The 115,343-nt window shown below is 64.6% G+C and carries 102 protein-coding genes and 2 tRNA genes (1 of these 104 running past the window's edge); 23 read left to right on the forward strand and 81 right to left on the reverse strand.

Annotated features, from left to right (window positions below; genetic code table 11):
- Window positions 1-290 precede the first annotated feature (290 nt).
- The 5 genes from IWX77_RS06655 to IWX77_RS06675 form a co-directional block, all read right to left on the reverse strand.
- The gene (locus IWX77_RS06655) at window positions 291-1,391 is read right to left on the reverse strand and encodes a tyrosine-type recombinase/integrase (RefSeq protein ID WP_196843742.1); all 1,101 of its coding nucleotides are present in this window, start codon (window positions 1,389-1,391) and stop codon (window positions 291-293) included.
- Window positions 1,392-1,477: 86 nt separating this feature from the next.
- On the reverse strand, window positions 1,478-1,804 hold the full coding sequence (locus IWX77_RS06660; RefSeq protein WP_327012103.1) for a helix-turn-helix transcriptional regulator: 327 nt from the start codon (window positions 1,802-1,804) through the stop codon (window positions 1,478-1,480).
- Between the two features lie 934 nt (window positions 1,805-2,738).
- Entirely contained in the window at window positions 2,739-2,885 is a 147-nt protein-coding gene (locus tag IWX77_RS06665) for a hypothetical protein (protein WP_196843743.1), read from the reverse strand.
- An 18-nt stretch (window positions 2,886-2,903) separates the two neighbouring features.
- Window positions 2,904-3,911 (reverse strand): Abi family protein, encoded by a 1,008-nt coding sequence (locus IWX77_RS06670; RefSeq protein ID WP_196843744.1) that lies wholly within the window; start codon window positions 3,909-3,911, stop codon window positions 2,904-2,906.
- Between the two features lie 253 nt (window positions 3,912-4,164).
- Window positions 4,165-4,623, reverse strand: coding sequence for a hypothetical protein (locus IWX77_RS06675; RefSeq protein ID WP_334353653.1), 459 nt, complete (start codon window positions 4,621-4,623; stop codon window positions 4,165-4,167).
- A 687-nt stretch (window positions 4,624-5,310) separates the two neighbouring features.
- On the opposite strand from IWX77_RS06675, the gene IWX77_RS06680 reads away from it, so the two are divergent.
- From IWX77_RS06680 to IWX77_RS06710, 7 genes are all read left to right on the forward strand, one after another.
- Window positions 5,311-5,625 carry a hypothetical protein gene (locus IWX77_RS06680; protein ID WP_196843746.1) on the forward strand — a complete coding sequence of 105 codons (315 nt, stop codon included), beginning with the start codon at window positions 5,311-5,313 and terminating at the stop codon, window positions 5,623-5,625.
- A gap of 415 nt (window positions 5,626-6,040) precedes the next feature.
- The gene (locus IWX77_RS06685; protein WP_327012104.1) at window positions 6,041-6,607 is read left to right on the forward strand and encodes an RNA polymerase sigma factor; all 567 of its coding nucleotides are present in this window, start codon (window positions 6,041-6,043) and stop codon (window positions 6,605-6,607) included.
- Window positions 6,604-7,374, forward strand: a complete 771-nt coding sequence (locus tag IWX77_RS06690; RefSeq protein ID WP_196843748.1) for a peptidase M56 family protein — start codon at window positions 6,604-6,606, stop codon at window positions 7,372-7,374. The genes IWX77_RS06685 and IWX77_RS06690 overlap by 4 nt, the downstream gene beginning before the upstream one ends.
- Window positions 7,375-7,653: 279 nt before the next feature.
- The gene (locus IWX77_RS06695) at window positions 7,654-8,202 is read left to right on the forward strand and encodes a GNAT family N-acetyltransferase (RefSeq protein ID WP_196843749.1); all 549 of its coding nucleotides are present in this window, start codon (window positions 7,654-7,656) and stop codon (window positions 8,200-8,202) included.
- Between the two features lie 253 nt (window positions 8,203-8,455).
- Window positions 8,456-9,637 (forward strand): IS30 family transposase, encoded by a 1,182-nt coding sequence (locus IWX77_RS06700; protein WP_442784431.1) that lies wholly within the window; start codon window positions 8,456-8,458, stop codon window positions 9,635-9,637.
- Window positions 9,638-9,878: 241 nt separating this feature from the next.
- Window positions 9,879-11,429: an IS21 family transposase gene (istA, locus tag IWX77_RS06705; protein WP_196843750.1), complete on the forward strand. Its 1,551-nt coding sequence runs from the start codon at window positions 9,879-9,881 to the stop codon at window positions 11,427-11,429.
- The gene (locus IWX77_RS06710; protein WP_327012105.1) at window positions 11,426-12,175 is read left to right on the forward strand and encodes an ATP-binding protein; all 750 of its coding nucleotides are present in this window, start codon (window positions 11,426-11,428) and stop codon (window positions 12,173-12,175) included. Before istA ends, IWX77_RS06710 begins: the two co-directional genes overlap by 4 nt.
- Before the next feature lie 1,257 nt (window positions 12,176-13,432).
- On the opposite strand, the gene IWX77_RS06715 is transcribed toward IWX77_RS06710, so the two are convergent.
- The 3 genes from IWX77_RS06715 to IWX77_RS06725 all read right to left on the reverse strand — a co-directional run bounded on the left by IWX77_RS06715 (window position 13,433) and on the right by IWX77_RS06725 (window position 15,896).
- Window positions 13,433-13,506 (reverse strand) — tRNA-Ile (locus tag IWX77_RS06715).
- 39 nt (window positions 13,507-13,545) lie between these two features.
- Window positions 13,546-14,826 carry a glycosyltransferase gene (locus IWX77_RS06720; RefSeq protein ID WP_442784432.1) on the reverse strand — a complete coding sequence of 427 codons (1,281 nt, stop codon included), beginning with the start codon at window positions 14,824-14,826 and terminating at the stop codon, window positions 13,546-13,548.
- 155 nt (window positions 14,827-14,981) lie between these two features.
- Complete coding sequence (locus tag IWX77_RS06725) at window positions 14,982-15,896, reverse strand: DMT family transporter (RefSeq protein ID WP_196843751.1); 915 nt, start codon at window positions 15,894-15,896, stop codon at window positions 14,982-14,984.
- Between the two features lie 40 nt (window positions 15,897-15,936).
- On the opposite strand from IWX77_RS06725, the gene def reads away from it, so the two are divergent.
- Window positions 15,937-16,509, forward strand: coding sequence for a peptide deformylase (gene def, locus IWX77_RS06730; protein ID WP_196843752.1), 573 nt, complete (start codon window positions 15,937-15,939; stop codon window positions 16,507-16,509).
- A gap of 71 nt (window positions 16,510-16,580) precedes the next feature.
- Here the strand turns inward: def and IWX77_RS06735 are convergent, their stop codons facing one another.
- The 14 genes from IWX77_RS06735 to recO all read right to left on the reverse strand — a co-directional run bounded on the left by IWX77_RS06735 (window position 16,581) and on the right by recO (window position 31,749).
- Window positions 16,581-17,456, reverse strand: a complete 876-nt coding sequence (locus IWX77_RS06735; RefSeq protein WP_196843753.1) for a sensor histidine kinase — start codon at window positions 17,454-17,456, stop codon at window positions 16,581-16,583.
- A 125-nt stretch (window positions 17,457-17,581) separates the two neighbouring features.
- Window positions 17,582-17,654, reverse strand: a tRNA-Asn gene (locus IWX77_RS06740).
- Between the two features lie 231 nt (window positions 17,655-17,885).
- A complete protein-coding gene (locus IWX77_RS06745) occupies window positions 17,886-18,779 on the reverse strand; it encodes an ATP-binding cassette domain-containing protein (protein WP_196843754.1) in 894 nt (297 codons plus the stop codon).
- Window positions 18,780-18,784: 5 nt separating this feature from the next.
- On the reverse strand, window positions 18,785-20,488 hold the full coding sequence (locus IWX77_RS06750; protein ID WP_196843755.1) for a dipeptide ABC transporter ATP-binding protein: 1,704 nt from the start codon (window positions 20,486-20,488) through the stop codon (window positions 18,785-18,787).
- Window positions 20,488-21,579, reverse strand: a complete 1,092-nt coding sequence (locus tag IWX77_RS06755) for an ABC transporter permease (RefSeq protein WP_196843756.1) — start codon at window positions 21,577-21,579, stop codon at window positions 20,488-20,490. Before IWX77_RS06755 ends, IWX77_RS06750 begins: the two co-directional genes overlap by 1 nt.
- 2 nt (window positions 21,580-21,581) lie before the next feature.
- Entirely contained in the window at window positions 21,582-22,673 is a 1,092-nt protein-coding gene (locus IWX77_RS06760; RefSeq protein WP_196843757.1) for an ABC transporter permease, read from the reverse strand.
- Window positions 22,674-22,775: 102 nt separating this feature from the next.
- On the reverse strand, window positions 22,776-24,404 hold the full coding sequence (locus IWX77_RS06765) for an ABC transporter substrate-binding protein (protein WP_196843758.1): 1,629 nt from the start codon (window positions 24,402-24,404) through the stop codon (window positions 22,776-22,778).
- A 223-nt stretch (window positions 24,405-24,627) separates the two neighbouring features.
- Window positions 24,628-26,493 carry a DNA primase gene (dnaG, locus tag IWX77_RS06770; protein ID WP_196843759.1) on the reverse strand — a complete coding sequence of 622 codons (1,866 nt, stop codon included), beginning with the start codon at window positions 26,491-26,493 and terminating at the stop codon, window positions 24,628-24,630.
- Window positions 26,494-26,626: 133 nt separating this feature from the next.
- Window positions 26,627-27,877, reverse strand: a complete 1,251-nt coding sequence (locus IWX77_RS06775) for a deoxyguanosinetriphosphate triphosphohydrolase (RefSeq protein ID WP_196843760.1) — start codon at window positions 27,875-27,877, stop codon at window positions 26,627-26,629.
- A complete protein-coding gene (gene dusB, locus IWX77_RS06780; RefSeq protein ID WP_196843761.1) occupies window positions 27,870-29,042 on the reverse strand; it encodes a tRNA dihydrouridine synthase DusB in 1,173 nt (390 codons plus the stop codon). The genes IWX77_RS06775 and dusB overlap by 8 nt, the downstream gene beginning before the upstream one ends.
- Before the next feature lie 138 nt (window positions 29,043-29,180).
- Window positions 29,181-29,312 (reverse strand): hypothetical protein, encoded by a 132-nt coding sequence (locus tag IWX77_RS17050; protein ID WP_297413365.1) that lies wholly within the window; start codon window positions 29,310-29,312, stop codon window positions 29,181-29,183.
- An 84-nt stretch (window positions 29,313-29,396) separates the two neighbouring features.
- Entirely contained in the window at window positions 29,397-30,134 is a 738-nt protein-coding gene (locus tag IWX77_RS06785) for a DsbA family oxidoreductase (RefSeq protein ID WP_196843762.1), read from the reverse strand.
- Between the two features lie 59 nt (window positions 30,135-30,193).
- A complete protein-coding gene (locus IWX77_RS06790) occupies window positions 30,194-31,009 on the reverse strand; it encodes an isoprenyl transferase (RefSeq protein ID WP_196843874.1) in 816 nt (271 codons plus the stop codon).
- Window positions 31,009-31,749 (reverse strand): DNA repair protein RecO, encoded by a 741-nt coding sequence (recO, locus tag IWX77_RS06795; RefSeq protein ID WP_196843763.1) that lies wholly within the window; start codon window positions 31,747-31,749, stop codon window positions 31,009-31,011. The genes IWX77_RS06790 and recO overlap by 1 nt, the downstream gene beginning before the upstream one ends.
- Window positions 31,750-31,916: 167 nt before the next feature.
- Here recO and IWX77_RS06800 point away from each other — a divergent pair, with 167 nt between their 5' ends.
- Window positions 31,917-32,594, forward strand: a complete 678-nt coding sequence (locus tag IWX77_RS06800; RefSeq protein WP_196843764.1) for a hypothetical protein — start codon at window positions 31,917-31,919, stop codon at window positions 32,592-32,594.
- Window positions 32,595-32,696: 102 nt separating this feature from the next.
- On the opposite strand, the gene leuA is transcribed toward IWX77_RS06800, so the two are convergent.
- The 11 genes from leuA to hrcA form a co-directional block, all read right to left on the reverse strand.
- Window positions 32,697-34,463 (reverse strand): 2-isopropylmalate synthase, encoded by a 1,767-nt coding sequence (leuA, locus tag IWX77_RS06805; RefSeq protein WP_196843765.1) that lies wholly within the window; start codon window positions 34,461-34,463, stop codon window positions 32,697-32,699.
- A gap of 178 nt (window positions 34,464-34,641) precedes the next feature.
- On the reverse strand, window positions 34,642-37,191 hold the full coding sequence (locus tag IWX77_RS06810) for a bifunctional lysylphosphatidylglycerol flippase/synthetase MprF (RefSeq protein WP_196843766.1): 2,550 nt from the start codon (window positions 37,189-37,191) through the stop codon (window positions 34,642-34,644).
- Window positions 37,188-38,528, reverse strand: coding sequence for an alpha/beta hydrolase (locus IWX77_RS06815; protein ID WP_196843767.1), 1,341 nt, complete (start codon window positions 38,526-38,528; stop codon window positions 37,188-37,190). The genes IWX77_RS06810 and IWX77_RS06815 overlap by 4 nt, the downstream gene beginning before the upstream one ends.
- A gap of 157 nt (window positions 38,529-38,685) precedes the next feature.
- A complete protein-coding gene (era, locus tag IWX77_RS06820) occupies window positions 38,686-39,603 on the reverse strand; it encodes a GTPase Era (RefSeq protein WP_196843768.1) in 918 nt (305 codons plus the stop codon).
- Entirely contained in the window at window positions 39,600-40,958 is a 1,359-nt protein-coding gene (locus IWX77_RS06825) for a hemolysin family protein (protein ID WP_196843769.1), read from the reverse strand. The genes era and IWX77_RS06825 overlap by 4 nt, the downstream gene beginning before the upstream one ends.
- The gene (ybeY, locus tag IWX77_RS06830; protein WP_196843770.1) at window positions 40,958-41,422 is read right to left on the reverse strand and encodes an rRNA maturation RNase YbeY; all 465 of its coding nucleotides are present in this window, start codon (window positions 41,420-41,422) and stop codon (window positions 40,958-40,960) included. The genes IWX77_RS06825 and ybeY overlap by 1 nt, the downstream gene beginning before the upstream one ends.
- Entirely contained in the window at window positions 41,419-42,432 is a 1,014-nt protein-coding gene (locus tag IWX77_RS06835) for a PhoH family protein (RefSeq protein ID WP_297413395.1), read from the reverse strand. Before IWX77_RS06835 ends, ybeY begins: the two co-directional genes overlap by 4 nt.
- Window positions 42,433-42,493: 61 nt before the next feature.
- A complete protein-coding gene (locus IWX77_RS17055) occupies window positions 42,494-42,871 on the reverse strand; it encodes an HIT domain-containing protein (RefSeq protein ID WP_297413355.1) in 378 nt (125 codons plus the stop codon).
- Between the two features lie 19 nt (window positions 42,872-42,890).
- The gene (locus IWX77_RS06840) at window positions 42,891-43,631 is read right to left on the reverse strand and encodes a 16S rRNA (uracil(1498)-N(3))-methyltransferase (RefSeq protein ID WP_196843772.1); all 741 of its coding nucleotides are present in this window, start codon (window positions 43,629-43,631) and stop codon (window positions 42,891-42,893) included.
- 1 nt (window position 43,632) lies between these two features.
- Window positions 43,633-44,739: a molecular chaperone DnaJ gene (dnaJ, locus tag IWX77_RS06845; RefSeq protein ID WP_196843773.1), complete on the reverse strand. Its 1,107-nt coding sequence runs from the start codon at window positions 44,737-44,739 to the stop codon at window positions 43,633-43,635.
- Between the two features lie 69 nt (window positions 44,740-44,808).
- A complete protein-coding gene (gene hrcA / locus IWX77_RS06850; protein ID WP_196843774.1) occupies window positions 44,809-45,828 on the reverse strand; it encodes a heat-inducible transcriptional repressor HrcA in 1,020 nt (339 codons plus the stop codon).
- A gap of 227 nt (window positions 45,829-46,055) precedes the next feature.
- On the opposite strand from hrcA, the gene IWX77_RS06855 reads away from it, so the two are divergent.
- Both IWX77_RS06855 and IWX77_RS06860 read left to right on the forward strand, forming a co-directional pair.
- The gene (locus IWX77_RS06855) at window positions 46,056-46,538 is read left to right on the forward strand and encodes a DUF4870 domain-containing protein (protein ID WP_196843775.1); all 483 of its coding nucleotides are present in this window, start codon (window positions 46,056-46,058) and stop codon (window positions 46,536-46,538) included.
- Between the two features lie 88 nt (window positions 46,539-46,626).
- Entirely contained in the window at window positions 46,627-46,998 is a 372-nt protein-coding gene (locus tag IWX77_RS06860) for a DUF4870 domain-containing protein (RefSeq protein WP_297413352.1), read from the forward strand.
- Between the two features lie 28 nt (window positions 46,999-47,026).
- Here the strand turns inward: IWX77_RS06860 and hemW are convergent, their stop codons facing one another.
- The 4 genes from hemW to IWX77_RS06880 form a co-directional block, all read right to left on the reverse strand.
- Window positions 47,027-48,250 carry a radical SAM family heme chaperone HemW gene (hemW, locus tag IWX77_RS06865; protein ID WP_196843776.1) on the reverse strand — a complete coding sequence of 408 codons (1,224 nt, stop codon included), beginning with the start codon at window positions 48,248-48,250 and terminating at the stop codon, window positions 47,027-47,029.
- 61 nt (window positions 48,251-48,311) lie between these two features.
- On the reverse strand, window positions 48,312-48,962 hold the full coding sequence (locus IWX77_RS06870) for a DUF1990 family protein (protein ID WP_196843777.1): 651 nt from the start codon (window positions 48,960-48,962) through the stop codon (window positions 48,312-48,314).
- Window positions 48,963-48,967: 5 nt separating this feature from the next.
- Entirely contained in the window at window positions 48,968-50,818 is a 1,851-nt protein-coding gene (gene lepA, locus IWX77_RS06875) for a translation elongation factor 4 (RefSeq protein ID WP_196843778.1), read from the reverse strand.
- A 222-nt stretch (window positions 50,819-51,040) separates the two neighbouring features.
- Entirely contained in the window at window positions 51,041-52,270 is a 1,230-nt protein-coding gene (locus IWX77_RS06880) for an amidohydrolase (protein ID WP_196843779.1), read from the reverse strand.
- A gap of 78 nt (window positions 52,271-52,348) precedes the next feature.
- On the opposite strand from IWX77_RS06880, the gene IWX77_RS06885 reads away from it, so the two are divergent.
- From IWX77_RS06885 to IWX77_RS06900, 4 genes are all read left to right on the forward strand, one after another.
- Complete coding sequence (locus IWX77_RS06885; protein ID WP_196843780.1) at window positions 52,349-53,074, forward strand: alpha/beta fold hydrolase; 726 nt, start codon at window positions 52,349-52,351, stop codon at window positions 53,072-53,074.
- Window positions 53,075-53,126: 52 nt separating this feature from the next.
- Entirely contained in the window at window positions 53,127-54,158 is a 1,032-nt protein-coding gene (locus IWX77_RS06890) for a S66 family peptidase (protein ID WP_327012106.1), read from the forward strand.
- Window positions 54,159-54,497: 339 nt separating this feature from the next.
- Window positions 54,498-54,761, forward strand: a complete 264-nt coding sequence (gene rpsT, locus IWX77_RS06895) for a 30S ribosomal protein S20 (protein WP_104191850.1) — start codon at window positions 54,498-54,500, stop codon at window positions 54,759-54,761.
- 193 nt (window positions 54,762-54,954) lie between these two features.
- On the forward strand, window positions 54,955-55,656 hold the full coding sequence (locus IWX77_RS06900; RefSeq protein ID WP_196843781.1) for a hypothetical protein: 702 nt from the start codon (window positions 54,955-54,957) through the stop codon (window positions 55,654-55,656).
- Between the two features lie 63 nt (window positions 55,657-55,719).
- Here the strand turns inward: IWX77_RS06900 and holA are convergent, their stop codons facing one another.
- The 5 genes from holA to IWX77_RS17060 form a co-directional block, all read right to left on the reverse strand.
- Complete coding sequence (holA, locus tag IWX77_RS06905; protein WP_196843782.1) at window positions 55,720-56,775, reverse strand: DNA polymerase III subunit delta; 1,056 nt, start codon at window positions 56,773-56,775, stop codon at window positions 55,720-55,722.
- A 37-nt stretch (window positions 56,776-56,812) separates the two neighbouring features.
- Complete coding sequence (locus IWX77_RS06910; RefSeq protein ID WP_196843783.1) at window positions 56,813-59,284, reverse strand: ComEC/Rec2 family competence protein; 2,472 nt, start codon at window positions 59,282-59,284, stop codon at window positions 56,813-56,815.
- A complete protein-coding gene (locus tag IWX77_RS06915) occupies window positions 59,281-59,991 on the reverse strand; it encodes a helix-hairpin-helix domain-containing protein (RefSeq protein ID WP_196843784.1) in 711 nt (236 codons plus the stop codon). Before IWX77_RS06915 ends, IWX77_RS06910 begins: the two co-directional genes overlap by 4 nt.
- A 135-nt stretch (window positions 59,992-60,126) precedes the next feature.
- A complete protein-coding gene (leuS, locus tag IWX77_RS06920) occupies window positions 60,127-62,712 on the reverse strand; it encodes a leucine--tRNA ligase (protein ID WP_442784436.1) in 2,586 nt (861 codons plus the stop codon).
- A 93-nt stretch (window positions 62,713-62,805) separates the two neighbouring features.
- Complete coding sequence (locus IWX77_RS17060) at window positions 62,806-64,323, reverse strand: anthranilate synthase component I family protein (RefSeq protein WP_327012107.1); 1,518 nt, start codon at window positions 64,321-64,323, stop codon at window positions 62,806-62,808.
- A gap of 90 nt (window positions 64,324-64,413) precedes the next feature.
- Between IWX77_RS17060 and IWX77_RS06930 the strand changes: the two genes are divergently transcribed.
- Complete coding sequence (locus IWX77_RS06930; protein WP_196843786.1) at window positions 64,414-65,049, forward strand: DedA family protein; 636 nt, start codon at window positions 64,414-64,416, stop codon at window positions 65,047-65,049.
- Between the two features lie 3 nt (window positions 65,050-65,052).
- Here IWX77_RS06930 and cydC read toward each other — a convergent pair whose 3' ends face one another.
- From cydC to IWX77_RS06950, 4 genes are all read right to left on the reverse strand, one after another.
- Entirely contained in the window at window positions 65,053-66,762 is a 1,710-nt protein-coding gene (cydC, locus tag IWX77_RS06935) for a thiol reductant ABC exporter subunit CydC (protein WP_196843787.1), read from the reverse strand.
- On the reverse strand, window positions 66,755-68,470 hold the full coding sequence (gene cydD, locus IWX77_RS06940; RefSeq protein ID WP_196843788.1) for a thiol reductant ABC exporter subunit CydD: 1,716 nt from the start codon (window positions 68,468-68,470) through the stop codon (window positions 66,755-66,757). The genes cydC and cydD overlap by 8 nt, the downstream gene beginning before the upstream one ends.
- 95 nt (window positions 68,471-68,565) lie before the next feature.
- A complete protein-coding gene (gene cydB, locus IWX77_RS06945) occupies window positions 68,566-69,570 on the reverse strand; it encodes a cytochrome d ubiquinol oxidase subunit II (protein ID WP_196843789.1) in 1,005 nt (334 codons plus the stop codon).
- A gap of 22 nt (window positions 69,571-69,592) precedes the next feature.
- Window positions 69,593-71,005, reverse strand: a complete 1,413-nt coding sequence (locus IWX77_RS06950) for a cytochrome ubiquinol oxidase subunit I (RefSeq protein WP_196843790.1) — start codon at window positions 71,003-71,005, stop codon at window positions 69,593-69,595.
- Window positions 71,006-71,134: 129 nt separating this feature from the next.
- Here IWX77_RS06950 and IWX77_RS06955 point away from each other — a divergent pair, with 129 nt between their 5' ends.
- On the forward strand, window positions 71,135-71,521 hold the full coding sequence (locus tag IWX77_RS06955) for a BlaI/MecI/CopY family transcriptional regulator (RefSeq protein ID WP_196843791.1): 387 nt from the start codon (window positions 71,135-71,137) through the stop codon (window positions 71,519-71,521).
- Window positions 71,522-71,548: 27 nt separating this feature from the next.
- On the forward strand, window positions 71,549-72,538 hold the full coding sequence (locus IWX77_RS06960) for a M56 family metallopeptidase (protein WP_196843792.1): 990 nt from the start codon (window positions 71,549-71,551) through the stop codon (window positions 72,536-72,538).
- Here IWX77_RS06960 and IWX77_RS06965 read toward each other — a convergent pair.
- The 5 genes from IWX77_RS06965 to IWX77_RS06985 form a co-directional block, all read right to left on the reverse strand.
- On the reverse strand, window positions 72,535-73,458 hold the full coding sequence (locus tag IWX77_RS06965) for an ABC transporter substrate-binding protein (RefSeq protein WP_196843793.1): 924 nt from the start codon (window positions 73,456-73,458) through the stop codon (window positions 72,535-72,537). The genes IWX77_RS06960 and IWX77_RS06965 overlap by 4 nt on opposite strands.
- Complete coding sequence (locus IWX77_RS06970; RefSeq protein WP_196843794.1) at window positions 73,442-74,197, reverse strand: ABC transporter permease; 756 nt, start codon at window positions 74,195-74,197, stop codon at window positions 73,442-73,444. Before IWX77_RS06970 ends, IWX77_RS06965 begins: the two co-directional genes overlap by 17 nt.
- Entirely contained in the window at window positions 74,194-74,880 is a 687-nt protein-coding gene (locus IWX77_RS06975) for an ABC transporter permease (protein ID WP_196843795.1), read from the reverse strand. The genes IWX77_RS06970 and IWX77_RS06975 overlap by 4 nt, the downstream gene beginning before the upstream one ends.
- Entirely contained in the window at window positions 74,877-75,812 is a 936-nt protein-coding gene (locus IWX77_RS06980; RefSeq protein ID WP_196843796.1) for an ABC transporter ATP-binding protein, read from the reverse strand. Before IWX77_RS06980 ends, IWX77_RS06975 begins: the two co-directional genes overlap by 4 nt.
- Window positions 75,813-76,017: 205 nt before the next feature.
- Window positions 76,018-76,695 (reverse strand): TetR family transcriptional regulator, encoded by a 678-nt coding sequence (locus tag IWX77_RS06985; protein ID WP_196843797.1) that lies wholly within the window; start codon window positions 76,693-76,695, stop codon window positions 76,018-76,020.
- Window positions 76,696-76,791: 96 nt separating this feature from the next.
- Here IWX77_RS06985 and IWX77_RS06990 point away from each other — a divergent pair, with 96 nt between their 5' ends.
- Entirely contained in the window at window positions 76,792-77,865 is a 1,074-nt protein-coding gene (locus IWX77_RS06990) for an App1 family protein (protein WP_442784433.1), read from the forward strand.
- Between the two features lie 137 nt (window positions 77,866-78,002).
- On the opposite strand, the gene IWX77_RS06995 is transcribed toward IWX77_RS06990, so the two are convergent.
- The 7 genes from IWX77_RS06995 to hisD form a co-directional block, all read right to left on the reverse strand.
- The gene (locus IWX77_RS06995) at window positions 78,003-78,812 is read right to left on the reverse strand and encodes an ABC transporter permease (RefSeq protein ID WP_196843798.1); all 810 of its coding nucleotides are present in this window, start codon (window positions 78,810-78,812) and stop codon (window positions 78,003-78,005) included.
- On the reverse strand, window positions 78,809-79,621 hold the full coding sequence (locus tag IWX77_RS07000; RefSeq protein ID WP_327012108.1) for an ABC transporter permease: 813 nt from the start codon (window positions 79,619-79,621) through the stop codon (window positions 78,809-78,811). The genes IWX77_RS06995 and IWX77_RS07000 overlap by 4 nt, the downstream gene beginning before the upstream one ends.
- Entirely contained in the window at window positions 79,618-80,463 is an 846-nt protein-coding gene (locus IWX77_RS07005; protein ID WP_442784434.1) for an ABC transporter ATP-binding protein, read from the reverse strand. Before IWX77_RS07005 ends, IWX77_RS07000 begins: the two co-directional genes overlap by 4 nt.
- A 120-nt stretch (window positions 80,464-80,583) precedes the next feature.
- Window positions 80,584-81,624, reverse strand: a complete 1,041-nt coding sequence (locus IWX77_RS07010; protein WP_327012109.1) for an ABC transporter substrate-binding protein — start codon at window positions 81,622-81,624, stop codon at window positions 80,584-80,586.
- Between the two features lie 310 nt (window positions 81,625-81,934).
- A complete protein-coding gene (locus IWX77_RS07015; protein ID WP_196843800.1) occupies window positions 81,935-82,972 on the reverse strand; it encodes a quinone-dependent dihydroorotate dehydrogenase in 1,038 nt (345 codons plus the stop codon).
- A gap of 6 nt (window positions 82,973-82,978) precedes the next feature.
- Window positions 82,979-83,509 (reverse strand): transcriptional regulator NrdR, encoded by a 531-nt coding sequence (nrdR, locus tag IWX77_RS07020; protein WP_196843801.1) that lies wholly within the window; start codon window positions 83,507-83,509, stop codon window positions 82,979-82,981.
- Window positions 83,510-83,521: 12 nt separating this feature from the next.
- Entirely contained in the window at window positions 83,522-84,850 is a 1,329-nt protein-coding gene (gene hisD, locus IWX77_RS07025) for a histidinol dehydrogenase (protein ID WP_196843802.1), read from the reverse strand.
- A 159-nt stretch (window positions 84,851-85,009) separates the two neighbouring features.
- Between hisD and IWX77_RS07030 the strand changes: the two genes are divergently transcribed.
- Window positions 85,010-85,531, forward strand: a complete 522-nt coding sequence (locus tag IWX77_RS07030; protein ID WP_327012118.1) for a flavin reductase family protein — start codon at window positions 85,010-85,012, stop codon at window positions 85,529-85,531.
- A 66-nt stretch (window positions 85,532-85,597) separates the two neighbouring features.
- Here the strand turns inward: IWX77_RS07030 and IWX77_RS07035 are convergent, their stop codons facing one another.
- From IWX77_RS07035 to IWX77_RS07140, 22 genes are all read right to left on the reverse strand, one after another.
- The gene (locus IWX77_RS07035) at window positions 85,598-86,404 is read right to left on the reverse strand and encodes a lysophospholipid acyltransferase family protein (RefSeq protein WP_196843804.1); all 807 of its coding nucleotides are present in this window, start codon (window positions 86,402-86,404) and stop codon (window positions 85,598-85,600) included.
- Between the two features lie 64 nt (window positions 86,405-86,468).
- Window positions 86,469-89,936 carry a DNA polymerase III subunit alpha gene (gene dnaE, locus IWX77_RS07040; RefSeq protein ID WP_196843880.1) on the reverse strand — a complete coding sequence of 1,156 codons (3,468 nt, stop codon included), beginning with the start codon at window positions 89,934-89,936 and terminating at the stop codon, window positions 86,469-86,471.
- Window positions 89,937-90,047: 111 nt separating this feature from the next.
- Window positions 90,048-90,998 (reverse strand): RluA family pseudouridine synthase, encoded by a 951-nt coding sequence (locus IWX77_RS07045; RefSeq protein ID WP_327012110.1) that lies wholly within the window; start codon window positions 90,996-90,998, stop codon window positions 90,048-90,050.
- Window positions 90,995-91,639, reverse strand: a complete 645-nt coding sequence (gene lspA / locus IWX77_RS07050) for a signal peptidase II (RefSeq protein WP_327012111.1) — start codon at window positions 91,637-91,639, stop codon at window positions 90,995-90,997. Before lspA ends, IWX77_RS07045 begins: the two co-directional genes overlap by 4 nt.
- Complete coding sequence (locus tag IWX77_RS07055) at window positions 91,629-92,255, reverse strand: DivIVA domain-containing protein (RefSeq protein WP_196843806.1); 627 nt, start codon at window positions 92,253-92,255, stop codon at window positions 91,629-91,631. The genes lspA and IWX77_RS07055 overlap by 11 nt, the downstream gene beginning before the upstream one ends.
- Before the next feature lie 157 nt (window positions 92,256-92,412).
- Window positions 92,413-92,706 (reverse strand): YggT family protein, encoded by a 294-nt coding sequence (locus IWX77_RS07060; RefSeq protein ID WP_196843807.1) that lies wholly within the window; start codon window positions 92,704-92,706, stop codon window positions 92,413-92,415.
- Between the two features lie 8 nt (window positions 92,707-92,714).
- The gene (locus IWX77_RS07065; RefSeq protein ID WP_196843808.1) at window positions 92,715-93,257 is read right to left on the reverse strand and encodes a cell division protein SepF; all 543 of its coding nucleotides are present in this window, start codon (window positions 93,255-93,257) and stop codon (window positions 92,715-92,717) included.
- 32 nt (window positions 93,258-93,289) lie between these two features.
- The gene (locus IWX77_RS07070) at window positions 93,290-93,997 is read right to left on the reverse strand and encodes a YggS family pyridoxal phosphate-dependent enzyme (RefSeq protein ID WP_196843809.1); all 708 of its coding nucleotides are present in this window, start codon (window positions 93,995-93,997) and stop codon (window positions 93,290-93,292) included.
- Between the two features lie 92 nt (window positions 93,998-94,089).
- The gene (gene ftsZ, locus IWX77_RS07075) at window positions 94,090-95,301 is read right to left on the reverse strand and encodes a cell division protein FtsZ (protein WP_196843810.1); all 1,212 of its coding nucleotides are present in this window, start codon (window positions 95,299-95,301) and stop codon (window positions 94,090-94,092) included.
- 150 nt (window positions 95,302-95,451) lie between these two features.
- Window positions 95,452-96,645 carry an FtsQ-type POTRA domain-containing protein gene (locus tag IWX77_RS07080; RefSeq protein WP_327012112.1) on the reverse strand — a complete coding sequence of 398 codons (1,194 nt, stop codon included), beginning with the start codon at window positions 96,643-96,645 and terminating at the stop codon, window positions 95,452-95,454.
- A gap of 7 nt (window positions 96,646-96,652) precedes the next feature.
- Window positions 96,653-98,074 carry a UDP-N-acetylmuramate--L-alanine ligase gene (gene murC, locus IWX77_RS07085; protein WP_196843811.1) on the reverse strand — a complete coding sequence of 474 codons (1,422 nt, stop codon included), beginning with the start codon at window positions 98,072-98,074 and terminating at the stop codon, window positions 96,653-96,655.
- Window positions 98,075-98,155: 81 nt separating this feature from the next.
- On the reverse strand, window positions 98,156-99,229 hold the full coding sequence (locus IWX77_RS07090; protein WP_196843812.1) for a UDP-N-acetylglucosamine--N-acetylmuramyl-(pentapeptide) pyrophosphoryl-undecaprenol N-acetylglucosamine transferase: 1,074 nt from the start codon (window positions 99,227-99,229) through the stop codon (window positions 98,156-98,158).
- Complete coding sequence (ftsW, locus tag IWX77_RS07095; protein ID WP_196843813.1) at window positions 99,226-100,584, reverse strand: putative lipid II flippase FtsW; 1,359 nt, start codon at window positions 100,582-100,584, stop codon at window positions 99,226-99,228. The genes IWX77_RS07090 and ftsW overlap by 4 nt, the downstream gene beginning before the upstream one ends.
- Window positions 100,585-100,589: 5 nt before the next feature.
- Entirely contained in the window at window positions 100,590-102,071 is a 1,482-nt protein-coding gene (murD, locus tag IWX77_RS07100; protein ID WP_196843883.1) for a UDP-N-acetylmuramoyl-L-alanine--D-glutamate ligase, read from the reverse strand.
- 14 nt (window positions 102,072-102,085) lie between these two features.
- A complete protein-coding gene (gene mraY / locus IWX77_RS07105) occupies window positions 102,086-103,177 on the reverse strand; it encodes a phospho-N-acetylmuramoyl-pentapeptide-transferase (RefSeq protein WP_196843814.1) in 1,092 nt (363 codons plus the stop codon).
- A complete protein-coding gene (locus IWX77_RS07110; protein WP_196843815.1) occupies window positions 103,174-104,583 on the reverse strand; it encodes a UDP-N-acetylmuramoyl-tripeptide--D-alanyl-D-alanine ligase in 1,410 nt (469 codons plus the stop codon). The genes mraY and IWX77_RS07110 overlap by 4 nt, the downstream gene beginning before the upstream one ends.
- Complete coding sequence (locus tag IWX77_RS07115) at window positions 104,584-106,128, reverse strand: Mur ligase family protein (protein ID WP_196843816.1); 1,545 nt, start codon at window positions 106,126-106,128, stop codon at window positions 104,584-104,586.
- 15 nt (window positions 106,129-106,143) lie between these two features.
- The gene (locus tag IWX77_RS07120) at window positions 106,144-107,955 is read right to left on the reverse strand and encodes a peptidoglycan D,D-transpeptidase FtsI family protein (protein WP_196843817.1); all 1,812 of its coding nucleotides are present in this window, start codon (window positions 107,953-107,955) and stop codon (window positions 106,144-106,146) included.
- A 27-nt stretch (window positions 107,956-107,982) separates the two neighbouring features.
- Window positions 107,983-108,552 (reverse strand): hypothetical protein, encoded by a 570-nt coding sequence (locus IWX77_RS07125; RefSeq protein ID WP_196843818.1) that lies wholly within the window; start codon window positions 108,550-108,552, stop codon window positions 107,983-107,985.
- Entirely contained in the window at window positions 108,549-109,505 is a 957-nt protein-coding gene (gene rsmH, locus IWX77_RS07130) for a 16S rRNA (cytosine(1402)-N(4))-methyltransferase RsmH (RefSeq protein WP_196843819.1), read from the reverse strand. Before rsmH ends, IWX77_RS07125 begins: the two co-directional genes overlap by 4 nt.
- Window positions 109,506-109,604: 99 nt before the next feature.
- Window positions 109,605-110,036, reverse strand: coding sequence for a division/cell wall cluster transcriptional repressor MraZ (gene mraZ / locus IWX77_RS07135; protein WP_092110083.1), 432 nt, complete (start codon window positions 110,034-110,036; stop codon window positions 109,605-109,607).
- 284 nt (window positions 110,037-110,320) lie between these two features.
- Window positions 110,321-110,698: a DUF3040 domain-containing protein gene (locus IWX77_RS07140; protein WP_196843820.1), complete on the reverse strand. Its 378-nt coding sequence runs from the start codon at window positions 110,696-110,698 to the stop codon at window positions 110,321-110,323.
- 104 nt (window positions 110,699-110,802) lie between these two features.
- On the opposite strand from IWX77_RS07140, the gene IWX77_RS07145 reads away from it, so the two are divergent.
- Window positions 110,803-112,005, forward strand: a complete 1,203-nt coding sequence (locus IWX77_RS07145) for a polyprenyl synthetase family protein (protein WP_196843821.1) — start codon at window positions 110,803-110,805, stop codon at window positions 112,003-112,005.
- A 63-nt stretch (window positions 112,006-112,068) separates the two neighbouring features.
- Here IWX77_RS07145 and IWX77_RS07150 read toward each other — a convergent pair whose 3' ends face one another.
- On the reverse strand, window positions 112,069-112,410 hold the full coding sequence (locus IWX77_RS07150; RefSeq protein WP_327012113.1) for an Rv2175c family DNA-binding protein: 342 nt from the start codon (window positions 112,408-112,410) through the stop codon (window positions 112,069-112,071).
- A 200-nt stretch (window positions 112,411-112,610) separates the two neighbouring features.
- Here IWX77_RS07150 and IWX77_RS07155 point away from each other — a divergent pair, with 200 nt between their 5' ends.
- Window positions 112,611-113,978, forward strand: coding sequence for a lytic transglycosylase (locus tag IWX77_RS07155; RefSeq protein WP_196843823.1), 1,368 nt, complete (start codon window positions 112,611-112,613; stop codon window positions 113,976-113,978).
- A 158-nt stretch (window positions 113,979-114,136) separates the two neighbouring features.
- Window positions 114,137-115,343 carry the 5' portion of a Stk1 family PASTA domain-containing Ser/Thr kinase gene (gene pknB / locus IWX77_RS07160; protein ID WP_442784437.1) on the forward strand. Its footprint extends 737 nt past the window's final position, so only the first 1,207 of its 1,944 coding nucleotides appear in the window; the start codon lies at window positions 114,137-114,139; its stop codon lies off the right edge, out of view.

The raw sequence follows: 115,343 nt of genomic DNA on the forward strand, positions 1-115,343 counted from the left end.
TGGCTGGACATGGTGATGATTCCTGATTCTCGCCCTACGTCAAATGGCGAACTTGCTGTTAGGTACTGGCCTCACTCGACCTTGACACGTAGGGGCGGGGCCGTGGCCAGCCCCACCCTGAGCAAAGCGACTACACCCACCATCCGCCGCAAACTCATCAACATCCCCGCGCGGATCTCCACCTCCGCCCGACGCATCACGTTGCTGTCGCACTATTCCAAACCTATAGTTTTGACCGCGCAAATCATGGACCAGCAAAGTGATGCTGGCCGTGCCGCCATAACAGACCCTCACGTCGGCGGCGCCAACCGCTGCAGTACTGCGGCCGGCTCCGACTTTACTGTGCGGTCAGGCTCGGCGTAGTGCGCCTTCGTTGTCGACGTCGAAGTATGTCCAAGCACGTCCGCCGCTGCCTGCATGCCGAGTTCGTTAGCGAGCAGCGTCGCGCCGGTTCTACGAAATGCGTGCGGGCTGATGTCCAGGCCGTCCAGTCCAGCGTTCCGCAGTACCCCCCGGAACGTGCGCCTCACGTTATACGGCGTGAGCGGCGTCCCCTTGCGCGTGAAGAACAGCAGGTGCTCCTCATCTTCTGGGTCGATGAGCGCCAACCGCTGACGGATTACCTCTGCCGCAAAAGCCGGCACGGCGATGACCCGGTTCGACTCATTAGTCTTGGGATGTTCCTGACGATAGACGCCCTTGCCGTTATGTACGACGAGCGTTCCGGTAATGCTCAACCGTGGTGGGTCTGCGTCCATGTCGACGTCACATTGCCGAAGAGCGAGCGCCTCGCCGATGCGCGTTGCCGTACCGAGCGTCACCTCGATCAGGTCGCGCACTTGCCCATCAGATCGCGGCCCCATGATGTCCTCCCCCATGCGCCACTCGCTGGCTGCGAGGCGGATGGCAGCGATCTGTTCAGGAGTGAGTGCCTTCGGGGTGTGCGGGGGCGTTCTCATGCGTGAGGTCTCTTTCACGGGGTTTCGCGAAATGATCTCGCGTCGAACCGCGAACGCCATAATCATGTTCAGAAGTGTTTTTGAATGCTTCGCCCGGGTGAACGAGATCTCCCTCTGCCTCTTGAGAAATTTCTCTATACGGCCCACGGTCACCTCACGTACGGTGAAGTTCTTGAAGAACGGCAAAACGAGCACGCGCAGCTCGCGTTGGTAGGTCTCCTTGGTTCCCTGGGTTCGGTCAACGTCGAGCATGACGTCCTCCATCCAGGCTGCCGCGAGCAGTGGGAATGGCGAGCTCGCATTTAGGGAATCGGCAATGCCCCCGGCATGCAGCCGGGCCGATAGATCCACCTTGAGCGCTGCCTGCGCGGCATTACTACTCGACCGCGTTGCGCCGACTTGCCGAGTCTGGCCGTCCCAGTCGCGAAACATTGTCGTCGCCCGAAACCTATTGGGCCCGACCTTGGCCGTCTTTATAGCGCCGAACGTACTGATCGGTAATCGCGGTCGCCCGGCCATCAGAGCTCGGCTCCGTGGCCGCTAAGCGATCGCTCTGGTTCGTGCAGGCCGTCCAGCCACCGGCAAACGTCGGAGACCCTGTAGCGAATCTCCCGGCCCACTCGAATGCCGGAGGGGCCGCGTCCGTCGGTGCGCAGGTCATAAATGGCCTGGGCGTGCACGCCAAGATAATCGGCGAGCTCGCTCGTGGTGAGAAGCGGCTCGAGACCGAGCCCTAAAAGCCGTTCGTTGTCCATATCCCGTAGGTACTCGAGGTCACTCCAGATCACTCGATCTGAGTCGTGCACCTTCTCTACGAGGGCCCCGCGAAGGAGGGGCTCAAGCAATAAACAATGTATAAACAATGGATGTATCAAGTCTTGCCCTTTCGGCTAAGACGAGAAACCCTGATCAAATCGATTTTACAGTAGGGCGGGTGGGACTTGAACCCACGACCGACGGATTGCAGTAGGCCCGATCTCACTGGCATATCTGCAGGTCGAAACCTCGACCAATCTCGGTTGATCTCGATCTGATCAGGAGTTCCTTGTTTGTGTTTTTTCCATGCAATCCCGACACCTAGTCCCGTCTCGGCGGTTCTCGATTGAATAAACGTCGTATAAACGTGCGTGCGTCAAGTCTCCTTGAGAGGTCGAGGTGTTTACTGGCCCGCCGAAGTTCGGATCGTTACCCACGTGCGGCGGCCCCTTCGTGTCGTGGCAGCACCAGGGCTCAGCTTTCCGCTTCATCGTCATATCCTCGAGCGACTCAGACACGCTGCACCACCTGCCCAGTCCAATCCAACACGTTACGCCGAGAACACTTTTAATACGGCTGCGCCCTTCTAGACGTTTGTTCGGTGGTCGCCGACATAGAAGCCTTAGGTAGAGACTGGTACCCGCGACACCACGATTATCGTGATCCAGACTCAGCGGGGTCACGGAAGCCCCATACAGTCATTGTTCCCAGTAAAACACTGGGTGGGTGATCACGCTCTCCACCCCGGGCGATTTTCAATCTGCGGGGTTTATGCGGGGTTTCAGAAAGGAACACATTGTGGGCGATTTTGGTCGATGTTCAACGCGACCGCGGCGAAGCGGCTCGATCACTCGTCGTCCACCGAATTCCGCTGTGAATGGCGCCGACTACGCGGCGGAAGTTATGAGCCTGGGCGTGGGCCGGCGTCCTCGCCGTTCTCGACCGTGAAGACCCTAATCTCGTGGCGGTAGCGAATCAACGTGACGGCATCGATCACGATCCAACCAGCCCCGAGCACCAAGTTCAAAACGCACCCGAGATCACCACCTGAATGAGTGCGACCATGACCCAGATGCCGCCGAGCGACAGCCAGAAGACTGCGGCGGTGCGAATGCGCTCAATCGCCAGTCGTCGCTGGATGAGTGATGGTATGGCGAGACTGTACACCAACCCGCCCTCCGCGCAGGATCAGCCGTCGTCGTGTTGAGTCCGCCAGAGCTTCAACGCTGCCCATCCTTCCGGCACCCCCATTGACTCGGCGGTCAGAAAGTCAGAATTGGGAAAAGCGTTGATGAGGTCAACAACGCGAGGCATCCATCCGCTATCTGGATCGATGGTCCGGAGCAGATATGCCATTACCGCTAGGGCGTTGTAGACGCCGAATACTTGTTTCGACGTAACCTCGTCTTTGAGGTGGCCGAGGAGGGGAACTTGCCCTGCGCTGGGGCGCGCTGGCGCACTGACGAGTTTCCGATTGAAGAGCCGAGCGTGATGCGCGGAGACATTCCGCACATAGTTCAGGCTGGAGGTCCAGCTGCTCATCACTTTCTTTGACGGAGCCCCGTACGCGGCGGCGATTTGCGTTGCGAGTGCGTTGTTCAATCCGGAGTAGAGCCGGCCTAAGTGCCCAAATTCCAAGATTTCCGTCAGTGCCCAGATGGGCATCTTGTCGTCGTACTTATTGCGGAAGTGAGCGACGAAGGCTTCGTCCGACTCAGCCTTCCGCGCTTCCACGCGTGCAAGCCATTGCTCGTGTTTGCTCGGCAACGTTTCACCCGTCAGCTCGTCGAAGGACGCCGTGGTGAACGAAGCTACAAAGTTGGCGGGATCGTTGTGGGCGAAGGCCGATTGCCGACCAAGGACGTATCCGACCTGCATGCGAAAGGAGATTTCGATCCTTTCAATGCCCTCCAGCACGAGCATTCGCAGACGGCGATCAAAATCAAGAAGCCCGGCGGCATGCTCAACCGTGGTGCCCGCACGGTAGCGGTTGAGCACACGAGACCTGGTTCGACCTTCGTCATCCGTAATTGGCTCTGACTCTCGGAACGGATAGAGGTATCCAGTAAGTCGGTAGTAGCCAACGGCCTGGAGGAGCTTGCGGCAGCTCTCGGGGTCTTGAACCTCGACACCGCGTGACTTAAGTTTCCCCGTCTGCTCACCAACGGACAACCACTTCTTGGCGTACTCAGCCACGAGTCTCCTAGTTAAAGAAAATCAGCCCGAGCCGTGAGGCGAGCGGACTGATCATGATGCCCTCAGATTACCACAATCCTCCCTCAGTAGCAGCCGAAAGCAGACCCACCAACGGTGCCGTGCTCAAACACTTAGTCGACCGCGTCAATGCCTTGCGCAAGAAATGGCCACGGTGACCGTGACCCGGAGGGAGGTAGTCCCTTGCGTGCAAATTTCCTGCGCGCCCGGAAAGAGCGACCGCGTCGGCGCTGAATCAGTCAGGGTGAGGATTGCCGTTTGGATCTCGAAGTGGAAGATTTCGATTCCAATGGTTGTGCGCTGCGCCATATACCAATGCAGGAAGAGACGCGACGCCAACAAGCCCGAGCGCAATCAGAAATTGTGCCTCGCTCACGAAGACCAACCATCGGGCGAGGACCAAGAGCGAGATCGAAAATATCCAGGGCACCCCCATGTACAGGAGGCCTTGGACCTCAGTGGTATATCGAAAGCCCCGTCTCGCATCGTCGATCGTGTACGCAAGGACCATCATCGCCGGGATGAACGCCAGAAGGATGAGAACGAACAGCAGGACGTACTCGCTCGTAGTAACAATGCCGACCGCATACGCCCACGCTATGCTCACAGCGACCACCACAGTGGGGCCAAAACCAACCCAGAATCGGTGGTCATACTGCGGCCTCCGCAGGATGTCCGGCTTTTCTGACGACACCGTCGGCCTCCAATCGATCGTCGCAGTGGTCCTATCCTGCCGCATCCCGACATGCGAAGCGAGGCATCTCCGCTGGTAGTTTTCGCACCGCGACCGGTGGATGTCTGCGACCGAATCGCCTGTAGGTGGACTGCCCGCGAGAGGAACGGTCAACGGGACGGTGCCGCAGCGGAGCCTCTTTGCGACTCGTGGGATCACAAAAGAGTATCGATGGGGGTGCTCGGGCTTGAGTAATGATTGGCTGTAGGCATGATTCACCGCCGGAGATCCGTTGTCGCCACAATGTGGCTAGGCACACTCGCCTGCTTGGGCATCTCCGTCTTCCTAGCGCCGATTGTTAGCGGAGGCTGGTGTGCAGACGCACCCGCTGGCGGCACGTCGATCTGCGGCTCGTATCAAAGGTCACTCGTTGGGATCGACACGAACCTATGGATATGGCTCGGCGCGATTGCGATAGTTGCGGTGATCACGCTGGTGACGGCACGCAGGGCAAATCGTTCGCGTCCGGGTGGGTCCTCTGCAAGTTGGAACGGCACCAAACAATCGCCGTAAGCCGAACCTCGAGCGGAACAGAAACTTCGGTGACGCGGCGCGACCGCTATCGTGCCTCTCACGATCGTCGCCGACTTGAGGCCGCGTAGGATCACCATCAAAGAATTGATTGGGCAACCATTGGCGGTGGGTTTGATGGGACATTGGAACGGGCTCGCACGAAGCGGACTCATCATTCTGGCGGTGACCGCAACTTTGACGGCGTGCACCGGCCGTGGCGACCTCAACATCAGCAACGAAAGCTCTACCGACGTCACCGTCTCAACACGTGACGAAGTGATCACGGTCGCCGCATTGGGCGGTGCCAGCATCCTCGGTTCCGGCTGCACCCCGGGAGACATCATCGTCGAGTTCAGTTCAGGCCAAAAGGTTGCCGTCGCGGGGCCCGTCTGCCCGGAAAAGCAACTCGTAGTTCTCGACGGCAAGGCCGAGCTGCGACCGTCCCAATAGCGAGCACCACGGCCGCGTGCCAAAGTTCTTCGCTGAACCAGCCATCCGTAGAACGGGGCTTACGGACACAACGTGTTCGGCCTCAATGGGATTCATTAAGGCGCCAGGTCTGGAGATAATCCATCGAGCGGGGGAGCGTGCTGATGTTGCGACTCACGAGGCCGTCACCAGGTCGAGTTCTCGGCCGGCAAATTGAACTCCGATGACCTCTGAGGAGGATCGCGTATCTCCCACCGTTTCGAGCGCCGAGCATGCTCACGACGTGGATGATGAGCGCAGTCGACCCGACACCCCGCGGCGCACTATTCGCCGTGAGATCCCGGGTCACGCCCGCCCGTCGGTATTGGGTTTATGTCGATGAAAATTCAGGCGGCTGTAACGTTTTCAGCGTTGCCGGACACTACAGGGTATGGGGATGGGCATTGTGAACGAGCTCGAGTTGTGGACGCGCGCGTGTGCTGACGACGGACGCGCGTTTGCTTTGCTATTCGACGAACATCGTGATCGTGTCTTTCGCCACTGCTTGCGTCTGGTGGACAATCCGCACGATGCGGAGGAGGTAACCGCAACCTCGTTCCTGGAACTGTGGCGGCGTCGCAACGGCATCATCCTGGTGAATGGCTCGGTTGTGCCATGGCTGCTGGTGACCGCCAGCAATGTTGCGCGGAACGTCAGACGAGGGACTCGGCGTCATCGCGCCTTGTTGGACGCTCTTCCGAGGACCGCCGATGCACGCGACTACGAGCAGCGAACGCCAGTTGATATTGCCGACCAAGGCGCGGACAACGCTCTGACGCGAGAGATCAAGCTACTGAGCCAAACGGATGCAGCCCTGATAGTCCTGGTCACTCTCGAGGACTACCAGATCACTGACGCAGCTGCACTGCTTGGCCTTTCCGCTGGCGCAGCTCGTACTCGCCTCCATCGCGCGAAAACCAAACTCCGAGAACGACTCCCACAGCTCGTGAAGGAAATGCCATGAACGAGGTTGAATTCGATCCAGTGTTCTCTGCAGCGGTGCGCCACGAGCTAGAGGCTCGCGCGTCCGCGACGAAGAAACGCGGGCCTGTTTTGCGCACCCGTATTCGCCTTGGCGCTGGGATTTTCGTGGGCGGGACATTGCTGATTGGGGGTGGTGCGTTTGCCTCGGGCCTCTTGCCGATCCCGGGTGGCACCCAAGTCACAGAACTCGCCACAACTGTTATCGAAACCCACACCGGGTCCGCGACCGTCGACCTCGGGCCGGCACCAAACGGCGCAACGAACATCTTCGTATCCCTGACATGCCTCACCGAGGGGACGTTCCTCTTCGCAGACGGGGCGAGCATGGGATGTGGTGCCGATGATGAGGCAGGACTGTTGGGCGTAGCCACGTACAGCCTCCTGATCGCGCCCGGCCAGGACTCCACGAAAATCTCTACAAGCCCAGGCGCACGGTGGAGAATCGAAGCCACCTGGGTCAGCGAGCGGGTCACCGACTGGGCTGTGAACAACAACGGGGACACCTATGGTGCGGCGAACGAAAAAGGTCAGCCTGACCTCGTTTCAATGGTGGCAACGAACAACCAACCGGGGTTCGTCTATGCGAGAGAACTCGCCCAGGCTGACGGCAGCGCACAGGCGGCAAAGCTCAGCTCACCCGAAGAAGCGCTCGCCTGGCAGAAAGAGCGTGCAGGCAAGACGTTCTCTGTAACGGTCTACAAAAGTGACGGCAAGACCAAGGTGGGTGAGTTCGTCATTCAGGGTTGAGACAGAGACGGGTTGGAGTGACGATCACCGGGCTGCAATTCAGACCCCTCAAAGAGAGCGACCGACTGCGGGTTCGGGCGTGCTGTCGGTTCGGTTGACTCCTTGACTCGATGATCACCGCGTCGGGGTGGTTCCATTGCGGACCGCGGCATTCATCGGGTTGCGAGGTCCACCAGTTCCGAAGCGCCCGCAAGCCGAAGCTATATCAGATACCCGCAGAGGTAGGGACGCCCTGTTTCAGACAATCCAGGGCGTGCCTCTCCCGTCTAGCCTTCATGTATGGATTTTTCTCTTCAGCTGCTCGACGCGTCAGGAGCCGACAGCGACGACGTGACCCGGTTCTTGACGAGCAACGAGTTTCCATTCCACGTCAACGCGAGACCTTCCCACGAAGATGTTGCAGAAGCGATGAAGGCAGGCTCATACGGCACCCCCGATCATGAGGTCTTTTGGTTGCGCGCTGGAGATGGCGAGACCGTCGGGCTCGTACGTTTGGACGATGTGCAGGACCCAACGCCATTGCTGGACCTCCGCCTCGCCGAGCGGTATCGCGGACAAGGCCTTGGAACGCAAGCTCTTGCCGTCGTGACGGATTTTGTGTTCACGACAATGCCAGCGGTCACCAGGTTCGAAGGACAAACACGAGAGGACAACATCGCGATGCGACGCATTTTCCTTAGATCCGGATGGCTGAAAGAGGCGCACTACCGCGAGTCTTGGCCCGTCGAAGGCGCGGCGCCGCTGGCGTCGGTTGCCTACGCGATACTTCGCCGCGACTGGCTCTGCAAGGAAGTCACACCGTTGGTTTGGGAGGACGTCACCCTCTAACACTTGCGCCCGCATCAACGGCGCTCATTTTCGACCGCCCGCAAGCGGGACCTGCTGCGGACACTTCCCCGCCGTTATTGGGATGAAGCCGCCAATTTTCCCGAGGGTGCCCGTTTAGCTGTTTCGACATTAAGCCCGATGACCGTGCGGCTTACGGACAAGCTCGAGGGCGTTACTTCGCTATCCCGACGTCTCGTAGGCCGTGGGCGGTTTCAAGGGGTCGTAGCAACACCCTTTGAAAGCGGTGTAATCAATGGCGTCAAGATTGATCATGAAAGACCGAGAGAACTTGTTCTGGGACAAGGTTCGCGAGGGGATGTCGGCTGCGGCGGCGTGTGAGTCTATGGGTATGGGTCGCAAACAGGGATATCGATGGATTAAAGCCGCTGGCGGACGAATACCCGTTCCGATCGTTGCGTCCTCGGGCCGATACTTGGGTCAAGAAGAGCGTCTGCGCATCGCGGACTTGAGGCTCGGTGGCGCCGGAGTCCGGACAATCGCCAGGGACCTGGGCCGGGCCGCGTCGACGATCAGTCGGGAATTGCGCCGGAACGCTCATCCGACAACGCGGAGCTACCGGCCGTATGCCGCGCAGAAACGTTGTGAGGTGAGGGCGCGCCGGCCTAAGCCCAGCAGGCTCGACGGCCGGCAGCTTGCTGCTGTCGTGGAGAAACGTTTGAAGAAGAACTGGAGTCCGCAGCAAATTAGCGATGATCTCGCGGTCGTGTTCGCTGGCCAGGCCCAGCTGCAGGTCTCCCACGAGGCGATCTATCAAAGCCTGTACGTTCAAGGCCACGGTTATGTCGGACCGCGCCTGCACCGGCACTTGCGACGAGGGCGTTCAGCCCGAAAACCACGAAACTCCCACCTGAGTGCGACGGGTCGAATTCGCGACAAGGTGATGGTGAGCGAACGGCCCACTGAAGCCGACGACCGTGCTGTTGCCGGGCATTGGGAAGGCGATCTCATCGTCGGATCGGCATCTGGATCAGCGATCGCGACCCTTGTTAAACGCACTACCCGATTCATTGTGTTGGTGCATCTACCCAACGGCCACAGCGCCACGGCGCTGCACGACGGCCTCATCGCTGCTCTGGGCCTTATACCCGTGCATCTGCGGCGGTCGCTGACGTGGGATCAGGGAACCGAGCTAGCGAGACACGTTGAGATCACCACAGCGACCGGGGTACCGATCTTCTTCTGTGAACCGCACTCGCCCTGGCAGCGAGGATCGAACGAAAACGCCAACGGACTCCTGCGCCAGTACTTCCCTAAAGGCACCGATCTGAACGCACACAGCGCCCAACGGCTCCTCGAAGTAGCCACCGAACTCAACGAAAGGCCCCGCAAAACCCTCAATCGGAGCACCCCAGCTGACCTGCTCAGCAAACTAACCGGGAACAACGAAGAAGCCGCGATCGCCCCCACGCAGTAAAACGGTTCATGGACGTTGAGGGTTTTCCAGCGCTCTGGCTGAAGCACGAGTCGGTAGCGGCTAAAGCGTCGCAGTCCGAGTACTGAATATTCGCTTCGATGGGCACCACCTGTGGTGCGAGTGAGCCCCACTGTTCAGATGCGTGATTTGTATCGTTCAGCCCCACTACCGGCGTGGTTGAGCCCCACCTGAAAAGCTCCTCCCACCAGGTGAGCGCCACATGGTGGAAGGAGTACCGGCAATGGTACGAAAGATCAAAACGAAGCAGATCCTGCAGCTGCGTAATCAGGGCTTGTCGCGACGGGCGATCGAGTCCGCCCAGGGGATGTCCCGGCACAGCATTCGAGCTGTGCTCGATGCAGCAGAGCGGCTCGGGCTCGACTGGGACGACGTCGCCGAGTTGTCGGAGGCCACGGTGTATTCGACGTTGTTCCCCGGCCGCGGCGTCCACGAGAGCGTGTTCGCGCAGCCGGACTGGGCGCGGGTGCATACGGAGTTGGCACGGGTCGGGGTGACGTTGAAGCTGTTGCACCAAGAGTATGTCGACGCTTCATCGACGGCGCAGGCGACGATGAGCTACGACCGCTTCTGCCGCCTCTATGGCGAGCACGCCGCTGTCTCGGGGGCGACGTCGCGGGTTGGCCACAAAGCCGGCCGCAGCATCGAGGTCGACTGGTCCGGGCCCACAATGCAACTACTCGATCCGACGTCGGGTGAGAGGTCGAAGGTGTATTTGTTCGTCGCCTGCCTACCGTTCAGCCGCTATGCGTTCGTGGAAGCCACCCTGGATATGCGGCAAGAGTCGTGGCTGCGCGCCCACACTGCGATGTTCGCCTTCTACGGCGGCAGCGTCCCACGCCTGGTGCCCGACAACTTGAAGACAGGGGTGATCTCCCACCCAAAGGAAGGGGAGGTCGTTTTGAACGATGCCTACCGGGAGATGGCGGCGCACTACTCGGCCGCGGTGCTCCCCGGCAGAGTTCGGCACCCGCGCGACAAAAGTAGCACTGAGAACACGGTGGCCCATGTCGCGACCTGGGTCATCGCCGGCTTGAGGAAGGAGACGTTCACCTCGCTGGCGCAGTTGCGCCTGCGAATCCGGGAACAGATGGATGCCTACAACCGGGAGCCGTTCCAGAAACGCGTCGGGTCCCGCCTCAGCGTGTTCACCACCGAGGAGAAACCTCTGCTGCAGGCACTGCCGGCGGCGCCGTTCGAGATCAGCACGTGGTCCTATAAACGAAAGGTCAACGCCAACGCGCACGTGGTCTGGGCGAAGAATTTCTACTCCGTCCCCTTCAGCCACATCGGCGCGCTGGTGGACCTTCGTGTCACCGAGACGATGCTGGAGGTCTATCGGCGCGATGAGCGTCTGGCCAGCCATTTGCTGCTGCCGGTCACGACGACGAACCAGTACCGGACGAACGATGCGGACGTGCCCGAGGGCCGCAGCTTCCAGGCCTGGGACCGAACCCGGATCGAGGAATGGGCCGCGCGGATCGGGCCGGCAACCGTCACCGTGACGGCCAAGATCTTCGAGACCGTCTTCATCGACGAGGCCGGCTTCGACGCCGCGCTGGCCGTGCTGAAACTGTCGCGCCGGTTCCCTCCGGCCCGGGTCGAGGCCGCCTGCGCACTCGCGCTGCGGGGGCCGGTCCGCTCCCCGCGCTATGCGCATTTGCGGCCGATCCTCGACACCGGGCAAGACAAAACCGGACAAGTTCCGCAACCGGAACCGGACGATGGCGGTTACGTTCGCGGCAGCGCTTACTACGCCGGAGGGAACCGTTGAGCGCGCTGGACGGGGAGACCAAACGCAAGCTCCGCGAAATGAACGCCGGCGAGCTACTGCAGGCCATCGACCTCCAAGACGAGATACTCTCCATCAGCCTGACCTTCGAGGAACGGGTCCGGCTCGTCGTCGACGACGCCTACTCGAGCTTCATGCATTCCAAGGTTGACGGGCTGATCCGGCGGGCGGGACTGCGTTACCCGAACGCGGATCTGCGGCGCATCGACCTGCAGGGCGAGCGCGGCCTCAACCGACAGGTGCTGACCCAGCTCGGGACCTGCTCGTTCGTCACCCGGCAGCAGAACGTCGTCTTCCAGGGCTTCACCGGGTCGGGGAAGTCGTATCTGGGATGCGCTATCGCCAAACGGGCCTGCGAGCATCGCATCCGCGCCCACTACGTCCGGATGCCCGACCTCGAGGAAGCCTGGGTCGCCGCGCAAGACGCCCCGGGCGGCGCGGGCAAGTTCCTCCGCAAATATGCCGCGTTCACCCTGCTGGTCATCGACGAGTGGCTGCTCGATAAGCCGACGGAATCGATGCGGACAATGCTGCTGGAGCTGATGGAGCGCCGCTACGGCGAGACATCAACAGTGTTCTGCACCCAGTATCAACAGAAGGACTGGCACCAACGCCTCGGCGCCGGCGTCCACGCAGACGCCATCATGGACCGCATCATCCACAACACCACCTGGGTCGACACCGGCACCTACAACATGAGGGAACAAACTGCCCTCGCGACCGCGTAATCCGTGACGGGGAGCACCAGTGGTGCTGAGCCACACCACCACTGGTGCTCTTCCGCACGTCCAGTGGGGCTCAACCGCACGATCGGGTGGGGCTCAGAAGCTCGAATACTCAGAGTACCCGCCCGAACTGACGGTTCGTCTTGAAGACGTCCGGATGTTTGCTTAGCCACGCGGTAAGCCAAAAGGGCGAGTAACGCGGTCGAATGAGCCACAGGACCCCACCAATAGACGTCCACGAAGAAGCCAGAACCGAAAGCCACGCCCAGACCCGCTACGGCCAACGCGAGTGCCAGCACCACGCTGACGCTGACCAAAAACACCCACGCCATCCGACTGCCACGCCAGATACCAATAAGTATGAGTGCATGAGGTATCGCCCAAACGAGAGCCCAGAAAGGGTGCTCGGTTCCGATATAACCCAGAACGGTGAGCACCGTGGCAATCCCAAACCATGCTCCCGGCCTGACTCGAGAGACTTTGGACCCAATTCCCCACATGGATAGAGCCTACTCAGACAAACACTCGCGGAGCGTCCTGAGCATCCGGAGCGTCCCTGTGGACTTACTCAGCGAGCTAACCTCGAATAGGAAAATAGCCCCTGTTGCTTCCACCCCTTGAAACCGCCGAACGGCAATGCACAGGCTACGAAATTCACTAACCCGAGGAAGTACCCGCCTGGCAAGAACAGCGTACGGCAAGTCGTTCTCCGTTGCCGTTTACAAAAGTCACGGCAGGACCAGAGTGGGTAAGTTCGTCATAGACGGTTGAGGCGGATCATTACGGCCGTCGCCCCGAGCGGTCACAGTCGTCACGAGACTTTGCCCGGAGATCTTCCCGTCGAGTTCGCCTGCCGGAACTCCCATCGCACTCATACGCCTTGACGAACACGGCTAGCCCTCAGCGGAACGAGGTCAATCTAACTCAGCCGAGCTGCGTCGAGTGCGTTTTCACAATCAGACCCGAATTTGATCTGATTTTTGAATAAACGTCCAATAAACGTCTAGTGCATCAAGTCTCGCCCTACTATCGAAAAATAAACACCCTGATCAAGTACATTTTTGAGAACCACAAAGCAGACTTGACCCCGAATCCCACCGCCCTAAAACCACTCCCCTGCGGCGAAACATGCGCGTAATTCCGGGCCTCACTGTGGACCAATCCGCAAGATTTGAGCAATAAACGATGTATAAACAGTGGATGTATCAAGTCTTGCCCTTTCGGCTAAGACAAGAAATCCTGATCAGATCGATTTTACAGTAGGGCGGGTGGGACTTGAACCCACGACCGACGGATTATGAGTCCGCTGCTCTAACCAGCTGAGCTACCGCCCCAAAGAGAACGACCGAACGGTCGCACCCACAGATACGTGACTACTCAGGCGTCTGCGACGAGGCGCCGTTGGTGACAAGATCGCTCACCGACTCCCCACGATACAGGCATTCGAATGTGTTCAGAGTGCGCTTGATGTCGTGCGCGGCGATGAGTTTGAGTGACTCCCGCTTCAGCTCCTCCAAGCGGTCCGGGGCGGCCGTGAGCACCACGGTCAGCTTGTCTGCCAGATCCTGCGCGTCGCTCGGCTTGAACAGGTACCCGTTCGCCTGATCGTGCACGAGGTGGGGCAGCGCCATAGCGTCGGCCGCGACAATCGGCAATCCGGAGGCCATGGCCTCCATCGTCGCGATGCTCTGCAGCTCGGCGATGGACGGCATGGCGAACACCGTGGCCCGCGAATAGGCCGCGCGCAGCTCGTCATCCGTCACATAACCGGTGAACGTCACGCGTGAGCGGATGCCGAGGGTGTCGGCCAAGTGCTGCAGGTTGCGTTTCTGATCGCCCCCGCCGACAATCTCGACCTGGGCGTCGAGGTCGGGCGACAACAACGCCGCCGCATGCAGCAGCACGTCAATCTGTTTTTCGCCGGTGACGCGACCGACGAACAGGATACGGTTCTCGCTGCGCGGCTCAAAATTCGGTGCGTAATTGTCGGCGTCGATCCCGCAGGAGATTGCGTACACCCCGGTGAGGCCCGTGTACTTCTCCAGAAACTGTGCGGCCCTCCGGGTCGGCGTGGTCACGGCTGCGGCGCGGCCGAAGGTACGTCGGGCGGCCCGCCACGCGGCCTTGATCACGCGATCCTGAAAACCGACCGGAACGAGGGAAAATTTCACCATGTTCTCGGGCATGAAATGATTCGTGCCGACCAGGCGGATGTTGCGCTTGGCCGCTTCGATGGATACGCCACGCCCCACGTTGATGTGCGACTGAAAGTGCACGACGTCGGGGTGGAAGGAGTCGAGAATGCGTCGGCTCTCTCCGCGAATCAGCCACGGCAGGGCAAAGCGCAGCCAGTCGTGCGGATACCAGCGCCAGCTGTGCAGGCGATGCACCACCATCGGCTGGCCCTCGTGCATCTCCGTCGTGCTCCCGTGCTTTCGGGAGGCGGCTGGGGCCATGATCTGAACCTCGTGACCGCGGGCCACCAGACCAGCGGCGAGCCGCTCGGCAAATCGTGCAGCGCCATTCACATCGGGTGCAAACGTGTCGGCGGCGATGAGTACGCGAATCCGAGGCTTTCCGGTCGGCGCACTCGCCGCGCTCTCGGGCGCGTTGCCCGGGGTCGGGCTGCTCAGCACGTCGGTCGAATCTGACAAGTGGAGTGGTCCCTACGTTGGTTGGCCGGGGATCATCATCCGGCAGGAGATCTCGGGTGCGCGCAACGGAAATGACGCGGCGCATTCGAACCCTATTCTAAACCGTGCCTGCCGCGTGGTGTCCCGCACCGTGGCGGCCGAAAATTCTTCGCGCGTCAGCGGTCGAGTTGGGGGTGATAGCGCGCCAGCAGGAATACACCCCAAATGGCGATCGCCCCGGCAATGACGAACGCCACCGCTGCTGCGGGCGGTGCCTGGCTCGCCTCGCCGAGCACGACGATTCCGATTCCGACCGCGACGAGCGGGTCGACAACGGTGAGCCCGGCAATGACAAGATCGGGCGGTCCCGACGCATAGGCGTTTTGCACGAAGTAGGCCCCCAGGGCGGCGGCGAGCAACAGACCGAGCACACAGGTCAGGGTGAGCCACTCGAAGTTACCGTTCTGGGTGCGGTTGATCACAACCTTGGCGAGGGTCGCGACGAACCCGTAGAGCACCCCCGCACCGAGAATGTAGAAAATTGCCTGCGATCGGCGGCGTAGAAACCCGAAGGCGAGAGCGAAGGCCAGCAGAACGCCCGCGAGAACGATGAGGATGGTCATCAGGTTTTGGTCGGTGACCGGCTTATCGACGGCGGTGAACGCGGCCACGGTCACGAACAGGCCGACCCCTCCCACGCACATGGAGATGGCAATGATGCTCGCACGGTTGAGCTTGACCTTGCTGACTCGGGCGTTCAGAACTGCGGTGATGACGAGGGCGACCGCCCCGAGCGGCTGCACCACGATAATCGGGGCGAAGGCGAGGCTCGTGAGTTGGAACACGATGGCGAGTCCGAGCATGAGCGATCCGAACACCCAAGACGGCCGGGCGAGTAGCAAAGTCAGCTGGCGCACATTGAGCCCACCGGTCACCTCTTCGGTGTGCGCCTCGACTTTTGTGACACCGCAGTGCTGAAATTGAGCGCCGAGGGAGAGAAAAACGGCACCGACCAAAGCCAGCGGAATTCCGATGGCCTGCCGTGGATCAATGGCAATTTCTGTCGCCAGATCGGTCAGGTCAGAGGTCACTTCATGACCCTATCGACAAGCTTGCCGATATTCTGGAGAAATGGCCGTACGCGCGATAGTAATTTCAGGTGCCCCTGTTCTCCACTCCCCCGCCGCTCCCGTCGTCAATTTTGACGATAGTTTGCGCGAATTGGTGCGAGACATGTTTGAGACGATGGATGCTGCGCCCGGGGTGGGTCTTGCCGCTACGCAGGTGGGCATCGGGCTGCGCATTTTCACTTACAGCTACCAAGATGATGATGACGTGTCGTGGCGAGGCGTTGCGATCAACCCCGAACTGTGGATCACACCGGTGTCTGCCGTGCCCGTTGACGACGAGGATATCGACGAAGACGAAGGCTGCCTGTCTTTTCCGGGCGAGCGTTTTCCACTGAAACGAGCGCAGTCCGCCGTTTTGCGGGCCGTCGACGCCGAGCAGCAACCGTTTGAGATTCGAGCGGATGGCTGGCTTGCTCGCATCTTTCAGCACGAATACGACCATCTCGACGGCACGCTGTATGTCGATCGTCTCGAGCATGTCTACGCGAAGATGGCCGCCAAGGTCGAGCGCAAGAAGAGTTGGGGTGTACCCGGCCTCAGCTGGACGCCGGGCGTCGACAACCTTGAGGGCTAAACGCCCGCGTACACGTGTGCGCGGTCAGGTTCGGGCCCGCGGGCCAGCGGCGAACCGAGTGGATGCCGGGGTCACCGGGACAGGTCCACGCCGTGCACGCCGTTATGAAAGCGTAGCGATGGGAACACGGCCGACACCGAGAAGCCAAGCCCGGGAACCGTTCCGGCGTTGAACACGCCGCCAAACAGTTGGGCGCGCTCACGCATCTGGGTGATGCCGGGGCCGGCAATGCTCTCGCTGAGGGCCTTGAGGTCGTCTTCGATCGTATACGGGATGCGTGCGGCCTGTTCGTTGGTTTCTTTGCCGTCACGACGGGCTGCGGCACGGATGCCGTCATCGTCGACGAGCAGTTGCAGGCCGTCGCGGGTCCAGGTGAACGACACTCGCGCTTCGGTGCCGACGCCGCCGTGCTTGAGGGCGTTCGAGAGGGCGCTCTGCAGGATGCGGAAGATGGCGAGCTCGGAGCCGGCAGTGAGGGCGAATCGCTCGCCCGATTCGATGAAACTCACGACGAGACCGGCGTCTTGCATGACGCGAAACAGGTCGCGGGTCGACTGTGGGCCGGGCTGTGGGGCGCCGACGGTCTCGCCCTCGCGCACAATCGTCAAGACGCGACGCATGTCCGCGAGGGCTACCCGGCCGTCGTCAACGAGCGCGGTGGCGGCCCGCACGGCCGTGGAGGGGTCGCTCGCGGCGGTGTACCGGGCACCTTCGGCCCGGGTGATGAGGCGGGCGATGGTGAGCACCGCGCCATCCTGAAGCTCGCGGATGATGGCCAGACGTCCCTGCTGCTCGGCGAGGAAGAGTTCCAGTTCGATGCGCACCCGGTCGGCGGCATTACGATCGAAGACGACCCGGCGCGAGCGCAGCAGCGAGATGGTGCAGAGCACGAGAAGCGCTCCGGAGAGCACGCCGAGTGCAGGTACCAGAAGTTGCGAGAAATCCACGCGGACCGCCGTCTCTTGTGCCGAAGCCGTGGTGCACTTTGAAAATTGGGAAGGAGCTTTTTTGTCGATAGAAAAACGAACCGACAAAAAAGGCCACCCGGGGTGGAGCCCTGAGTGGCCTTTCGCTCCCCGACTTGGACTCGAACCAAGAACCTGCGCATTAACAGTGCGCTGCTCTGCCAATTGAGCTATCGAGGAATGCTTGAACAGCGTTACTACTTTACCAAGGTTTTTTGCTGTGCCAAAACCACGACGGGTTCCGATCGGCTTTGACTGCCCGATTTGACCGGCTGACAACCCGTGCAGTCCCCGCAAAAGTGGGCCAGCAGCAGCAACTGAGCGGCCTCGTGAGCCACAAGTCGGTCGGGCGTGTCGGCCAGGGTCGCAACCGATCCCGCTCACGAGTGGATGCGGTCGGTCGCTTGTGCTTTAGCTTCCGGTCGCGGCATCCGTTTCATCGCCCGTAACGACGCTCGGCGCGTTCTCGACGACGGCGGCAGCAGCGGGAGGGTGCAAAGCGGCGGCGAGTCCCCGCACGTACGGATGCCACGGGTCTCGAAAGACGTCTTCGAGAGTGCCGAGGCCTACCAGTACGCCCTGATGCATGACACCGATGCGGTTCGCGACCCGCTGCAGCACGGCCAGGTCGTGGCTGATCACGAGTGCCGAGAAGGAACGCTCCTGCTGCAGTTCGCTGATCAGGTCGATCACGGCGTCACGAACCAACACGTCAACACCCGCTGTCGGCTCGTCCGCGATCAACAGGGCCGGGCCGTGCACGAGCGCCCGGGCCAGCGCCACCCGCTGCCGTTGGCCGTTGGAGAGCTCGTACGGGTACAGACCGAGAACGGCCAGCGGCAAGCGCACCGCGTCGATCATGGTGGCCACTCGGGCGCCCAGGGCGCGGCGGTTGAAGCGTCGATCCCGTTCGAGCACCGGTTCGGCGACAATCTCGGCCACCGTCATGGTCGACGGCAGGGTGTCGGCGGCATCCTGGGCCAGCAGTCCAACCCCAAACGTGAGCCGGGCCAGCTCGCGCTTGCTGATGCGGCGAAGAGCGAACCCGAGCACGGTCGCCTCTCCCCCGGTGATCTGCGGACGGATACCGGGGGCGTAACCCACAAAGGCATCGCCCGAGAGCACCCGGGCGAGGGTGCTCTTGCCGGAGCCGCTCTCACCGAGCAGCCCCACCACCTCGCCGGGCGCGATGCGCAGGGTGAACCCGTGCACCGCGACAAACGCCGGACTGGCCCCGTGCGGCGGGTACTCGATGGTTAAATCGCTCGTTTGGATCGGGGGAACAGAATCCGCGGCATGCCTCATGCGGACTAACCTGCCGCACGCAGAATGCGGAGTTGATCCCGCCGCAGTGCCTGGACGGCCGGATCGGGAACCGGCAGCGAGGCGAGCAGGCGCTGCGTGTAGGCGTCCTTCGGGGCGCCGAGCACCTCGGCACCGGTGCCTTCCTCGACCAATTTTCCCTTGTACAGCACGGCAATGCGATCGGCGAGAATGTCAACGACCGCGAGGTCGTGGCTGATGAACAGCGCCGCAAACCCAAACTCTTTCTGCAGCTCGGCGAAGAGCTCCAGCACCTTGGCCTGTACCGACACGTCAAGCGCGCTGGTCGGCTCGTCCGCGATGAGCAGGCTCGGTTCCAGCGCGAGTCCGCGAGCAAGGCTGGCCCGCTGACGCTGGCCACCGCTGAGCTCGTGCGGGTAGCGATCACCGTAGGCTCGCGGCAATTGCACCGCCTCGAGCAGTTCGTTGACCCGTTTGCGGGCTGCACCGGCATTGGCAGCGCGTCCGTGCACGACGAGCGGTTCGGCCACACACTCCGCGATCGTGAGCAGCGGGTTGAAGCTCGACGCCGGGTCTTGAAAGACGAATCCGATGTCGCTGCGCACCTTCTTGAAGGTGCGTTCCTTGAATCCGTTCATCTCGTGGCCGAGCACGGTGAGGGAACCGTCGGTCACCTGGGTGAGCCCGGCCATGGCACGGCCGATGGTGGTCTTGCCCGATCCGCTCTCGCCGACCAGGCCGAGGACCTCGCCCGAACGGATGATGAAGCTCACCCCGTCAACGGCGGTGAAACCGGGTTTTCCGAGCCGGCCCGGGTACTGAATTTTCAGGTTATCGGCGACGACGACCGGTGTCTCCACGGCCCACCCGGGTTCGCGGGCGAGTGCCCGCTCTGTGGCACGGGTGGTCCCCTGACCGACGTGCGGCACCGACCCGAGCAGGCGCTTGGTGTAGTCGTGCTGAGGGTTGGAGAACAGGGCCTGGGCCGGGGCCTCCTCGACGACCTTGCCCTCGTACATGACGACGACGCGGTCGGCGAGGTCGGCGACGACACCCATATTGTGCGTGATGAGCACGATGGCGGTGCCGAATTCGTCGCGGCAGCGGCGCAGCAGGTCGAGAATCTCGGCCTGCACGGTCACATCCAGGGCGGTGGTCGGTTCGTCGGCCACGATCAGCCCGGGATCGAGCACGAGGGCCATGGCGATAACGACGCGTTGCTTCTGACCACCGGAGAACTGGTGCGGGTAGTAGTCGACGCGGCTCTCCGGGTCGGGAATGCCGACCCGGCCCAGAATCTCAATCGCCTTGGCGCGGGCTTCCCGGCGGCTGAATTCGCCGTGGGCACGAATTCCTTCGGCTATCTGCCAGCCGACGGTATACACGGGGTTCAATGCGGTAGACGGCTCTTGGAAGACCATGGAAACATCTGTTCCCCGCAGCTGGCGCAGTTTCTGCTTGCTGACGGCGAGAACGTCGTTAGAGTTCGCGCCGTCCTTGCTGCTGAGGATCACGGCGCCGTGGGCGGTCGCCGTCTCCGGAAGCAGACCGAGGATGGTCTTCGCGGTGACGGTCTTGCCACTGCCGCTCTCACCCACGATCGCGAGCACCTCGCCGGGGGCCACGCGCAGCGTGACGCCGTCGACAGCCTTGACCGCGCCGCCGTCGGTGGCAAAAGTCACATTGAGGTTTTCGATGCGTACGACGTCGGGTAGGGAGTGAGCGCTCATTATTTGGCCTCGAATGGGTCGTCGATCGGGTGCGGGTCGTACGCGGGCAGGTCGGCTTCGAGCCCGTCAATGCCACCGGGGCCGGCGGCCAGGGTTCCACCGGGAACGACACTGGTCGCGGCGACGACGCCGGCGGTTTTGCCGGGGGCGCGGCGGCTGCGCAGGCGCGGGTCGGCGAGGTCGTTGAGGCTTTCTCCCACGAGGGTGATGCCGAGAACCACGAGAACGATGGCGAGTCCGGGGAACAGGCTGGTCCACCAGATGCCGCTTGAGACGTCGGAAAGCGACTTATTCAGGTCGTAACCCCACTCGGCCGCTGAGGACGGTTCAATCCCGAAGCCAATGAAGCCAAGACCGGCAAGGGTCAGAACCGCCTCTGACGCATTCAGCGTGAAGATGAGCGGCAGTGTGCGAGTGGCGTTGCGCAACACGTGACGGAACATGATGCGTGCGTTGCTTGCTCCGAGAACCCGGGCCGACTCAACGTAGGCCTCCGCCTTGATGCGCACGGTTTCGGCGCGAATCACACGAAAGTACTGCGGAATGAAAACGACGGTGATCGAGATCGATGCCGCGAGGATGCCGCCGATGAGGTCGGAGCGACCGCCCGAGATGACGATGCCCATAACGATTGCGAGCAGCAGCGCCGGAAAGGCGTAGACGGCGTCGCACACGACCACGAGCACGCGGTCGAGCCAGCCTCCGAAGTAGCCAGAGACGAGGCCGAGGGCCACGCCGGCGAAGATGGAGAGGAGGACGGCGACGATCATCACGGTGATGGCGGTCTGGGAACCCCAGATGACGCGCGAGAGAACGTCGTAGCCGCCGACGGTGGTGCCAAGCAGATGTTCGCCGCTCGGTGCCCGCTGGGCCCCGAACAGCCCGTTGTCACCGCGTAGCTGGCTGAAGCCGTACGGCGCGAGCAGCGGGGCGAAGATCGCGGTCAGAATGAAGATGCCGGTGATGATGAGGCCGACCACGAGCATGCCCCGTTGCAGGCCAATGCTCTGGCGAAGCTGGTGTACAACGGGAAGCCGGGTCCACAGCGGTGGTTTGGTCGCGCGGGTGGATTCTGCAGTGAGCGATGTCATGGCTAGTACCTCACTCTCGGGTCGATGAGCGCGGCAATGATGTCCACGATGAAGTTGGACAAGGCAACAATCACGGCGAGAAGCGCCACGATTCCCTGCACGGCCACGAAGTCGCGGGCCTTGATGAATTCGATGAGCATAAACCCGAGGCCCTGCCACTCAAATGTGGTTTCGGTCAACACAGCACCACCGAGCAGGAGGGCAATCTGCAGCCCAATGACGGTGATGATGGGAATGAGGGCGGGTCGGTAGGCGTGCTTGCTGACCAGACGAAACTCGTTGACACCACGCGAGCGGGCAGCATTCACGTAATCGGTGCCCAACGTACCGATGACATTCGTTCGCACCAGCCGAAGGAACACGCCGGCGGTGAGCAGGCCGAGGGCAAGGGCGGGCAGCACAGCGTGCATGAGAACGTCGCCAAGCACGGCAGGGTCTCCCGTCTGGAGAGCATCGATCGTGTAGATGCCCGTTGGACTAGGCAACGACTGCAGTTGCAGCTCAGACCCGATCGTGGATCGACCGGCAACGGGGAGAACCTTGAGCCACACGGCGAAAACCAGTTTCAGCAGCAGGCCGGCAAAGAAGACCGGGGTCGCGTAGCAGAGAATGGCGAAGACGCGGAGTGCGGCATCGGGCGCCTTGTCGCGCCAGTACGCGGCGACCATGCCGAGGGGAATACCGATCACGAAAGCGACGATGAGCGCGTAGAACACGAGCTCGGCGGTCGCGGACCCGTAGGTCAGGAGCACTTCGGACACCGGCCGGTTGGTACTGATTGTCGTACCGAAGTTACCGGTGAAAACCTGACCGAGGTACTCGAAGTACTGAACGATAATCGGCCGGTCGTACCCGGCCGCTTGAATGCGTTCCGCAAGCTGGTCGGGAGGTAACTTCGCGCCAAGAGCGGCCGTGATGGGGTCCCCCGTGGTGCGCATCAACCAGAACACCATCGACACCAGGATGAAGATCGTGGGAAAGATGAGCAGGAACCGGACGAGCAGATACCGACCGATTCCGCCACCCGGGCTGGTCTTCTTCTTCGAAACACGTCCGCCGACGGGGGCGGATGGCTTCACGGCCACAGCGGTCATAACTACCTCACGATTGCAAAAAAGAATCGGGGGCATCCAGCCTGGTGCTTAGCTGGACGCCCCCGGAGTTCAAACTAGAGAAAATTCTAGTCGCTCAACTGCTCAACCCTTGGAAAGGGCGCCGTAGCGGAACTTGAAGGACGCGTCGAGAGTGTCTTTGGTACCCGTGACGCCCGTTCCGGTGATAGCGATCTGCGAACCCTGCAGGAGCGGAATCGTGGGCAGATCGGCCGCAACCTTGTTCTGGATCTCTTCGATCATCGCGGTACGCGCCGCAGCGTCGCCGGTGACGGCCTGCTCGGTGACCAGGTCGATGACTTCCTGGTTCTCGTAGTGAATCTTCAGAAAGCTGTCCTTGCCGAAGAACGGGTTCAGGTAATTGTCGGCGTCGGAGTAGTCCGGAAACCAGCCAAGCTGAAAGATCGGGTACAGGTCAAGAACCCGATCCTTGGAGTACTGCACGTACTCGGTGGACTGCAGGTTGACCGAGAACAGGTCGGAGGACTCAAGCTGGTTCTTGATCAGGGCGTACTCATCGCTCGAACCGGGTCCGTAGTGATCGGTGTTGTACTGCAGGTTCAGAACGACCGGCGTTGTGATGCCGGCAGCGTCCAGGGCGGCCTTCGCCTTGTCCACATCCGGGCCGCCTTTGCCATCGCCGTAGAGGCCCTTGAGCGACTCATTGGCACCGGTCAGACCGTCAGGAACGTAGGAGAACAGCGTCGAGTAGCTGCCCTTATAAACCTGATCGGCCAGTTCGGCACGATCAACGACATCAGCAACAGCGGCCCGCACGGCGAGGGCCTTGGCCGGGTCTGCCTCGGCGGTGGTGGCACCGAACGGCTGGGTGTTGAAGTTGAAGGTGAGGTAGCGAATTTCGCCACCGGGGCCGTCAACAACCTTGACCTTATCGTTGCCGCGCAGGTCATCGATGTCGGTCGCCGACAGGCTGCGCCATGCGACGTCGATTTGGCCTTCCTGAATGTCGAGCTTCAGGTTTGAGGCATCGGTGTAGTACTTCACGTTGATGTTCTCGGTCTTCGCCGGACCGAGCAAGCCCTGGTAGCCCGCGTACGCCTTGTAGGCGAGGAGACTGTTGAAGTTGTAGGTGGTGAGCTCGTACTGCCCAGCAAATGCCTGTGCCTTGACGATGTCTTCGTCCGGCGTGATGGCATCGGCCGAGAACGTGTCCTCGTCGACGATGGCCGCGGCAGGGCTGGAGAGAATCTGAGGAAAGACCTGGTCGTTCGCTGCCTTCAGCGTGAAAACCACTGTCGTGTCATCCGGGGTTGCGACGCTGTCGAGGTTGTAGAGCAGCACGGCCGGGCCGCTGGCGTCGTTGATTGCGACCTGCCGGTCAAAGCTGAACTTGACGTCAGACGAGGTCAGTGCTTTTCCGTTGGCCCACTTGAGGTCAGGCTTGAGGGTGACCGTGTACTCGGTCGGCGAGGTGAATTCCGCCTTGGTTGCGATGTCGGGCTCGACGTCTGACGTGCCGTACGGACTGTTCATCAGAAATGGGAAGACCTGGGTCTGCACGGCGAAGGAACCTGCGTCGTAGGACCCGGCCGGGTCAAGCACGGTGATCTTGTCGGTGGTACCGACCGTGATCGTACTGCTGGAGGTCGTAGTGGAACCGCCCGCGGAGCAGCCGGCCAGAACGAGCGCCGCAGCGGCCAGTCCGGCTGTGGCAGCGAGAGCGCGCTTGCCGTTGGTGAATGCGGATGTCATATCCGTCGTCCTCTTCCTGTAGAAGTCTCATGACCAGGAGAACCCGAAAGGGGCGCAGCTGTTCATTGCTGTAAGGAAAGAATTAGCACAGAATTCGCAGACAGCCACGATCAGCCGCAGCTTCTTTACATATCTGCAACAAACTCGGGCTCATGTGTTGCAGTTTGGGTGACCCGCTCAAACATCGGTGTCGCGCACGACCGCGAAAAAGCCGGTGACGGCCTCATTCGTCACGGAGGGCGCGGCGCTCGGCCTCGATCCGCACGAGCTCGCGCTGCAGGGTGCGGTACATTTCGGTGTCGCTGGCATCCGCGCGCTGGAGGCGACCGAGCAACTCGGCTTTCAGCCGGAGCAGGTCTTTGTCAATGAGCACGATCGTGATGTCGCGCACGTAGCGGGCGACGTCTTTCTCGGTGCGCTCCGGCAGGTTCGCCATAGCGAGTTCCTGTACGAGGTTCTTGAAAGTGTTCGGCACCTCGGCGACAACCCGCTCGAGCCAGTCGGGCGCTTCGAAGTGCGCAAGACTCGCCGCGATTGCGTCGCGCACGACCGCGAGCGAGGTGTTTGTAAAGGATGTCTGCACCGCGCTGTCAAGAATGTCCCGCCCGATGAGTGCAGGTCGCTGCAGCATGGCCATGAGGCCGTCACGCTCGAGCCGGGTGACCGGGTCGGTGGGCAACTCGACCAGCGAGAATGGGCGTTCGACCGGGGCTTCGACCGCGCCGGCATGGCGGGGCGCGTTCGGTCCGCCGTTCGCTGAGGAGCGCGCACCGGACTGGGCGTTAAACACCGCTTTGCCGACCTCGCCCATGTCAACGCCGAGCATGCGGGCGAGCTCGCGGGTGTACCCGGGGCGCAGCACGGGGTCGCGAATATCGCCGACGACGGGGGCGGCGGCACGCAGAGCGGCCGTGCGGCCCTCGACGGTGTCGAGGTTGTACTGGGAGAGAATCTGGCGAATCATGAATTCGAACATCGGCTTCTTCGAGTCGACCAGCCGCCGTACGGCGTCGTCGCCGCGTTGCAGGCGCAGGTCGCAGGGGTCGAGCCCTTCCGGGCCAACCGCAACGTAAGTCTGCGCGGAGAAACGCTGCTCTTCGCTGAAAGCGCGCATGGCGGCCTTCTGGCCTGCGGCATCGGGGTCGAAGGTGAAGACGACTTCGCCAACGCCGGAGTCGTCACCCAGCACGCGCCGCAGCACCTTGATGTGATCGACACCGAACGAGGTACCGCAGGTGGCGACGGCCGTGGTGATGCCGGCCAGGTGGCACGCCATCACATCGGTGTAGCCCTCGACCACCACGACCTGGTGGCTGCGCGAGATGTCGCGTTTGGCGAGGTCGAGGCCATACAGCACCTGCGCCTTGTGGTAGACCGGCGACTCCGGGGTGTTGAGGTATTTGGGGCCCTTGTCGTCGTCGAGCAGTTTGCGGGCCCCGAAACCGATGGTCTGCCCGGTGATGTCGCGAATCGGCCAGACCAAACGGCCGCGAAAGCGGTCGTAGATGCCACGGTCACCGCTCGAGACCAAACCGGAGAGGGTCAGTTCCTCGGTGGTGAAACCTCGCCCACGCAGGTGGTTGGTCAGCTCGTCCCAACTTTTCGGTGCGAACCCGACACCGAATCGGGTGGCTGACGCGGCATCGAATCCGCGCTGACCGAGGAAGGCCCGGCCGATCTCGGCGCCGGCGCTACCGAGCTGGTCGATGAAGAAATCGGATGCCGTCTGGTTGGCCGCGAGCAGGCGTGCGCGATTGCCATGATCGGGGGCCGCTCCGGAGCCGTCTTCGTAGTGCAGGTCGAGGCCGACCCGGCCGGCCAGGCGTTCGACGGCCTCGCTGAAGCTGACGTGGTCCATCTTTTGCAGAAACGAGTACACGTCGCCGCTCTCTCCACAGCCGAAGCAGTGGTAGAACCCGACCTGCGGACGCACGTGAAAGCTGGGGCTGCGTTCGTCGTGGAAGGGGCACAGGCCCTTCATCGATCCGACGCCGGCTGACTTCAGCGTGACGTAATCGCCAATGATGTCGGCGATATTGGAACGGGCCTTGACCTCTTCGATGTCACTTTGTCGAATCAGTCCAGCCATGGGTAAATTCTATCGTCTCGATGCGCCGGGCTCGGCGCGAGCTCGCCGGGCCCATCATCGAAGCGCGGGCCCATGCTCTAATCTGGGCCCACGCTCCGGGCACGGGCACGGAACGTGGAGGGGAAGTAGGTGGCTAGCCCTGAACGAGGCGCTCGTACCAAGCCAGAGCGGACTGGTCAGTCAGGCTCGCGATCTGGTCGACGATGACGCGCTTGCGGGCGGCATCGTCGGAGGCAGCACGCCAGTCTTCGCGAAAACCGGGGTCGAGATGCTCGTCGCCGGACTTGTGCAGCGTCTCGGCCAGCAGGGTGAGCACCTGCCGTTGCTGCACGTAGATGGGTTTGCGGGTGTTGCGGGTCATGACGAAGGCGGCGACGATGCCCTTGAGTACCGAGATTTCGGCCTGGATCTCACGAGGCACGATCACGTTGGCGCCGAAGCGCAGCATGCTGGCGCCGGGATGCGCCTCCTTGGTGGCGTGCACCGCGGCACTGCTGAAACGGCCGATGAGCTGGCTCGTCAGGTTCTTCAGGTGACCCTGGTCGCGGCGTCCGGCGGTCCAGGACTCCATCCAGACATCGAGGGAGTCGAGCCGGTTGAACGCGGTCGCGAGGTCCTCGGCACTGGTTACATCGCCAACCCATTCCGACATGGTCGCCAGGAGTTCGTCGTGGTTGCTGCGGCTGCTCAGGGCCGCCACGTCGACGTAGCCGTTGACGATGGCGTCTTCGAAGTCATGCACGCTGTAGGCGATGTCGTCGGAGAGGTCCATCACCTGGGCTTCGACGCAGAGCTGGCGGTCGGGCGCACCCTTTCGAAGCCACTCGAAGGCGGCCATGTCGTCGTGGTAGAAACCGAACTTGGCGCGCCCACTCGGGTCATAGACCGAGGAGCCTTCGGGCCAGGGATACTTACAGCTCGCGTCGAGGCTCGCACGGGTGAGGTTGAGACCGTAGCTGTGACCGTCGGGTCCGAACACCTTGGGCTCCAGCCGGGTGAGCAGACGCAGGGTCTGGGCGTTGCCCTCGAAACCGCCGATGTCGTCGGACCAGAGGCTGAGCGCCTTTTCGCCGTTGTGGCCGAACGGCGGATGCCCGATGTCGTGCGCGAGGCAGGCGGTGTCAACGATGTCGGGGTCAACGTTGAGGCGCGATGCGATCTCCCGCCCGACCTGAGCGACCTCGAGCGAGTGGGTCAGACGGTTGCGGGCAAAATCGAGCCCCGCCGTGGGGCTGAGCACCTGCGTTTTCGCCGCGAGACGGCGCAGTGCGCTCGAGTGCAACAGACGCGCACGGTCCCGGGCGAAATCACTGCGCCGCGAATAATGCTCTTCAGGAAACCAGCGGGCCTCGTCGATCTCGCTGTATCCGGTCTGGTTAGCCACCGCTGGTGTCCCCTTCGCCCTCGGTCAAGTTCAATCGTTGCGCGCCGACGAGATCCTGCGACTCGAGCCAGTGCTCGGGCAACGACGGTTTCTTCGGTGTTCCTGCACGACCGCGTGGCCCTTCGACGTCAGCACCCGGGTAGGGCAATGAGGCGTCGAGGGTGCCGAGCAGGTCGTCGAGCTGCGCGAGTGATTGCACCATGGCGAGGCTCGCTCGCAGGTCGCCGCCCACCGGGTAGCCCTTGAAATACCAGGCGACGTGCTTGCGAATATCGCGGCAGGCGCGGTCTTGACTGTCGAAGTATTCGGTGAGCAGTTCGGCGTGGCGGCGAAAGGCGTTGATGACCTGACCGAGGCCGGGTTCGGCTTTGAGTTCCTGCCCGCGGAACGCTGCGGCGAGGTCTCCGAACAGCCAGGGGCGGCCCAAACACCCGCGTCCGACAACGACACCGTCGCAGCCGGTTTCACGCACCATGCGCAGGGCGTCGTCGGCCGACCAGATGTCGCCGTTGCCGAGCACCGGAACGTCGCTGATGGCGTTCTTGAGCTTTTCGATGGCGGACCAGTCGGCGTGGCCGGAGTAGAACTCGGCGGCCGTGCGACCATGAAGAGCAATGGATGCGACCCCAGCTCCGGCGGCGGCCTTACCCGCTTCGAGATAGGTGAGGTGGTCGGCGTCGATGCCCTTGCGCATTTTCACGGTCAGCGGAACCGAGCCGGCCGCGGTGACGGCGGCATCGATGATCTGACGGAACAGGCCGATCTTCCAAGGCAGGGCCGCTCCCCCGCCCTTGCGCGTGACCTTGGGCACCGGGCAGCCGAAGTTGAGGTCGATGTGGTCGGCGCGGTCTTCGGCGACGAGCATGGTCACGGCTTCGGAGACCGTCTTCGGGTCGACGCCGTAGAGCTGAATGGAACGAGTGGTTTCGCTCTCGTGGTGGGTGATCAGCCGCATCGTCTCGGTATTGCGTTCGACGAGGGCCCGGGAGGTGATCATTTCGCTCACGAACAGTCCGGCACCGTATTCGCGGCACAGCCGACGGAATGCCGTGTTCGTGATGCCGGCCATTGGCGCGAGCACCACGGGCACATCGAGCGTGAGCGGGCCGATCGTCAGCGGTCCGATCGGCGCCAGCTGGTCGACAGTGGGGGTGGATGAAGTCATGTTGCGTCAATTCTCCCAGAAAGCGTGGGATCCGCGAACCGGCCGGGCGGTCGCGTGGGCGGCGCACAAAAGCGCACCTGCCGGGGCGGTCGAGCTGGCCGTGCGACAGCTGCGCTTTCGTGGAATAGAGATCGGTTATTAGCTGCAGCAGCCGCCGCCGCAGCAGGAACCCGCGGCTTCGTCGGTTGCCGTGTCAGCGCTCAGAAGTTCGATGGTGGGACGGCCGCCAGCATCGGTGAAGACGGGTGGGGTGGTAATGGTGTCGCTCATGGGTGTTCTCCTGATCAATAGGGTGAAGGGGATGCGGCCGACTACGTGTGTAGTCAGGCTACGCGAGTTCGCTGGGTATCGCTGCTACGCCGAGGCCCCGTCGTCCAAACCGTCGGCCGAACCGTCGGCCGAACGGTCGGCCGAACGGTCGGCGCTGGCCTGGCCGAGAGCCTGAGCGAACGCGGTCGGATCCTGCGCGCCGGAGATGCCGTAGCGGCCGTCGATCACGAAAAACGGAACGCCCTGGATTCCGTAAGCGCCGGCCTGCGCCACGTCGGCCTTGACCGCGGCGAGGTACTCGTGCGCGTTGAGCGACCGCACCACATCGGCGCGGTCGAGTCCGATCTCGGCGGCGAGGTCGGCGAGGTCCTCGACCCGACCGACGTGGCGGCCGTCGATGAAGTAGGCCTTGAGCAGGCGTTCCATCATGTCGAGCTGGCGACCCTGGGCCTTGGCATAGTGCAGCAGCTCGTGCGAAATGACCGTGTTGGTCTGATGCACCGAGTCGTAGTCGTAGTCGAGGCCGACGCTCGCGGCGATCGCGGTAACGTTCTCGAGCATCGTCTGAACCTGATCGATGGGCATGCCCTTGCGCTGGCTCAGGTAGTCGACGGCGTTGCCGACGAATTCGACCGGGGTATCGGGTGAGAGTTCGAAGCTGTGGTACTCGACCTCGACGCGCCCGTCAAACATCGCCACGCCGGTCTCAAACTTGCGTTTTCCGATGTAGCACCAGGGGCACTGCACGTCAGACCAGATGTCGACCTTGATCGGGTCGGTGTTCGTGGATGCGGTTGTCTCGGTTGCAGTCGTGTCAGTCACTCTCGTCCCAACGGGGACCCGAGCGTTCGTATTCCCCGTTCGGAATATTTGGAGGCGCCTCAGGGCGTGGGAGCATCGACCGCGCCGCCGTAGCGCCGGTTGCGGGAGGCATAGAGCTCGACCGCGTGCCAGAGGTCGGCCCGGGTGAAGTCCGGCCACAGTGTGTCCAGAAAGACCATTTCGGCGTAGGCGCTTTGCCAGAGGAGAAAGTTGCTGGTGCGCTGCTCCCCCGAGCTGCGCACGAACAGGTCGACGTCGGGCAGGTCCGGCACGTACAACTGCTTCGCAATGGCCTTCTCGGTGATGCCCGACGGCTTCAGCCTGCCCGCGGCTACGTCTACGGCCAGCGCGCGCACGGCATCCGTTATTTCCGTGCGACCGCCGTAATTCACACACATGGTGAGCGTGAGCACGTCGTTGCCCGCGGTGAGCCGCTCGGCAAATTGCAGTTCGTTGATAACGGATGCCCACAGTTTCGGCTTGCGCCCGGCCCACAGCACCCGCACGCCCCAGTCGTTGAGCTGATCGCGGCGACGATGAAGAACGTCGCGATTGAATCCCATGAGAAAACGCACCTCATCGGGTGAACGCTTCCAATTCTCAGTGGAGAAGGCATAGACACTGAGGTGCTTGACGCCGATCTGGATGGCGCCGGCGACGACGTCGAGCAGGGCGGCCTCGCCGGCCTTATGCCCCTCGATGCGGGTGAGGCCCTTCTCGTTGGCCCAGCGGCCGTTGCCGTCCATAACGACGGCGACGTGCTCGGGCACGACTCTGCGGGGCAGTTCGGGTGGATACAGGCCCGTCCAGTCCAGCGGTTTGAACGGCACGGCATCCTTGTGCGTGAACCCTGTGTGGCCAAACAGCCGAGCCATCATCGGGCGACGTGTTCCAGGGAGCGAAGCCCGCGACCCAGGTGCCACTGCGTGTAAGCGGCGACGACGCCGGCCGCCTGGCTCTGCGTGCGTTCGGGCATCGCCGCGGCGTGCTCCCAATCGCCGGTGAGCAGCGCGCTCAGCAGGCCGATCGTCGCCGCGTCGATCCGGGGCGAACCGGGTGGGGCGCAGGCGTCGCAGACGATGCCGCCGAGCTGCACCACCATGGCGCTGTGCTGTTCAACTGCGCCGTGCTGCCCAACTGCGCCGCACCGAGCGCAATCCTGAAAGCTCGGCGCCCACCCGGCCATCGATACGGCGCGCAGTAAATACGAGTTGAGGGTGAGGTGGGAGCCGTGCTCTTGGCGGGACAGCGACCGCAGCGCGCCGACCAGCAGCAGGTATTGCTGCAGCGACCCTTCCGATTCGGTGAGTTTGTCGGCGGTTTCCACCATGACGCTCGCGGCAGTGTAGCTGCCGTAGTCGGCGGTGATCAGGGCGCCGTACGAGCCAAGCGACTCGGCCTGCGTGATGATGTCGAGGCTGCGACCCTCGTAGAGCTGCACGTCGGCGACCATGAAGGGTTCGAGCCGAGCACCGAATTTGGAGCCGGTGCGCCGCACGCCCTTGGCGACTGCACGCACCTTGCCGTGCTTTCGCGTGAGCATGGTGACGATGCGGTCGGCTTCACCCAGCTTGTGGGTGCGCAGCACGACGGCTTCATCTCGATAGACAGGCACAGGTAATTATCCCACCCCGCCGCGGTAGATGTGGTCACGGCGTGGCGGCCCGAAGAACCGGCTGACGGTGTTGCTGACATTTTGTCACTAGTCTCGCCTGGCTCTGGTTTTTCGGGCCGGACGGGGGGAGACTTGGGGGTACTCGTCCCCATGGTATGGAGGTTTTCATGAAACCAGTCCAGGGCAGCCTGCCCGACATTATGCCCGTGCTCTCGCGTGGCAAGCACCGCACTCCCAAGAGCGGTGGCTGCTTCATGGAATTCGCCTCCTACCTCGCTGGCGAGTCCTGGAGCGACCACCCCGCTTGCACCCATCCGGTGCTCGCCTCGCTGGCTCGCATGGTCAACGACTGCAGCTCCGACGACGCCCGGTCGCGGCTCACGCTGCTGATCCCGTCGGTGATCGGCCTGACCGGTTCCGATAAGCGCGTGGAGGTCGCTGTCGCGCTGCGTGCCGGGTGCGAAGCGCTGCCGGTGGCGAGCCTGGAACGGCAGCGCGCACTCGCCGTGGGGGTTCTGACCTGCGAGCGAAGCGCATCCGTTCTTGATCCGGCGCTCGCCCTGCGGGTGCGCCCCCTCGTTCGGGCCGCCCTCGACGAAGCTCCCGATGCCGAACGCTGGGCCCGTAACTTCATCGGGAGCGTGCATTCCTGGTCGCACACCAAGTTCACGCCGCGCACCGCCGACACGATCATCCGCGTCGCCGTGCAGGGCATCGGTGAGGCCTGCGTCGCCGACCCGGACGCTCGGTTGTATACCCTGCTTGATCACGCGATCGACGATTGCAAGGCCCTGCTGGGTGCGCGCACGACGAACCGAACGGTGCACCTGCCCGTCCTGGCCTGATCGTCAGCCCCTTGACCGCACCCGGATGGTGCAACGAAAGCCCAGACCCTCAGTGACGAGTCTGGGCTTTCGTGTGTGCTGCGCCTAACGGATGCTGCGGCGTTAGACGGCGGCCAGTTCCAGGTCGCCGACCTCGGCACGGATGCCACGGTTGACCGCGGAGACAACCGCCTTGAGCGATGCGGTGGAGATGTCCGCGTCGATGCCGACGCCCCAGTAACGCTTTCCGTTCACGTCGAGCTCAACATAGGCGGCGGCCTGTGCGTCACCGCCGGCCGAGAGCGCGTGCTCCACGTAGTCGTACAGAGTGATCGCGATGCCGCGCTCGGCCATCACGCCGAGGAACGCGTTGATCGGACCGTTGCCCGACCCGGTCACCGGTGCCACGATGTCGCCGTCGCGCAGTTCGACGGAGAGGTCGACGGTACCGGACAGATCGCTTGAGGTGCGGGTGGAGTGCAGTTCGAAGCGTCCCCACTTGGCCTCGGGATTCTTGATCGTGGCCGGCAGGTACTCATCGTTGAAGATGTCCCAGATCTGCTCGCTCGTCACCTCGCCGCCCTCGGCATCGGTTTTGGCCTGCACGACGCCGGAGAACTCGATCTGCAGCTTGCGCGGAAGGTCGAGGGCGTGGTCGGTTTTGAGCAGGTAGGCGACGCCGCCCTTGCCGGACTGCGAGTTGACCCGGATCACAGCCTCGTAACTGCGGCCGAGGTCCTTTGGGTCGATCGGCAGGTAGGGAACAGCCCAGACCAGGTCGTTGACGGTGCAGCCCCGCTTGGCGGCGTCGGCATCCATGGCCTCGAAGCCTTTTTTGATGGCGTCCTGGTGCGATCCGCTGAACGCGGTGAAGACCAGGTCTCCGGCCCACGGGTTGCGTTCGGGTACCGGCAGCTGGTTGCAGTACTCCGCGGTGCGCTTGATCTCGTCGATGTTGCTGAAGTCGATCTGCGGGTCGATACCCTGCGTAAACAGGTTGATACCAAGAGCGACGAGGTCCACGTTGCCGGTGCGCTCCCCGTTGCCGAACAAGCAGCCCTCGATGCGGTCTGCACCGGCCAGATAGCCGAGCTCCGCGGCGGCGATCGCGGTTCCACGGTCGTTGTGCGGGTGCAACGAGATGAGAATGTTTTCGCGCTGGGCCAGGTGAGCGCTCATCCACTCAATGGAGTCCGCGTACACGTTCGGGGTGGCCATTTCAACGGTGGCCGGCAGGTTGACGATGACCTTGCGTTCCGGGGTGGGCGCCAGAACCTCGACGACCTGGTTGGTGATGTCGACGGCGAAATCGAGCTCGGTGCCGGTGAAGCTCTCCGGAGAGTACTCGTAGTAGATGGTCGTGCCGGGAATGGTCGCTTCCAGCTGCTTGCAGAGGCGCGCGCCGAACAGGGCCAGGTCGATGATCCCCTGCTTCTGCTCGCGGAACACGACCTCGCGCTGCAAAATGCTCGTGGAGTTGTAGAAGTGCACGATGGCCTGCTTGGCACCCGAGATGGACTCGTAGGTGCGCTTGATCAAATGCTCACGAGCCTGCGTGAGTACCTGGATGGTGACATCGTCGGGAATGGCGTTCTCGTCGATGAGGCTGCGCACGAAGTCGAAGTCGGTCTGGCTCGCCGAGGGGAACCCCACCTCGATCTCCTTGTAGCCCATGCGTACCAGCAGATCAAACATGATGCGCTTGCGCTCGGGGCTCATCGGATCGATGAGCGACTGATTGCCGTCCCGCAGGTCGACCGCGCACCAACGCGGGGCAACCGTGATGTGCTTGCTCGGCCAGGTGCGTTCGGGCAGGTCAACGGCGAACTGCTCGTGGTACGGGCGGTAGCGGTGGATCGGCAGTATGGATGCGGTCTGATTGTTCTTCATGGTCCTGTTTCCTCGTGGGTGTCGTACAGCCAACGACGAACTCCGCGACGAGGGAGGCCTTTAGATTAGGACTCGTCGCGGCAGCTAAGGAAGAGCGCACCGTTCAACACGGGTTCAGGCTAGCACCGTTTGGCCGCGCTGATACCACGGGTTGCTGCCGCCCATCTGCCAGCGGATGCTACTGGCCGCGTCCGCGCATCAGGGTCACGACGTCGCGCATCGAGAGGCTTGGCAGGTAGGCCTTCGCCAGCGCCAGCCCGATCTCCGGAAGTTCGACCGGGTCGGGGAAGGCCATGAAAACGGGGGCAAACTCCGGCTGGAATTTGCGTTTGAACAGCAGCAGCGACCGAAATCCGTAGACCGGTTCAAGCGTACGACCGAGATAGTCCAGCAGGCGGTCTGCGACGCCGCCCTGCCGTGGCCCGGAGGATTGGGCGAGCGGTGCTACGGACAGGCTGAGAAACTGAATCTGCGCGGTCTCCTGCATCCGCTCCGCCGTTTGTGCGATCAAAAACTCCATCACACCGTTGATGCTGTCTGGCCGACGCCGCATGAAGTCCAGGGTCCAGCCGACTATGACTCCCTCCCGGTAGGTTGGCAGCCAGCTGGTCACGGCGTGCACGCGGTCTGCGCTGTCGACGGCGAGCATGAGGCGCACGGCGGGGTCACGCAGTTCGTCGAGGCCACCGAGGGTGAACCCCAGTTCGGGGAGTTCCTTCTCTTGAACCCACTGCTCCGAGATCTCCGCGATTTGGGTCGTCGCCGCCAGTGACAGCGCCCGGTAACTGGTCCAGATCGCCCGCACGCCGGCGCGGTCGGCACGATTGATCGACGTGCGGATGTCCTGCCACTTTTTTCCCGTGGTGCTCCAGCTGCTCGGGCGCAGCAGCGTCTCCTCCCCCACCTGCATGGTGTGCCAGCCCATCGCGTCGAATACGGGGTGCCAACTCTCGTGCAGGCTGTAGAACACCGGCACCCAGCCGCGGTCATCGCACATCCGGGCGAAGGATGCGACAGCGTCGGACGCCTCAGAAGATGGTCCGACCGGTTCTGACGTGGTGATGGCGATGCTGTTCACGACGCGGTAGGCGATCGCGGTGCGTCCGCTCGCGGTGAACCACAGGGAGTTGCCGGTCCACGTGGTCATGAACCCGAGCGATCCGCCGCCATGGGCGGACAGCAGGGTGCGCAGCCGCGCCGGCGAGTCGGCGGTCGGCCCGACGGCGGCGCTCTGCAGGCAGACGATCGCTCCAACGAAAACGACGATCCAGAAGACAGCACCGACTCCGTCGTACAGGGCGGTGGCGAGGGGGTCGGTCGGAAGGAACGACGCCCGTTCCAGACGCAGGAAGCCGACCGGAATGAATCGTTCGGGAACATCCGCCAGCAAGTCGAGCAGGCTGACCGCGGGCCGAAAATGGTCGCGAAGCAGCCAGCCGACACCGACATAGAACGGGACGAGGGCGGCGAAGCTGCCGAGGGTGACCAGGAGAAACCGCCGCCGCTGGCCGGCGCGGGAGTAGACCGGAAAGCGGCGCAGGTTGCCGAGGATGACGAGGGCCACGGCGAGGGGAATGAGCACCGAGACCACGAGGATGAGCGTGACCTCCCAGTACCGGCCGGACTGCCATTGCCAGACGTAGGCCTGCCCGGAAAGGGGCAACAGCCCGTAATACCAGGCGGCGAGCAGGGCGAGCCCGGTGTTGATCGTGATGGCGAGCCACGCGGCGAACCGTCGACCGCGGGCGAGCCCGACAGCGGCAACGACGAGGGTGAGCAGAGGCAGCAGGCTCACCAGTACCGGCCCGGCCCCGCCGATGCGTTCGAGGCTGAGTTCCTGCACGCACTGCCGGGTCACGTCACCGAGCAGGCAGCGGTCAACGACCTCCCCCGCCGTCGGTACGTCCTGGGAGAACAGCAGGCCAAGCGGTGCGAGCAGACCGAACCTTGCCCCTGAGAAGATGGTGATGACCGGGCCGACGGCGACCATGCCGACAATGGCGGCCAGCAGGGTGCGGGTTTCGTGGTCGGAACTGCGCCGCCACGACGTGACACGGAGTGTCGGGCGAAACAGCCAGCCCACACCGAGCCCGACCGCCACGGCCAGCATCCGATAGAGGTCGGAGGGCTGGCCGGAATACAGCACGAGCACGAGCACCGTCGACAGCCCCAGCACGCGGATGCGGCGACGCCAGAGCGGCCCGACGAAGTAACTGGCCGCCATAGCGCTGCCAAAGATGGGGGTGAAAGGGTCGATCGCCCACAACTCGCTCACACCGCGCGACCACATCTCCCCGCCCGCCACACCGAGGTACTGGGCACCGAGGCCGATCGTCGCACCGAGAATCGCCGTTGCCAGAAAGGCGATCACGGTGCGCCGGGTGCCCATCAGCCGCTCGGCGAAACCCAGTAGGATCACAGCGCCGGCCAGCGCCAGCACCAGTTCGGCGCCGTTGTCGACGAAGAACGTTGAGGTGAGCGGCGACCACCAGTGACCGAGTTCGATGACCGACTCGTAGCCGGTGCCGAAGAGAAGACGGATGTCTCGAGACGGCCCCGAGATCACCCCGCTGACCAGCGCGACGACGAGTAGGGACCCGGCGTAGGCGAGGGCGAACGGGCGCCGAGCCGCGAACCGCCCGAACGATCCGATCCCGACGCCTCGCGCCGGGATCGGTTTCGTGGGGACGCGCTTTCTGGATTCACTCTCGATTCTGTTTCGGGTCATCGTGTCAGCGCCCCGGCGTCGGGCGCGAGCAAAGCGGTGCGGGCGGCGATGACGGGCAGTGCTGTGGCCCAGGCGTAGTCAACGGTGTGCCAGTCGTGGGCCGTGCCGGGTGACACGAACAGGTGGGTGTCAACGCCGGCCCGCTTGGCAGCATCCGCTAGCGCGTGCACCCCGGGCAGAAAGCGCAGGTCACCGTCGCCGACGACGAAGATCGCTCCGAGGGCGCCGTACGGTGCGTGCGCGGCGAGGAGAGCGGTCGGTGCTGCTGCGGCGTAGGCGGCGGCGCTGCCGCCGAAACCGGCTGCCACCGTATGCGCCTCGCTTCCGTATTTGGGAACGAGCTCTCCCGCGATGTCTAAAATCGTACCGAACAGCTGCGGATGCGCGGCTCCAAGCTGAATTGAACACGTGCCACCCTGGGAGAATCCGGCGATGGTCCAGCCATTCGGCTGGTCCCTCACATGCAGGTGCGCGCGGATCCAGGCCGGAACATCGATGGTGAGATAGCTGTCTACCTGGCCGAGCGCAGAATCCACGCACATTGGATTGCTTTTAGGAGAACCGAGCTGGTCGGGAACCACGACGATGGGGGCCAGGCCGGAGTGTGCCTGGGCGTACCGGTCGAGAATATCGGCCAGACCGCCGGCCGTGAACACGTCGCTCGGGCTGCCGGGTTGGCCCGAGAGCATCTCGACCACGGGTAGCGCGGGCGCTTTGGTGCCCGTTGCCGCTGGCGGCAGGTAGACCATGGCGGAGCGGGCGGCGAATCCTGAAACCGTCCCCGGGATGGTGACGGTGCCGACGGTGCCGGTTGAGGAACCGGTGCTGCCAGTGGTGCCGGCCACGTGCGTGCCGCCCTGCCCGCTGGCGAGCGCCCGGTCAAGTGGTGCGTAGGTGGCCAGACCGAGAGCCACGCGCAGGGTGGGAAACTGGCCAACATCGGCGTTGATACCGGTCGCGGCGCTCAGCAGGCAGAGCGGTAGGGCACAGATGGCGACTACTTGCCGCCATCGAACCTGACCGCGCAGGTTCAGCAGCACAATCGCGACGCTGGCAAACAGAGCGGTGGTCCAGAGCCGGGTGCCGATGGACAGTGACACTCCCCACGGATCCCAGACGTCACTGACGAACCAGGCCAGCACCCAACCGGAGGCTGCACCGATCACGGCGCCGATAACGGTAACGACGGCGCGACGCACGCCGGTCGGACCGAGCAGTACGAGCAGTAGCGCGAGGCCGGTGACGCCGTAGAGCGTCGCGAGGAACGGAGCGTCGGTGAGGTTGACATCGAGCGGACTGACATCGAGCGGACTGACATCGAGCAACAGCGAGTTCATCCGGGGCCTCCGAATTCATTGTGGCATTGCGGAGTCGTTCCGCGCCCCTCGCGGCTACTTTGTCGGCCGCAACCCGGGTAAGCCACGGCTCGATTGCAGCCTACTCACAGCCAGAGTACGGAAGCCGCCCAGCCGCGGGTACCAACCGGCTGATTCGCTAGAAGCCGAGGCGGCCGAGCTGCTTCGGATCGCGCTGCCATTCCTTGGCGATCTTTACCCGCAGCGACAGAAACACGCGCTTGCCAACGAGCGGTTCGATCTGCTTGCGGGCGCGGGTGCCGACATCCTTCAGTCGGCTGCCCGACTTGCCGATGATGATGCCCTTCTGGCTGTCTCGTTCCACGAACAGGTTGGCGTAAATCTCGACCAGTTCCTGATCGTCCCGCTCAATGATGTCGTCGATGGTCACCGCGATCGAGTGCGGCAGTTCGTCGGTGACACCCTCCAGAGCGGCCTCGCGGATAAATTCGGAGATGCGCGATTCGAGTGTCTCGTCGGTGACCGCGTCAGCCGGGTAGAGCGGTGCATCCGCGTACGGCAGGAGGCGCAGCAGTTCGGTCGCGAGGGTATCCAATTGGATGCGGCTGGTCGAGGAGATCGGCACGATCGCCTCCCAATCCCGCAACTGCGAAACGGCGAGCAGCTGATTGGCGACGTTGGTTTTGGAGGATGCGTCAATCTTGGTGACGATGGCGACCTTTTTGGCTCGCGGGAAGGCATCCAGTTGCTCATTGATGAATTTGTCGCCCGGGCCGATCGGCTCGTTGGCCGGAACGCACAGACCGATCACGTCGACGCCGGCGAGGGTCGCCGTAACGAGGCTGTTGAGGCGCTCGCCGAGGAGAGTGCGGGGGCGGTGGATGCCGGGGGTGTCGACCAGAATGAGCTGACCGTTCTTCTGATGCACGATGCCGCGAATGGCGCGGCGCGTGGTTTGCGGCTTCGACGAGGTGATCGCAACTTTCTCACCCACCAGTGCGTTCGTCAGGGTGGACTTGCCCACGTTGGGGCGTCCCACGAACGAGACGAATCCCGCACGGTACCCGGCGGGGTGGGGCTCAATTGTTGCGGTCATGACCGTTCTCCTTCATCATCTGACACGGTGCGTGCGCCTGTGTTGCTACTGCTGCTGTAACTGCTCGGCGCCGTGAGGAATGCGGTCTGCGCCTCAATCAAAGCTTCATCGCGTTCCACCAGCACGGTGCTGATGCGCTTGCGGCGGCCTTCGGTGCGCTCGGCGGTGAGGTTCAAGCCACTCACCGTGGCGACCGACCCGGCCACGGGCAGTCGTCCGAGGGCCTTGGCCAGCAGGCCACCCACCGAGTCGACATCGTCGTCGTCGAGTTCGAGATTGAACAGCTCGCCCAGCTCGTCGACCGGCAGTCGGGCGCTCACCCGAAAATGCCCGTCACCGAGGTCTTCGAACTCGACCACGTCGCGGTCGTATTCGTCGGAGATATCGCCGACGAGCTCCTCAATCAGGTCTTCGAGGGTGACCAGTCCCGCGATTCCGCCGTACTCGTCAACCACCATGGCCAGGTGGTTGGACTCCAGCTGCATCTGCCGCAGCATGTCGTCGCCCTTCTTTGACTCGGGCACGAAGACGGCCGGCCGGGCCAGATCGGCCACGGTGAGCTGGAGGGCGTTCATCGGTCGCTCAAACACCAGCCGGGCGACGTCGCGCAGGTACAGAATGCCGGCGATGTCGTCGACCTCACCGCCCCGAACGGGCACGCGGGAGGTGCCGCTGCTCAGGAACAGGCCCATGGCCGCATCAATGCTCGCGTCGGCGTCGATGGTGATCATATCGGTGCGGGGAATCATCACTTCGCGCACGACCGTCTCGCTGAACTCAAAGATGGAGTGGATGAGTTCGCGGTCGTCTTCCTCGATCACGTCGAGCTCGGTGGCCTCGTCCACCATGCTGAGCAGCTGGTCTTCGGAGGTGAAGGTGGCGAGCTTGGTGCGGCCGGGAGTGACCCGGTTGCCGAGGGCGACGAGGGCGTTGGCGATCGGGCCGAGCAGCACGCGCACGAAGTGCACGACCAGGGCGCTTGCGGTCAGCAGGTTGATCGGATGGGCACGTCCAACGCTGCGCGGGCTCGCGCCGACCAGCACGAACGATACCGAGGTCATGATGAGCGCCGAGAGCATGAGGGCAAGCCAGAGGGCGTCGATGGTAGTCGCGAAAACCAGGGTCACCAGAACAGCCGCCGTGGTCTCGGCGGTGATTCGAATGAAGTTGATCGCGTTCAGGTGCGCGCCGGTATCGTCGGCGATGGCCTGCAGCGACCGTTTGGCGCGATGATTCGCCACCAGGCTCGCGATATCGGCCCGAGATTGGGACGTGATCGCTGCGTCAACGGCCGCCATGAGCCCGGCGAACACCACCAGGATCACGGCCGCATAAATAAACCACACGATGTGCATCAGGGGCGTTGTCGTTCCTGCACGGAGAAGCCGATGAGAATGTCGCGCTGGATGCCGAACATCTCTTTCTCTTCCGCCGGTTCCGCGTGGTCGAAGCCGAGCAGGTGCAGCACGCCGTGGGTCGTCAGCAGCAGCAGCTCGTCGAGGGTGCTGTGGCCGGCGGTCTCGGCCTGGGACTGGGCGACCTGCGGGCACAGCACAATATCACCGAGCAGTCCGGGCGGGGTCTCCTGCTCCTCGGTACCGGGGCGCAGTTCGTCCATCGGAAAGCTCAGCACGTCGGTGGGACCCGGTTCGTCCATCCACTGCACGTGCAGCTGCTCCATGGCCCCCTCGTCGACGAGCACGATGGCGAGCTCCGCGTCGGCGTGTACGTGCATGGTGTCGAGCGCGAAGGCAGCGAGACGCAAAATGGCGGACTCATCGACCGGAATGGCCGACTCGTTGTTGATTTCGATGCTCAACTGGAACTCCGTTTCGGGTTGCGGCCGGGCGTGCCGACGCGCTGGGCGCCGCGGGTGGCAAATTCTCGGGCTTCAGCACTCTCCTGGCGAAGAGCCTGCTTCTGCGCGTCGTACTCGGTATAGGCGTCGACGATGCGGCCGACGAGCGAGTGCCGCACCACGTCGGCGCTGGTCAAATAGGCGAAGTGGATGTCGTCGATCCCGTCGAGCACGCGGGTGACCAGTTTCAGGCCGCTCGTGCCAGCCGGCAGGTCGATCTGGGTGACGTCGCCGGTGATGACCATCTTCGAGCCGAAGCCGAGGCGGGTCAGGAACATCTTCATCTGTTCCGGCGTGGTGTTCTGGGCTTCGTCCAGCACGACGAAGCTCGCGTTGAGGGTACGGCCACGCATATAAGCGAGCGGGGCCACCTCGATCGTGCCAGCGGCGAGCAGCTTGGGTATGAGTTCGGGGTCGAGCATTTCGCCGAGTGCGTCGTAGAGCGGCCGCAGGTAGGGGTCGATTTTGTCGGTGAGGGTACCCGGCAGAAAGCCGAGCCGTTCACCGGCCTCAACGGCCGGCCGGGTCAGGATGATGCGATCGACCTCCTTGTTCTGCAGGGCGCGCACCGCCTTCGCCATGGCGAGGTAGGTCTTGCCGGTACCCGCCGGGCCGATGCCGAACACGATCGTGTTGTCGTCGATCGCGTCGACGTAGTCTTTCTGGCCAACCGACTTGGCCCGGATACTCTTGCCCCGCGCGGTCAGAATGGGGGCGCCGAGCTGCGCGGAGGGGCTCACGGAGCTGTCCGCGGCGAGCATCCGTGCAGCCGTGACGACCTCGGTCTCGTCGAGGTCGTGGCCGGTGCGGAGGGCCATCTGCATTTCTTCGATCAGGCGCCGCACGGCCAAAACGTCGTCGGCCCTGCCGGCGAGGGTGACCTCGTTGCCGCGCACGTGCACATCGACGTTCGGGTACGCGCCCTCGATGGTACTCAGGTAGCGGTCTTCGGGCCCGAGCAGGCGCACCATGGCGACGCCGTCGACGGTGAAGCGCAGTTCGGTGGTGTTGTTGGAGCCGGCGTTGCCGGGTTTAGAGGGCGCCAAGGGAGTCCTCCCCCAGCGAGTCGGCCGGTTCCGGGCTGCCCAGGACGTGGGCGTGCACGTGGAATACGGTCTGGCCGGCGGCCGCGCCGGTGTTGAAGACGAGGCGGAACTGCCCGTTGGTTCGTTCTGCGGCGATCTGCTCGGCCACGGCGACGAGTTCGACCAGCAGGGCCGGGTTGCCGGCCGCGAGCTCGGCGACATTCTGGTACTGCGGGTCTTTCGTGGTGACGACGACGTGGACCGGGGCTTTCGGGGCGATGTCGAGAAAAGCGATGATGTGTTCGGTCTCGGCCACGATCGTCGCCGGAATCTCACGCGCGACGATACGGCTGAAAATGGTCGGTTGGGCACCAGAAGAAGACATGCCTCTATCTTAAGCGGCGCTACCAGCGGCCAAGGGTCGCATTGAGGATTGCGAGGGCGGCCGGTCCGGCGGTCGACGTGCGCAGCACGGTGTCGCCGAGGCGCACCGGGGTCGCGCCGGACTGTTCGAGCAGGATTAGTTCGGCCGGGGAGATCCCGCCCTCCGGGCCGACGACGAGCAGAATGTCGCGGTCGTCGGTGGGCGCGGCCACCTCGGTGAGGCGACCGGTCGCGAACGGGTCGAGCAGCAGCATCCGGGTGGTGGCGGCCAGCCCGGCCAGGTGCTTGGTGCTGGCGAGCGGAGCGACACCGGGCAGCCAGGCCCGAATCGACTGTTTGCTGGCCTCGCGCACGATGCTGCTCCAGCGTTCGTGGCCCTTGGCGATCTTGGGCCCCTCCCATTTGGTGATGGAGCGGGCAGCACTCCAGGGGATGACTCCATCCACGCCGAGTTCGGTGGCGGCCTGAATGGCCAGCTCGTCACGGTCGCCCTTGGCGAGGGCCTGCACCAAACGGATGCGCGGCGTCGTCGCCGCCGTCTCGATCGCGTCATCGACGCGCAGGGTCAACACCATAGCCTCCGCAGAAAGCACCGTGCCTTCCAGGAGCAGCCCGGCTCCATTACCCAGGCGGAGCCGGTCCCCGGGACGAACCCGGCTGACCGTGACCGCGTGGCGCGCCTCCGCGCCGTCGACGGTCACGACCTGCCCCGGGCGGCTGTCCGCCGCCCGGAGCGTTTCCTGCAGGTAGAAATGTGCCACGTTAGCCGAGGAACCGGTCGCGCAGCTTGGCGAACAGTCCCTGCTGGTACTGGCTCAGGCTGGGCGCGGGGGCCGCATATCGGGCGGCGAACTGCTCGATCAGATCGCGTCCCTTGTGGTCCAGTTTGGTCGGCGTGACCACGTGGATGCCGATCTTGAGATCGCCACGGCCGCTGCCGCGCAGCTTGGTGATGCCGCGGTCCTTGATCGTGAGCACCTCGGCGCTCTGCGCGCCGGGGCGAATCTCCACCTCGATGTCGCCGTCGAGCGCCTTCACGGTGACGCTCGTGCCGAGTATGGCGCTGGTCATGGGCACGTCGAGCGAGCACATCAGGTCGTCGCCGTCGCGGCTGAACACGTCGTGGTGGCGCACCTTCATTTCGAGGTACAGGTCGCCGTTGGGACCGGCGGCCGGGCCGGCTTCGCCACTGCCGGGCATCTGCAGGCGCAAGCCGGTATCGACCCCGGCGGGGATGTCCACCGGAACAGTTCGGCGGGCCCGCACGCGGCCCTGGCCGGAGCAGGTCATACACGGCGTCGCGATGATGGTGCCGTAGCCGCGGCAGGAACCGCACGGGCTCGACGTCATCACGTTGCCGAGCAGGGAACGCACCGCACGCTGGATGCTGCCGGTGCCGTGGCAGATGTCGCAGGTGATGGGTGACGTGCCCGGGGCACAGCAGGAGCCCTTGCAGGTGTCGCAGACGATTGCAGTGTCGACCGCGAGGTCGCGGTGCGTGCCGAAGATGACCTCATCGAGGTCGAGTTCCACCCGAATCAGGGCGTCCTGGCCACGTTCGCGGCGGGAGCGCGGGCCGCGGCCGCTGCCTCCGCCGCCCCCGCCGAAGAATGTCTCGAAGATGTCACCGAAGTTGCCGAAGTTCTGGCCGTCGAAGCCACCGTTCTGGCCGCCCTGGTCGTACTTTTGGCGCTGTTTGGCGTCGCTGAGCACGTCGTAGGCGTGGGTGATGCTCTTGAACCGTTCCGAGGCTTCGGCGCCGGGGTTCACGTCGGGGTGCAATTCGCGGGCGAGGCGGCGGTACGCCTTCTTGATTTCGTCGGTGGTCGCGTCGCGGCTAACGCCGAGAGCTTCGTAGTGGTCAGCCAAAGGGTGGCTCTCCTTGTTGTTCTGATGGTTGTTCGAAATGGTGGCGGTACCGCGCGGGCGGCGAAAGTTTTAGGTCTCGCCGAGCAGGCGGGAGAGGTAGCGGGCGACGGCGCGCACCGCCGCCATGTTGTTGGAATAGTCCATGCGGGTCGGCCCGAGAACCCCGAGACGGGCGAGGTTGCCGTTCGCGGTGTAGCCGCTGGTGAGCACGCTCGCCTCGGGCAGGCCGAAGGCCGCATTTTCGCGGCCGATGCTCACCGACACGCCGTGCTGGTCGGTCTCCATCTCGCCGAACAGGCGCAGGAGCACCACCTGCTCTTCGATGGCTTCAAGGACCGGGTAGATGCTGCCGGAGAAGTCGTCTTCGGTGCGCACCAGGTTCGCTGCGCCGGCCATGACGAGTTTGTCCTGGCGATTGGCGCCGACCTGGTCGGCGAGGGTACTCGTGATCAGGTCGACGATCGGCTGCAAAGCGGGCGCACCCGGCCAGATGCTCGCGGCGAGGGCAGCGCTCGCTTCGGCCATGCACAGTCCGACGACCGCGACATTGAGGCGGGCACGCACCTCGCCGAGCGTCTGCTCGTCGAGTGCACGTGGCAGGTCGATCACTCTCTGTTCCACCCCGCCAGAATCGGTGATCAGCACCGAGAGGATGCGTGTCGCGGTCAGCGGGACGAACTCGATGTGGCGCACTTTGGCGCGCGACAGCGAGGGGTACTGCACGAGCGCGACCTGGTGGGTGAGCTGCGAGAGCAGTCGCACGCTGCGCACGAGCACCTCGTCGAGGTCGGCGGAATGGCCCAGAAACGTTTCGATCGCCTGGCGCTGGGCCGAAGTGAGCGGGCGCAGATCAGCGAGATGGTCGACAAAAACGCGGTAGCCCTTGTCGGTCGGAATGCGCCCCGACGAGGTGTGTGGCGCCGCGATCAGCTCTTCTTCTTCGAGCAGGGCCATGTCGTTGCGAATGGTGGCGGCGGAGACGCCGAAAGAGTGCCGGTCGACGATGGATTTGGAGCCGACGGGTTCACGGGAGGCGACGTAGTCCTGCACGATGACGCGCAACACATCGAGGCCACGGTCGGAAACCATTGCGCCCGCCTTCCTGATTCTCCGGTATCGCTTCAGTTGAGCGGATGCCGCAACCTCGCGCCCTGGTGGGCACGCTGGAACGCAGCTTTGCCGGCACATCGTTGGCACTCGCAACCACTGACTGCCAATCCTATCGCGACCGGCTGGAAACGCCCATTGCCAGTATCCCGAACCAAGCGTTAAATTACCGATGTATGCTCCCATTGTTTTTAGCGAAAGGCACGATCATGAGTGATCCACAGGCACAACCTCCCGGAGATTCCAACTATCGTGAGCCGAATGCCGGCCAGCCGGGATACGGCCAGCAGCCCGGCGGGCAACCCGCGGGAAGCCCGTACGCCAACCCGGTGGTCGCGGCACCACTCTCCGAGGCCGACGATCGACAGTGGGCCTCCTTTGCGCACCTCGGCGGCATCCTGAGCTTCCTGCCCTCCCTGATCATTTGGCTGGTCTTCAAGGACCGCGGTCGCCTCACCAATATCGAGGCGAAGGAGGCGCTCAACTTTCAGATCACCCTGCTGATCGGCTATGTCGCGATTAATGTACTATCGTTTATTCTCGCCATCGTCACCTTCGGAATCGGTGGACTGATCATCGGGCTGGCCTGGCTGCTCTGGGTGGCCGGGGTCATTTTTTCGATCATGGGCTTCCTGAAGGCCAAGGAAGGCCAGAATTATCGGTATCCGTTCGCCCTGCGTTTGATCAAATAACAGTTCGCAGTGCTTTTCGACAGGGGGCGATTACTCTGGGAGTCACTGGCACTGCCGTGCCGGCGCCCGGTCGTAATCAGGAGCACCCATGTCTGAGCAGAACCCATACCAGTCGACACCTCCCACCCCCATGAGTCCCGCCGACGAGAAATTGTGGGCGACACTGATCCATGTCGGCGGCATCCTCTTCAGCTTTCTGCCGGCGCTGATCGGCTACCTCGTGCTGCGGGATCGCGGACCCTTCATCCGCGCGCACACTGCGACCGCGCTGAACTTTCAGATCTCGTTCTACATCTACGCCGCCGTGCTGGTGCCCATCAGTATCGTCACACTCGGCATCGGCAGCGTTCTTTACGCACCGCTCTTCATCATTGCGCTCGTATTCATGATCATGGCGGCCCTGGCGGCCAACCGTGGCGAGGGCTACAGCTATCCGCTCACCATCAGGTTCGTCAGCTGACAGCGCGCAAGCATGAGTGGTGCGGGCGCTAGTCGCTCAGCCGCCGCACCACGGCGTCGGCCAGCAGCCGTCCGCGCAGGGTCAGTTCGATTGTTCCGGCGAGGGCGGCCCGCGCGTTGACGAGCTCATCGGCGATGAGCCCGGCGACCTCGGTGCGGCCCGACGCCGACAGCGACGCGACCAAAATACCGGTGCGGATGCGGCTTTGCAGCAGGATACGCTCGAGCTCACGGGTCGGCGCGTCGAGCGTCTCGCGCCCGGCGGCCGGCGAGAGGCCCCCGAGGGTGCGTTCGGCGTAGGCCGCCGGATGCTTGACGTTCCACCAGCGCACGCCGCCGACATGGCTGTGCGCGCCGGGGCCGACGCCCCACCAGTCCTGGCCGGTCCAGTACGCGAGGTTATGGCGGGACCGGTGCGCGTCCGTCGCGGCCCAGTTGCTGACTTCGTACCAGTCGTAGCCGGCGGCGGCGAGGAGTTCGTCGGCCAGCTCGTAGAAGTCGGCCTGCTGGTCATCGTCGGTCGGCGCGATCTCGCCGCGGCGAATCTGCCGCGCCAGCTTGGTGCCGTCTTCAACGATCAGCGCGTACGCGCTCAGGTGGTCGGGGTGCAGACTGAGAGCCTGCTCGAGGCTCGTGCGCCAGTTCGCGAGCGACTCCCCCGGCGTGCCGTAGATGAGGTCGAGGCTCACGTCGAGGCCGGCGCCGCGGGCCCACTCGACGACGAGCGGTACCCGCTCGGGATCGTGGGTGCGTTCGAGCGTCGCGAGCACGTGCGGCACCGCGGACTGCATGCCGAACGATACCCGTGTGAATCCGGCGTCGGCGAGGGCGCCGAGGTAGGCCGCGTCGACCGAGTCGGGGTTCGCCTCGGTGGTGACTTCCGCGCCCGGCTGGAAGCCCCACTGGTCGCGCACGGCACCGAGCATGCGGGTCAGGTCGGTCACCGGCAGTAGTGTCGGCGTTCCTCCCCCGAAAAACACCGTCGAGACGGGGCGTTCCGGCACGCCCGATGCGGTCAGGATGCGTGCGGCCGCCTCCACCTCGAGCATGGCCTGGCTGGCATAATCGCTCTGTTTGACCCCGCGCAGTTCGGTCGCGGTGTAGGTGTTGAAGTCGCAGTAGCCGCAGCGTACCCGGCAGAACGGCACGTGCAGGTAGACGCCGAAATCGCGCCCGAAGGCGTCAACGGCCGCCGAGGCGGGAAGGAGGCCATCGTCGGGTGCTGGATCGCCGACGGGGTGGGGTCCGGCCATGGGTAGTGCTCCAGTACGTCGAGGTTGTGCAATGTTTTGGCACTGCTATTTGATGGCGCTGCTACGTGATAGCACCCACGGGATGCAGGGCCCGCAGGTACAGCCGGGTGAATTTGGCCTGCTGAAAGCGCAGCATTGGCCAGGCCAGGCGGTAATACCACGTGCTGGCCTTCGAGAACGAGCGAATGGTCAGCCAGACCGAATCGTCGTCCCGGTGTTCGACGATGAAGGATTCCTCGCCGCTTTCCGGATGACCGGCCAGGGTGCCGTAGGCGAACCCGATGCGGGCGACCTCGTCGATCACGTAGACAACGCGCACCGGCGCGGTCACGCTGAACAGCCAGACCTTAATTTTCAGCGTCGCCGTCATGCCGTTGGCAATATACGGCGTGCCGTCATCCGCAAAAGTCGCCTCGTTGACCGGATGCTGCTGGCCGGCTGCCGGGGTGCCGTCCGGCTGAAAGGTCACCGGCGTGTACTGCACACCGGTACCGCTTTCGAGGTCGGTGACCTCCATGCCGCTGCCGCGCTGGATTCCCCACGTCATCAGCAACTTGGTCGCGGCTTGAAACCGCTCCTGGGAGCTGCCGAGCTTGACGCTCTGCTCCATCGGGCGGTAGCCCCGGGGCGGATAGCTCATCAGGTCGGGAGCGAGCGTGCCACCGATGGCGGCATAGCTGACGGCGGCGTCGGTGAAGGTGGCCCTGCGCACGCGCTTTACCTCTTGTCTTTCGTCTCGATGTCCCCCGAGAGCGCGGCGATGAAGGCCTCTTGGGGAACTTCGACGCGACCAACCATCTTCATGCGCTTCTTGCCTTCTTTCTGTTTCTCGAGCAGCTTACGCTTGCGCGAGATGTCACCGCCGTAGCACTTGGCGAGCACGTCTTTACGCATCGCCGAGATGCTCTCGCGGGCGATGATGTGGGCGCCGATCGCGGCCTGAATGGGCACCTCGAACTGCTGGCGCGGGATCAGCTTGCGCAGGCGTCCGGTCATGAGGGCTCCGTAGGCGTAGGCCTTGTCGCGGTGCACGATGGCGCTGAACGCGTCGACCTGCTCGCCCTGCAGCAGAATGTCGACCTTGACCAGGTCGGCTTCCTGCTCGCCGGAGGGCTCGTAGTCGAGTGAGGCGTAGCCGGCGGTGCGCCCCTTGAGCATGTCGAAGAAGTCGAACACGATCTCACCGAGCGGCATCGTGTAGCGAATCTCGACGCGGTCTTCGCCAAGGTATTCCATACCGAGCAGGGTGCCGCGGCGGCTCTGGCAGAGCTCCATGATCACGCCCACGTAGTCTTTCGGCGCGAGAATGGCCGCCTTGACCATGGGCTCGAGTACCTTGGCGATCTTGCCGGTGGGATACTCGCTCGGGTTGGTGACCGTAATGGTGCGCTTGTCGTCGGTGGTGACCTCGTAGGGCACGCTCGGTGCGGTCGTGATGAGATCGATGTTGAATTCGCGCTCGAGGCGTTCGGTGATGATCTCGAGGTGCAGCAGGCCCAGAAAGCCGCAGCGAAAGCCGAAACCAAGGGCGACCGATGTCTCCGGCTCGTATCCAAGACTCGCGTCGGAGAGTTTGAGCTTGTCGAGGGCTTCGCGCAGCGCCGGGTAGTCGCTGCCGTCGATCGGGTACAACCCCGAGAACACCATGGGCTGGGGTTCGTTGTAGCCGGGCAGCGCGTCGGTGGCCGGGCGCAGGGCGGTCGTGATGGTGTCGCCGACCTTGGACTGGCGCACGTCTTTCACGCCGGTGATCAGGTAGCCGACCTCGCCGACCCTCAGGCCCTTACTTTCGATCGGTTCGGGCGAGATGACGCCGATCTCGAGGATCTCGTGGGTCGCCTTGGTCGACATCATCTGAATTTTTTCGTGGGCCTTGAGGTGCCCGTCGATCATGCGTACGTAGGTGACGACGCCGCGGTAGCTGTCATAGACCGAGTCAAAGATCATGGCGCGCGCGGCGGCATCCGGGTTGCCCTGTGGTGCGGGAATCATCCTGGTCGCGAGGTTGAGAAGTTCTTCCACACCGGCGCCGGTCTTGCCGGAGACGCGCAGCACGTCTTCGGGGCGTCCGCCGATCAGGCTCGCGAGCTCGCGGGCGTACTTCTCGGGGTCTGCGGCCGGCAGGTCGATCTTGTTGAGCACCGGAATGATCGTGAGGTCATTCTCGAGGGCAAGATAGAGGTTGGCCAAGGTCTGGGCTTCGATGCCCTGGGCCGCGTCGACCAGCAGAATGGCACCCTCGCAGGCGGCGAGGCTGCGGGAGACCTCGTAGGTGAAGTCGACGTGGCCGGGGGTGTCGATCATGTTGAGTGCGTAGGTGACGCCGTCCATTTCCCACGGCATGCGCACGGCCTGGCTCTTAATAGTGATACCGCGTTCACGCTCGATGTCCATGCGGTCCAGGTACTGGGCGCGCATGGAACGTTCGTCGACGACGCCGGTGATCTGCAGCATCCGGTCGGCGAGCGTCGACTTGCCATGGTCGATGTGGGCAATGATGCAGAAGTTGCGGATGAACTCGGGGGCCGTGGCGGCCGGTTCCAGCGCGTGAAGGGCTCTCGGTGACATAGTTCAATTATTCTCCCATGCTCGGCCGGGTTGCCGGTCTAGGCGAGTCGCCCCGGCTCGGCATCTTCCTACCCACCTGTTGTCGTCGACGCATGCACGATGCGAACTGTCGAGGGGCTCCGAGGCGCTGTGGTTGCACGCGTGTGCGGGCCGCAATCGACAACCGGTTCAGAAATTTCTGCGTTCGTCAGGGGATGGCGTCAGGGCATGGTCTGGGCGTGGTCAGGCGCCGAGGCGGTGGGCGCGCTCGACGACCTGGCCGAAGCCGTTGCTGTAGCGGTAGACCTCGATGCCGTCGATGAGAACGAGCTCGGCGCGTGAGCCGAGGTCGAGCGGGTCGCCCGACCAGATCACGACATCGGCGTCGAGGCCCACGGTGAGCGACCCGACCCGGGTATCGAGCCCGAGGATGACGGCCGGATTGATTGTGAGGGCCTCGAGCGCGGTCTGTACCGGCAACCCCTCCTTCACCGCAAGGGACGCCTGGTGCACGAGAAAGTTCACCGGAACGACGGGGTGGTCTGTCGTGATGGCGACGCGCACGCCGGCGGCGGCGAGCACGGCAAGGTTGCCGATGGCACGGTCACGCAGTTCGACCTTGGTACGCGCGGTGAGCATCGGCCCGAAGATGACGGGAATGTTTTTCTCGGCCAGCACATCGGCGATCTTGTGCCCCTCGGTGCCGTGGTTGATGACGAGGCGGTAACCGAATTCTTCGGCCAGGCGAATGGCCGTGGCGATGTCGTCGTGACGGTGCACGTGCTGGTCCCAGGCCAGTTCGCCCGTGAGCACCCGGGCGAGGGCTTCCTTGCCGAGGTCGCGGGTGAAGGCGTCGCCCTTGTCGAGGGCGGCATCGCGCGCCTCCACATAGTTCTGGGCGTCGACGAAGGCCTGGCGAATGATCAGGCTCACGCCGAGTCGGGTGCTGGGGGTCTGCAACTTGTCGCCGTAGACCCGCTTCGGGTTCTCGCCGAGCGCGCTCTTGATGCTCACCGACTCGCTGATGACCTGCTCGTCGATGGTGCGACCGCCCCAGCTCTTGATCGCGACCGACTGGCCGCCGATCGGGTTGCCGGAGCCCGGCTTGACGACGATCGTGGTGACGCCACCGGAGAGCGCGTCCCGAAAGCCCTCGTCGTCAATGTTGATGGCGTCAATGGCGCGCACCGCGGCCATATTCGGGCCGGTCATTTCGTTGGTGTCGTTGCCGGCCCATCCGTTTGCTTCTTCGTGAATGCCCACATGGCCGTGAGCCTCGATGAAACCGGGAAGCACCCATTTGCCGGTCGCATCAATGATCTGCGCGCCGCTCGGCACGGTCACATCGGCGCCAACAGCGCTGATGCGACCCTGCTCGATCAGAACAGTGCCGTTCTCGATGGTCTGGCCGAGAACCGGCACGACGCGAGCGTTGATGATGGCGGTCTGGGTAGTCGCGGGTGCAGTTGTCATGCCTTCAGCCTAGGCATGTTGACTGATCAGAGCCGATAGTCAGCCCGTTTACCCCTTTGGCTGGCTAGGCTCACGGGCATGGAGACTGCCAAGGCCCGTGTGCCTGTTTTACTCGTGCACGGCATTCGCGCCTCGGCCTCGATGTGGCGTTTTCAGGAGCAGAAGCTTCGTGCCGCCGGACACCCGGTACTCGCGATCGATCTGCCCGGCCACGGACAGCGGATGGGCGAGCCCTTCACTGTGCCGGCCGCGCTCGCCGCCATCGATGACGGGGTGCTGGCCTTGGGCGGCCGGGTTCTGCTCGTCGGGCTGTCGCTGGGTGGATACTACGCGGTGGCGTACGCCGCGAAGCACCCCGATCGCGTGGCAGGGCTCGTCGCCGCGGGCTGCAGCGCCGAACCTAAGGGCCTGCTGCTCGAGGGGTATCGACTTCTGGCCCGAATGATTCACCGTCTACCCGATCGGGGTTTGTGGCTGCATGAGACCATGGCCCGCCGATTGTTGCCCCCTGCCGGAGCTCGCGATGTGCTGACCGGCGGCGCCGCGCTCGACGTGATGGATGCCGGGCTCCACGCGACCTCGACGTTGACTCCTCTGACCAGCCTGGCGGAGTATCCGGGCCCGATCTGGCTGGTCAATGGTGCCCTGGATCACTTTCGACTGAACGAACGTCGCTTTCTCGCAGCCTGCGCCAACGGGGAAGTCGTCGTGGTCCCGGGGGCGACCCATCTCGCGAGCCTGGCCCAGCCGGAGCGTTTCACGACGATTCTGTTGCGGGTCGCAGAGCAGGTATCCGCCGCCTGACACCCAGCACCCGATGCCGGGTCGATTCTGCAGTGAGAGCCTGCCACTATGAATGATGGACATCCGTTACCCCCGACCACTTGTCGCCGGCGATCTGATCGGAGTAACGGCGCCGTCGAGCGGTGTCGCCGAACAGCACCACGCTCGCCTGAACTTCGCGATTGAGACGCTAACGGAACAAGGATTTCGCGTTGAAGTCGGTGACTGCATGGATGGCGCGACCCACATCAGTGCGCCCGTGGAGCAGCGGGCGGCCGAATTCATGCGGATGCTCCTCGACCCGCGAGTGCGCGCCATCGTGCCGCCGTGGGGCGGTGAGACGGCCATTGACCTCATTGCGCACCTGGATTTCGACGCCATCGCCGCCGCAGAGCCGACCTGGGTGATCGGCTACTCCGATATCTCGACGCTGCTCACACCGATCACTCTCCTGACCGGTGTCGCCACCATTCACGGCAGCAACCTCATGGATACGCCGTATGCGACACCGTCGTCGCTCGTGAACTGGCTCATTGTCGCGGGCCAGCCGATCGGCTCGTCGTTTCGCCAGTCGTCGCCCAACGTGCACCGCATCAATGACTTTGACGATTGGCAGGCCAACCCCGAGGTCACCGACCACACTTGGAATGGCACCGGGCAGTGGGTGCGCCTCGACGGCGGTACCAATCCTGTCGACGTCTCGGGTCGCTTGATCGGCGGCTGCATCGAGACATTGGCCAATCTTGCCGGAACGCGATACGCCGACACCAGCCGCCTGCGCGGTGAAGCGGATGCCTCGCTTCTCGTCTACATTGAGGCTGCCGGCGACGAGGCGACCGCCATTTGCCGCTACCTGCACGGGATGCGCCTGGCCGGCTTCTTCGACGGTGCTGCCGCCGTGCTCGTCGGTCGCACGGGAGCGAACGACTCCCCCACTCTCACGCAGTCGGAGGCGGTGCTGGACGCCCTCGGCTGGCTCGGTATCCCCATCATCGGAAACGTCGAATGCGGACACGTTCCCCCGCAGCTACCGATTGTGAATGGTGCCCTCGGCCGACTGGTCTTCACAGATTCTGAACGCTTCCTCCAACAAACGCTGACGTAGCGACGGAGATTTCATGCTGCGCGGGAGCTGCGCCAGTGCGCGGGAGGCGCAACTGGGGCGCATCGGCGCACTTCCCGCGCGACGCGTGGCGCGGGAGTTCTGTCCGGACCCGATATCCCGCGCAGCGGCGCAACTCCTGCGCAGGGCGATCCGGCGTGCGCTCAGCGGGGCGGCGGCATCCGCTCGGCGGGGCGGGGACGGTTTTGGGGTGGGGGCAATTGCTGGTAACGTTGGTGGTTGGCTTGCGTGTTGGGTCCCACCCCGCACGATCTTCGCCGCTGAAGCGCCCTCTACCGCTGAGCGGCTGTCCGTACAAGAATCTAACGAAAGCGTAAAAACGTGGCAAATATCAAGTCGCAGATCAAGCGAATTGGCACTAACAAGAAGTCTCAAGAGCGCAACAAGGCCGTCAAGAGCGAGTTCAAGTCCGCCATTCGCGCGACACGTACCGCTATTGCCGCCGGCGACAAGGACAAGGCCGTCGTTGGTTTGGCCTTTGCGTCCAAGAAGCTCGACAAGGCCGTCAGCAAGGGTGTCATCCACCAGAACCAGGCTGCGAATAAGAAGTCGGCCATCGCGAAGGCCGTTTCCGCACTCGTCTGATCGACACTGGTTCCGCCTGCACCCGGTGTGACCTCGTCGGGTGTGATCGCACCGGCTCGTGCGAGCAGATGCGCTTGCCTCTGGCACGAAAACCCCTGCCATGTCGGCGGGGGTTTTCTGGTGCGTGGCGGCCTGCAGCTCACGCCGTCGGTGGACAGCGTGGCGCGGTCAGCGTGCCCACTATACTGGCGCGGTGAAGAGTACCCCACCGGCACGTTTCATCCCCGACGGCAACCGAGACGATCGTCATACGCACCCTCGTTTTGTCGCCGCGCTGCTCAGTGCAGCGACATTGGTTCTGGCAATATGGCTAGCGTTCAACACGAGCGATGGAGAGTCTGGCACCACGCGGCTGCAGCTGCTGGTAGCGGTGGCCGCCCTGGCACTTCTCATCATTGGAATCACATTCCACCTCGCAGCGGCGGCCGCGGGACTCCACGGCGGCATTGAAAACGGCGGCGCTCAACACGGCGGTATTGACCACGGCGGTATTGACCACGGCGGCGTTGACCACGGTGTCGGCCAATTCGATACAGACCGATTTTTGCGAATCAGTCGCCGCATCCTCGTACTATCGCGAATCGGAGCGGTGTTCGCGGCCGCTGCCGTGCTGGCGATCGCCGGGCTCGGAGCGCTGCGCGTTCTCGCTCCGCCGGCCGAACGGCCGGTGTCGGTACAGTTCTCCGAGATCACCGGCCGTGTGCAGCTTGAATACTGCCCGAACCTGCCCGGCTCATTTGATGCCCTGGTCAAGCCGACCGACCTGGCCAGTTCGTCTACCCTGCTGCCCGTCTGGGTCGCCAGCCGGGTCTGCGGCAACCCGAGCTTTCAGCATGGAGTATGGCTCCACCTCAACCGCTCCACCATCACGGTCGCTGACGCCGGCTACCGCTGACGCCCGCGACTGCTGCCGCCTAAAACTGCTGACGCCTAAAACTGCTGACGCCGGCGAAATGGGCTATCGTTCGCCGCGGCGGGCGATCACGCCGATCAGACGTTCGAGGGCGAAGACGGGGTCGCGCCCCGCACCCTTCACCGCGGCATCCGTTTCGGCGAGCACCAGAATGCACCGGGCGAGCCCTTCGTCACTCCACCCGCGCAGGTCTTTTTGCGCGCGTTCAACCTGCCAGGGAGCCAGCCCGAATTGGGCGCCGAGCTGGGCTGAACCGCCGCGGGCCCCGAAAACCTTGGCCATGGTACGAATCTTCATGGCAAACGCAGCGACGATCGGCACCGGGTCGGCACCGGAGGCGAGGGCGTGTCTCAGGGTGATCAACGCCTCGCCGTTGCGGCCGGCGATGGCCCAATCAGCGACCTTGAACGCATTGGTTTCGACCCGACCGCCGTAGTACCGGTCAACCGTGGTTTCGGTGACCTCGCTCGTCGCATCCGCAATGAGCTGCTGGCAGGCAGCGGAGAGTTCGGCCAGATCGTCGGAGAAGGCGGCAACGAGCTGGCGCAGGGCACTGACCGTGACGCGTTTACCGACTGCCTTGAACTCGTTCGCGGCGAATTCGTACTTTTCGGTGTCCTTCTTGAGTTCGGTGCAGACGATTTCGATAGCACCACCGAGACCGCTGCGGATCGTGTCGAGCAGTTTCTTGCCGCGCACTCCCCCGCCGTGCCGCAGCACGACATAGGTGTCATCGGCCGGGTTCTGGAGGTAGTCCAGTGCCTCGGTCAGAAAGGTGTCGCTGCTCTTCTCGACGTTGCTGACTCGAATCAGGCGCGGCTCGCCGAACAGCGAGGGGCTCGCAAGGGTGAGCAGCTCACCGGGCGCATAGCTGTCGGCCTGGACGTCGCTGATTTCGAGGCTCGGATCTTCCAGCTTGAGAAAATCGCGCAGCTGACGAATGGCCCGTTCGGCGAGAAACGTTTCGGTGCCCGAAACAAGCACGATCGGTGCCGGACGCACCTGGTGCCAGCCGAGCTGGGGAATGACGGTGCCCTTGGCCGTGCGGGCGGGGGACGTCGTGCCGGCCCGGGGACCGGTTGTGGCGGGTCGTGCGGCCAAAGCGCTCTCCTCGGGTTCGTGCTGGGGTCAATCAAGCCTAACCCGCACCACCGACCCGCCAGGCAGCATCCGGTGCACCGGTCGGTGTTGGTGCGGGGGCCCTGGGCGGACCAAGATCGACGACCTTCTCCGTCCACACCACGAACGTGCCGTTGGTTCCCGGCGCGACCACGGCAAGACCCTCCCGGTCCGTTCGCAGAGACAGCGTGCCCACCGACCCGAGAAGATTCAGCAGCGTGTCGGTCGGGTGCCCGTAGGTGTTCTTCACCCCGACCGAGATCAGCCCCACCCGCGCTCGCAGTTCCGCGTACAGTTGTGGGCTTTGGTCGGCCGAGCCATGGTGCGCCACCTTGACGACGTCGACCCGGCCGGGTGGTGACACGCGGCGCAGGGCATCCTGTGCTTCTTGCCCGAGATCGCCGAGGAAGATCGAACGGATGCCCTGCCCGTCGAACATGATCGTGACACTTCCCGGATTGCCCACCTGCATCGTCGTCGCTCCACGAATGGGCCAGAGAATGTTCCAGCGCAGTCCGCCGAGGGTACCAGCGTCGCCGCGCGCGGCTTGGCGAACGGTGGCGCCGCCGGCTGCCAGACGCTCATGCAGGCGTTCGTCCTGGGCGTTCTCGGGTACGCCGACCAGCGCGGTGTCCACCCGTCCGATGACCGCATCGACCCCGCCGATGTGGTCGAGGTCGTAGTGGGTGAGCACGAGCAGGTTGATGCGGGTGATGCCGAGGGTCGCCAGGCAGGCGCTGAGCAGCTTCGGGTCCGGTCCGACGTCGACTACTCCATACTGATCGCCATCCCGCACGACGACGGCGTCACCCTGGCCGATGTCGCAGGCGGCGATCTGCCAGTTGGGCGGAAAGGTGACGAGGCGGCCGATTCCGGTGCCGATGAGCGACCCGGCGTAACCACCCAGGCCGACGAACAGCAGGGCCAGCGCCGCCGCGGGCCATCGGGCCGGGCGGGCGGCCGGGCCACGCAGTACGACCATGAGGGTGAGCAGTGTGACGACCACGAGCAGCAGCACTCCGGGCGCACCACCAGGCCAGGGCAGCCGGGTTCCCGGCAGCGTTGACACCCCCTGGGCGACGGCGGCGATCCACGCCGACGGCAACCACGCCAGGGCGAGCAGCCCCGATGCCACGCCCGGGAGCAGCGGCAGGCTCAAGCAGGCCATCAGCCCGACCACGGTCGCGATCGGCGCGGCCGGACCGGCCAAAATATTGGCCGGAACGCCGTAGAGCGGCAGGCTCGGGTTCAGCAGGATCAGCACGGGCTGGCAGGCCAGTTGGGCGGCCAGTGGAATTGCGATGATGACGGCGAGGGCCGTCGGTATCCACTGGGCCAGCACGCGAGCGAGGGGACCGGCAAGTATCAGGAGCCCCGCCGTCGCGAGCACCGAGAGGGCGAAACCATAGTTGCGGGCCAGCCACGGATCGCTCACCAGCAGCCCGATCACGACACCGAGCAGGGTCGGGAGGCCCCGACCGGGTCGGCCGACGCCGATCGACACCAGGGTGAGCGCGGCCATGACCGCCGAGCGCAGCACGCTCGGCTCCGGCGTGACCAAAACGGTGAAGCCGAGCAGCGTCACGAGCGAGAGCAGGATACGCCACGAACGACCCAGCCGAAGATAGCCGCCGAGCAGCATGATCGAGGCGATGACAATGGCGCAATTGGCCCCGGACACGGCGGTCAGGTGGCTGAGCGAGCTGGTTTTCATGGTGGTATCGAGGGCGGGGCTGACCGCGCTCGTATCGCCGATGGCCAGTCCGGGCAGCAGGTCTCCCCCGTCGCCGGCGAGACTCGTCGCCGCCGTCGCGAACCCGGCCCGCAGCTCGTTGGCCCAGCGCAGCCACCACGGCGGTGCGGCGACATTGCGCGCCGTCTCGGTGGCGAACAGAAGGGCGACCGCGGCGTCGCCCAGTTCGGTGGCGCGCAGCGTGCCGCGCATCTCGAGGCTTGACCCGATTTCTGGTTCAATACCGCCCCTGGCCGCTTCGGCGAACACCACGACGGGGCTCGAGACGTGCGCCGTCTCGCCACGGCTGTCGATTTGGGTCAGGGTGGCCCGATAACGCACCCGCCCCGAGGCGCCGCTGCCGATGAAGGCCTTCGCCGCAACCGGAACCGACCACACGGTGACGGTGGCCGTGATCGTTGCCTGCGATTCTGCGGCGGCACTCAGCTCTGGCGGCAGCCGCACCGGCGCCCAGGCTCCGACGGAGGTCGCCACGAGCGCCGCGCCAGCGCAACAGAGCACCACGCTGCTGCCCAACGCCTGCCAGCGTCCGGAACGCGGCGCCGCGTTCCTCCGGGTGGGCAACTCGAAAGTGCCGTGCCGCGGCATCCGGCTAGCGACCAGCAGGACGGTGCACCCGCCAGCCACCAGCCACAACGTCACGGCAACAGCCACGGCTTGGTGGGGCGCTCCGATCAGCAGGCCGGCCGTCAGCCACACGACGACTGCCGGAAGCGCCAACCGCAGGTCGAGGCTCATACCGTGATGAGGTCTTTGAGAGCCTCGAAAGTTTTGTCGCCGATCCCCGCGACGTCACGGAGGCCATCAACGCTGGTGAACCGGCCGTTCGTCGTGCGATAGTCGATGATGCGCTGGGCCATGGTCGGGCCGATACGGGGCAGGGAATCCAGATCGGCGACCGTTGCCGTGTTGAGGTTCACCTTGGCCGCGGGGGCGTTCGCTCCCGCGGAGCCGGCCGGCGCTGCGGTGAGTGCGGGCGGCACCTCGCCCTGGCGGGGGACATAGAATTGCTCGCCATCACTGAGAATGCGGGCCAGGTTCACGCCGGCCGGATCGGCCTCGGCGGTCACACCACCGGCGGCGGCAATGGCATCCATGACTCGGGCGCCGTCGTGCAGCTGAAAGAGCCCCGGCCGGACCACGGCGCCGAGAACGTGTACGAAAATGATGATCACGCCAGTGTCTGAACCGCCCGACGCTGGGCTCGCACCCGCGTCAAACGGCCCAAGTGGTGGAGTAGACGCCTGGCCGGACGGGATCGACACTGCCCCGGACCCGACCGCGCGTTGTCCCGCCTGCTGGCCGATGGCCGACACGATGACGGCGACCACGAGGGCGAGCAGCAACAAGACGACGGCCGCACCGACGCCAACCCGAAGTCGTGGGCGCCCCCGGGCTGCGGGAGCGAGTCGCTCCAGATCGAGGGGGGAACGGTCTGGTTGCATGCTCGCAGGCTAGGCCGCGCGGGGCATCCGTTTGTCGTCGGCCGACCTATCTGTGTACGGCCCGGTGAATTGCAGCCCTGTGGAGAAGGCCCGACCGATCAAGGAAATCGACCGGGGCCGGTTGTTCGTTGAACGCTAGGCGCGCGTGACGAACGAGACGAGCTTGGGTACGCGCACGATCACCTTGATGATCTCGCGGTCGCCGATAGACCGGATGACCGCCGCCGCGTCTCGCGCCATTTTTTCGAGGTCTTCGCTGGAGATCTTCGGCGAGACTTCGAGCAGGGTACGCATTTTGCCGTCGACCTGCACGACCGCGGTGACCGACTCCTGAACGAGCAGGGTCTGCTCGGCCTTGCGCCACGGGACGAGGGCGATGCACGGCTCGTAGCCGAGATGCGCCCACATGTCCTCCGCGGCGTAGGGCGCGAACAGATTCAGCGCCATAGCGGTGGCCTCGGCGGCTTCGCGCACGGCAGCATCCGCTGGACCGGCACCGGTGTCGATGGCCTTGCGGGTGGCATTGACCAGTTCCATCAGTCGTGCCACGACGACGTTGAACTTGAACGATTCGACCAGGCCGGGGGCGTCGGCGAGGAAGCGGTGGGTGACGCGGCGCAGCGTCACGTCGCCGCTCTTCCACTCCACGTCGGGTGCGCTCGTGACGTCGCGGGCGACGCGCCAGGCGCGGGCCAGGAACTTGGCCGAACCAACCGGGGAGACGTCCGACCAGTCGATGTCGTCTTCCGGCGGGCCGGCGAACGCCATCGTGAGGCGCACGGCGTCAACGCCGTGGGTCTCGACCTCTTCGGTGAAGTAGACGAGGTTACCCTTGCTCTTGCTCATCTTGGTGCCGTCGAGAATGACCATGCCCTGGTTGAGCAGCGCGGTGAACGGTTCGGTGAAGCTGACATAGCCCTCGTCGAACAGGAACTTCGTGATGAAACGTGCGTAGAGCAGGTGCAGAATGGCGTGTTCGACGCCACCGACGTACTGGTCGACGGGCGCCCACTTCTCGGCGTTCTTGGGGTCGAAGGCCTTGGTGTCGTCGCCGGGGTTCAAGAACCGCAGAAAGTACCAGGAGCTGTCAACGAAGGTGTCCATGGTGTCGGCGTCACGTCGGGCCGGGGTGCCATCGATCGGGTTGGGCACGTTGACCCAGTCCGTTGCTCCGCCGAGCGGGCTCGTGCCCTTGGGCTTGAGGTCGAGACCCTCGGCCTCGGGCAGCAGCACGGGCAGCTGGTCTTCGGGCACGGGAATCTCGGTGCCGTCTTCGCCGTGGATGATGGGTATGGGTGTGCCCCAGTAGCGCTGGCGGGAGATGAGCCAGTCGCGCAGGCGGTAGTTCTTGGCTGCGCGGCCGAGGCCGTCGGTGGCGAGCTTCTCGATGATGCGCTTGATGGCGGTGATCTTGCTCAGGCCGTTGAGCGGCCCGGAGTTGATCAGGCGACCTTCGCCCGCCAGGGCGATGCCGGTGCTGAGCGGGTCGAGCGCGGGCAGCTCTTCGATGCCGTCGAGCATGGCCTGCGTGATCACCGGAATCATGCCGGTGGCCGGGAAATTGGTGTCGACGACGACACGCACGGGGAGGTCGAAGGCGCGGGCGAAGTCGAGGTCACGCTGGTCGTGGGCTGGCACGGCCATGATCGCGCCGGTGCCGTAGTCGGCGAGCACGTAGTCGGCGGCCCAGATGGGGAGGCGTTCGCCGTTGACCGGGTTGATCGCGTAGCGGCCGAGGAACACACCGGTCTTTGCGCGGTCAGTGGCCTGGCGTTCCATCTCGGTGCTGCGCTGCACGCGCACGAGGTACTCCTGGAATGCTTCCTGCACCTCGGGGGTCGACTCGGCGACAAGTTCGGTGGCGAGGTCGCAGTCCGGTGCGACGACCATGAAGGTGGCGCCGAACAGCGTGTCGGGGCGGGTCGTGAACACGGTGACGCGTTCAGTGCGGCCCTCAATCGCAAAGTCGACATCCGCTCCGATGGAGCGTCCGATCCAGTTGCGCTGCATGTTGAGCACCTTGGCCGGCCAGGTGCCTTCGAGCTGGTTGAGGTCGTCGAGCAGGCGGTCGGCGTAGTCGGTGATTTTGAAGTACCACTGGGTGAGTTTCTTCTTCACAACGACGGCGCCACTGCGGTCGCTCGTACCGTCGGCCAGGACCTGCTCGTTGGCGAGCACGGTCTGGTCGATCGGGTCCCAGTTGACCCAGCTGTCCTTGCGGTAGGCCAGGCCCTTCTTGTAGAGCTGCAGGAACAGCCACTGGGTCCACTTGTAATATTCGGGGTCGCTCGTATGTAGTTCGCGGTCCCAGTCGAAGCTGGTCGCGTAGAGCTTCATGCTCTTCTTCTGCTGCGCGATGTTGTCGTAGGTCCAGCCGCGCGGGTCGATGCCCCGCTTAATGGCGGCGTTTTCGGCGGGTAAGCCGAAGGAGTCCCAGCCGATCGGGTGCAGCACGTTGAACCCCTGGTGGCGCCAGTAGCGGGCGACGACGTCGCCGAGTGCATACACCTCGGCGTGACCCATGTGCAGGTCACCGGACGGGTAGGGGAACATGTCGAGTATGTACTTGCGGGGGCGGGTGTCGCCCTCGTCGCTCGTACTGAACGGAGCCAGCTCTTCCCAGACGGGTTGCCACTTCGCCTGGATCGCCGCGAAGTCATAAATTTCTTCGTCGCTCTCATCGCGCTCGTCAATGCGTAAGCTTTCGTGCTCGTGTGCCACGTGACTCTCATTCATTGCAGGGGTAGAGCATGGTCTGTGCCGAACTTTCGCTCGGGTGCGATCGCGATAAAGCGCGCGTGCACATGTTCTAGATTACTCGGGCGCAGTGACCCCGAGGCCCGCGAGCAGTGCGGCCGCCTTGATTCGGGTCTCCTCGATCTCTTCGGCGGCGTCGGACAGGGCGGTGATTCCACCACCCGTGCCGATGCTCGCCCCGTTTGAATCGAGCACGATGCTGCGGATAACGATGGCCAGGTCCGCTGCACCGCCCCGCCCAATGTAGCCAAAGGCCCCGGAATAGATACCCCGCGGGCCCCGCTCGAGCGACTGGAGAATGGTCATCGCGCTCTGCTTTGGAGCGCCCGTCATGGAACCGGCCGGAAAGCACGATTCGATGGCGTCGATCACGGTGACGCCCGGTAACAGGTGCGCCTCGATGGTGCTGACCAGCTGATGCACGTGGGGGTAGCTCTCCACCGCGAGCAGGGTGGAGACAGCGACAGTGCCGAGCTTGGCGATTCGTCCGAGGTCGTTGCGCATGAGATCGACGATCATCAGATTCTCGGCACGTTCCTTGTCGCTGTGTTGCAGCTCGAGTTTCAGCCGGTCGTCTTCTCCCGGTTCGTCTGAGCGCGGCCGGGTGCCTTTGATCGGTTTGGTGCGAATGCGCCGATCCCGGCCCACGTGCAGAAACTGCTCCGGGCTCGCGCTGAGCAGCGCCACGTCACCGAATCGCAGCAAACCGCCGTGGTGGCTCGGGCTGCCTGCGCGCAGTGCGCCATAGGTGTCGACCGGGTGCCAGCGGCCCGCCACCCGAATCTCGTTGGTCAGGCACAGTTGGTAGGCATCTCCGTCGTGGATGGCGGCCAGACAGGTTTCGACCAGAGCGGCATAGTCGGTGGGGTGGTGACGCCAGCGCGGGACAGCGGATGCCCGCGGTGGGGCAACGCAAGCCGGCTCGGGCATTTGTGGGGTCGCCGCCAGTACCGCGGTCATTCGATGGAACCAGTGCGTCACGATCGCGGGCGGTTCGGTTGCGCTCGTGCGTGCCACGAGGGTCACCGTGCGGTCGCCGTGGTCGAACCGGATCATGCGGTCAATCTCGAGCAGGGCGGCATCGGGGTAGCGCGACTCGTGCACCGGGGCACCGACGGTTTGTGCGCCGAGTTCGTAGCCGAGCCAGCCGACCCAGCCGAGTTCGAACCCGCTGTCCTGAGACGCGCTGTCCTGAGACGCGCTGTCCTGAGACGCGCTGTCCTGAGACCCGCTGTCCTGAGACGCGCTGTCCTGCGAAGCGCTGTGGGAAGACGGGCCATCGTCGACATGCACGGTCAGGTCGCGCCGCAGAAACTCGAAGACCGTCTCGTGCGTGATATCGGGCGGCGCAGCATCCGCTGTCTGAACGTACCGGCTGGTCACCGTGCCCTCCGCCACCGACGCTGTGACGAAACGGGAGGTGGGCGAGGCCGCGCCAAGGTAGCTGACGCCCGTGCGCGCGTTCGGGCCGGCATCGAGCCAAAAGGCGTACCGGTCGCTGGCATAGAGCGCCGCGAATGCCGCTGCGGGGTCCGTCCAACGGGTCAGGAGCTTACTCTGCACGGTGCCGGTCACCAGAACAGCCTAGCTTTGCCGAGCGGGCACCCGGCGACGGCCAAAAGGCCCGACCTTGTTGAATTTCGCGCAGCACGTAGGCTGGGCGAAATGAATGACATCCTGACGTGGATCCTCGACACCGTCTCCGGCGTCGACCCGGTCATTCGAACGCTTCTGGCCTTTCTGGGCATGCTGCTGGAGACCTCGGTGCTGGTGGGACTGGTTGTTCCCGGCGACACCATCGTCGTCGTGGCCAGCACGGCGGTAACCGGCTCGGTCGAGTTCGTCACCCTCGTTCTGGCCGTGATCGTGGGAGCCCTGGCCGGGGAGAGCATCGGTTTTGCCCTCGGACACCACTTCGGCCCGGTCATTCGGAGCAGCCGGCTCGGCCGCCGCATTGGCGAACACAACTGGATTCGCGCCGAGAACTACCTCGACCGGCGCGGCGGTGCCGCCGTTTTCATGTCCCGATTTCTGCCGGTCTTGCACTCGCTCATTCCGCTGACCGTCGGCGCGAGCGGCATGCGCTACCGCACCTTCATGGCCTGGACTGTTCCCGCCTGCATCATCTGGTCCCTCGCCTATGTGAGCGTCGGGTCGGCGGCAGCGGAAGGCTACCGCGAACTGAGTGGTCGCCTGCACTTCGCCGGTTACCTGTTCGTCGGTGTGATCGCCCTGTTCGTGCTCGCGGTGTTCGTCATCAAGAAGTGGCTGCACCGCCGCGAGCTGCGCCACATGGACTGAGTCTTACGTGCGGGCGGGCAGGGTCACCCGGGCGGTCACGAGCTCGTCGGGCACGGGGATGTGCGAGATGAGCAGCACCGCGCGATGGGCGTCGGCCGCCGCCGTCAGGATGTCGCGCACGAGGGCATCCGCCCCCGCGCTGTCGACATTGGCGGTGGGCTCGTCGACGATGAGCACCGGAAAATCTGCGAGCAGGGCTCGCGCCAGCGCGATGCGCTGAGCCTGACCGCCGGAGACGAGCGCACCGCGCTCCCCCACTCGGGCGTCGAGGCCACCGCGCCGGGCGGCCCAGTCAGCCAGGCCGACGCGGGCCAGCACGGCGTCGAGTTCGGCATCGCTGGCCGTATCGCGTGCAAACAGCAAATTCTGACGGATGCTGTCATCAAACAACCACGGGCGCTGCTCGCACAGTCCGACCACCCGCCGCAGGTCCGTCTGGGAGAGCAGCCGTGCTTCGACCCCGTTGAGCCGGTACGAGCCGGTGTAGTCGAGAAAGCGCACGAGGGTCTGGGCGAGGGTGGTCTTGCCCGCGCCGCTGGGGCCGGCCAGGTGCACGCGGTCCCCCGGCGCGAGCCGCAGTGTCACGCCGGCCACGCCCGGCTGAGCCTGCCCGGGCCAGCGCGCTCCGAGATCGGACAGTTCGAGCACGACCGGTATGGCAGCGTGGTCGGCCGGAAAGAGCATCTGCGGGTTCACGACGTCGGCGGGGATCTCGGCCGGCGGAGACGCCGGAACAACGTTGGCAACGCGCCCTGCGCTGACCTGCACCTGACGCCAGGCGACGGCGGCGAGCGGAATCATGCCGAACACCTCGAACACGGCCATCGGCACGAGCACGGCGACGACCAGGGTCGGGGCGAGCAGTTGCGGGCTCAGCAGGCCACCCGTACCGGTGAGCTCGGGGATGCCGAAGTAGAGCGCGCCGAGCGTTGCCGCACCGGCGAACAGGGACACGACGGCCGACTGCACGCCGACCCCGACCGACCGTCGCAGCGAGGCCCGACGCAGGCGATGATCGGTGCGAGCGAGAGCCGCGAGACGCGGGCTCAGGGCGTCGAACGCGGTCAGGACATCGAGGTTTTCGACGATTTCCAATACCTCGTCGGCCAGGGCGCCGCGCAGCGGTGCGAGCTCCCGGTCGGCCCGTGCGGCCAGCCTGCCGGAGAAGACCGTTCCAAGTAATCCCGCCAGCAGCAGGCAGACCAGCACGATGAGCCCGGCAGCCGGTACGATCAGCCAGATACCGATCACGCCGAGTAGGGCGGTTATGCCCGCCACCAGGAGCGGTTGCACGACGCGCAACGGTAGGTCTTGCAGGTCGTCGACGTCGCGCACCAGGCGGGTGAGCAGATCGCCGCGCCCGGTATTCGCGAGCCCCGCGGGAGCCACCGGAACGATGCGACGAAAGATGCCCAGCCGCAGTTCGGCGAGTTGTCGGAACGCGGCATCGTGGCTGGCCAACCGTTCCAGGTAGCGAAATGCCGAACGCCCAATGGCGAAGGCGCGCACACCGACGACAGCCAGACCCAGAAAGGCCAGGGACGGCATTTCGGCCGCGCGGGTGATCAGCCAGGCCGAGCAAGCCAGCAAGGCCACCGCCATGAGGGCACTCCCGATCCCGGCCAGCAGGCCGGGAACAAACCAACGCGGGCGTGGCTGGGCGAGGCGCAGCACATCATGGGCAGCCGCCGTCGTCGTCGTGGCGTCAGACATGAATCCGCTCCTGCAGTTCGATCACCCGGTCTGCTGCGGAAACAACAGCCGGTCGGTGACTCACCACGATCACGACGCGGCCCTGATCGGCTAGCTGGCGCAGCCCGGCGAGAAGACCGGCCTCGGCGTCGGCGTCGAGGGCTGAGCTTGGTTCGTCCAGGATGACCACGTGGCACTCGGTCGCCAGCGTTCGGTAGATGGCCCGGGCTGCAGCGACGCGCTGTGCCTGACCGCCCGAGAGACCGTCGCCATTCACACCGAGAACCGTGGCCGGTGACACCTCGGAGGCGCCCGCCCAGTCCAGCGCCTGCGCGACCAGTCGCGGGTCAGGGACCGTCCGGCCACGCACGCCTCGCGCAGCGGATGCCGCCCCGAGAGCCACATTCTCGGCCACCGTTCCGCGGAACAGGCCAGGGCGCTGGCCGGCCCAAGCCAGCCACGGCCGAGTTGCCCCGGCCACCACCGGGGCGCCGCCGAGCGTGATCTCACCGGTCACGGGCACGAAACCGAGCAGAGCGGCCACGAGGGTCGATTTGCCCACCCCGCTCACTCCGCGCAGCACGCTCAGTTCGCCGGGAGCAAATTCCGCGTCCAGCTGGTCGATCACGACGGTGTCGCCGCGCCGAACGGTGACGCCGGCCAGTCGAAGGGCGCCTGATCCGGAGCCGAGTTGTTGGGTGGGCCCGGCCGCACGACGGGCCGAAGCTGCCTGACCGGCGATGACTGCGGCATCCGCTGTTGGAGCAGCGGGAACGGTATCGTCGTCGAGAATCGCGAACAGCTCGTCGGCGGCGGCCAGGCCGTCGGCCGCGGCGTGAAATTGTGCGCCCACCTGGCGCAGCGGCAGAAACGCCTCCGGCGCGAGTAGCAGAACGAACAGGCCGACGCCGAGCAGCAGTGTGCCGTCGACGAGTCGCAGGCCGATCGACACGGCGATGAGCGCGACCGAGAGGCTCGCTGCCAACTCGAGCACGAAGCCGCTGAGAAAAGAGACCCGGAGTACCGTCATGGTGCGGGTGCGGTATTCCTGCGTGATGGAGCGGATGCGGTCGAACTGGCGTCGTTCCCGACCATAGATCTTCAGGGTGCCGAGGCCCCCGACAACGTCGAGAAACCCCGTGGAGAGGCGTTGCAGTGCCTGCCACTGTTTGTGCTGAACCGATTGGGTGGCTCGGCCGATGAGAATCATGAACACGGGAATGAGCGGAATCACGATGATGACCGTGAGGCCGCTGGCGAGGTCCTGCCAGAGGATGGCCGCGATCAGAATCGGCGTTGCGATCATGGTCAGCAGCAGCTGCGGCAGGTAGCGGGCGAAATAGTTGTCGAGTTCGTCGAGGCCGGTTGTGACAACGGTCGCCAGGCGTGCACTCTGCCGGGCGGCGACCCAGTCGGGGCCACGCTCGGCCAGCTTGGCCATGACCCGGGCTCGCAACTGGCTCTTGACCCGTGCCGCGCCTCGATTGGCCGAGACTTCGAGCAACCAGATCAGCACAGACCGCAGCACAACGACCGCGGCAAGGGCGGCCAGGGTCGACACAATCTCGCGCAGGGGCTTCCCCGCCACCATGAGGGTGATTGCTCGGGTCAGCAACCACGCGAACGCGATGACAACGAGGGTTTGAGCAAACCCGAGCAGCGCGCCAATGAGAAGAAACCGGCGCGCTGCTGAGGCATAACGAAGAAGGCGAGGATCCAGGGGGCGCACTGCCTCAGTCTCCCACAGCGCTGGTATACGGCGTGCTGGTCAGCGTTGTTATAGTCAGCGTGGTCGTAGTCAACGTGGTCGTAGTCAACGGCGTACTAGTGAACAGCGACCGCAATGTGGGCCCGGCCGATGCGTTTGCGGAACACCCAGTAGGTCCAGCCCTGGTAGAGCAGAATGACGGGCATCCCGATCAGCGCGGTCCAGCTCATCACGCCGAGTGTGTACGTCGACGAGGAAGCGTTGGCAATCGTGAGGCTGTTGGCCGGGTCGTTGCTGGCCGGCATGACGTCGGGAAACAGCGACGCGAACAGGGTCAGCACGGCGAGACCGATCGTGCCGGCCATGAGAGCGAACGCGAGCCGTTCGGCGCCGCGCAGGTTGGCCAGGAACGATGCGATCAGCGCGACCGCGGTCAGGGCGGCGAAGAGAGCGGATGCCACGGTGCCGTACGCGAAGGTCGTCCAGACCAGGAAGCAGGCCGCGACGACGATCGTCACGATTCCGGCCCTGGTGGCGAGTTTGCGCGCCCGCATTCGGATGTCTCCCTCGGTCTTGAGCGAGACAAACACCACCCCGTGCACGAAGAACAGCAGCAACGTGGTGAGGCCGCCGAGCAGGGCATACGGGTTGAGCAGGTCGAAGAACGTGCCGACGTAGTCGTGGTTGACGTCGAGGTTGACGCCGCGCACGACGTTGGCGAAGGCCACGCCCCAGAGCAGCGCCGGAACGGCCGAACCGACGATGATCATGCCGTCGAACCACTTCTTCCACGATGATTCGGGGCGCTGGTGCCGGTATTCGAACGACACCCCGCGCAGAATCAGTGCCACCAGAATGAGCAGCAGCGCGAGGTAGAAACCGCTGAACATCGTTGCGTACCACTCGGGAAACGCCGCGAACAGCGATGCGCCGGCCACGATGACCCAGGTTTCGTTGAGGTCCCAGACCGGACCGATGGTGTTGATGAGAACGCGGCGATCGGTGTCGTCCTTGCCGAGGAAGGGAAGGGACATGCCGACCCCGAAATCGAAGCCATCGAGTACGAAGTACCCGATGAACATCGCAGCGATGATCCAGAACCAAAGAATTGTGAGATCCATCTTGTATTCCTGTTGACCCGTCCTAGTAGACCGTGACAGTTTGCGTGAGTTCGCCGGATTCGGCGTCGGGGACCGGAGCATCGTCCGGACCCTTTTGAACGGCCTGAAGGATGAGTCTGAACTCCACCACCGCGAGGATGCCGTAAAGCAGGGTGAAGACGATCAACGAGATCAGGATCTCCACACCGGTCACGCCGGGCGAGACGCCGTCCTGCGTTTTCAACAGGCCGAAGACCAGCCACGGCTGTCGGCCCATCTCGGTGAAGACCCATCCCACGGTCATGGCGAGTAGCGACGCCGGGAAGCTCCAGATGGCCAGGCTCCAGACCCACTTCTGTGTCGGCATCCGTCCCTTGCGGGTGAGGAACAGGCCGACAACGGCGACGAGCATGTGCAGGAGTCCGAGAGCGATCATCCAGCGGAACGCCCAGTAGGTGATCCAGATGGTCGGGGTGTAGTCCCCCGGCCCGTATGTGGCAACGTACTGCGCCTGCAGGTTGTTGATACCCTGCACGGTGCCGTCGAAGGTATGGGTCGAGAGGAACGACAGCAGGTACGGGATCCGGATGGAGAACAATTCGTGCACGCCGTCCGGGGTGCCGAGCGTGAACAGTGAGAACGACGCGTTGGCTCCCGTGGCCGTGTGATACAACGCCTCGGCTGCGGCCATTTTCATTGGCTGCACCTCGCCCATCACGAGGCTGAGCTGATCACCGGCGAGTGTCGTGCCGATGCCGGCGATGACCATCATCCACATGCCGAACTTGAGCGCGGGACGCATGGTCTCGAAATGCTGGTTGCGCGCCAGGTGCCAGGCTGCGACCGAGATGATCAGTCCCGCCGACACCATGAAACACGCGAGGATAGTGTGCGGGAACGCCGCCAGCGCGATCGGGTTGGTGAGCAGCTCGCCGATGCTGGTCAGCTCGGCCCGGCCCTTCTCCGCGTTGATGGTGTACGCGATCGGGTTCTGCATGAAGGCGTTGGCCGCGAGGATGAAGTAGGCCGACGTGATACTGCCGATAACGGTCAGCCAGATGGTTGCAAGATGCACCTTCTTCGGCAGCTTGTCCCAGCCGAAAATCCACAGGCCGATGAAAGTGGCCTCGAGGAAGAACGCGAGAATGCCCTCGAAGGCGAGCGGGGCACCGAAGACGTCGCCGACGAAGCGCGAGTAGTCCGACCAGTTCATGCCGAACTGAAACTCCTGCACGATACCGGTCACGACGCCCATGGCGAAGTTGATCAGAAAGATCTTGCCGAAGAAGTGCGTCAGCTGCAGATACTTGGCTTTGTCGGTGCGTACCCAGGCCGTCTGGAAGATCGCCACAGTGAGGGCCATTCCGATGGTGAGTGGGACGAAAAGAAAATGATAGATGGTCGTCAGACCGAACTGCCACCGTGAGAGGAGTAAAGGGTCCAGCCACTCGTTCATATGCCCTCCAGCATTGTTGCTACCGCGCAAACTTTCTACGCTGTGTAGAACATTACACTTCTACGCTGTGTAGAACATTAGACTTCTACGACTCGTAGAAATCACAGTTTCACAGCGTAATATGCTGACATGGCAAATTTGGGCGTGCTCGAGAGGCTGTTGATGAATGTCCTGTGGGACTCCCCGGCACCGTCGACTGCCAACGAACTCAAGGAGTCCCTGGTACGCCGTGAGAGAGGGGCCATGCCGACCAAACCGCCGGCGACGACGACAGTCCTGACGGTGCTGTCTCGACTCGAAACGAAGGGCTTCGTCACCCGCGACCGTAGCGTCCGGCCGCACGCCTACACCGCCGTTATGACCCGCGCGACCCACACGGCGGGACTCATGCACGAGGTGCTCGGGCAGGTACCCGACCGCCAGGCGGCCTTGGTGCGCTTCATCGGAGGCGTCACCCCTCAGGAGGCAGACACACTGCGCCAGTTGCTCGGAGTCGTGAATTCCGACAACGCCTAACGCCGCCAGAGCTCACCCGCGATACCCATGATCACCGCCGCCGTCATGCTCGGCATCATCGCCGTTCTGCTGGCCTGGCCCGTACCGCTCGTGCTGGCCCGCTCAGACTGGCCGGCTCGCTCCCCCGGCGTAGCCCTCGTGCTCTGGCAGGCTATCGCCCTGTCCGGCGGTATGTCCATGATCGGCTCGCTGCTGCTCTACGGCCTCGTTCCGTTCGGCGACACCCTTCCGCAGAGCATCGTCGTGCTCGTCGGCGACCTGCGGGCCGGCACACTCCCGGCCGGAACGAGCTTCACCCACGTGCTCGCACTTGGCAGCGCCATTCTGCTTGGCACCCACCTATTGTTGAATCTTCTCGCGACTTTCGTTCGTGCCGAGCGCCAGCGCCGCCGTCACCACACTCTTATCGCCCTGCTCAGCGATCCCCTGCACGGCCAGCCGGGAATGCGGGTCATCGACCATCCGGCCCCGGTCGCCTATTGCCTGCCCGGAGCCGGGCATTCGGCAACGGTCCTCTCGAATGGACTGCTCCGACTACTCGATACCGACCAGGTGCGTGCGGTGATCGCCCACGAGCAGGCACACCTCGTGCAACAGCACCACCTGGTGTTACTCGCCTTCAAGAGCTGGCACAGCGCATTGCCGTGGTTCCCGATCGCCAACCGCGCCGAGAACGCCGTCGCCCTGCTGGTGGAGATGCTCGCCGATGATCATGCCCGGCGCGTGGTCGACGATCACACCCTGGCCCGCGCGATCGCCCTCACGGGGTTCGCACTCGCCGGGTTCACCACACCCTTCATGAGCGAAGCGGATGCGGCGACGAGCGCCATCGCATCCGCTTCACACACTGACAAAGGACGAGCTGCAGAACCCGAGCATCCGGCACACCAGGTGACGCCACGAGTGGCCCGGCTGGTGAACCCGACCGTGCCGCTGGGCTACACGGCCACGATAGGAGCACTCACCGTATCGGCGGTGCTCCTGACCGGGCCGGCCCTCATTCTGTTCGGTGCCTAGACGAGCTTCTCCTGAGTCAGCCAGGCCGTCGCGATCTTGTCGGCCGAGAGCTTGTCGTTGAAGCTCTGCGAGTTCAGATCGACCAGCATGTCGGCTGTGAGGGCCGCACTAACCTTGTTGAGAATCGCCGCGGCGCTGTCATCGACCTTCTGGGAGACGACGGGCACGATGTTGTCCGGAAAGAACAATCCGTCGGGGTCGGTGAGGGCGACCAGACTGTTGGTTTTGATGTTCGGGTCAGCCGTGTAGATGTTGGCGAGCTGAATGTCACCGTCGACGAGCGCCTTGACGGTCAACGGTCCGCCACTGTCCTCGACCGGCACGAATCCGGCAATCTTGATTCCGTACTTCTCCTTGAGGGCAGTCGGCCCGTAGGGACGCGTCTCGAGCTCCGAGTTGCCACCGACGGTGATCGGTTCGGTGACGTTGGTCAAAGAGGCGATGTCGGTGAGGCTGTACTTGCTCGCGACGGCGTCGGTGACGGTCCAGGAGTTCTGGTCGGAGGCCTCGGCCTTGTCGAGAACACGCAGGTTGTCGGGCAGGGCGGCCTGGAGTTCCGTGTAGGTCGCGTCGCTGGTGCCGCCGACGGCGGCCTTGTCGAGGGCCTGCAGCAGGCTTCCGGTGTATTCCGGGAAGACGTCGATCTTGCCGTCTTCGATATCGGGCAGGTAGACCTCACGCTGGCCGATCTGGAACTGTCGGTCGACGGTGAAACCGCCGGCTTCGAGTGCCTGCGAGTAAATTTCGGCGATGATCTCGTTGGAGTAGTACGCCTGCGACCCGACCACGATGGTGGAGTCGGTGGCGCTACTCGACGGTTCCGCCAGGGGGTCCCCCGACGCACACCCTGCAAGGGCTACGACGGCCCCAACCGCGACGGCGCCGATGAGCGTGAGCCGGCCTCTATGTGCTGTGAACATTGCTGTTTCCTTTCTCGATGGTGGTTTCCATCACCGGGCGGGATCGGGATGACCCGTCGCGGATATCTGTGGGGAGTCCCTCGGTGACGCCGCGGGGAACGACCAATTTTTGTATGAGGGCGAACACGCCCTCCAACACGATCGCGAGCAGGATCACGAGAACCGAACCGCCGAGCATTTCGCCGTAGTCGCGAATTCGCAGGCCTTCAAAGAGGTAACGGCCCAGGCCGAAATTTGCGATGTACGCGGCGAGGGTGGCCGTGGCCACGACTTGCAGGGTCGCGGAGCGTAACCCGCCTATCAGCAGAGGAAGGCCGAGCGGCAGCTCGACCTTGAGCAGGATCTGTGCCTCCGACATGCCCACGGCCCGCGCCGCATCGATAATCTTGCGATCAATCGCTTCAAATCCGGTGTACGCGCCGGCCAGTATGGGCGGAATGGCGAGCACGATCAGCGCAACGAAGGGGGCGCTTAAGCCTATTCCCACCCAGAGGGCCACCAGGGTGAGCAGGCCCAGGGTGGGAATGGCCCGGAACGCGCCCGAGATCGCCACGGCCAAGCCCCGGCCGCGACCGGTATGCCCGATAACAAAGCCGATCGGTACGGCAATCACCGCGGCAACGATAAGGGTCACGAGTGTGAAAAGCAGGTGTTGGGCGAGACGCGTCGGAATGCCACCGGCTCCGATCCAATTCGCGGGGTCGAGCAGCCAGGCCAGAGTTTCGATGAAAAAGCTCATGTGGTCACCCCCGCGACGACGGCACTGTTGCGAGCCGCGACGCCGATCGCGCTGCGCCGGGTCCACGGCATCAGCAGCCGTCCGAACAGCACGAGCGCCGCATCCAGTACGAGGGCGAGCAGCACGGTCGCCACGATGCCGGCGATGATCTCTTCTTGGATTCCCCGCTGGATCCCGTCGGTGAACAAGCTGCCGAGGCTCTGAGCGCCGATCACCGCACCGACCGTGGCGAGACTCACCGTGCTGACCGCCACGACGCGCAGGCCAGCCAGAAGCACGGGACCGGCCAGGGGCAGCTCGACCTGCCAGAAAACGGTCCACCCCGAAAATCCGACGCCCGTTGCCGACTGTTGCACGTCGCGGTCGACGGAACCGAGGCCATCCGCTACCACCCGCACCATCAGGGCCACCCCGTAGAGAGTGAGCGCGATGATCAGGTTCAGTGGCGAGCGGATGCTGGTGCCCACGATGAAGGGCAGCACGATGAACAGCGGCAGCGACGGAATGGCATAGAGCAGCCCGACCGTGGTCAGAATAACCGCCCGGCTCGCGCGGTAGCGGTGCGCCAACCAGCCGAACGGGAGGGCGATGACGAAACTGAGGATGATCGAGGGCACGCTGAGCACGAGGTGATCGAGCGTGCGATCCCAAATAAGGTCCATATTCGACCAGATCCAGGTCACCGCGAATCCCCACCCTGCGCCGAAGCACCCGGTCCGCGAGGACCGGCCTTTGACTCTGACCCACACTGTGACTCTGACCCAGACTGTGACGCGGCGCTGGCCCGGGACGACGTGGTCGACGAGCCGACGAGCACCCCGGCCAGACGACCTGTTTCGTCGACGACAATGTCGCCATCGCCGTGGTTCTCGACGTGCAGGGACCGCTTGCCGCGATCGGCACCGACGAAGGTCGCGACGAACTCATCGATCGGATTCGCCAGGATCTCGGCGGGCGAACCCACCTGGGCGACCTTTCCGCCGGTACGCAGGATGACCACCTGATCGCCGAGCAGGAAGGCTTCGTCGATGTCGTGGGTCACGAAGACCACGGTCTTGCCGAGTTCGCGTTGCAGCCGCAGCAGCTCCTGCTGCAGTTCGGCGCGCACGATCGGATCCACCGCGCCGAACGGTTCGTCCATGAGCAGGATATTAGGGTTGACGGCCAGCCCACGGGCAACGCCCACGCGTTGCTGCTGGCCGCCGGAGAGTTGGCTCGGATACCGATTGGCCAGGGACCGGTCGAGGCCGACCGTGTCAAGCAGTTGGAGTGCCTCCTCGCGGGCTCTCTTCTTCGGCATCCCCCGCAGCATCGGTACGGTAGCGACGTTGTCGATGACTTTGCGGTGGGGAAGCAGCCCCGAGTTCTGCATGACATAGCCGATGCCGCGTCGCAGCTTGACCGGCTCGAGCGTACCGATGTCCGCTCCGTCAATGTCGATGGACCCGCTGGTCGGATCCACCATCCGGTTGATCATGCGCAGCAGGGTTGTCTTTCCCGAACCGGAGGTTCCGACAAACACGGTCGTTTTGTAGGACGGCAGGACGAGGCTGAAGTCGTCGACGGCGAGGGTGCCGTCGGGGAACCGTTTGGTCACCGCGTGGAATTCGATCATCCTGGTGCCTCGCTCCTCGCATCGGTCGGGTCAACACAAACCAGATGCTAACCCAACCACTTTTCGAGGCGACAGGCAAAACAGATTGCGTAAAAAGGATTCATCCCGGAGCGAACGAGCAAAACTGACGCACCAGCCAACGCCACCCACAGAGCCGGGCAACCCATCGGGTCGACCGGCTCGCAGTGGAGGGTACGGGCGGACGCTACGACGCAGTGGCGAGAAAACTGAGCGCCTGCGGGCTGTAATAGCGGTCGAGGTAGTCGCGCAACACCAGACGGCACTCGGCGATAAAGCGCTCATCACCGACCGGGTCGGTGTGAAAAGCACGGGCGAGTAGTGCGTCGGCCATCTCGACGGCGACCTCGAGTCGAAAGATCAGTTCCTCGCCGGCCGGCAGGTCGAACTCGTTCACGAGAACATCGGCGAGGCGTTGGGCGAAGAAATCGGCATCCGCCACGGCGTCAACGGCGGGAGCGCCGTCGCGGTCGTCGAAGTTCACGATGCGAAAGCCGGGCTCGGAGCGGTACAGGCCGACAAAGGCGGTCACAACGCAGTCCACAGCGTCCCACCAGCAGCTGAGGGTGCTGGCACTGAGCTCGTCGACGACACGCTGCCGAAAGCGCACCACGGCGCGCTCGTGCAGCGCGTGCAGAACGGCCACCCGGTCTGGGTAGTAGCGGTACACCGTGCCGATGGAGGCACCAGCACGGTCCGCGATCATCGCGGTCGTGATGCGGTCGAAACCGACCTCGTCCACAACGGCGGCAGCTGCATCGAGCAAACCGGACAGTCGTGCAGCGCTGCGCTGCTGAATCGGCTCGGTGCGCACCTGTTGCAGTGCTACACCGGTCTCTTCACCCAATAGGCCATCTAGCGACATTTCTCCCCCTTGAATATAAATCACCATCCTATTGGGTAAAACCCCATTCCCACAGCCCTGATCGGGGATGCACAGCAAACATGGCAGAATGGGGGGGTGCCACAGTCCCCAGACGCCTCGCCGAGTGCGCCCAGTCCCGAGCGGATCATGCACCGCGCAGCCCGCATCGAGGACTGGCTCCACGACCGCCGCGAACACTCCGCACGTCGTCGCGGCTATCAGCCCACCGTCATCCCGTACACCGGTTACGGCTCGACGGCGTGGGTTCGCATTCTCTGCCGGGTACTCCTGACCAAACCGATCAAGCCCGACAAGCGCCAGAAGCGCCCCCGACCGGATGGCCTTGACCCCGGCATTCGCGGCTGGCGCAGCTTCACGAGCGTGCCCGTGAACGACGTGACCGTCACGATAGAGATCGACGGACAGAGGCATCACGTACAGGCTGACCGCGGCGGCGTCGTTGACACCGTCGTTCCGGCATCACTGCCCGCCGGTTGGCACGTGGCCCGACTGCACACCGAATTCTCGGACGTGGCCGAAGCCCCGCTGTTCATCGTGGCGCCCACGGTCGGCTACGGCGTCGTCTCCGACGTCGACGACACGGTGATGGTCACCACGCTCCCGCGCCCGCTGTTGGCCGCCTGGAACACATTTGTGCTCGACGAGCATGCCCGGGTGCCGACCCCAGGGATGGCCGTGTTTCTGGAACGACTGGCGTCGTTCACCCCCGGCGCCCCGGTCATCTATCTCTCCACCGGCGCCTGGAACGTGGCCCCCACCCTGTCACGCTTTCTGTCCCGCAACCTCTACCCGGCCGGGGCACTGCTGCTGACCGATTGGGGCCCCACCCACGACCGCTGGTTCCGCAGTGGCAGCGCGCACAAACGTGACAACCTGCGTCGGCTCGCCGAGCAGTTTCCGCACATGCGCTGGATTCTCATCGGCGACGACGGCCAGCACGACGAGGCCATCTACAGCGACTTTCAGCGTGACTATCCGGGTAGTGTCGCAGCCGTGGCCATCCGTCAGCTCTCCCCGAGCGAAGCGGTGCTCGCCGGTGGGCGCTCGCGCGACGCCGTCTTGATCGAGGGCGGCCCGGAAGGCCCCTGGGTCTACGGGCCAGACGGGTCGAGCCTGGCCAATCAACTGGCCGAGCACGGGCTGCTGTAGCCCGACTGATTTACAGCACCGCTGAACGACAGCCCCACTGAATTCCAGCCCCACGGATTTAGAGCCCCCCGGAACTACAGCCTTACTGCGGGCTGCGACCGGGCAGTGACAGGGCGGTGCGTCAGCTCATCCAGGCGTCAGCTCGCGGTGCTCTGCTCCATGCCCATGCGACGCAGCACCAGGTTCTCGCCTACCTGGGCCAGGCCGTAGAGTGCGAGGGAGACGATGGTGATCACCACGACCGACGCCCACACCTCGGAGTTCTGCACCTTGGCGACAGCGGCGACAATCGAGTTACCGAGGCCCTGACCGGTCGTGAGCCATTCGGCCAGCAGCGCGCCGGTAATGGCCCCCGGCACCGAGATCTTCACAGCGGCGAAGAACGACGGCAACGAAGTAGGCAGCGCCACCTTGCGCAGGGTCGTCACGGCGCTGCCGCCGTAGACGGTGATCACATCGCTGATCTGCGGCGACGAGGAACGGAGTCCGAACGCAATGTTCACGAGCGCCGGAAACAGCACGACGATGGCACCCATCACCACGGCGGTCGTGAGTCCGCGCCCGGTGATGAGACTGATGACGGGCACGAGGGCCACCAGGGGCACCGAACGCAACAACAGAGCAATGGGCATGAGGGCATGTTCGATGCCCCGCACCAGGTTGAAGGCCACCGCAAGCACCAGGGCACAGGTGAGACCGGCGATGAAACCGAGTAGGGCATCGTTCAGGGTCACCAGGAGGTTGCTGAGGATCAGGGCGCGATTATCGGCCGCTTCGGGAACGCTGGCGAGCCACGTCCAGACGTCAAGGGGACCCTTGGCCAGGAAGGGCGATACGTCCAGCAGCAGCAGCAGTCCCTGCCAGGCGACCAGCACGAGTGCGAGGGTGATGAGCCCGGTCAGCAGACCGCGGGTCACGGTCACGAGCGCCACCCGTGCAAAGCTCATCGGCCGCTCCGTCCGGTAGTCCACGGCGTCGCAAAACGCAGGATGACAGCAAAGATCGCGTACCCGAGGCCCGCGGTGACACCGGCGACGAGCGCGAGACTCCACACCCGGTCGACGTTGGCCGTTGAACCGGCCACGAGCATGGCAATGCCCAGGCCACGGCTGACTCCGCCGAGGTACTCCCCCAGAATGGCACCGATGAAGGCGGCCGGCGCGGCGACCTGCAGCGCCGTCAACACGCTGGGCAGACCGGCGATCAGGCGCACCTTACGCAGTTGGGTGAACGTGCTGCCGCCATAGACCCTGATGAGATCAAGGCTCGCGCCATCCGCTGCTCTAAGGCCAACGAGCGAGCCGATCACGGTCGTGAAAAATACCGACATGGCAGCGAGAAAGACCGCCGTTCCCGCCGGGTCGCCCGCGCTCGGCGCCCCGATCACGATGTAGGCGATCGGGCCGATGGCAACGATCGGAACACAGTAGGTGATCACGGCGATCTGCATCGCGATCCTCTCGATGCGCGGCAGCAGCAGCACGACGGTCGCGAGGGCCAGGGCGAGCCCGTTCCCCCAGGCAAAGCCGATGAGCGCTTCGAGCATGGTGACACTGACGTGGGGCAGGTAGAACGCGGGTCCATCGCTCCCGAGCTGCATGAGCACATCGAGCGGGGTCGGCACAGCCCCGCCGGGCAGGGAGCCGACCTCGGCAAAGACGGTGACGGCGCCGATCCACCACAGCGCAATGACGATCGCGCCCCCGATCAGGCCGGTCGCCCAGGCGGGCAGGGCGCGCAGCGAGCTTCGGATCACCGTTCGTCGCCCCCCACGGCGACACCGCTGAAGAGCAGGTCGGAGGCGCGGTCATGCAGTGCATGAAATTCGGGCGAACGCATCATCTCGGGCAACCGGGGCCGCGGAAGGTCGACGTCGATGACTTCGTGGACCCGGCCGGGGCGCGCGCTCATGACCGCGACGTGGTCGGAGAGGAAGATGGCTTCGGCGATGCCGTGGGTGACCATGAGGGTCGTGGCCGGCTTCTGCGTCCAGATGCGCAACAACTCGAGGTTGAGCCGCTGGCGGGTCATGTCGTCGAGGGCTCCGAAGGGTTCGTCGAGCAGCAGCACCGAGGGCTTGAGCACGAGCGATCGGGCGATGGACACGCGCTGTTTCATGCCACCGGAGAGCTGCGCCGGTTTGGCCTTCTCGAAGCCCTGCAGACCCACGAGGGCGATCAACTCGTCGATATAGGCGTCGTCGACAGGAATGCGAGCGACTTCAAACGGGAGACGAATGTTCGAGCGCACGCTGCGCCAGGGCAGGAGGGCGGAATCCTGAAAGGCAATGCCGAGTTGGTGCCCGCGACGCAGTTCCTGCGGGCTCTTGCCATCGACCCGGGTCGTGCCGCTCGTGGGGTGCTCCAGGCCGGCCAGAATGCGAAGAATGGTCGATTTTCCGCAGCCGGACGGTCCGAGCAACGAGAGAAAACTACCCTTTTCGGTGTGCAGATTGGCGTCGTCGAGGGCGACGACTTCTTTACGCCCCACGGCGAAGACCTTGTGCAATTGGGAGATATGCAGGCCGGTGCCCGCAGTTGCGCCGCTGGCCCCGTCATTCGCCACCGAATCACGAACACCGGCATCAGCACTGCTCACGTGGGACGCTCCTTAGCGATGGCATAACTGGGGTGGATTGCAGGGTTAGGTGCCTATTTTACGTACAGGTCGGGCATCCGCTGGAACGTTGGCACGTTCCCCCGGATGCCCACCCGGCTGCTACTTGCTGTAGGCGAGCAGGTCCGGGTTCTCGGCGTAGACCTCTGTGAGCAGGCTCATGTCGAACAGCTGGCTCGCCGTGATCGTCAGGCCGGTCGCCTTGAGCGTGTCGATGCTCTGCTGCTGCAACTCTGTGCTGATCGTGAACAGGCCGTTGGCCAGCGTGTCCGCGCTCACAATGAGGTCGCTGGACTGAATCTCGGCCTGGCGGGTCTCCTTGTCGATGGTGAGGTCGAAGGTGGGTCCATAGGTGTCGACGGTGAGTTTCGCCGCTGCATCCGGGTCGTTGATCGCGTCGGTCCAACCGCGAATCTCGGCAACGAGGAGGGCTTTGAGCTTCTCCCGGTCGTTCTTGATCGCGTCGTCGGTGACCGTGAGCGTCTCGGCCACGAACGGCAGGCCGAAGTCGGCCAGCGGCAGGTTGACCGGGCCCAGTCCGAGCAGCTCGGCATCGATGGATTCATTGGTCAGGTAGGAGAACCAGCCGTCCACCTCGCCGTTGAACAACGGCGTCGGGTCGTACTGCACCGGAAGGGTGGTCAGTGAGCTCTCGTCGATATTGTTGATCTTGAGGAAGGCTTCCCACAGGCTCAGGTTGCTCGCCTGAACGCCGATGGTCTTGCCCTTCAGATCGTCGAGAGTGGCGATGTTGCCCTTGTCGGCGAGAGACAGAATGGTGAAGGGGTTCTTCTGATACGTGGCACCGATGATCTTCAACGGCGCACCCTCGTTGGCAATGATGGTTCCGGTGGAAATCGCATTGCCGATGCCCATGTCGACGTTGCCGGAGATGACGGCCGCTTCGATCGAGGACGGCCCCTCAACCATGTCAACGGAGTCGAAGCCGGCCTGGGTGAAGTAGCCGTTCTTGTCGGCGAGGTACTCGCCCATGAATTCTGCGTTCTTGATCCAGCTGAACTGAATGCTGGCGTCACCGAACGATGCCGCCGCGCCGGCCGACGCCGCCGGGCTCGCGTCATCGCCGCTCGCGCACGCGGCGAGCGAGAATGCCAGAACCGCAGCGACCGTGACGCCGCGCACCAACCGCCTTGCCGATCGAGAAGTGAAAGAGCCTCTGGATGGTGTCATTGCAAGAATTCCTCTCGAGGGTGCAAGGGCGCTGTAGGAATACAGCTGCTGTCGTTCACAAGGGCTGTGCTCAGGGTTGAAATCCGGGCCGTGATAGAGCCCAGAAGGAGCAGTGTAGGCGTGTCATATATCAATTCCAGTTCGATTTTGTTTCGAACGGATGTCCAGAAGGGGAGGACACCCTTCGCCAGACCCGCGCAACAACTGTGAGCTCGACGCAGCGGGTGCGCCGAATGGGCGGCATCGGGTAAATGACCGGGTGCTAACCGGTTACCGCCAGGATGCGGTCGAGGCCACGGTTGACCTGACGGGCCCAGAGTGGGCCGCGGTAGAGGAACGCCGTGTAGCCCTGCACCAGGGTTGCTCCGGCCGCGAGGCGCTCGGCCACCTGGGCGGCCGTGTCCACCCCACCGACGGAAATGACGCAGAACTCGGGCGGCACGACGGCGCGAATCTGCAGCAGAATGGCGAGCGAACGGGCGTGCAGCGGAGCGCCGGACAGGCCGCCGGCTCCGGCGGCCTCGATGGTAGCGGCATCCGTTCGCAACCCGGTGCGGGAAATCGTGGTGTTGGTGGCGATGATGCCGTCGAGGCCGAGTTCGACGGCGAGGGTGGCAATGCGTACGACTTCGGCATCGTCGAGGTCGGGGGCGATCTTGACGAGCAACGGGGTGGCGCCGGCGGCACGCTTGACGGTGGTCAGTAGCGGGGCGAGCTGGTCGAGCTCCTGCAGTCCGCGCAGGCCCGGCGTGTTGGGTGAGCTCACGTTGACCACGAGATAGTCGGCGAGGGCGGCGAGGGTCTCAGCGCTTCGCAGATAGTCGGCCGTCGCGTCCCCGACGGCGGTGACGCGGCTCTTGCCGATGTTGATGCCGAGCACTGGGCGGCCGGCGACGGCACGCACCCGGGTCAGACGGGCGACGGCTGCGGCGGCGCCCTGGTTGTTGAAGCCCATTCGATTGATGACCGCGCGGTCGGCCACGAGCCGAAACAGGCGGGGTTTCGGGTTGCCGGGTTGAGCGACGGCGGTGAGCGTGCCGACCTCCACGTGCCCGAACCCGAGCTGGCCGAGGCCGAGCACGGCCTCACCGTCCTTGTCGAAACCGGCCGCGACGCCGAACGGTGACGTGAAGTGCAGGCCGAGGGTGTTCACGCCGAGGTCGGTGCGAGGACGAGTGAATCGGTGCACGAGGCGGCCGAGTCCGAGGTTCGGCAGCAGCCGAATGACGGTGAAGGCGAGGAGGTGGGCGCGCTCGGGATCCATCCGGGCGAGCACGAGTTTGAAGAGCAGCGGATACATCGGGCCCTATGGTTTGTTGGAAGTGGGGGGGGCTGTGCCGACCGATGCCTGGCCGGCATCCGCTCCGGCACCCGGGATTTTCGAGCGCGCCGTGTGCTCGGTGCGCAGCTGGATGATGGCGCTCTCAAAATCGTCGAGTGAGTCAAAGCCCTGGTAGACGCTCGCGAATCGCAAATAAGCGACCTCGTCGAGGTCACGCAGCGGCGGCAGAATGGCCAGGCCGACGTCGTTGGCATCGACCTGGGAGGCACCGGTCTGGCGGACGGTTTCCTCGACTTTCTGGGCCAGCATGGCGAGGTCGGAGTCGGTGACCGGGCGTCCCTGGCAGGCTTTACGCACGCCGGAGACGATCTTCTCGCGGCTGAACGGTTCGACCACGCCGCTGCGCTTGATGATGTTCAGGCTCGCCGTCTCGGTGGTGCTGAAGCGGCGGCCGCATTCGGGGCACTGCCGGCGGCGCCGAATCGACAGTCCGTCGTCGCTCGTACGCGAGTCGACGACTCGGGAATCGGGGTGACGACAGAACGGGCAAAACATGGTGGTCCCAGCCTAGCGGTCGGCTGTGAAGCGAGCGGTCTCGAACCGGGCAGCCACGGCGTCTCCGTGCGCTGGCAGCGCCTCGGCGTTGGACAGCGCCGCGATGTGATCGGCGACAGCTTCCAGCGCCTGGCGGCTATACCGCACGACCTGCTGCGGCCGCAGAAACGTGTAGGCGCCGAGGCCCGACGAGAACCGGGCCTGTCCGCCGGTCGGCAGCACATGGTTGGATCCGGCGACATAGTCACCGAGGCTCACCGGCGAGTAGGGGCCGAGAAAAATCGCTCCGGCGTTCTCGATCTGCTCGAGCACGGCGTCGGGATCGCTCGTCTGAATCTCGAGGTGCTCCGGTCCGAAGGCGTTGCTGAACGCGGCCGCGACCTGGAGGTTGTCGACGAGCACGATCGCCGACTGGCGGCCACCCAACGCTGCGGTCACCCGTTCGCTGTGGGTCGTCGATGCCGCCAGCACGGCCAGACGGGCCTCGACGGCCCCCGCGAGTTCGGCGGAATCGGTCACGAGCACGGCCGCGGCGAGTTCGTCGTGCTCGGCCTGGCTGACCAGGTCAGCGGCGACGAGCAGCGGGTCGGCGGCGGCATCGGCGATCACGAGGATGTCGGTGGGGCCGGCCTCGGAGTCGATACCGGCCTGCCCGCGAATGAGCCGCTTGGCGGCGGCGACGTAAACGTTGCCGGGGCCGGTGACAATTTGCACCGGCTCCAGGCCGATGTCTTCAACACCGTAGGCGAGGGCACCGATAGCACCGGCGCCGCCCATCGCGTAGATCTCGTCCACCCCGAGCAGGCCGGCGGCGGCGAGGATGGTCGGGTGCACGCGGCCGTCGAAGTGGCTTTGCGGCGGCGAAGCGAGGGCGATCGAGCGCACGCCAGAGACCTGCGCGGGCACGACGTTCATCACGACGCTCGAGGGGTAGACGGCCTTACCAGCGGGAACGTACAGTCCGACCCGGTTCACCGGCTGCCAGCGTTGGGTGACGGTGGCTCCGGCCTCGATCGTGGTCGTCGCGTGCGGCGGCACCTGCGCGGCGCTGGCCAGGCGCACCCGGCGAATGGTTTCGCTGATGGCCATGCTTACGGCCGGGTCGAGCCCGGCGACCGCGTCGGCAATGTGGCTCGCCGGAACTCGCACCTGGCCCGGGCGCACCCGGTCGAGGCGTTCAGCCTGGTCGAGCAGGGCCGCCCCGCCGCGCGCTCGCACATCGGCGATCAGCTCGGCCGCGATGTCGGCGGCGACGGCAACGCTGGTGAGGGCGCGCGGAACGGAAGCCAGAAGCGCGGCCGGTGTCGGCTCGCTCCCGCGAAGGTCAATAGTCTGGATCATCGTACCCAGCCTATCCGTCAACACGACGTAACAATCAGCGCGCGGCAATAGGCTGATGCTGAAACAGATTGTTGGTTGAGTATGCAAAGCAACGTTGAACCCCCCGTGACTATTCGGCCTGTGACGAGCCCGCCCCTGTCTACTCGCCCCACGACTACCCTGCCCGCCAGCCCGCCGCTCGCCACCGACCCCCATGCCCCCGATGACCTCGCAGCGTTCAAACACGCGTTTCGCCGTCATGCCGCCGGGGTCGCCGTGATCACGACGCTCGCGCCCGACGGCGCCCCGGTCGGCTTCACGGCCACCTCCCTGGCGTCGCTCTCCGCGGTTCCACCGCTCGCGACGTTCAACATGGCCCGGTCGGCGAGCTCCTGGGCCGCGATCGCCGTCGCCGACCGCGTGGTCATTCACATGATGGGTTCCCACAACCGGGCAGTCGCCGAAAAACTCGCCGGCCCGCACGCCGATCGCTTCGTGGGTGAGCACTGGCAGCCGGGGCCGTACGGACTCCCCGTGCTGACCGGCGTGACCAGCTGGATGGTCGGTCGCATCGTCGAACGGGTCTCGGTGCACAACAACGCCGTCGTGGTCGTGCAGATCGAGGGCGGCGGCATGGGCACCGACGATGAAGCCCTGCTGTACCACGAGCGCACCTATCGGGTTCCGGGCGTCGCCATCTAAGCCATCGTTCCCGGCCCAACTTCTTATCGTCGATGAGCCGATGGGTGCGGCATCCTGCTTCAGCTGCTACGAGTTCTTTGCGGTCTTCAACCGCTCAGCGTTGAACTTTTCAGCGGCTTTGTGGCGCCGGCGTTCGGCCTCAAGGACCGCGGCCGCAGCCGGTGTGGGCGCGGTTCCGCCGAGATGCGCCGGCTGCCACCACTGGCCGGTGCCGGCAACCGGATACTCCTTCTGCACCGCATCAACGAGGTCCTGCAGCGTGTCGTGGAGCGCCAACGTGGCTGCCGCGACACCGGCGTTGGCAGCGTCACCAGCATTCGCGTGAAACGGCTCCCCACAGCGGATGCTGACCGGCACATCGAGCCGGTCCCGTAGCGTCGACCGGTGGTTCTTGGTCATCAGCCGATGCCCGCCCCACACTGCGACCGGAATGATCGGCACGTTCGCGGCCAGCGCCATGCGCACCGCACCGGTCTTCAGCTCTCGCACCGTGAACGAGGCGTTGACGCCGCCCTCGGGGAACACGCCGAGCAGCTCACCGGTGCGCAGTGCAGCAACGGCCTGGGCGTAGGCCTCGTGGCCACTCTCCATGTCGACCGAAATGTGCTTCATGCCGCGCAACAGGCGCCCGACCAGCGGCTGGTCAAAGGCACCCTTCTTAGCCATGAAACGAATGTGCCGGCGATTGTGCCGCCAGGTGACCCACTCGACCAGTGCGAAGTCCAGGTAGCCGAAGTGAGTGATCGCGAGCACCGCGCCGCCGGTGGCCGGCAGCTGCGCCAGCCCGGTCGTGGTCGGGCGCACCCGAAGAAGGGCGAACAAGGCGCGCCCGGCGCCGATAGCGGTCGAATAGATCGGCTCTCGCGTGTGCATGCTTTCAGCCTAGGCGGGCATCCTGACAGTGCACATCGATTCGACGCCGATCGATCGCCCCGGGTCAGGTCAGGCAGTTCGGGCCGAGAATACTCTTGAGTTCGCCGAACAGGTCGGCGCTCACCGTCACCCGGTGCGGCAGCTCAAATACCCGCGCCACGTCGCCCTTGACGAGCTTGAGCCGCACCTCGGCGTCGCCGGCGTGGCGCTTCAGAATCTCACCGAGCGCGCTCACGGTGTCGGTGGTCGCGCGGGGCTCCCCCACCGTGATCGAGACCAGACTCTGGTCGGAACCGTGGCCGAGCTCGGGCTGGAAGACGCTGAACGCGTGCAGGTTCATGCCGTCGTCCCGCAGGCTCACCCGACCGCGCACCACGACGACCGAGTCGCTGATCAGTTCGGGCGCGAACTCGAGGTAGGCCTTGCCCATGAACATCGCGGTGATCTCACCGCCGAAGTCCTCGACCTGGATCATGCCGTACTGGTTGCCCGATTTCTTGGCGATGCGATGCTGCACGCTCGTGATCAGGCCGGCCACGGTCACCGTGTCGCCGTCTTCGGTCGATTCCGACGCGATCAGGTCGGCGATCGTGGTGCTCGCGTGCTTGGCGAGCGGAATCTCCAGCCCGGCGAGCGGATGGTCGGACACGTACAGCCCGAGCATGTCGCGTTCGTAGGCGAGTTTCTCTTTCTTGCTCCACTCGGGTCGGTCGGGCACCTGCTCGGTGTCCTGAGGTTCGTCAAACAGGCTGTCGAAGTCGAACCCGATGTTGCCGTTGCTCTCCTCCCTTTTGATCTTGACGGCCGATTCGACGGCGGATTCGTGGATCTCGACCATACCGCGCCGGGTCGCACCGAGCGAGTCGAACGCCCCCGCCTTGACGAGCGATTCGATCGTGCGCTTGTTGGCTACCGGCAGCGGCACCTTGTGCAGAAAATCGTGAAACGACTCGAAGCGGCCCTTCTCCTCGCGGGCGCCGCGAATGGCCTCGACCACGTTGAAACCGACGTTGCGCACCGCGCCGAGACCGAAGCGAATGTCCGTGCCGACGGCTGCGAAGAAGCCGATCGACTCGTTCACATCGGGGGCCAGCACCCGGATCCCCATGCGGCGGCACTCGTTGAGGTAGAGCGCGAGCTTGTCACGGGAGTCGCCGACGCTCGTGAGCAGGGCCGCCATGTACTCGGCCGGGTAGACGGCTTTGAGGTACGCGGTCCAGTAGGAGAGCACCCCGTAGGCCGCCGAGTGGGCCTTGTTGAACGCGTAGTCGGAGAACGGCAGCAGAATGTTCCAGACCGTGGTGACGGCATCCATTGAATAGCCGCGGTCCTGCATGCCCTGGGAGAAGCCCTCGAACTGCTTGTCGAGCTCCGACTTCTTCTTTTTACCCATGGCGCGGCGCAGCAGGTCGGCCTCACCGAGCGAGAAGCCGGCGAGCTTCTGCGCGATCGACATGACCTGCTCCTGGTATACGATCAGGCCGTAGGTGTTGCCGATGACGTCCTTCAGGGGCTCTTCGAGCTCCTGATGAATCGGAATGATCTCCTGAACACCGGTTTTTCGCAGCGCATAGTTCGTGTGCGAGTTGGCGCCCATGGGCCCCGGGCGGTACAGGGCGATGACGGCCGAGATGTCTTCGAAGTTATCAGGCTTCATGAGCCGCAGCAGTGCCCGCATCGGCCCGCCGTCGAGCTGGAACACGCCGAGGGTGTCACCGCGCGCGAGCAATTCGTAGGCGGCGGGGTCGTCAAGCCCGAGGTCTTCGAGCACGGGCCGGTGGCCGCGGTTCACCGCGATGTTGTCGAGGGTGTCATCGATGATGGTGAGGTTACGCAACCCCAGAAAGTCCATCTTGATCAGTCCGAGGGCTTCGGAGGCCGGGTAATCGAATTGCGTGACGACCTGGCCATCCGCTTCACGCTTCATGATCGGAATGATGTCGATCAGGGGGTCGCTCGACATGATCACGCCGGCGGCGTGCACGCCCCACTGGCGTTTGAGGTTTTCCAGGCCGAGGGCGGTGTCGAAGACGGTGCGGGCCTCGGGATCGCTGTCGATTACCGCGCGAAAGTCGGCCGCTTCGCGGTAGCGCGGGTGATCCTTGTCGAACATACCGGTGAGGGGCACGTCCTTGCCCATGATCGCCGGCGGCATGGCCTTGGTCAGTTTGTCGCCCATGCCGAAGGGAAAGCCGAGCACCCGCGAGGCGTCCTTCAGGGCCTGCTTGGCCTTGATCGTGCCGTAGGTGACGATCTGCGCGACGCGTTCCTCGCCGTACTTCTCGGTGACGTACTTGATGACCTCACCGCGGCGACGCTCGTCGAAGTCGACGTCGAAGTCGGGCATGGAGACGCGGTCGGGGTTGAGAAAACGTTCGAAGATGAGTCCGTGCACGAGTGGGTCGAGGTCGGTGATGCCCATCGCGTAGGCGACCATCGAGCCGGCACCGGAGCCACGACCCGGGCCAACCCGAATGCCCTGCTGCTTGGACCACATGATGAAATCGGCGACAACGAGAAAGTAGCCGGGAAAGCCCATCTGCACGATGATGCCGATTTCATAGTCGGCGCGCTTGCGGACGTCTGCGGGGATTCCCTTCGGGTAGCGTTTGGCCAGCCCGATCTCGTTCTCCTTGATGAACCAGCTCTCCTCGTTCTCGCCCTCGGGGCAGGGAAAGCGGGGCATGTAGTTGGCTTGGGTGTTGAACTCCACCTCACAGCGCTCGGCGATGAGTAGCGTGTTGTCGCATGATTCGGGGTGGTCGCGAAACAGGTGTCTCATTTGCGCTGCCGTTTTGAGGTAGAACTCGTTGGAGTCGAACTTGAACCGGTTGGGGTCGTCGAGGGTGGACGCCGACTGCACGCAGAGCAGGGCGGCGTGCGCGGTGGCGTCGTGCGCGTGCGTGTAGTGCAGGTCGTTGCTGGCCAGCAGCGGCAGGTCAAGTTCTTTCGCGAGCTTGAGCAGGTCGGTCATGGTTCGGCGTTCGATGTCGATGCCGTGGTCCATGATCTCGCAGAAGAAGTTCTCCTTGCCGAAGATGTCCTGAAAATCGCCGGCGGCCTTCTTGGCCTCCTCGTACTGGCCGAGGCGCAGGCGGGTCTGTACTTCGCCACCGACGCAGCCGGTCGTGCCGATCAGGCCCGTGGAGAACTGGCTGAGCAGTTCGCGATCCATTCTTGGTTTGAAGTAGTAGCCCTCAAGGCTCGCCTTCGACGATAGCCGGAACAGGTTGTGCATGCCCGCGGTGTTCTCGGAGAGCAGCGTCATGTGGGTGTACGAGCCGGCGCCACCGACGTCGTCCCGGTTTTGGCCGCTCGTGCCCCACCGCACCCGGGTCTTGTCGCGGCGGTCGGTACCGGGAGTGATGTACGCCTCCGTGCCGATGATGGGCTTGATGCCGGCGTCGGTCGCACTCTTCCAGAAGTCGAAGGCACCGAACACGTTGCCGTGGTCGGTGATCGCGACCGCCGGCATCCCCTGCTCCACCGCTGCTTCGATGAGGGGTTTCACCCGCGCTGCGCCGTCGAGCATGGAATATTCGCTGTGCACGTGCAGGTGGACGAACGAATCGGTGGCATTTACCGGGTTGCTCACAAGGACTCCGACGAGTTGATGTAACGGTTAGGGACGAGTCGGCCTCGGTCAGTCTCCGCGCAGCACCGCGAGGGCGTGGGTGAGATCGGCCGGATAGTCGGCGTTGTAGCTGACCCACTCATGACTGTCCGGGTGGGTGAAGGCCAGCTGTTTGGCGTGCAGCCACTGGCGTTTCAATCCGAGCCGGGCGGTGATCGACGGATCGGCGCCGTACATGGCGTCGCCGACACACGGGTGCCGTTGGGCGGTCATGTGCACGCGAATCTGGTGGGTGCGCCCGGTCTCGAGGTGCACCTCGAGAAGCGAGGCCGAGGGAAAAGCTTCGAGGGTCTCGTAGTGGGTGATCGAGTGCTTGCCGTCGGCCATGACCGCGAATTTCCAGTCCGACCGGGGGTGGCGGCCGATCGGCGCGTCGATGGTGCCGGTGAGAGGGTCGGGGTGGCCCTGCACCACGGTGTGGTAGATCTTCTCCACCTCGCGGTCGTGGAACGCCTTCTTGAGGGCGATATAGGCCGTCTCCGACTTCGCCACGACCATGAGACCGCTCGTGCCGACGTCGAGCCGGTGCACGATGCCGGCGCGTTCGGCCGCACCGGAGGTCGCGATGCGGTAGCCCGCGGCCGCGAGGGCGCCGGGAACGGTCGGACCGGTCCAGCCGACGCTCGGGTGGGCGGCGACCCCGGCAGGCTTGTTGATGACGACGATGCTTTCGTCGTCGTGCACGACGGTCAGGTCGGGAACAGCGATGGGGATGATGCGCACCGGCTGCTTGGGCTGCCAGGTGACTTCAATCCAGCTGCCGGCCCGCAAGCGGTCGGATTTGCCGACGACGGTGCCGTCGAGTACGACGCCTCCGGCCTCGGAGACCTCGGCGGCAAAGCTGCGAGAGAACCCGAACAGCTTGGCCAGTCCGGCGTCAACGCGCACGCCATCCACACCGTCCGGGAGGGGCAGAGATCGCCGCTCAGGGGGGATGGTCAGGTCGAGGGGACCGGTCACGGCAGGGCCTCGGCCCCGGGGGCCGGCCGGTCGCGGGTCGCAGCGTCGCGGGTGGATGTATCGGGGGTCACGGCGTCCGTTTGATCGAGGGGTGCTTCGAGGGCCGGCGTGGCGGTCTTGCTGACGGCCGAGACCTTGTTGCCATCGAGGCCGATGCCGCGGATGGTCAGAATCATGAAGATGACCATGCTGGTCACGATGGCCATGTCGGCGACGTTGTAGATGGCCGGCAACAGCCACGGAGTCGAGATGAAGTCGACGACGTGCCCGACCCCGAAGCCGGGTTCTCGCAGCAGGCGATCGGTCAGGTTACCGAGCACACCGCCGAGCAGCAGCCCGAAGACGAGACCCCAGGCCAGGGAGCGGATGCGTCGGGCGAACCAGACGATGAACACCACGACGACGGTGGCGATGATGGAGAAGATCCAGGTGGATCCGCTCGCGAGGGAGAACGCCGCGCCCGGGTTCCGAACAAAGTGCAGTTGCAGCACATCGTTCAGAACACGAACCACGGAACCCTCCGCCATCGAGGCGACGACGAGGTACTTACTGAATTGATCGAGCGCGTAGACGCCCAGCGCGACGAGGGCTAGAACGATAAGCGCTCGCGAACGCTTCTTCGTTCGTGCCCTAGGCTCCAAAACCCTGGAAGCTGGGCTTCGGCGTGTTGCCGGCATCGGCCGTGGAGCCGACCGAACTTGCATCGAGGTCGTGCAGCTGTCCCTCGATGTAGCTCTTGAGCTTCAGGCGGTACTCGCGCTCGAACGTGCGCAGTTCGTCGATCTTGCCTTCGAGCGTGGAACGCTCCTGGTCGAGCTTCTGCAGCTGAACGCGCTGTTGGGTCTCTACTTCGGCAATGACGCGTGCCGCGGTGGCGTGGCCTTCGGCGATCAGGGCGTCGCGCTTCTCGGCGCCTTCCTTCACGTGCTCTTCGTGCAGGCGGCGAGCCAGTTGCAGCAGGTTGGTCGTGCCGGCCGTCTCGTCGATCGGCGCGGCGGCAACGGCGGCAACCGGAGCGGCGACGGGTTCTACGGCCGCTACCGGCTCAGGCACCACGGCGGCGACCGAAGCGGACTCGGCTGCGGGCGCGGCATCAGAGCCGACCTGGCCGCGTAGTTCCTCGTTCTCCTTGGTCAGGCGACGCAGTTCGACTACGACCTCGTCGAGAAAGTCGTCGACCTCATCCTGGTCGTAACCCTCACGAAACTTGGTCGACTGGAACCTTTTGTTGACTACATCTTCCGGAGTTAACGCCATGGCTTTCCACCCTCAAAACTTATATTTAATGTGAACATTTGACTGACTTGAACCGCTTGGTGACTCAAGTATTGGATTGATTACGGGCTGTCGACGAGCGAGTACAGGCTCACGGCGAACCAGTCATCCATTAAGAATACATGCCCCGGTCGGGCGATTACAGTAAGCCGGACAGAGACATGCCAATGATGCAGCACAGCATCGTCAGGGTGAAGCCGAAATCCAAAGCGATGGGCCCGATGCGAAGCGGCGGGATCAAGCGGCGGAAGAAACGTACCGGCGGATCGGTCAGCGTGTAGACGAACTCGACGACCACGAGCAGGAAGCCCTGCGGCCGCCACCCCCGGTTGACACCGCGCACGAGATCAATGATGAATCGACCCCAGAGCACGAGGAAGTACATGAAGAACAGGAAATAGAGAAGATTCCCCAGGATCGGTATACCAGTCACACTTGAGTCTAGCCTTGCGCGAAGAAGGAGCTGTCCTCTGCGCCCTCGTCGGTGGTGCTGTCGCCGGAGACGACGACGTGGGACGGCGAGAGCAGAAAGACCTTGGCAGTGACGCGCTCGATCTTGCCGTACAGCCCCTGCGACAGGCCGCTCGCGAAGTCGATGAGGCGGCGCGCATCGCCGTCACTCATCTGCGACAGGTTGATGATGACCGGGATGCCTTCGCGGAACGATTCGGCGATGATCTGGGCGTCTTTGTAGGCGCGCGGGTGAACCGTGAGAATTTCATTCATTTCAGACGCAGCCACATTCTGGGGGGTCGATGTCTTGCGCAGGGGGGTGACCGGTGCACGACCGGCAGAGTTCTGGGCCGCGTTGGCGTGGGCGGTATTGCCGTGCGGCGCATTGTCGTGCCCCCGTGCCGGAACGGCGGACACGTGGTTGGTGGAGCCGTTGTTGGCAGCACCCTGGGCACCGGCGGGTGCCTGGTACTCCAGCTCTTCGTCTGCCAGACCCAGGTAGACCATGGTTTTCTTGAGCGGGTTGGACATGTCGACCTCCGTGTTGGTTTGCTACTTCGAGATTAACCGAGCACCGGGCGATTGCCGGTGATTGCGGCGCCAATTCTTAGGTGTGTCGCCCCTTCGAGCACGGCCGCCGCGTAGTCCTGGCTCATACCCATGGACAGTGCGGTGGCCGTCGGCGCTTGTGTGCGAACCTGTTCGCCGAGTTCGCGCACGCGAGCGAAGGCCCGGCGAGGTTCAGCACCGAGCGGAGCGACAGCCATGATCCCGAGCAGTTCGAGGCCCGGCGTGGCGAGAACACGCTCGACCAGGGCCGGCAGGTTCAGCGGATCCACGCCGCCGCGGGCCGCGTCATCGGTGAGGTTGACCTGAATAAAACAGTCGATGCTCGATTCCTCCGAGCCGAGCGCGGTCACCAGAGACTCACGATCGACCGAGTGGATGACGTCGGTGTAGGCGCGAACCTGGCGGGCCTTCTTGCCCTGCACCTGACCGACGAAATGCCAGGTGAAGTCGAGATCGGCGAGCAACGCAGCCTTGGACTGCGCTTCCTGGTGCCGGTTCTCCCCCACGTGGTGCACGCCGAGGGCATAGAGCGCTTCGATCAGTGACACCGGATGAAACTTGGTAACCACGATCATGGTGATGTCGGCCGGGTCGCGCCCGGCCTCGCGTGCGGCGTCGATAATGCCGTTGTGCACCGCGCCCAGACGGGAAGCCAGATCGCCCGGGGGCGTCTCGGAGGATGCCGCGTCATGAAGTGCCATGCTTATGCTGCTCTGTTCGTTACGTGCGGAGAAAACGATGCTTCCCGGGGTCGACACGACTGGCGTCGGCCCCGGGGCTGCTGGAACTCGACCTACTTGAGAAAGTCGGGGATATCCAGGTCGTCGGCCTCTTCTTCAAAGGCCGGGTCGGCCACGGTCACGCCGTTGGCGGCGTCGGAGCCGCCCCAGACGGAGGCAGCGAGCTCGCCATCACTGTAGCTGCCCGAGTCGGTCGCCGGGGCTCCCTTGGCTCTGCCAGCGGATGCTGTCGCACCGGCCATGGCCGAACCGGCACCGGCCGCAATTCCCGCAGCGACGAGGTCGGCACGCCGCACCTCGACCGCTTTGGCGCCGGGCTCGCCGCCGTCGAAGCCGGCGGCGATGACGGTGACCCGCACCTCATCACCCAGGGTGTCGTCGATGACGGCACCGAAGATGATGTTGGCTTCGGGGTGCACGGCTTCTTGCACGAGACGGGCCGCGTCGTTGATCTCAAAGATGCCGAGGTTGGATCCACCCTGGATCGACAGGAGAACGCCGTGGGCGCCGTCGATGCTCGCTTCGAGCAGGGGCGAGGCGACGGCGAGTTCGGCCGCCTTGATCGCACGGTCGGCGCCACGAGCGGAACCGATACCCATGAGGGCCGAGCCGGCGCCCTGCATGACCGACTTGACGTCGGCGAAGTCGAGGTTGATCAGGCCGGGGGTGGTTATCAGGTCGGTGATGCCCTGCACACCGGCCAGGAGCACCTGGTCAGCGGTCGCGAAGGCCTCGAGCATGCTGATGCCGCGGTCGCTGATTTCGAGCAGGCGATCGTTGGGCACGACGATGAGAGTGTCGACCTCGTTCTTGAGCGAGGCGACACCGGTCTCGGCCTGAGCCTGGCGACGCTTGCCCTCGAAGCCGAACGGCTTGGTGACAACACCGATGGTGAGCGCGCCGATCGACTTGGCGATCCGGGCCACGACGGGGGCGCCACCGGTTCCGGTCCCGCCACCTTCACCGGCGGTGACGAAGACCATGTCGGCCCCGGCGAGGGCCTCTTCGATCTCTTCGGCGTGGTCCTCGGCGGCGCGGCGACCCACCTCGGGGTCAGCGCCGGCACCAAGTCCGCGGGTGAGGTCACGACCGACGTCGAGCTTGACGTCGGCGTCGCTCATCAACAGAGCCTGGGCATCCGTATTGATGGCGATGAACTCGACACCGCGCAGACCCAGTTCGATCATGCGGTTGACGGCGTTGACGCCGCCACCGCCGATACCGACAACCTTGATGACGGCTAGATAATTTTGATTGTTTGACACGTCCGGCCTCCGGGTGGAACCCTAAACCTCTAGTCGAAGTTTAAAGTTATGCTGAGTATGCAATTCCTGATTACGAAAGTATGCGGGCACGGCGCGTCGCTGGGGAGGCGCGCCCGCGTGTCGCGAAGATCTCTCTGAATCCGTTGCAAACTAGCGCAGCACGGCGCTGTCGGGCGAGGAGACGTCGTATTCGTTGACGGTGCCGGCCGGGTGCCCGATAAGAAGAGCGGCGAGCACGACGGCCTTGTACTCGGACTTCTCCGGGCTGCCCCAGACCACCCGTTCGCCGCCGAGCAGATTGAGGGTGACGTCATCCGTTGTCACCGCGGTCACCAAATCCAACTGGGTGCGGATACTGCCGGGCAGCACGGCAAGGACCGCGGCGGCCGCCTTGAACCCAGCACTGCCGATTCCGTTCGGCGCGTCGATCAACGGGTAGCCTGGGCTTCGTTCCGGCGTCGTTTCGATGACGACGCCGGCGGCATCGACCAGATCGAAGCCGGTCCGGCCGGCCAACACGCCGACCGGAACCCGCTCGACGATGCGCACTACCAGTGTGCCGGGCGGGCGACTTTCGGTGACATAGCTCTGGATGAGCGTGAACTTCGACAGTTCGCTTTTGACCACATCGCCATCAATGAGGGGCAGCGGGGTTCCGAGTTGGTCGGCCAGGGCCGCCGACACGTCTCCGGCCGGAATGCGGTTGGTGCCGACGACCTCGATCGTGCCGAGTGCCATCAGCGGCGAGTAGGCGGCACCGATAATGAGGCCGAAAGCGAGACCAACGGTACCGACACCAAGAATCCACGCCGTGCGCCGACGCCGGGTGCGTCCGGTGAACCGTCGCACCTCGGCGCGTTCGAAGCGTTTGCGGGCACGCTGGGCCGCGCGCAGCACGGACCGTGCCGCACGGGCTCCCGCCGAAGCACCGGGGGACTCATCGGTCGTTTGTCCCTTCGCTGCAGGGGCCGCAGGAGGTGCGGAAGCTGCGGTAGCGACAATCGGCACGGGAACCACCGTGATCGACGAATCAGATGCGACTTTCCCGGCGAGCACGATCGGTTCCGTCGTCGTGTCGGAGGGATCGAAGGGTTTCGACGTGCGTTTCGGGGCGGCGACAACGCCGCCCCGGGTGTTCTTCGCCGTCGCCGTGTCGGGATTCCGCTGGTCTGAGTGCGGCGCGGTGGCGCTTTCCCGGTCAGATTCGTCGTGCGGTGCCGAAGCCGGCTTGGCTCGGGGCGGTTTCGAGCCCTGAATCGACGAAGAAGTCGGCTTGCGACTCGGCTTGCGAGCCGGCTCGGGTGTGGACGGGGCCGGGCTGTCGAAGCCGGCCGGCCGCCTCACCGCCGCCTCATCCGCGGACCTTTTCGAGCGAGGCGAGCAGCTGGGGCACGATGCGATTGACGTCGCCGCAGCCGAGGGTCACGACGAAGTCGCCGTCGCGGGCGATGCCGGCCAGGTAGTCGGCGGCATCCTGCCAGTCGGGCACGTAGGCGACGTGGGACGGGTCGCGGAACAGCTCGGAGACGATCGCACCGGTCACGCCGGGCTCGGGGTCTTCGCGGGCGCCATAGACGCCGAGCACGATGGTCTGGTCGGCGAAAGTCTCGAGGGTCTCGGCGAATTCCCGCGCGAACAGGCGGGTGCGGCTGTATAGGTGCGGCTGGTGCACCGCGATGATGCGGCCCTCGCCGACAACGGTGCGGGCCGCCGCGAGAGCGGCGGCGACCTCGGTCGGGTGGTGGGCGTAGTCGTCGTACACGCTGACGCCGCCGACCGTGCCGTGCAGTTCGAACCGGCGCTGGGTGCCGCCGAAGCCGGCGATCTCGGCAAGGCTGGCTGCGGGGTCGAAGCCGAGGCCGACCAGAACGGCGAAGGCGCCAGCCGCGTTGATGGCGTTGTGTTTGCCGGGGATGCGCAGGGTGGCGCTGTAATCCTGGCCTCGCCAGGCGACGCTGAAGCTCACCGGTCCGGTCGTGGTGATGGAGTGCACGCGGACGGTGGAATCGGGGTGCTCGCCGAACGTGATCACACGGGCGGCGGCATCCGCTTCACTCATGCTCGCGGTGATGGTCGCGGTGACGCGCACCGCACCGACGTCGTCGGAGGAGATGACGACGAGCTCGCTCGCGTTGCGGCTGAACTCGACAAACGCGGCCTCGAACGCTTCGAGCGAGCCGTAGTGGTCGAGGTGGTCGGGGTCGACGTTCGTGACCAGGGCGACCGCCGTGTGATACAGCAGAAAGGAGCCGTCGGATTCGTCGGCTTCGACCACGAACAGGTCGTCGGCTCCGCTCGCGGAGCTGACCCCGAGCGATTCGATCACGCCGCCGTTGACGAAGCTGGGTTCCCGGCCGAGACCAAGCAGACCGGTGACGATCATGCCCGTTGAGGTGGTCTTACCGTGCGCGCCGGCCACCGCGACGAGCCGGTGCTCGCGAATGAGCCAGGCCAGGGCCTGGGCGCGGTGCAGCACCGGGAGGCCGCGTTCGCCCGCGAGCACATACTCGGGGTTGTCCTGCCAGAGCGCCCCGGTGACTACCAGCGTGTCGGCGTTGCCGACATTGGCCGCGTCGTGCCCGATGAACACGGTCGCGCCCAGGTCGCGGAGCGCCTGCACGTTGGGCGAATCCTTCGCGTCGGAGCCGGTGACCGTGAAGCCACGGTTCACAAACAAGCGAGCGATGCCGCTCATGCCGGATCCGCCGATGCCCACGAAGTGCACCACTCCGAGGTTGTCGGGAATGGTCAAAGTGAGGTCTGGTTTGATCACGGTGGTGCGCTCTTCTCGATTGCAGTTAATGAGTTGTGAAACAGATGGTGCGGGCACTACGTTACGCGTGCGGCCTGACGATCACGACGCGAGCGCCTCGTGGACCAGGTCGAGCATGCGGGCCGTTCCGTCGAGTGCGCCAACGGATGCCGCCCCCCACGCCATCACCTCCAGCCGCGCCCGGTCACCCAACAGGGTCACCAGCTCGCCCTGAACCCAGGCCGGCACGAAGTCTGTGTCGTCGATCAGCAGGCCCCCTCCGGCTGCCAGCACGGGCGCGGCATTGAAACGCTGTTCTCCATTGCCGACCGGGTAGGGCACGTACACGGCGGGAATGCCGAGCGCGCACAGTTCGCTCACGGTCGCTGCTCCCGCCCGGGTCACGGCGACATCAGCCGCGGCGAGGGCGAGATCCATCCGGTCGCAGTAGACGACCAGGTGGTAGTGCGGTAGCTCGGGGTCGGTGACCTCGGCCGCACTGCCGGTGATGTGCAGCACCTGCCAGCCCGCAGCGATGAGTGCGGGCGCCGCAGCGACCATCGTGGCGTTGAGCCGGCGCGCTCCGAGCGATCCGCCGGTGACAAGAAGAACGGGCCGGTCGGGCAGGAGAGCGAAGAAAGCCAGGGCTTCGGGCCGGGCCGCCGCGCGGTCGAGCTGTTCGATTTCGGGCCGGAGCGGCATGCCGACGAACCGGGCGTGCCGAATCGGAGTACCGGCGAAGGCGACACCGACGTGCCGGGTCAGGCGAGCGCCGAGCTTGTTGGCCAGCCCTGGCTTTGCGTTCGCCTCGTGAATGACGATCGGAACCCCGGCGCGCCGGGCAGCGAGGTAGGCCGGCGTGGAGACGTAGCCGCCGAAACCGACGACCACGTCCACGTGGCGCGAACGGATGATGTCGCTCACCGCCCGCGCCGCTGCAGTGAACCGCGGCAGAAAGCGCAGGGCCGCAAGATTCGCACGGCGCGGAAACGGCACCCGGGGCACGACGATGAGCTCGTAACCGCGGGCGGGAACCAGGCGCGCCTCGAGACCCTCAGCCGTGCCGAGAACCAGCACCGTGGCATCCGCTTCGGTGGCGCGGATTCGGTCCGCGAGCGCGAGCAGGGGGTTGACGTGACCGGCGGTTCCGCCGCCGGCCAGAAGGTACGTGGTCATGCCCGTTCAGCCTCGATGGAGTCAGGAGTTGGGTCGCTCGAGCGGTCGCCGCGCGCAAAGGAGAGCACGATACCGATCGCGACGAGGGTGGTCAGCAGAGCGGTGCCACCGGCCGAGATCAACGGGAGCGGCACGCCCAACACGGGGAACACTCCGAGCACCACGCCGATGTTCACGAAGGCCTGGCCGATGATCCAGACCATGACGGCGGCGGTCGAGACCTTCGCCTGCACGGTCGTGGCCGTTCGCATGATGCGGAGGAAGGCGAAGGCCAGCAGAATGAACATGCCCAGCACGACGATGCACCCGATCAGGCCGAGCTCTTCGCCGATGATGGCGAAGATGTAGTCGTTGTCGGCGGCGGGTAGCCAAGACCATTTGGCCTTGGAATTGCCAAGCCCGACGCCGAGGATTCCGCCGTTGGCCAGCGCCCAGGTGCCGTGCAGCGGCTGCCAGCAGCTGCTGGAGATCTCCCCACTCAGCTGGGTGCAGCCCTCGTTGAGGAAGCTCATGATGCGGGTCATGCGGTTGGGGCTCAGAATGGCCAGGGCGACGACACCGGCCACGCCGACCAGCAGCGGCACGGCGAGTAGGCGCAGTTTCACGCCGGCAAAGAACAGGGCGCCGAACAGAATCCCGGCCATGATCATGACGGTTCCGAGGTCGCCGCCGATCATGACGAGCAGAACGGCGCCGCCGCCGACCCCGAACACCGGAATGAACACGTGCTTCCAGTCGTCGAGCTGGTTCTGCTTGTGCGAGAGGATCATGCCGAGCCAGATGATCAGGGCCACCTTGATGCCCTCGGACGGCTGAAACTGAACGCCGGCGATGTTCAGCCAGTTGGTGTTGCCGCCGGTGCCGCGGCCGAGCCCGGTGGCCACCACGAGAAACTGAAAGAAGCAGGTGATCAGCATCGACGGCCAGGCCACGCGCCGCCAGAACGCGAGCGGCAGCCGGCTGACGACGAGCATGAGCGGAATACCCATCAGCGCGAACATACCCTGACGCAGCAGACCGCCGAAGAAGCCCATGTCGGCCAAGAAGGAGTCCACCGACGACGACGACAGCACCATGACGAGGCCGAAAATGACCAGGAACAGGGTCGTGCCGAGCAGCAGAAAGTAGTTGCCGCCCTCAGCTTTGAAGACCCGACCGAGGTTGATCCGAACGGATGGCCCGCTCGGCGTTTCCGGCTCGGCCGGCTTGTTGGCTGCTCGCGACGGGCGCCCGGCAGCGGGGCGGGACGCCGCAGCAGGGCGGGACGCCGCAGCAGGGCGGGACGCCGCCGTGGTGCGCTCCGCCTGCGCGGCCGACCTGGTGCGGGACGCGGGGTCGCGGGGCACCTGTACCATCCGCGTCACCTGCCCAAGAAGTCGTGTACTGCCTGATTGAAAAGCCGGCCGCGTTCGGCGTAGCTCTCGAACTGGTCCATTGATGCGGCGGCCGGTGCGAGCAATACTGTGTCACCGGCGCGAGCGAGTTCGGCGGCCAACCGCACCGCCCGCGTCATCACCTGTTCAGTGTTGTCCGGGTCGATCTCGAACACGGTCAGGTCCGGGGCGTGTCGCGCGAATGCCTGCCGTAATGCCAGTCGATCGACGCCGATGATGATCGCACCTCGCAGCCGACCGACGTGCTTGTGCACGAGGGCGTCGACGTCGACCCCCTTGAGCAGTCCGCCGACCAGCCAGACGACGGATTCGTAGGCGGCCAGCGACGCGTCGGCGGCGTGCGGATTGGTGGCCTTGGAATCGTCAACCCACTCCACGCCGTCGCCGATTGCGACGGTCTCGATGCGGTGCGCGTCGAGGTGAAAGGTTTCGAGCGCCGTGTGAATGGTCTCCGGCAGCACACCAAAGGACCGGGCGAGGGCGCTCGCGGCGAGCACGTCCATGATCACGTGCGGGGCACCGAGCCCGGCGGCGACGAGGTGCGGCACGGTGGTCAGCTCGAGGGCGCGTTCGAACCGGTCCTCGAGAAAGGCCCGGTCGCAGACGATGCCGTCGACGATGCCCAACTCGCTCGGTCCCGGAACGCCGAGTCCGAAACCGATCGCCCGGGCGCCGTCCTGCACGTCGGCCTGCTGCACCATCGAAAGGGTCGCGACATCCGCTAAATTGTAGACGCAGGCGACCGCGGTGTTCAGGTAGACGGTGGCCTTGGCTGCGCGATAGGCCGCAGCCGTTCCGTGCCAGTCCAGGTGGTCGTCGGCGACGTTGAGGCAGAGGCTCGCCCAGGGCGCAAGCGCGCCGGGGCCGCTGTGCGGCAGATGGTGCAGCTGGTAGCTCGACAATTCGACGACGAGCACATCCCAGCCCTGCGGGTCACGGATGGCGTCGAGCACGGGCACGCCGATGTTTCCGCAGGGGGCGACGCGGCTGCCGTGGGCGGCGAGCATCGTGGCGGTGAGTTGCACGGTGGTGGTCTTGCCGTTGGTGCCGGTGACGAGCATCCACTCGGCGGGGGTACCGACTTTATCGCGCAGCCGCCAGGCCAGCTCGATATCGCCCCAGACCGGTACCGCATGGTCGGCCGCCCACGTGAGCAGCGGGTGGTCGGGGTGAAAGCCGGGTGACACGATGATCAATTCCGGATGCTGCGCCGCGAGCTCTGCAGGCACCTCGCGCAGGTCCGCCTGCACGAATGGCACCCCGAGCACGGTGAGCAGATCGAATCGTTCGTCGGGGCCGGGCGACGCGAGCACGAGCACGTCGGCGCCCAATTCGACGAGGGTGTCGGCTGCAGCGAAGCCGGTCACGCCGAGGCCGAGTACGGCAACGCGGAGGCCTGTCCAGTCCGCGTGCCAGCTGGTGAGCCCGTTCAGGCGTTCGTTGGCCATGTCGTCAACGGTCACTAGCGCGACAACCACTCGAGGTAGAACGATCCGACGCCGGCGGCGACGAGCAGGCCACCAATGATCCAGAACCGCACGACGACCGTGACTTCGGCCCAGCCTTTGAGTTCAAAATGGTGGTGGATCGGACTCATGAGGAAGATTCTCTGACCGTGGGTGATTTTGAAGTACGCCCGCTGCACGATCACCGACCCGGCTTCCATCACGAACAGGCCGCCGATGAGCACGAGCAGCAGTTCGGTGCGGCTGAGAATCGCAAGGGCGGCGAGGGCGCCGCCGAGGGCGAGTGAGCCGGTGTCGCCGAGAAAGATCTTGGCCGGCGAGGTGTTCCACCAGAGGAATCCGATCAGGCCGCCAACGATGGTGGCGGCGACGATCGCCAGGTCGAAGGAGTCTGGCCCCAGATAACACTTGTACTGGTCAGCGGCATCCGCACCCCCGAAGCAGCTCTGGTTGGACTGCCAGAAGCCGATTACGACGAAGGATCCGATGGCGAAGATGAGCGACCCGGTGGCGAGACCATCGAGGCCGTCGGCGACGTTGACGCCGTTCGAGGTCGCGGCGACGATGAGGCAGATCCAGATCAGGAAGATACCGATACCGATGACGGTGCCGAGCTTCATGAAATCCAGAGGAAGGTCGCGAATGAACGAGATGCTGGTCGAGGCCGGTGTCTGGCCGTTGCGGTCGGCGAATTGCAGCGACAGGACGCCGAAGGCGCCGGCGACGATGACCTGGCCGAGCACCTTGGACCAGCCGCCGAGTCCGAGGCTGCGCTGGTTGCGGGTCTTCAGAAAGTCATCGAGAAAACCGACGAGCCCGAGTCCGACCATCATGAACAGCACCAGCAGCGGCGACGGGGTGAACGGCCGTTGTTCGATCAGCATGGCAGTGAAATAGCTGATCAGCACGCCCAGAATAATGATGATGCCGCCCATGGTGGCGGTGCCACGCTTGGCGTGGTGACTCTTGGGGCCGTCGTCGCGAATGAACTGGCCCCAGCCGAACTTCTTGAACAATCGAATGAACAGCGGCGTCAGAAACAGGGTGAATGCGAGCGAAAAAGCACCCGACAGCAGAAGGACTCTCACGAGAACAAGTCTCCCAGTCGATCGCCGAGGAATCGCAGGCCCGCGGAGTTGGACGACTTCACGAGTACAGTGTCCCCCGGATTCACGATCCTTCGCACCAGATCGAAGGCTTCGTCCGGCGTGTCGACATAGGCCGACTCGCCGTCCCAGGATCCCTCGTTGATGGTGCTGATGTGCATGCGGCGGGCTGCTGGGCCGACCACGATCATCTGGGAGATGTTGAGGCGCACGGCGAGCAGTCCGATGCGATCGTGCTCCTCTCCGGCCAGTTCACCGAGTTCGGCCATCTCGCCGAGCACCGCGATGGTGCGTCGGCCGGGCGTGCCGATCTGCGCGAGGGTCTTGAGTGCGGCGCTCATCGAGTCGGGGCTCGCGTTGTAGGCGTCGTTGATGACGGTGACATCATCTTTGCCGCCGAGCACCTCCATGCGCCAGCGTTCGGCCCGGGTGGTCGCTTGCAGTGCATCGACGATGTCGCCGAGGGCGACTCCGACTACCTCGGCGGCGGCGGCGGCAGCGAGGGCGTTCATGACGTGGTGCTCACCGAGCACCTTGAACACGACCGGAGCGCTCTGCCCGCTCGCGAGGTGCAGGGTGAAGGTTGTTCCGGTGCGGCTGGAGTGGAGGTCGCTCGCGCGCACGTCGACCCGGCCGTATTCGCCGAAGCGCACGATACGGGCGGGGGTGAGCGCGGCCATCTGCGCGACGCGTGGATCGTCGGCGTTGAGCACCGCGACATCCGTTTCGAGCAGGTCGGTGACCATTTCGGATTTGGCCCGTACGGTGGCCTCAAGATCGCCGAACTCGCCGGCGTGGGCGAGGCCGATGGTGAGCACGATGCCGACGTCGGGCCGGGCCAGGCGCACGAGATGCGCGATGGCGCCCTCGCTGCTGGCCCCCATCTCGATCACGAGGAACCGGGTGTCGAACGTCACCTCGAGCATCGTCATCGGCGCACCGACCTGGTTGTTGAAGGAACCGCGCGGGGCGACGGTGGGCCCGACCCGTTCGAACATGCCGCGCAGCAGATTCTTGGTCGTGGTCTTGCCGTTGGAACCGGTGACGGCCACGACCTTGAGTGCCCCTCCGGCGCGCACCCGGGCGACGACCGCGGCGGCCAGGGCGCCGAGCGCTGCGACGGCGTCGGCGACGACGATCTGGGTGACCGGGAGGTCGAGCAATCGTTCCACGATGAGCAGCGCGGCACCGTGTGTGGCGGCGACGGGCGCGAACAGGTGCCCGTCGGTGACCGCGCCGGGCTTGGCGACGAAGATGGAGCCGGGCTCGATCAGCCGGGAGTCGGTCTGAACCGAACCGTCAACCAGGTCAGTGGGCGATGCGGCGTCGGTGAGGTGCAACGCACCGTCGACGGCCTGGCTGATGTCGGCCAGGGAGAGGGCGATCATTTACAGCCACCCCGCGTCGCGCAGCGCCTGGCGGGAATCATCCCGGGCCGAATACGGCAGTTTCACGCCTTGTACCTCGTGGAAGTCCTCGTGGCCTGGGCCGGCGTACAGAATGGTGTCTCCTTCGTGTGCGAGTGACAACGCCGTGCGGAATGCCGCACGGGGGTTGGCCACCTCGTAGAACTCGCCGTCTGGCACGGCTTCGCGCGCTGCCACAAGCAGAACGGCACGGATGCTCGCGGCGTCTTCAAACCGCGGGTGAAAGTCGGTCACGATCACGATATCGCTGCCCTCTGCGGCGATCCTGCCCATATCGGCGCGTTTGGTGGTGTCGCGATCACCGTCGGCGCCGAACAGCATGATCAGTTTGCCGGGGGTGAATTTGCGCAGGGCCGCGAGCGTGTTGAGAAACGCGTCGGGGCTGTGACCGTAGTCGATGAAGACGAGCGGGCCGCGATCACCGGAGATACGCTCGGCGCGTCCGGGAATGAACGCGACAATGCCGCCGTCGCGATTCAGCGTGTGTTGGATCGCGGAGAGGTCGACTCCGCTTTCGACGAGCATGACGATGGCCAGGGCGGCGTTGGCGGCCATATACCAGCCGAGCAGCGGCACCCGGGTGTGCAGGCGGCGGCCGTCAGGACCGTCGAGCACGAAGTCGGTGTGGGTGGCGGTTTCGCCCACCACGGTCATGCGCCAGTCGGCGTCAACGTCGGCGCTGTTGGTGATGGTCGTCACGGGGATGCGGCATTCGTCGGCCAGTCGGCGACCCCATTCGGTGTCGATGGTGACCACGCCACGGTGCGAGCGGTCCGGCTGGAACAGCTCGAACTTGGCCTGAAAGTAGTCGTCCATCGCGGCGTAGTCGTCAAGGTGATCGTGGCTGAGGTTGGTGAACGCGGCGATATCGAAGACGAGCCCGTCGACCCGGTCACGGGTGAGTGCCTGCGCCGATACCTCGATGCCGACCGCGCGCACCTCGGCCTCGTTCATACGGGCGAGCAGGGCGTGCAGTTCGCTGGCCTCGGGCGTGGTGAGTGCACTCGTGACGGCGAGGTCGCCGATGCGGCGTTCGGCGGTGGAGGTGAGCCCGGAGACGATGCCGAGCTGGTTCAGAATACCGAAGAGCAGGTAGACGACGCTGGTTTTACCGTTGGTGCCGGTGACCGCGAACAGGGTCGCCGGGTTGTCGTGGGTGCGGTAGATCCAGGCGGATACCGCGCCGAGCGCGGCGCGGGCATCCGGTGTCACGAGCACGGGCAGACCGCTGGCCGCGGCGAGCAGCCCGCCCGCCTTGTCGGTGAGAATGGCCACGGCGCCGGCCTCGGCGGCCGCAGCGGCGAAGGTGGCACCGTGCAGGTGCTGGCCGGGAACGCCGACATAGAGGTCGCCCGGTTGCACCGTGCGTGAGCTCAGGCTCACACCGGTGACTTCGAGACCGTCGATGTCTCCACGTAGTTCCAGATTAAATTCGGCAACCAATCCTGACAACGACCGCGGTACGGGATGCTCGGGACGGAGAGCCGACGGCGCCAATTCAGACACGTAGGGCTCGCTTTCTTACCAGGTGGAAGGGAGGTCAGGCGCAGTCGCGCCTGAGGGAACCGCCCGGTACTTTTTCAACACCTGGCTCATGATCTCCTGGAAAACCGGAGCCGGTGCGGCAGATGTGTTCAGTTTAACAGGGTCGGCGATGCTGACCGAGACGACATACTGCGGATCGTCGGCCGGAGCGAACCCGGACACCGACACCAGATACCCTTTGGAGTACCCACCCTTGCCGTCCGGCATCTGCGCGGTACCGGTCTTCGCGGCGACCCGATAGCCGGGAATGTTCCATTTGCTGGCCACCCAGCTCTTTTGGTACACCATCTCGAGCACATCGCTCGTTTTGTTCGCCGCCGTCTCGGACAGCACCCGGGTGCCGGTCCCGTTGGGCACGTTTGTCAGGGTGCCGTCGGCCTGCCGACAGCCCTCCACCAGCTGCACCGGCATGCGTACACCGTCGTTGGCGATGGTCTGGTAGATGCTCGCTACCTGCAGAGCGCTCGTGGTGAGGCCCTGCCCGAACATGGTCGCGTAGCTGGTCTGGTTGTCCCACGCATCAGCCGGGTGCAGGATTCCACCATCTTCTCGCGGAAAACCGGTCTCGGTCGCGGTGCCCACACCGAAGGCCTTCATATAGTCGAAACGCTGCTGATTGGTGAGCAGTTCGCCGAACTTGGACATGCCGGTGTTGCTCGAATCGATCAACACGCCGGTGAGGGTCATGTGCTGGTCGGGGTGCTGATGGCTGTCGTTGATATTGGCTCCGTTGGCCGGCAGATAGCGGTACGGAGCGACGATGCCGGTATCGAGCGTGGCAACTCCGGCATCGAGAACGGATGCCGCGGTGAGCGCTTTGAAGGTCGAGCCCGGTTCGAAGGACTGGGTGAAGGCGCGGGAGCCGCGATTCTGCGGGTTCTCGGTGCCGCCGACATTATTCGGGTCGACCGAGGGATAGTCGGCGACGGCGAGGAGCCTGCCGGACTTGGCGTCCTGCACGACCGCGGTCGCCCAGGCGGCCCCGGTTTCCTGCGCCCTCGCGGCGAGGGTCTGCTGCACGAACCATTGCAGGTCGGAGTCGATGGTGGTGACGACGTCGCCGCCGTCGACGGCTTCGGTATTCGTCACACTGCTGCCGGGAATACGCACGCCGTCGGCGCCTTTTTCGTAAGTCTCCGAGCCGTTGGTGGAGGCCAGGCAGGCATCCTGCCCGGATTCGAGGCCGGCTTGCGGCACGCCCTCCCCCGACAGGAAGCCGAGCACGTTGCCAGCGACGGCCCCGTTCGGATACACCCGGCTCGGGCTGTTTTCGGAATAGGTCCAGGGAATGTGCAGGTCCTGCACGGCGCGCAGAACGTCGACGTCGACTTTCTTTGCGACGTAGGCAAAGTTCGCCTTGGCGTTGGTCTTGAGGGCGGCCCCAATGGTCAACAGAACGGCGTCACCGGTTTGGCCGGTGGCGGCACCGATTTCGGCGGCAGCGTCGGCCACCGAGATCTCGACCTTCTTGCCGTCGACGGTGCGCTTGAATGGTGTCGCATTCACCGGGGACATGGTGATGTTGTATCGCATGACCGTTCCGGCCAGCACGACACCGTTGGTGTCGACGATCTCGCCCCGCGAACCGTAGACCACCTGGCCGACCGAGCGGTTTCCCACGGAGTCGGCGGTGAGCGAATCGGCCTGCACCACCTGAATGTCGACCAAGCGCACCAGGAACACGCCGATCACTGCGAACAGCACGACAATGGTGAAAAAGGTGCGCCGACGGCTGGACCGTGAGTTAGTCGGGTTGTTGTTTCGGGCACTGCTGTTGCGCACGCTCATCTGCCCATCTTGGTCGACTCGGGGAAACTATCGGGTAGTGGGCGCCGCGAGTCCCGCAGGAACTACCGGAGCGCTCGTAATGGCCACGGTGCCGGCCGTCGCCGCCGCGTCGTCGGGCAGCTGGGACAGCAGGGGGCTGCCGGTCAGCAGGGCGTTGGGAACGAGGCTGGCCGCTCCGGCCTGCGAACCCGACGCCGAGGCCGGAGCGCCCAAAACAGCGCCGTCGGACAGACGCAGGTAGACGGGGTCGGAGTTGCTGACCATGCCCAGCCCCTCGGCGTTGGCGGCGAGGCTTTGCGGGGACGACACCCGCACGAGGTCTTCACTCAAGCTCGCGGCCGTGCGGCCGAGCTCGGACTGGCTCGACTGCAGGCTCGAGATTTCGTAAGCGCCCTGGGAGATGCCAACGCTCAGCAGGAGCTGAGCGACGATGATGGCGGCCATGCCAGCCACTGCGGTGAAGGCATAGAAGATGCGCGGCCGAGCCCGAGGGCTCGGCGTCGACGAGACCAGACGAAACCCACGATGTGCCGGTGCCGGAGTTTCGAACTGTTCGCGTTCAACCGCGAAAGACACGCGTGCCAGGTTGTCGCTCATGCGGCGGCCCTTCTCAGTCGTTCGGCGGCGCGCAGCCGTACCGGCGTCGCGCGGGGGTTGATGGCCTTCTCCTCGTCGGAAGCCAGTTCGGCTCCGCGCAGCAGCAGGGTGAAGAGTGGTTTGTGTTCGGGCAGTTCCACCGGAAGGCCGGCGGGAGCTGTGGAGCCGGATGCCGCGGCGAGGGCCCGCTTGACGATGCGGTCCTCGAGGGACTGGTACGCCATGACGACGATGCGGCCACCGACGGCGACGCGGTCGAGTGCGGCGGGAATGGCCCGTTCGAGCACGGCAAGTTCCTGGTTGACCTCGATGCGCAGCGCCTGGAATACCCGCTTGGCCGGGTGACCGAGGCGCTGAATGGCGACCGGGGTGGCCTTGGTGATCACGTCGACCAGTTGCGCCGAGCGCACGAAAGGAGCCGTTTCGCGGGCCTCGATGATGGCCTTGGCGTAGCGGGCGGAAAGTTTCTCTTCGCCGTAGTCCTGAAAGATGCGCTTGAGATCGCGTTCGCTGTAATCGGCGAGGATGCTCTCGGCGGTCAGGCCGGCGGTGCCGTCCATGCGCATGTCGAGAGGGGCATCCTTTGAGTAGGAGAAGCCACGTTCGACGCGGTCGATCTGCAGCGAGGAGACGCCGAGGTCGAAGAGCACACCGGCGACCTCACCGATGCCGAGTCCATCGAGAGCCTCGCCGATACCGTCGTAGACGGTGTGTACGAGATGAACCCGGTCGCCAAAGCCCTTGAGGCGTTCCTCGGCGATCGCGAGGGCCTCGGTGTCGCGATCGAGGCCGACGAGGGTCAGACCGGAGAAGCGGGACAGGATCGCTTCGGCGTGGCCGCCCATGCCCAGTGTCGCATCGACGAGCACAGCGCCGGGCTTGGTGAGCGCCGGAGCGAGCAGCTCGACGCACCGTTCGAGCAGTACCGGGGTGTGAATATCATTGCTGGCCATAATGCCGGGATAGTCCGTGAGACCTGATTCCCCTCCATTTCGTCCTGGCACCGGGGAAGTGTGTCAGGGCGAAAACGGCTGGGAGTCAGGCGCCAGGGGCTAGAAGAGTCCCGGAATCACCTCCTCCGTCGTGTTGGCGTACGAGGTTTCCTGCTCGGCGAGGTACGTTGCCCACGCTTCGCTGTCCCAAATCTCGACTCGGCTGCCAGCACCGATGACGGTCAGTTCCCGGTCAAGTCCCGCATAGCTGCGGAGGTTGCCGGGGATGGTGACGCGGTTTTGTTTGTCCGGTGTTTCCGAGCTTGCACCCGACAGGAACACCCGGAGGTAGTCACGAGCTTGCTTGCTCGTGACCGGCGCCTGGCGGATTTTGTCGTGCAGCGTCTCGAATTCGCGGGTGCTGAAGACGTAGATGCAGTGTTCCTGTCCCCGCGTCATCACAACACCGGTGGAGAGTTCGTCCCGAAACTTCGCGGGAAGAATGATGCGACCTTTTTCGTCGAGCCGGGGGGCGTAGGTGCCAAGGAACACGCTCACCCCTTTCTTCCGGCCAGATTCAGGTGTGGCTCCACTTTACTCCACCTTCAACCACTAACCTAAGAAAATGGACCGATTTTGCGAGTTAATCGACAAATTAGCCCGAATTCATTGAAAATTATCGGTGGAGGAGAATGGAGCATTTTTTCGCAGAATGGATGCTTCCGGCCCATTCTTGGGCACAAAAAAAGGGCCGATCAGATGATCGGCCCTGTCAGGCTGCGAATTCTTGAGTTATGGACGCACGGTGGAGGGTCTGCGTTTACCGAGGTGTCGCGCTACTGACCATCCTGGCGGCGGTCCCAACGATCGTTCAGGCGCTCCATGAAGCCCTGGTTGGACTTGGCCTGGGCTGGACGACGACCCGGTGACGACGGCCCCGGAAGGGAGGGATTGGCTCTGCCGGGCGTCACGGCGATGAGCACCCCGCCGAACATGACGATGAAGCCGAGAATACCGAGCCAGAGCTGCGCAATGGCAACACCCGCGATGAGGGCGACAATGCCGGCGACCGCAAGCAATACGCCGATCGCAATGGAACGATAGTTCGGGCGAAGTCGCGAAGCTCCAACGCTTGCGACAAAGTCGGCATCGTTGTGATAGAGGCTGCGCTCCATCTCTTCAAGGAGTCGCTGCTCCTGTTCCGAAAGCGGCATCTCATTCCCTCCATTACGGGATCGAGCGGGTGGGTTGACAAGTTCGAACTGGGTACGAACGATCTACCCAATTCTAACCCCGCCGTGGTGGCTAGGCTATACGAGTGTCTGAAAGCAAACGCCTGGTCGACTTGGTTCAATCTCGCATCGACGAGTACCTCATGTCCCGCGAACCAATTGTGACCCTGATCAGCTCCGATCTGACTCCCCTAATCGACTTCTCACGGCAGTTTCTCAGCGGTGGAAAGCGCTTTCGAGCCCAGTTTTGTTACTGGGGTGCGCAGAGCATTCTGCTCCCCGATTGCGACGCCCAAACGGGCCCAGAATCGGGCCCCGAGCCAGTCAAGAAAGCGGCGGGAGAACCGGTGGACGGTGCGGCCGACGAGGGCGCAGCATCCGCTGCCGCGGTGCCCTTAGCAGCCGGGTTGGCGGCGGTTGTGTCGGCAGCCAGCGCACTCGAGATTTTTCACGCGGCGGCGCTCGTGCACGACGACATCATCGATAATTCCGACACCCGTCGCGGGGCCCCCAGCGCTCACAAGCTGTTCGAAAGTTTGCACCAGAGTGAGGGCTGGGCCGGCGACCCTGTCTCGTTCGGTCGCGCGTCGGCTATTCTGCTCGGCGACCTGCTGCTCGGCTGGAGCGATGAACTGCTCGACGAAGGACTCTACGAACTCACCGATCGGGCCGCGGCCCGGCGAGCCCGCCTCGAGTTCAACCACATGCGCACCGAGGTCACGGCCGGGCAATACCTCGACATTCTGGAGGAACGCGCCTGGCTCGCCCAGCCGGAGGCGGAGCTGCTCGATCGGGCCTTGCGGGTGATCGTGTACAAGTCCGCCAAGTACAGCGTTCAGGCCCCGCTGGTGATCGGGGCGGCGCTGGCCGGCGCCTCGGCCGCACAACTGACCTCGCTGCGTGCGTTCGGCCTGCCGCTCGGCATGGCCTACCAGCTGCGCGACGACCTGCTCGGGGTGTTCGGCGACGCCACGTTGACCGGCAAACCGAGCGGGGACGATCTGACCGAGGGCAAGCGCACGGTATTGATCGCGCTGGCTCGAGAGCGCCTCGAGGACACGGATCGCACGTCGCTCGACGCTCAGCTCGGTGACCCCACGCTCGACGCCGCGCAGATTCGCGCGCTGCAGCAGCTGATTGCGGCCAGCGGCGCAATCGACCGGGTCGAGACTCTCATCGAGTCGCAGGTGGCTGAGGCGTTGGCAGCGCTGCAGACAGCGCCCATCAGTGCCGGGGCCCAGCAGAAACTGCTGGACCTCACCGATCGGGTGACGCGCCGAACGTTCTGACCGGAACGCGTTCTGGTTTGGCCAGGGCCTGTATAGGCAGGGCCTTGGCTGGGTGAGGCCTGTTCAGGCGAGGGCCTGGGCGACCCGACGCACTTCGGCCTTACGGCCGGCGCGGAGGGCTTCGATCGGGGGGACACCCAGGCTGTCGTCGACCTCGAGCAGCCAGGTCATGGCCTGCATGTCGGTGAAGCCGTCGTCGGCCAACACGAAAAGGGTGCCGCGGAGTTCGGGTACCGGAACGCCGTCACGTAGAAAGAGGGAAGGGACCGATACGACGTTGTCCCGCCGGATGGCCAGCAGGTACTTGTCGTCGATCAGGTGCCGCACGCGGCTCTGGCTCATTCCGAGCAGGTTGACAAGGGCAGGAATAGTAAGCCACTCGGGCTCTGAAGACACATCACTCACTCGTTAAGCTTCCCATGATTTGCGGCCGCGGCAAAACCTCCGGGCGCTTTTTATCGTGATCAGTGCCATTTCGTGCCACCCGTTCAATTGACTCCCCCTGATAATTGTGAAAACCTCGCAGTGGGGATTGTTGCAGACGCCACGTTGCTGTACGAACTCTCTGTGCACAATGATCCGGTACGCGCAATGAACGGAGCACCATGTCGACCAGGGTGAAAACGAATACACCGGATGCCGCGGCGTCCGCTGCACGAAACGCAGGCCTTCCCGAGGCGAGCGTCGCCGTCGCCTTTTCTGGTGCTGGCGCTGATGACACTGCCAAGCGGCGGGAAAAGAAGTCGAGCGACCTGCGTTCCCGGCCGGCAATACTGACCGTGCCGATCGTGCTCGTCAGCACGATCGCAATCAGCCTCAACCTCGCCGCGCCCGCCCAGGCTCAGGCCCTGGCGAAGAAGCCGCTCGAGTCCAAGCTCGCCGAGACCACTCCCGTGCTCGCCGTAGCAGCGGTCGCCCAGGCCGTGCAGATCGCGCCCGCCCTGTACCCGGTCGTGGACGGCGACACCGTGAGCGGCATCGCCGCGCGGTTCGGCCTGTCGACGGCGACCGTGCTGGCGCTGAACGGTCTCGATTCCCGGGCCTTGATTTTTGCCGGCCAGGTTCTGACCCTGACCCAGGCGGGGGCGCCGACCGCTGCCCCAGCGGAAACCGCTAGCGCCGTACCGAACAACTCCACCGTACCGAACAACTACACAGTGCAGAGCGGCGACACCATCAGCGCAATAGCCGCCGCCCACGGCCTGAAGGCCGCTGATGTTCTCGGAGCCAACGGCCTGACCGATAGCAGCGTCATTTATCCCGGTAACAGTGTGCTTCTCACCATAGCCCCCGCGATGGAGTCGGCCGCGTACATCGCACCCGTGACCAGTGGCGCTGCAGCAGCCACGTACACGATCGCCTCCGGCGAAACCATTGCCGCTGTGGCCAACGCGTCTGGGGTGAGCGTGCAGGCGGTGCTCGACGCCAACGGCCTCGGCTGGTCGAGCATTATCTATCCCGGGCAGGTGCTGACCCTGCCGCTGACCGCGGCACCGGCGTCCGTTTCAACCGCAACGGTGCCAGCCCCCGCACCGATCACGGTCGCAACGGCTGGTGTGGTCACCCCGATGTCGGAGGAAATGCGGCAGAACGCCCAAACGATCGTTTCGGTCGGGCGGGGCGTCGGAGTGAGCAATGCCGGTCTCGTCGTGGCACTGGCCGCAGCGGCCCAGGAATCGGGGCTGCGCAACGTGGACTACGGCGACCGGGATTCGCTCGGCCTGTTCCAGCAGCGGCCGAGCGCCGGCTGGGGTACCCCGGAGCAGGTGATGGACCCGGTGTGGGCCAGTCTCGCCTTCTTCGGCGGCACGAGCAACCCGAACCCGAACGTGACCCGGGGGCTGCTCGACATCGCCGACTGGGAATCGATGACCGTGACCCAGGCGGCCCAAGCCGTGCAGATTTCGGCGTACCCCGACTACTACGCGAAGTGGGAAACCTCGGCACTGGCCTGGGTCAGCCAGATCGGCTAGCCCCCGTGCGGGCTCGAACCGGTGGCCGGGTCCCTGACCCCGACTACCGACCCCTGACCCCTGACCCCTGACCGGGATCGTGCAGCCTGCGCGCCGCGCGCCGGTGCCGCCGTCGAATTCCGTAGAATCAAGGAGTGAGCGTTCCCTCGACCGACCCGATGATCGGCCGTCTAATAGACGGCCGATATCAAGTGCGCTCGCGCATCGCGCGCGGCGGCATGGCCACCGTCTACCTCGCCACCGACTTGCGCCTGGAACGCCGCGTCGCAATCAAGATCATGCACGGCCATCTCGCCGACGATAGCGCGTTCAAGATCCGGTTCATTCAGGAGGCGCGATCGGCCGCCCGACTGGCCCACCCCAACGTCGTGAACGTGTTCGACCAGGGCCAAGACGCCGATATGGCCTACCTCGTCATGGAATATCTGCCGGGCATCACCCTGCGTGACCTGCTCAAGGATTACGGCCGGCTCACCCCCGAGCAAACCCTCGACATTCTCGAAGCCGTGCTCAGCGGGCTCGCGGCTGCCCACAAGGCGGGCATCGTGCACCGCGACGTCAAGCCGGAGAACGTGCTGCTCGCCGACGACGGACGCATCAAGATCAGCGACTTCGGCCTGGCCCGCGCGGTCAACAACAACACGGCGACGGGCCAGGCCCTCCTCGGCACCATCGCCTATCTCTCCCCCGAACTCGTCACCCGCGGCATCGCTGACGCGCGCAGCGACATCTATGCCCTCGGCATCATGACCTTCGAAATGCTCACCGGCGAGCAGCCCTATGTGGGTGAAGCTCCCATGCAGATCGCCTACCAGCACGCCAACGACACGGTTCCGATGCCGAGCAGCAAGGTCGCCTCCGTTCCCCGCGAACTCGACGAACTTGTACTGTGGGCCACCGCACGCGACCCCGAAGACCGTCCCCGTGACGCCCGGGTCATGCTCGACCAACTGCACGATGTGAGCGCGCTCGTGCGCGGCGGCACCCATGAACTGACCCTGCAGTCGACCATGGTGCTGCCCACCAGCCTGCGCACCGGCGTCAACGCGGTAGCGGATGCCGAAACCCAGGTTCTCCGTGCCAGGCTCGCTCCCACGAAACCTCCCGCCGCGACCCTGCTGGGCATCCACCCGGTCGGCACCGGCCCGGTCGGCCCGCCCGACAGCGGCGACCTGCTGAGCAAAAAAGCCGACAAGCGCAAGCGCCGCGGCTTCTGGCTGTTCGCACTCGTGATTCTCATCACCGCGGCCCTTGGCGGAACCGGCTGGTACTTCGGATCCGGCCCAGGGTCCGACGTGGTGGTGCCCGACTTCGCATCGGCTTCCCCGCAGGCAGCCTCGTCCCAGCTGACCGAGCTCGGTCTGA

This window comes from Cryobacterium sp. CAN_C2, assembly GCF_015751745.1.
Classification (GTDB): Bacteria; Actinomycetota; Actinomycetes; order Actinomycetales; family Microbacteriaceae; genus Cryobacterium.

What these genes read in the sequence shown, in the direction of transcription:
- IWX77_RS17050 (WP_297413365.1), bottom strand. Translation starts at nt 29,312, where the DNA reads ATGAGCGACACCATTACCACCCCACCCGTCTTCACCGATGCTGGCGGC.
- IWX77_RS06880 (WP_196843779.1), bottom strand. Translation starts at nt 52,270, where the DNA reads ATGACAACTGCACCCGCGACTACCCAGACCGCCATCATCAACGCTCGC.
- IWX77_RS06910 (WP_196843783.1), bottom strand. Translation starts at nt 59,284, where the DNA reads ATGAGCCTCGACCTGCGGTTGGCGCTTCCGGCAGTCGTCGTGTGGCTG.
- IWX77_RS06695 (WP_196843749.1), top strand. Translation starts at nt 7,654, where the DNA reads ATGGATTTTTCTCTTCAGCTGCTCGACGCGTCAGGAGCCGACAGCGAC.
- IWX77_RS06685 (WP_327012104.1), top strand. Translation starts at nt 6,041, where the DNA reads ATGGGCATTGTGAACGAGCTCGAGTTGTGGACGCGCGCGTGTGCTGAC.
- IWX77_RS06995 (WP_196843798.1), bottom strand. Translation starts at nt 78,812, where the DNA reads ATGAGCTTTGCACGGGTGGCGCTCGTGACCGTGACCCGCGGTCTGCTG.
- nrdR (WP_196843801.1), bottom strand. Translation starts at nt 83,509, where the DNA reads ATGTTTTGCCCGTTCTGTCGTCACCCCGATTCCCGAGTCGTCGACTCG.
- IWX77_RS07120 (WP_196843817.1), bottom strand. Translation starts at nt 107,955, where the DNA reads ATGAGCGTGCGCAACAGCAGTGCCCGAAACAACAACCCGACTAACTCA.
- dnaG (WP_196843759.1), bottom strand. Translation starts at nt 26,493, where the DNA reads ATGGCTGGACTGATTCGACAAAGTGACATCGAAGAGGTCAAGGCCCGT.
- IWX77_RS07110 (WP_196843815.1), bottom strand. Translation starts at nt 104,583, where the DNA reads ATGATCGCCCTCTCCCTGGCCGACATCAGCCAGGCCGTCGACGGTGCG.
- IWX77_RS06815 (WP_196843767.1), bottom strand. Translation starts at nt 38,528, where the DNA reads ATGAACTCGCTGTTGCTCGATGTCAGTCCGCTCGATGTCAGTCCGCTC.
- IWX77_RS06965 (WP_196843793.1), bottom strand. Translation starts at nt 73,458, where the DNA reads ATGTTCACAGCACATAGAGGCCGGCTCACGCTCATCGGCGCCGTCGCG.
- ftsW (WP_196843813.1), bottom strand. Translation starts at nt 100,584, where the DNA reads ATGGTACAGGTGCCCCGCGACCCCGCGTCCCGCACCAGGTCGGCCGCG.
- hemW (WP_196843776.1), bottom strand. Translation starts at nt 48,250, where the DNA reads ATGGCCGGACCCCACCCCGTCGGCGATCCAGCACCCGACGATGGCCTC.
- IWX77_RS06825 (WP_196843769.1), bottom strand. Translation starts at nt 40,958, where the DNA reads ATGCACATCGTGTGGTTTATTTATGCGGCCGTGATCCTGGTGGTGTTC.
- IWX77_RS06960 (WP_196843792.1), top strand. Translation starts at nt 71,549, where the DNA reads ATGATCACCGCCGCCGTCATGCTCGGCATCATCGCCGTTCTGCTGGCC.
- IWX77_RS06655 (WP_196843742.1), bottom strand. Translation starts at nt 1,391, where the DNA reads ATGTTTCGCGACTGGGACGGCCAGACTCGGCAAGTCGGCGCAACGCGG.
- IWX77_RS07155 (WP_196843823.1), top strand. Translation starts at nt 112,611, where the DNA reads ATGTCGACCAGGGTGAAAACGAATACACCGGATGCCGCGGCGTCCGCT.
- IWX77_RS07125 (WP_196843818.1), bottom strand. Translation starts at nt 108,552, where the DNA reads ATGAGCGACAACCTGGCACGCGTGTCTTTCGCGGTTGAACGCGAACAG.
- IWX77_RS07055 (WP_196843806.1), bottom strand. Translation starts at nt 92,255, where the DNA reads ATGGCGTTAACTCCGGAAGATGTAGTCAACAAAAGGTTCCAGTCGACC.
- IWX77_RS06745 (WP_196843754.1), bottom strand. Translation starts at nt 18,779, where the DNA reads ATGAGGCATGCCGCGGATTCTGTTCCCCCGATCCAAACGAGCGATTTA.
- IWX77_RS06800 (WP_196843764.1), top strand. Translation starts at nt 31,917, where the DNA reads ATGAAACCAGTCCAGGGCAGCCTGCCCGACATTATGCCCGTGCTCTCG.
- IWX77_RS06980 (WP_196843796.1), bottom strand. Translation starts at nt 75,812, where the DNA reads ATGATCGAATTCCACGCGGTGACCAAACGGTTCCCCGACGGCACCCTC.
- IWX77_RS06690 (WP_196843748.1), top strand. Translation starts at nt 6,604, where the DNA reads ATGAACGAGGTTGAATTCGATCCAGTGTTCTCTGCAGCGGTGCGCCAC.
- IWX77_RS07035 (WP_196843804.1), bottom strand. Translation starts at nt 86,404, where the DNA reads ATGCACACGCGAGAGCCGATCTATTCGACCGCTATCGGCGCCGGGCGC.
- IWX77_RS06950 (WP_196843790.1), bottom strand. Translation starts at nt 71,005, where the DNA reads ATGAACGAGTGGCTGGACCCTTTACTCCTCTCACGGTGGCAGTTCGGT.
- hrcA (WP_196843774.1), bottom strand. Translation starts at nt 45,828, where the DNA reads ATGGTTTCCGACCGTGGCCTCGATGTGTTGCGCGTCATCGTGCAGGAC.
- IWX77_RS06890 (WP_327012106.1), top strand. Translation starts at nt 53,127, where the DNA reads ATGATGGACATCCGTTACCCCCGACCACTTGTCGCCGGCGATCTGATC.
- cydB (WP_196843789.1), bottom strand. Translation starts at nt 69,570, where the DNA reads ATGGATCTCACAATTCTTTGGTTCTGGATCATCGCTGCGATGTTCATC.
- IWX77_RS06860 (WP_297413352.1), top strand. Translation starts at nt 46,627, where the DNA reads ATGTCTGAGCAGAACCCATACCAGTCGACACCTCCCACCCCCATGAGT.
- IWX77_RS07140 (WP_196843820.1), bottom strand. Translation starts at nt 110,698, where the DNA reads ATGCCGCTTTCGGAACAGGAGCAGCGACTCCTTGAAGAGATGGAGCGC.
- IWX77_RS07070 (WP_196843809.1), bottom strand. Translation starts at nt 93,997, where the DNA reads ATGGCACTTCATGACGCGGCATCCTCCGAGACGCCCCCGGGCGATCTG.
- rsmH (WP_196843819.1), bottom strand. Translation starts at nt 109,505, where the DNA reads ATGGCCAGCAATGATATTCACACCCCGGTACTGCTCGAACGGTGCGTC.
- hisD (WP_196843802.1), bottom strand. Translation starts at nt 84,850, where the DNA reads ATGATCCAGACTATTGACCTTCGCGGGAGCGAGCCGACACCGGCCGCG.
- IWX77_RS06755 (WP_196843756.1), bottom strand. Translation starts at nt 21,579, where the DNA reads ATGACATCGCTCACTGCAGAATCCACCCGCGCGACCAAACCACCGCTG.
- IWX77_RS06680 (WP_196843746.1), top strand. Translation starts at nt 5,311, where the DNA reads ATGGGACATTGGAACGGGCTCGCACGAAGCGGACTCATCATTCTGGCG.
- IWX77_RS07015 (WP_196843800.1), bottom strand. Translation starts at nt 82,972, where the DNA reads ATGTATCCGCTGCTCTTCAAACTCGTGCTCGCCCGGATGGATCCCGAG.
- era (WP_196843768.1), bottom strand. Translation starts at nt 39,603, where the DNA reads ATGACCGCAACAATTGAGCCCCACCCCGCCGGGTACCGTGCGGGATTC.
- istA (WP_196843750.1), top strand. Translation starts at nt 9,879, where the DNA reads ATGGTACGAAAGATCAAAACGAAGCAGATCCTGCAGCTGCGTAATCAG.
- IWX77_RS06790 (WP_196843874.1), bottom strand. Translation starts at nt 31,009, where the DNA reads ATGGCTCGGCTGTTTGGCCACACAGGGTTCACGCACAAGGATGCCGTG.
- IWX77_RS07090 (WP_196843812.1), bottom strand. Translation starts at nt 99,229, where the DNA reads ATGACCACGTACCTTCTGGCCGGCGGCGGAACCGCCGGTCACGTCAAC.
- dusB (WP_196843761.1), bottom strand. Translation starts at nt 29,042, where the DNA reads ATGACTTCATCCACCCCCACTGTCGACCAGCTGGCGCCGATCGGACCG.
- IWX77_RS06700 (WP_442784431.1), top strand. Translation starts at nt 8,456, where the DNA reads ATGGCGTCAAGATTGATCATGAAAGACCGAGAGAACTTGTTCTGGGAC.
- IWX77_RS06750 (WP_196843755.1), bottom strand. Translation starts at nt 20,488, where the DNA reads ATGAGCGCTCACTCCCTACCCGACGTCGTACGCATCGAAAACCTCAAT.
- IWX77_RS06955 (WP_196843791.1), top strand. Translation starts at nt 71,135, where the DNA reads ATGGCAAATTTGGGCGTGCTCGAGAGGCTGTTGATGAATGTCCTGTGG.
- IWX77_RS07065 (WP_196843808.1), bottom strand. Translation starts at nt 93,257, where the DNA reads ATGTCCAACCCGCTCAAGAAAACCATGGTCTACCTGGGTCTGGCAGAC.
- dnaE (WP_196843880.1), bottom strand. Translation starts at nt 89,936, where the DNA reads ATGCTCGACGGCGCAGCGCGGGTGAAACCCCTCATCGAAGCAGCGGTG.
- IWX77_RS06930 (WP_196843786.1), top strand. Translation starts at nt 64,414, where the DNA reads ATGAATGACATCCTGACGTGGATCCTCGACACCGTCTCCGGCGTCGAC.
- IWX77_RS06985 (WP_196843797.1), bottom strand. Translation starts at nt 76,695, where the DNA reads ATGTCGCTAGATGGCCTATTGGGTGAAGAGACCGGTGTAGCACTGCAA.
- IWX77_RS06760 (WP_196843757.1), bottom strand. Translation starts at nt 22,673, where the DNA reads ATGACCGCTGTGGCCGTGAAGCCATCCGCCCCCGTCGGCGGACGTGTT.
- def (WP_196843752.1), top strand. Translation starts at nt 15,937, where the DNA reads ATGGCCGTACGCGCGATAGTAATTTCAGGTGCCCCTGTTCTCCACTCC.
- IWX77_RS06915 (WP_196843784.1), bottom strand. Translation starts at nt 59,991, where the DNA reads ATGCAACCAGACCGTTCCCCCCTCGATCTGGAGCGACTCGCTCCCGCA.
- IWX77_RS17055 (WP_297413355.1), bottom strand. Translation starts at nt 42,871, where the DNA reads ATGTCTTCTTCTGGTGCCCAACCGACCATTTTCAGCCGTATCGTCGCG.
- leuA (WP_196843765.1), bottom strand. Translation starts at nt 34,463, where the DNA reads ATGAAGAACAATCAGACCGCATCCATACTGCCGATCCACCGCTACCGC.
- IWX77_RS06885 (WP_196843780.1), top strand. Translation starts at nt 52,349, where the DNA reads ATGGAGACTGCCAAGGCCCGTGTGCCTGTTTTACTCGTGCACGGCATT.
- IWX77_RS06970 (WP_196843794.1), bottom strand. Translation starts at nt 74,197, where the DNA reads ATGAGCTTTTTCATCGAAACTCTGGCCTGGCTGCTCGACCCCGCGAAT.
- cydC (WP_196843787.1), bottom strand. Translation starts at nt 66,762, where the DNA reads ATGTCTGACGCCACGACGACGACGGCGGCTGCCCATGATGTGCTGCGC.
- IWX77_RS06765 (WP_196843758.1), bottom strand. Translation starts at nt 24,404, where the DNA reads ATGACATCCGCATTCACCAACGGCAAGCGCGCTCTCGCTGCCACAGCC.
- lepA (WP_196843778.1), bottom strand. Translation starts at nt 50,818, where the DNA reads ATGTCACCGAGAGCCCTTCACGCGCTGGAACCGGCCGCCACGGCCCCC.
- IWX77_RS06810 (WP_196843766.1), bottom strand. Translation starts at nt 37,191, where the DNA reads ATGACCCGAAACAGAATCGAGAGTGAATCCAGAAAGCGCGTCCCCACG.
- murD (WP_196843883.1), bottom strand. Translation starts at nt 102,071, where the DNA reads ATGGCCAACGAACGCCTGAACGGGCTCACCAGCTGGCACGCGGACTGG.
- IWX77_RS06835 (WP_297413395.1), bottom strand. Translation starts at nt 42,432, where the DNA reads ATGGTGCGCCTGCTCGGGCCCGAAGACCGCTACCTGAGTACCATCGAG.
- IWX77_RS06855 (WP_196843775.1), top strand. Translation starts at nt 46,056, where the DNA reads ATGAGTGATCCACAGGCACAACCTCCCGGAGATTCCAACTATCGTGAG.